This is a genomic window from Myroides sp. C6-3 (assembly GCF_050522425.1).
Lineage (GTDB): Bacteria > Bacteroidota > Bacteroidia > Flavobacteriales > Flavobacteriaceae > Flavobacterium.
The window spans coordinates 115,343-207,113 of record NZ_JBMVQP010000001.1 but is presented as its reverse complement, the minus strand read 5'-3'; the positions used below and the strand labels follow the sequence as shown (position 1 = coordinate 207,113).

The following is a 91,771-nucleotide window of genomic DNA, read 5'->3' as shown; positions in this document are numbered from 1 at the left end:
CGGGACTTGAACCCGCACGAACATTACTGTTCACTGGATTTTAAGTCCAGCGTGTCTACCACTTCCACCACTCGAGCTGAAAAATACTCTCGAGCGAAAAACGGGGTTCGAACCCGCGACCTCAACCTTGGCAAGGTTGCGCTCTACCAACTGAGCTATTTTCGCAAGCGTTGTATGATCGTGCATTATTTCTGTAATGCGAGTGCAAATGTAGTATAATTTTTTACTTGTACAAATGTACAATTGCATTATTTTTTGATGAACTTTTTAAGCGTTTGGTAGTCAGGAGGTAAAAAGGTGAATTTTTTTATAAAAAAATCGACCTACTTGTTGATGTAAGTCGATTGTACGCTATTTATCGATTTATTTTTTACTTATTGAATCAGTTTTTTTAGTTCATGTAGTTTCATTAAAGCCTCTACAGGAGTTAACGTATTGATGTCAATCACCGATAATTCATCTTTTAAACTAGCTAAAAGTGGGTCATCAATATTAAAAATACTCAATTGTAAATCTTGTTCTGCGGGTTTTAAACCTGTGTCCTCCTCATTTCGATGTGTTTTCTCCAATTGCTTTAGCATCTTTTGAGCTCTATTTATTACGATTTGTGGCATCCCAGCCATTTTGGCGACGTGAATACCAAAACTATGTGCACTTCCTCCAGGTACTAATTTGCGAATGAACAACACATTGTCTTTTAATTCTTTTACCGAAACATTGTAGTTTTTTACACCTTCAAAATGTTCTTGCATATCATTTAACTCGTGATAATGGGTAGCAAACAGTGTTTTGGGTTTAGCGGGATGTTGATGTAGAAATTCCGCAATCGCCCAAGCGATGGAGATTCCATCATATGTACTGGTTCCACGGCCAATTTCATCCAATAATACCAAACTTCGATCTGAAATATTGTTCAAAATAGAAGCGGTTTCATTCATCTCGACCATAAAGGTAGATTCACCCATAGAAATATTATCTGAAGCGCCAACGCGGGTAAATATTTTATCCACAACTCCCATGCGTACGGATGCTGCAGGGACAAAACATCCCATTTGAGCCAAAAGAACAATCAACGCTGTTTGACGTAATATGGCAGATTTCCCCGACATATTCGGTCCGGTTATCATGATAATCTGCTGGGCTGTATTGTTTAAAAATACATCATTGGTAATATAGGGCTTATCAAAAGGCAATTGTTTTTCAATGACAGGATGACGTCCTTCTTTGATTTCTAAATCATAGCTATCATCGAGAATAGGACGCACGTAATTGTTATCTAGTGCTAGTTGAGCAAAAGAAGACAAACAGTCCAATTGAGCGACTAGATGAGCATTCAATTGAACAGGTTGAATATACTGTGCGCACCAGTGTACAAATTCGTCATAGAGTTGCCCTTCAATTTGGCTTATCTTTTCTTCAGCACCTAAAATTTTGTTTTCGTATGCTTTTAATTCTTCTGTAATATAGCGCTCTGCATTAACTAAGGTTTGCTTGCGAATCCACGTTGTTGGAACCTTGTCTTTATGGGTATTGCGCACTTCAATATAGTAGCCAAACACGTTGTTGAACGCTATTTTTAAAGAGGGTATACCTGTATTTTGACTCTCTCTCTGCTCCATCTCATCCAAGTATCCTTTGCCAGTAGAGGAAATATTGCGCAATTCATCTAGCTCTTCATTCACTCCAAAAGCAATCGCATTTCCTTTGCTAATCGACACGGGAGCATCAGGGTGAATCGTTTGTGCAATTCGCTCTCTCAACAAGCCACAATCGTGTAATTGATCACCAATTCCCTTCAGCGAATTGTTTTGGCTCTTTAAGGCTTGCATTTTGATTGGTATAATTGCGTCTAAAGATTCTTTTAAATACAAAAGTTCTCGTGGAGATACTTTTCCCGTAGCAATCTTTGAGGTCAAGCGCTCTAAGTCGGATATTTTTTTTATTTGGCTTTGGAAATGAGCCAATGTATCTTGTTGTTGTGTAAGAAATGCTACTACTTCATGGCGTTCCACAATGTTTTTCTTCTTTTTCAAAGGCAATGCTAGCCAACGTTTGAGTAGTCGACCCCCCATGGGAGAAAGTGTCTTGTCAATCACATCCAAAAGCGTAATCGCATTAAAATTACTGCTTTGATATAATTCTAAATTGCGAATGGTAAAACGATCCATCCAAACATAAGCATCTTCTGCAATGCGTTGAATGTTTGAAATGTGTTTAATACGCGTGTGTTGTGTTTCTGAAAGATAGTATAACACAGCACCACAAGCAATGATACCATCCGTTAAATCTTCAATGCCAAATCCCTTTAGTGAATTGGTTTGAAAGTGTTTAGTAAGTGACTCAAAAGCAAAATCTTCTTTAAAAATCCAATCATCTAAAAAGAAGAGATTGTAAGTAGAACCAAATTGCTGTTGAAAGGAAATTTTATTGTTTTTTTGAACTAAAATCTCACTGGGATTGAAGTTTTGCAACAATTTATCGATGTATTCCTCATCCCCTTCAGCAGTGAAAAATTCTCCTGTTGACACATCCAAAAAAGCAATACCTAACGCTTTCTTAGTAAAGTGAACCGCACATAAAAAGTTGTTGGATTTAGATTGTAAAACTTCATCGTTCAATGCTACACCAGGAGTTACTAATTCTGTAACCCCTCTCTTAACAATCGTTTTTGTCATCTTGGGATCTTCCAACTGATCACAGATCGCTACGCGAAGCCCAGCTTTAACCAGTTTGGGTAGATAAACATTTACCGCATGATGAGGAAAACCCGCTAACTCTGTTTCACTTGAAGTTCCTGCCCCTCGCTTGGTTAAGGTGATTCCTAAAATTTGAGCTGTTCGAACGGCGTCTTCTCCAAAAGTTTCATAAAAATCCCCCACGCGAAACAACAGACAAGCATCGGGATACTTTGCCTTTATTTCATTGTATTGCTTCATTAATGGAGTTTCTTTTGTCACTTTTTCTTTCGCTGCCATAGATGTGTTTTTTAGGTAGTAGTACGAATGCACAAATATACAGTAAGATTACTGAGATAGCTAAAAGCAATAGATTTTTTACGATAAAGGGATGTCATAATAACGTTTTAATCGGCGGATTGGGATGGAGGTAAGAATCACAATCGTCAATCCAATGACACAGCCAATTGTAACGGCTAAAAAACGAAATAATGGCGTCATCTCTGTTATTCCTGTACTGGGTTGAACTAGTATAATAACCAAGGCGACTAAAGCCACACGTGCCATATTGAGGATTTTAAAGAAATAACAGATGAGTATGGTTAACACAATTCCAAAGAGAATTACATACAAGTTAGGCGTGTGAATTTCCAAGCAAATTAACCCTACCACAGATCCAACCAAATTCGATTTAAATCGCTCAATAGATAATTTTTTCGAATTTTGACCTTCTGGTGAAATAACCAAAATAATGGAAATTATCGTCCAAAGTGTCTCGTGATCTTTGAAATGAATAAAAAGATAATAGCCAATGCAGAAGCCAATTAGACAGCGGATGGTATAAATGAAGACGGCAGAGGTAATTATTTTTTTGATTATTTCGTGGATCATAGTTGAATTTTAACCCGCAAAATTATTGAACTCCTACAGGTTGAACAAGTATTCTATATCAAATATTAGTTAAAAGTGTAGAGGTGTTGGTAGAAATTTTAATAAAAAAGTGATTTTTGTGTTGTTTTTTATTTTACTAGGTTAAATAGTGGGGGAGTATCGGTATAATCAATACTTTTGCAGAAATATAGCTGAGTATTATGCGAAAATTAGCCAATAGCGAATTAGATAGAAAAAGTGTTGATGAATTTAAAACATCAGAAAAAACGCCAATTGTTGTGATTTTAGATGATGTAAGAAGTTTGCACAACATCGGATCTGTTTTCAGAACATGTGATGCATTTTTGGTAGAAAAAGTATACTTGTGTGGGATAACAGCGACTCCACCCAATAAAGAAATACACAAAACTGCTTTAGGAGCAACGGAAACCGTGGCTTGGGAATATGTCAAAGACGTTGTTGAGGTTGTAGCCCGTTTAAAAGAAGAAGGTGTATCCGTACAAGCCATTGAACAAGTAGAAAACAGTGTGATGTTGAATGATTTTCAAATAGAAGCAGATAAAAAATATGCCTTAGTATTCGGAAATGAAGTGAAAGGTGTTTCACAAGGTGTTGTCGATTTGAGTGATGGGGTAATTGAAATACCACAGATAGGAACGAAACACTCGCTGAATATAGCAGTAAGTGCAGGAATTGTTGTTTGGGATTTATTTCAGCAAATGCAATAAAAAGGAAAAGCTCCAATAAACACAAAGTTATTGGAGCTTTTTTTATTTAGCTAGTTTTGCTTCGATTTGATCTAAGATAAAAATGTAATCAGCTTGATTGGCAACAAAGTCTAAATCTGAGATATCAATGACTAAAACTTTTTCTGTTGGAATGGTTTTCATAAAGTTGAAATAGCCCTGAGTTACCTTATCCAAATATTGTCCTGAAATATCACTCTCATAGGAGCGTCCTCTTTTTTGAATATTTTCTAACAAGCGATCTGTATTTTGATAAAGAAAGACATATAAATCAGGTTTAGGTGTTTCTTTATACATAATGTCAAAGACTTGTTGGTATAAGCGAAATTCATCTTCTTCTAAAGTGATTTGAGCAAAAATCAACGATTTAAAAATATAGTAATCGGCAATAATAAATTCTTTGAATAAATCAAATTGCGCTAGATCATCCGAAAGCTGAGAATAACGATCGGCTAAAAAAGACATCTCCAATGGAAAAGCGTAGCGATTGGCATCCTGATAAAATTTGGGTAAAAATGGATTATCGGCAAAACCTTCAAAAATACTCTTGGCATTGAAATCTTCTGCAATGCGATGCGTAAGCGTTGTTTTTCCTGCTCCAATATTTCCTTCAATTGCTACAAAATTCAATTTTCTCAGTGGGTGGGATTGTAACTTGGTCAATAACACATCTACTTTTTGAAAGGTAGTTTGGTCTTTACAATCGCGTATTAATTGAGCAACATTTTTTTTGAGGATGGGGTGAATCCAATCTAGTTGCAAATCAGACATAGGTTGTAATACAAAAAGACGATCCTGCATTAAGGGATGTGGCACTACTAAATTGGATTCATTGATAATCTCATTATTGTAAGCAATAATGTCTATATCAATAACTCGGGCGGCATACCCAATTTGTTCGGTTCGGATTCGCCCTAGTTTTTTCTCTATCTCTAAGATTTTGACAAGCGCTGTTTGGGCATCAAAGAGGGTATGTGCGACTAAAGCACAATTGAAAAAAGGCTCACTTTCAAATCCCCAAGCTGGAAGTTCATAAATTGGAGAAAGTGTAATGATAGTTCCTATTTCATTGTGAATTAGATCTATAGCTTCTTGTAGGTTTGCTTTCTTGTCTCCTTGATTCGTTCCAAGAGATAAAATTAGCCTGTTCTGCGTATTCATAGCACAAAAGTAAGTAAAAGAAAGTTGAATTAATGCTAACTTTGTGGAGATATTGAACGGGAAAAACATTTTATTGTAACATTTGTTTGATCGAATCTACTAATAGACTAAAATATAATACTATGAAATTCTTAAGAAACTTGTTAGCAACCATAGTCGGGTTATTTATCTTTTTCGGCTTGTTGTTTTTTATTTTTGTTGCTATTGCAGCAGCGGCAGGAAGCTCAGAGAAAGTGATTGTCAAAAATAACGCTGTACTTAGCTTAGACTTGTCTACCGTACAGTATGATTATGGAGGGAAATTTAGCTATAAAGACTTTAGCTTTAACGATGAAAACAAAGATGGTGTTTCTGACGTTTTGATGGCTATTGAACAAGCGAAAAACGATGATCGCATCAAGGGAATCTCAATGTTAAATAACGTTTCTACTTTAGGATTCGTTCAGCGCAGAGAAATTAGAGAGAAACTACAAGATTTTAAATCAAGTGGCAAATTTGTTGTTTCTTATGCGAATGTACTAACACAAGGGGAGTATTACTTGAACTCAGTTGCAGATACGGTATATGTGAATCCAGTAGGTGGGGTTGACTTTAGAGGATTGTCAACTGAAATACTATACTTAAAAGGGTTACAAGATCAAACAGGAGTACACATGGAGGTTATTCGTCATGGTAAGTACAAAAGTGCAGTTGAGCCGTACCTAGAAAAACAAATGAGTGAAGCCAATAGAGAGCAAATCACTGTATTCTTAAATTCCATTTGGGGTACGTTAGTTCATGATATTTCTAAAAGCAGAAACATTAGCGTTGATCGCTTGAATGAGATTGCTACCAATTTAGCAGCTAGAACACCAGAACGCGCTTTAGAGGCGAAACTGGTAGATAAAGTGGCTTATGAGGATGAGTATCATGCAGGAATTAAAAAGGCGTTAGGCGTTGCACAAGACAAAGACTACAATAAAATTGATATTTTAGAATATATCAAAGCAGGTGGTCCAACGGTGAAAAAAGCAAGTAGTGATCAAATTGCTGTAATTTACGCACAAGGACAAATTTTAAGCGGTGAAGGTAATGTAAGCTTTATCGGTGAAGGATCGATCAATAGAGCGTTGCAAAAAGCGCGTAAAAACGATAAGGTAAAAGCAATTGTATTGCGCGTAAATAGTCCAGGAGGTAGCGCTTTAACTTCAGACCTTATTTGGAGAGAAATTGAATTGACGAAGAAAGTAAAACCTGTTATTGTTTCTATGGGAGATTTAGCTGCTTCTGGTGGATATTACATCGCTAGTGGAGCTGATCACATCTTTGCTGATCCTGCTACAATTACTGGATCTATCGGAGTGTTTGGGATGTTGCCTAACTTTAGTACACTAGCAACTAAATACGGTGTGAATGCGGAACAAGTGAAAACACATCAAAATGCAGCTTCGTATAGTCCGTTCAGAAAAGTAGATGAATCTTTTAAAACAGAAGTAACAGAAAGTATTGAGTTTATCTATGAGACCTTCGTTAACCGCGTGGCGGCCGGTCGTGGGATGACGTTCGAGCAAGTAGATGAAATCGCACAAGGACGTGTTTGGACTGGAGTAGATGCAAAAGAAAAAGGTCTGGTTGATGAACTAGGAGGACTAGGCGATGCGATTGCTTATGCCGCAAATAAAGTTGAAATCGAAGATTATAAAGTGGTAAGCTACCCTGAGTATGAGTTAAAAATCAATGATTTATTGCGCAATTTCTTAGGTGCTTCTATTATGCAAACGCAAGATGAATTGCTAAAAGAAAAAATTGGTCAAGAGAACTTCGAAATGATGGAGCGATTAAATTACTTCAATTCCCTCAAAGGAGCACAAGCGATTATGCCGTTCGAAATTAAAATTCAATAGGTTAAGATTTACTTAATAGAAGGAAAGAGTTAACTCATCATATGGAGTTGACTCTTTTTTTTGTTATTTTGTATAAAATTAATTGATTATGAAGAAGAAAATTTGGTTATGGATCGGAGGCGTTGTGCTAGGGATATTCTTATTACTCCTTGCGGCTCCCTTTTTGTTTAAAGGAAAAATTCAAGATTTAGTATTAAAGACAATCAATGACAACTTAACAGCAACTGTTTCGTTTGATAAGGTGAATTTGAGCTTGCTGAAAAACTTTCCTAAAGCAACGGTTAGTATTGAAGGATTAACTGTAGTGAATACAGCTCCTTTTGAAGGAGATACGTTAGTCTATGCGCAGACAATTGGATTGAAAATGTCGGTGATGGAGTTGTTCAATGGAGCAAATGAACCGATGAATATTGAGGAAATCCAATTGAAAGAAGCTAAAATCAATGTTATTGTCAATGAACAGGGAATTGCCAACTATGATATTGCCTTGAAAGAGGAGGAGGAAAAAGAGGAGGACGATACCAAAGAAGATACTCCTTTTTCGTTAGCTTTAAAACACTATCAAATTGAACATTCTCTCATTGCGTATACGGATTTGAGTTCAAAGATGAAGGTGGTGATTGAGGAGTTTAATCACGAAGGAAAAGGAAATTTAACAGCCAATGTTTTGGATCTATATACTAAATCGAAAGCGAAGGTTTCTTTTGTTATGGATGGAACTTCTTTCCTCAATCAGGTACAGCTTTCATTGGATGCCCTCATTGGTATGGATATGGATCAACAAATTTATAGCTTCAAAGAAAATAAAGCGTTGATTAATCAGTTGCCTTTACAATTTGACGGTCAAGTGCAACTGGTAGAACAAGGACAAGCTTTTGATTTGTCTTTTGCTACGCCTGATTCTGATTTTAAAAACTTCTTAGGGTTAATTCCCGAAGCTTATGCAGGTGGACTTAAAGGAGTCACTACAACTGGGGATTTTAGAGTAGCCGGACAAGTTAAGGGCATGCTTACAGAAACAACAATTCCAACCTTGGCAATTGAGATGGCAGCCAATAATGCATCCTTTAAGTATCCAGATTTACCTAAGGCGGTTGAGCAAATCAACTTAGATATGCAGATAGTGAATAAGACAGGATTGATGAAAGACACCTATGTAGATTTAAACAAATTGTCTTTTAAAATTGATCAAGATGTATTTAACGCGAGTGCAAATATTAAGAATTTAAGTGAAAATCCACTTGTTGATGCGAAGTTGAATGGAGTGATTAATTTAGCTAATGTTACTAAAGCCTATCCTGTAACAATGGATATTCCGCTAACGGGAATTTTAAAAGCGAATGTAACAACGAATTTTGACATGAACTCCGTAGAAAAAAGTCAATATCAAAACATCAAGAATGCAGGTGATATTAGTTTGACGAATTTCCATTTTGCATCGGATGCTATGGCAAAGCCATTGGATATCAAAGAAGCAGCGATTTCATTTAACCCCAATCACGTGAGTTTGAATAAATTTGCTTTAGTAACAGGACAAACTGACGTTACAGCAGATGGACGCTTGGATAATTTGTATGGTTTCTTATTTAATAAGCAAACATTGAAAGGAAACTTTAATGTGCGTTCAACTAACTTCATTTTAGCGGATTTATTGAAAGAAGATACCACAGCTCCTACAACAGATAAACCGAAAGAGGATAAAGCTAAATCCACTCCATCAACAGAAGCTTTAAAAATACCAGCTTTCTTAGATTGTACCATTAATGCAGATGCCAAAACAGTGGTCTATGATAATCTGACCTTGAAGAACGTAAAAGGACGTTTAATCGTCAAAGATGAAACGGCGCGTTTAGAAAATATGACCACGGATATCTTTGGAGGAAAATTGGCATTTGCAGGCGATGTGTCAACGAAAGAAAAACAACCGAAATTCGCAATGGATTTAGGTTTGAATACGCTCGATATTAAAGAAACATTTACGCAGTTTGAATTCTTGAAAAAAATTGCACCAATTGCGGGAATCATCGCCGGAAATATCAATGCTAATATTAAATTAGATGGACAGTTAGAAGGCAGTGATTTTTCACCTATTATGAATACACTCTCAGGTGATTTAACAGGTGATATCTTAAATTCACAAGTGAATGTTGCAAACTCAAAACTGCTTTCATCTTTGGATTCAGCTGTGAAGTTTATTGATTTGAGTAAATTGGATTTGAACAATAAACGCATTCACTTAAAATTTAAAGACGGTAAAGTACAAGTATCACCTTTTGATCTGAAAGTGAAAGATATGAATGTTCAAATTTCAGGAGAGCACGGTTTTGATCAACAAATGAATTACGCCTTAGACTTTAAAGTGCCAGCAAAAATGCTAGGATCAGATGTAGCGAGCCTATTAACTAAATTAAGCCCACAAGAAAGTACTAAATACGAGGCTATTCCGGTAAAAGTGGATTTAACGGGTAACTTCAGCGCGCCTAAAGTAGGAACAAATATGAATGAAGTCGTAACGAATCTGACCAAGCAAATTGCGGAAGATCAAGCGAATAAATACCTTGATAAAGGAAAAGATGCCTTGAAGGATTTACTCGGTGGAGGAACTAAGAATAAGGATAATACAGAAGGAACACAGAGTGAAGAAGGAGAAAAGAAAAAGAGTGAAACAGAAGAAACAGTTGATAAAATAGGAAAGGGATTGAAAGATCTCTTTGGAAAAAAGAAAAGTGAATAAAGACTAGTCCTGAAAAACCGATACAGGATAAAAATTCAATAAAAGGAGTAGAGTTTTAAAGCTTTACTCCTTTTTTAATGGGATGATTTTATCGCTTATGGTACAGCTCATAATATTCGTCAAATGCTTTTCCGATTAGAAAAGAAACAGAGTATAGAGCGAATTGAACACGGTATTTACATGAAGCCTAAAGAGGATCGTTTGTAGGGAAAGGTATATCTCAGAATAGAAGATATTGAAAATAAATTGACATTGAATAAAAAAGGAAACATTTAGCTTCCTTTTTTTATTCAATGTCAATTTGAACGACATAACCCTCATAGGTTCTAATATTGAAAACAGTTCCGTCTTCAAATAGTAAATACTGACCTTTAACTCCTTTTAAAATACCTTGATAAGAAGGGGTTTTCTCCAAGTTTAAACTTTTTATTTTAGAGGGAAACTCCAATACAGGATAGTTCAATTGATACACTTCTGCTGTAGTAGAAGTAAAGTAGGGTTGTACTTCCTTAGGAAGTTTATCGAGTAAGGTATTTCTAATACCTGCTAAATCTGTTTCAATGATGTCGTTTTGCAGCATTTTGCGCCAATTGGTCTTATCTGTAAAGAGATCTTTTAGGGCAACTTCTGTAATTCCCGCTAAATAGCGATTGGGTACTTCTACTAGTGCAATAGCACTTGAAGCTCCTTGGTCGATCCAGCGCGTAGGTACTTGTGTTTTTCTCGTTACGCCAACTTTAACATCACTAGATGCCGCGAGATAAACAATATGAGGTTGTAGTTGTACTTTACTCTCATAATCCAAATCCCGATCTGCAATACCTAAATGTGCCGTACTCAATTCTGGACGCATAATCCAATCACCAACCGCAGGACTTGCATAAAAACACTCATAGCAAAAACCTTGGCGAAATATTTTTTTGTGTACTCCACAGTTCAAACACTCATAATCAACAAAGGTAATCTTGAGCGGTCGATCAAGGACTTGGTTTAAATTAATGAAGTTATTTTGAAAGACTAAATAGTATTCAATCGGACTGCTCCATTCCGTCTGCATTTTGTTTAAAACTCCTTCGTATAGCATAAATAAAATTGTTATTTTTGGGTAAGGAGTAAAAGTACAAAAACAATTTTTATTGTTTAGATCCTCTTTTTACAAGGAAAAGAGAGTTACTTTATTAATAATGTAAATATGGCGCTGACAATTGTTAATTCTATTGCTTCGTGGATTCTAAAAAAGAGAATTCATCAAATAGATTTATTTCGAAAATACCCGAATGAGGTACAAAATGATGTTTTTTTAAGCTTGATTAAGGCAAATGAAAAAACATTACTAGGTAAGCAATATGATTATGCTAGTATTAAAAACTATGAAACATTTGCAGAACGCGTACCAATGTATACGTATGAAGAATTTGAGCCTTTTATTGAAAGAGCAAGGAGAGGAGAAAGTAATATCTTTTGGTCAGAACCTATTCGTTGGTTTGCTAAATCAAGTGGTACAACAAATGCGAAGAGCAAATTCATTCCTGTTAGCAATGAAGCTTTAGAAAACTGTCATTATAAAGCGGCAAAAGATTTGTTGTGTTTGTATCTCAATAACAATGAAAACTCACAGTTATTTACGGGAAAAGGACTTCGTCTAGGGGGAAGTAAACAACTGTACGAAGATAACAACACGATTTTCGGCGACTTATCTGCTATTTTAATTGATAATATGCCTTTTTGGGCGGAGTTTAGTAGTACACCTTCCAATAAGACTTCGTTGATGGCGGAATGGGAAACCAAAATGAATGCGATTATCAAGGAAGTACAAGACGAAAATGTCACTAGCTTTATGGGGGTTCCTTCTTGGATGTTGGTTCTATTTAACAAGATTATGCAAGAAACGGGAAGGGGGAGTTTGTTGGACTTATGGCCTAATGCAGAAGTATACTTTCATGGAGGAGTGAGTTTCGAACCCTATAAAGAACAATATCACAAGCTGTTGCCTAGTGATTCATTTAAATATTATGAGATTTACAATGCATCGGAAGGATTTTTTGCGATTCAAGATCAAAATGGATGCAATGAGCTTTTATTGATGTTGGATTATGGTATTTTTTATGAATTTATTCCTATGGATACTTTTGGTACAAGTGCTCAACGAATAATACCCTTGAGCGGTGTTGAAGTAGGGAAGAATTACGCCATGCTTATTACAACGAATGCGGGATTAGTTCGCTATTTAATTGGGGATACGGTGCGTTTTACTAGTCTATTGCCTTATCGAATTAAAATTACAGGACGAACAAAACACCATATTAATGTTTTTGGAGAGGAGTTAATGGTTGAAAATACAGACCGAGCCTTAGCTAAAGCGTGTTCCTTGTTTCAAGTAGAAATTGCGGAATATACAGTAGCGCCAATTTTTATGGTAGGCAAGGAAAAAGGGGCACACGAATGGATGATTGAGTTTACTAAGGCACCACAAGACTTAACTAAGTTTGCTGAGGTACTTGACCAATGTATCCAAGAGGTTAACTCCGATTATGAAGCGAAACGCTACAATAATATGACTTTAAATCCTTTGGTACTGCATCAAGCACGTCAAGGATTGTTTTACGATTGGTTGAAAGTAAGTGATAAATTAGGAGGACAACACAAAGTTCCACGTTTATCAAATGAAAGAAAGATTATAGAAGAATTACTCGATTTGAATAAATAAATGCCAACGGATATAAAAAAGAAAAGCCCCCACCTTGTGGGAGCTTTTTTTTTATTGCTAGCTAAAATTATTTAGCAACTTCTTCTGTAGCTGGAGCTTCTTCTGTAGCTGGAGCCTCTTCTGTAGCTGGAGCCTCTTCAGTTACAACTTCTTCAGTTGCAGGAGCTTCCTCAGCTGGAGCTACTACTTCTTCTGTAGTTGTTACTTCTTCTTGAGCTGGTTCTTTTGCAGTGTCTTTACAAGAAACAAAAGATACTCCCATCATAGCTACTAAAGCAATGCTTAATGCGATTTTTTTCATTTTACTAAAGTTATAAAAGTTAATTATTAATTCGATACAAATATAGAAAATATATTATTCAATAATTTGTTTTTGTAAAATATTTTTCTACAAAAAAATGTTTTATAATCAATTGAAAATCAATCAATTATTTTTTATTATTTTTTGGATTTACCAATTTCATTTCATTTATTAGGTGTTTTGCATCTGCAAACTTATCGATAATGAATAAAATATAGCGAGCATCTACCATAATATTTCTACAAATAGCAGGATCATAATAGATGTCACTCATGGTGCCTTCCCAAACGCGATCAAAATTTAATCCAATTAAGTTTCCATGAGCATCAATAGCGGGACTACCTGAGTTTCCACCTGTAGTGTGGTTTGTAGCAATAAAGTTCACGGGTAACTTTCCGTCTTCTCCATATACTCCATAATCTTTAGTATTGTAAAGCTCAATTAGCTTCGCAGGTACGTCAAATTCGTAATCCCCAGGAACGTATTTTTCGATGATTCCCTCTAAGTGTGTAACAGGCTCATAGTAAATCGCATCTTTAGGACCGTAACCATCCACTTTTCCATACGTTACGCGTAATGTGCTGTTTGCATCAGGGAAAATTCTCGCATCAGGATAAAGCTCTAATTGCGCTTTCATATAGGTGCGTTGTAGTGCTTTGATTTCGCGATCTAATGCTTCGTATTTAGGAAGAATGTTTGCTTCGTAGTTATCAAATAAACGCTTGGCAAAAACATAGCCTTTATCTGCTTGTAATGCCGCTTTTACTTGGTTTGCATCTCCATGTAATAATTCTTTTAACCCCTCATAAGAAGTCAATTTACTTTGCGTATAGATTTCTTGTGTCAAAGCAGCTACATCTGCTTGTTGTAAGGCAGGTGCTAAATGTGCTTTTGGTGCTTTTTCTTTATATAACGTAACAATAGCTTTGAAGACATCTTGGTCTACATTCTTATTGTAGTTTTTGTAGAAGCGCTCTTGCGATTGTAAGAGACTAGCTTTTCTGCTTTCAAATTGCGCTTGATTGTTTAAAGTGTTTTCAATTGCAGATAAACGCCAAGCGGTAGCTAGTAACTCTCCATTGCGCAAAGCAACTTCCATGAAATAGTCTCTACTTAATGAATAAGGAGCAATTTCGCGGTATAATTTTTCGAATTGCGGTAGAATAGCAGTGTATTCTTTCGCATTTTTGCTTTTCTTCGCTCTGTTAACAAAGTCTTCTTCAAACGTTTTTTTAGCTGCTACGGCGTTACTCTTCTTTAAACCTTGGCTTTCTCCAATCCATTTTTTCCAATAATTCGCTGTTCCAGCGTATTTAGAAGCATATTGAATTTTAATGGCTTGATCATTGCGCATATATTCATCCGTGATCTTTAACGCAACATCTCTTACTCCAATTTTTGCAGGATTTAAGTCATTGATGATTTGCTCAATTGCGTAAGAAGGCAAGTATTCTTGTGTTTGTCCAGGATATCCAAATACCATAGTGAAATCATCTTGTGCTACTCCATCTAATGAAATTGGGAAGAAGTGTTTCGGAGTATAAGGAACGTTGTCTTCAGCATAAGCTGCAGGGCGATTGTTTTGATCTGCATAAATGCGGAATAAGGCAAAATCTCCCGTGTGACGTGGCCATACCCAGTTGTCTGTATCTGAACCAAATTTACCAATAGAAGAAGGCGGTGCTCCTACTAAACGAACGTCTTTAAAGGTCTCTGTTACAAATAAAATATATTGATTCCCTTCATAAAAAGACTTGATCTTGTTTTCTTGCCAATCTTTTTTAGGAAAAGTGGCAACTGTACGAGAAATATTCGCTTTTATTTTTTCTTGTTTTTGGATTTCTGTATCCTTTGCTTTTACTCCATGCATAACTGCTGCAGTAACATCTTCGATACGCACAATAAAAGTAACTTCTAAGTTGTCATTTGGCAATTCTTCTGCTTGAGTTTTAGCCCAGAATCCCTCTGCTAAATAGTCGTGTTCCACCGAAGAATGCGATTGAATTTGACCGTATCCACAATGGTGATTCGTCAAGAGTAATCCTTGGGCAGAAATGACTTCTGAGGTACAACCCCCATTAAAGTGGGGAACGGCGTCTTTCATGCTGGAGTTATTTACATCGTAAATATCTTGAATAGACATTTTCATTCCCAAGGTTGTCATCTCTTTTTCATTCATCCCTTCTAATAATGAAGGAATCCACATTCCTCCTTGTTGACCGTAAACAGGAACAATAAGGAGTGCAACGAGCAGTTTAAATGCGTTTTTTAATCTTAATTTCATAAAAGTGTTCGTTAGGTTTTTATGCAAGGCAAGATACAACTATTCATCTAATAGGTTGGGTAGTTTGCCGTAGCTTCCTTGATTTTAAGTATATTTTGAGAAAAAAAATATTTTTTTTTGACGGGTAGATAAATAAAAAGGTGATTTTTAATAGTGTATGTGATCAAAATCAACGTTAATTGAACTAGATGTTCCATTATTGTTGGTTTTTATTTCTCCTCTTACCTTTAGGGATACCTGTGATTGATGAGGGGGATACGTGATGAATAGCAAAGGGTGTTAAAAAAAAGAGGATTCTATAGCTGTTTCTCTAGGGGAGGGTGAAAAAAGTGAGATCCTCCTTAAATAGAAAGGCTGTAGATAAAAAATCAAGTATTTAACGACTTAGTTTTTAGAAATCAAATAAAAACTGTTGTGTCAATCGATAATTTGGCTTATCTTGCTCATTCGGTATGGATCTAAATTTTATATACCTCTAACTTTCTATAAGTTACCTATAGTGTAATTATTAATTCATAGTATAAAAGGTAAGTAAACAAAAGTGTTTACTTACCTTTTTTTGTTTTTACAGCAGTCTTTGCTAGTAGTTAACCGAGTTATTAACAATTGTATTTGGATAAAAATAATCTGTTTGTTAATAACTTTTGTTTATTCTTTATTCGTTCTTTTTTTGTTGTAACTAGTTTGTTTTTACTTGAATATGTGATTAATTATCCTTTTTGTTGCTGCTTTATTAGCTAGAATAAAGGTAGAGCTGATCGTGTTTAATTCACCGCGATAGGTGTTGTTTGTTAATAACTTCTCTAGATTGTTGATAAAGTCCTCTTCATTGTTAATAACTATGCAGCTACCCAGTTGGATGAGATCTTTAGCTTCTTGAAATTTCTTGTAATTCGGCCCAATAAGAATGGGAACACCAAAGGTCGCAGCTTCTAAAATATTGTGAATGCCCGCGCCAAATCCGCCTCCAACATAAGCAACAGTGGCATAGCTATAGGCTTTAGTCAATAAACTATAAGCATCAATAATGTAAACTTGGGTTTGGGATAGATCAGTTGTTCCTGCTACATAAAGTGAATGGAGTTGTTTGGGTTTTTGTATGGATTCATACAGCTGCTTGATTTGCTCTGATTTAATATTGTGCGGGGCAAGAACGATTTTTAATTCTTCATCAGCGAGTTGGTTAATATAGTCCACGATAATCTTTTCATCTTGGGGCCATGAACTTCCTACAACAAGCGTTTGTTTTGTTTTTCCTTGTGTAAGTTCTTCTAAAAAAGGAAGCGTATTGTCGTTTTCTAAGATTTGACTTACGCGATCAAAACGCGTATCACCTACTACTTCGCTATTGTTTAACTGTAGGGTAGATAGCAATTGTTTTGATTGTTCATTTTGAACAAAAAAATACGTGAAAGCAGTGAGTGCTTTTCGATAGAAACCACCATACCACTTAAAGAATACTTGATTAGGCCTAAAAATACCTGAAACTAAATAGGTGTCAATAGCTTGTTTTTTTAATTGATCAAGGTAGTTGGGCCAATATTCGTATTTGACGAAAAACACTTTTTCTGGATGTGCGAGTTTAAGGAAAGTTTTGGCATTCTTTTTTGTATCCATAGGCAGATACAAGGTAGCGTCTGCTAGGGTATTATTTTTTTTAACCTCATATCCTGAAGGAGAGAAAAACGTCAGCACAATTTTATGAGCGGGAAATCGTTGTTTCAGTTCTTCCATAATGGGAAGACCTTGTTCATATTCACCTAAAGAGGCAACGTGTATCCAGAATACGCGATCGGTAGGCTGGATGTTTTGTTTTAAAATGGAGAAAGACGCTCGTCGTCCCTGAACAAATAACTTAATCTTTGCATGGAATAATGCAATGATAGACAAGATTGCCACAGCGATATGAAGAAGTAGATTGTAAAGAAATAGCATATAGAATGGTTTATCTAGCGAAATTACATTTCTTTTGGTAAAGAAAAGATTTTTGATGTAAAGAAATTAGTATTTTTGTAGTTATAAAACATATCGACGGTCGAGTTGTTTTGCTCTAGAAGTAAGGAAGAGCAAGAGACTTAGAGATACTAAATCCAATGTGATGAAACAAATTCAAATGGTTGACTTAAAAAGTCAATATGAAGGAATTAAAGAAGAAGTTAATCAATCTTTTCAAGAAGTTTTAGAATCTTCTGCATTTATCAACGGCCCTCAAGTGCATACTTTTCAAGCTAATTTAGAAGAGTATTTAGGGGTTAAGCATGTGATTCCATGTGCAAATGGAACAGACGCATTACAAATTGCGATGATGGGACTTGGCTTACAGCCTGGTGATGAGGTAATCACGGCTGATTTTACTTTTGCTGCTACTGTAGAAGTTATTGCTTTATTACAACTAACACCCGTTTTAGTTGACGTTTGTCCGAATAGTATGAATATTGATGTTGAAGCAATTAAAAGAGCAATTACTCCTAAGACAAAAGCTATTGTACCTGTGCACTTGTTTGGTCATGTGGCTAATATGGAGGAGATTATGAAGATTGCTGCAGCACACAATTTGTATGTAATTGAGGATAATGCACAAGGTATTGGAGCAAGCTATACTTTTGCTGATGGTAAGAAAGTAAAAACGGGGGGAATTGCCCATGTTGGCGCTACTTCTTTCTTCCCTTCTAAAAATCTGGGCTGTTACGGAGATGGGGGGGCTATTTTTACGAATGACGATGAATTAGCACATATCATTCGCGGAATCGTGAATCACGGAATGTATGAGCGTTACCATCACGATGTAGTTGGGGTAAACTCTCGTTTAGATAGTTTACAAGCAGCTGTTTTAAATGCAAAATTACCACGCTTAGATCAATATAATAAGGCGAGAAGAGAGGCTGCAAATCAATATTCAGCGGCTTTGGCGAATCATCCAAATGTGATGACTCCGGTTGTTGAAGGAGATGAAGATAGCCATGTATTTCATCAATACACTTTGCGCATTGTAAATGCGGATAGAAATGGATTAATGGCACATTTGCAAGCCAAGGGAATTCCGTGCGCTATTTATTATCCAATTCCATTGCACAACCAAAAGGCTTATTTAGATCCTCGTTATAAAGAAGAGGATTTTCCTGTTACCAACCAATTGGTAAAAGAGGTGTTGTCCTTACCGATGCATTCTGAATTAGAAGCGGATCAGATTAAATTTATTACGGACGAAATAAAAGCCTTTTTAGGATAGTCCAATTGAGATAAAAAAAGCCTTGAGAAATCAAGGCTTTTTTATTTGTTTTTGGTTTGTCAGTGTATTGATAAGTAAGGAACACAACGCACAAGTGGCTAAAGACAATGCTACAACGTGCATAGAACCGTCGTTTAACGTATTTAATAAAACAGAGGTCAAGAAGGTAAAAGTCAATTGAGAAGCGCCAAATAAGGCAGAGGCAATACCTGATTCTGCTTTAAAAGGAGACAAGGCCAAGGTTGTTGCAGTTGGAAAAAGCATACCTAAAGGCAAAACGAAAAAGAAAAGGGGGATGAGTTGATAGTAAATAGAAATTTCCATCAAGATAAAGAGCAGGAGGAATAAAGCGGCAACTAACTGTATGCTTGTTCCGAAGGTGATGATGTGCTTGGCTTCTAGGCGTTTTCTTAAAAAAGATGAAGTTAGGAATGACCCTAGCATCAAACCGCAAGAATTGACCATAAATACGACACTAAAAGCGGTGCTGCTTAGTCCACCTACATCCATAACTAGTACAGGTGAGTTAGAAATATAAAGCATCAAACAACTAAAGGCTATACTTCCAACAAAAGTATAGGTGATGAATGTTTTATTTTTGAACAGTTTTACATAGTTTTGGGCGATAGACCTTACCTCTAAAGTAGGTAATCGATTGGAGAAGTCTTCTTTTAGAAAAGTAAAAGTCATTGCAATACTCAGCAAGGCAAACAGTCCCATTGCTGTAAAGATATGCGGCCAATCAAAGTATTTTAAAACAGCATTACCAAGAATTGGAGCTACTATGGGGGCGATTCCGCCCACAAGAGCTAGTATGCTGAATATTTTGAGTGTTTTGTCTTTGTCAAAGCGCTTGTTGACTATAGAACGCGCAATGACTAATCCACCGCTACTTCCGAAAGCTTGTAGAAAGCGATACGCCCACATCATTTTGATGTCAGTTACATAGAGACAGGCAAAAGATGTGAGTATAAAAATAGTTAGGGATAGGATAATTGGCTTTTTGGCTCCGTATTTATCTGATATAGGTCCCCAAAATAATTGGCCAATAGCAAGACCTCCTAAGAAGGTAGATAGCGATACTTGAACGTAGCTAACATCCGTTTGTAAATCTGCGGCTATTTTTGGGAACGCAGGCAGGTACATATCGATAGCTAGGGGACCTAAGGCGGTTAAGCTAGCGAGTGTAAAGATTAATACCCACTCTTGAAGTGATAGTTTTTCCAAGGTAATGATTGAAATAGAAAATCCTTGATGTTTTTGAGATCAAGGATTTGTGATATAGTATCGGTTATTTGTATTAAACGTTGTGTGTTTCAGCGTCTTTATCAATTTTCTTGATTAAGCCTGTTAGTACTTTTCCAGGTCCTACTTCTGTAAAGCTACTAGCGCCATCTGCGATCATTTGTTGTACGGATTGTGTCCATTTTACAGGAGCCGTTAATTGTACAATTAAATTGTTTTTAATCACTTCAGGGTCATTTACTGCAGCGGCAGGTACATTTTGATATACAGGGCAAGTTGGCTGATTGAACGTTGTTGCTTCTATGGCTGCTGCCAATTCTGTACGAGCAGGTTCCATCATTGGAGAGTGGAATCCGCCGCCAACAGGAAGTAATAAGGCTCTTTTAGCACCTGCTTCTTTTAATTTATCACATGCTTTTTCAACTGCTGTAGTTTCTCCAGAAATCACCAATTGACCTGGGCAGTTATAGTTAGCAGCAACTACTACACCTTCTATTTCGCTACATACTTGTTCAACGATAGCGTCCTCTAAACCTAGTACGGCTGCCATAGTAGAAGGGGTAATTTCACATGCTTTTTGCATGGCCATTGCGCGTTGAGCTACTAATCGTAAAGCATCTTCAAAGGCTAAAGTTCCGTTGGCAACTAAAGCAGAAAATTCACCTAAAGAGTGTCCTGCAACCATTTCAGGTTTGAAGTTTTCAATTGTTTTAGCCAAAATAACAGAATGTAAAAATACCGCAGGTTGAGTAACTTTCGTCTCTTTCAGTTGTTCCGCAGTTCCTTCAAACATGATATCAGTGATATTGAAACCAAGAATATCATTTGCTTGATCGAATAACGCTTTAGCGATTGGAGAACTTTCGTATAAATCTTTACCCATTCCTGTGAATTGAGCACCTTGACCAGGGAAAACGTATGCTTTCATAAGTATCTTATTAATATAAAGGTTTGGGCAAAAATAAGGTATTTTTATTAGTTAAACGAAGGAGAATAAAAAAGCCATCTAAATGTAGATGGCTTTTGATATGATTTATTGGATAACTCCAAGTCTGTTGTCTTTAATTTTAGCTTGATCTTTTAAAGCTTGTAATACTTTAGAAGTAGCACTTGAACGAACTACAGCTTCTGTTTTAGTTTTGTAGCTGTTGTAGTGATCTAAGTTTGGAGCTAAGGTAACTAGTGTTGTTTTAACCATGTACACTCCTTTAACACCATCGATCAATTTTGAGCTTTCATTTTTATTTGTTGCGAACGCTGTTCCTACAACTAGTGGCTCATTACCAATGTTTGTGATTAATGGATTTTGTCTTGTTACATCCATGATAACCGCAACTGAAGCATTGGTTTGTTTCGATACTTCTTCTACTGTTGAACCTGTCATTTTTTGTCTAATGATTTGAGCTTTTTTCTCGTTCATTAGGATTGGCTCTACTATTTTTCTAGCTTCTTCTATTGGTAATAGACCTGTGTTGTTTGTAGATGCAATCTTTGCAATAATGTATCCATCAGGAATATCAAAACGCTTCACATCTCCATCTTTAGCATCTTTGTTAAATGCCCAAGAAACGATTTCGCTTCTTGCTCCAACTGCTTGTAAGTATTCATCAAAAGGACGAACTGTAACATCTTGTTGAACAATCGCATTTAATTTTTCTGCTTCAGCAACAAAACTTCCTGTTGATGCAGCTGCTTCAATCGCAGTTGCTTTTGAGAATGTGTCATCAGCTGTTGCTTCAGAAGCTTCAATTTTTCTAGCTAAAGTAGCAATTTGTACACCTTCAGATTTTCCTAATACTTGGATAACGTGGAAACCATAATCTGTTTCTACTACACCTATTTTACCTGAAGGGTTGTTGAAGATAAAGTCTTCAAATGGTTTTACCATCTGACCTTTAGCGATGTCTTCGTATTTACCTCCGTTTGCTTTTGATCCCGGATCTTCTGATTCTGCTTGAGCTAGTTCAGCAAAATTAGCAGCCGTTGCTTTTTTCAAAATTTCTTCTGCTTTTGCTTTTGCTTCTTCTTTTGTTCTTGTAGCTGCACTTTGAGGTGCTCCTGCATAACCAATTAAAATGTGAGCTGCGTTTGCTTTAGCGCCCGCTTTTTTGTTTACAACACGAGAAATACAGTAGTGGTCATTAAATAAATAAGGGCCAAATACTTCTCCTGGTTGAAGGTTGTATAATTGCTCTTGATATTCTAGTGGTAAATCTTTTTTCGCGTAGTAAACACTGTCAAATTTAACATCTGAATTTGCGTTAACAAAAGCAGCTAAATCTCTAGTTGCTTTGAAACCAGCAATTGTATCGTTCTTTTTCGTTTCAGCATTATACTGTACTGTTGGCAGTAAGAAAGCTTGAACAGTTTCTTTTACCTCTTCTTTATCTTGGTCTGAAGGTTTACTCTCTACATAAGCATAAGTTAACTCGCGCGTAGGTTCTGATTTGAATCTATTCTCGTGTTTTTTCATGTAGGTTGTGATTTCAGTATCACTTACTTTCGCCTCATCATCATTAACTGTGCTATAAGGAACAGTTACGTAATCGAAGGATACTTTACTGTTCTCTCCATGGTAAGAGTATTTAGCTTCTGTTTGCGTTGTATATAGACCACCTTTGATTAAAGCGTCATACATTTGTTGCAAACCAAATTTTTCTAATTCTACTTCATAGTTCAACCAAGCTTGCCATTGTTCTGGACCTGCTTGTTTCATTTGCATTACCCATCCATTGAATTTTGCAACGTCAAATTGACCTAGTTGGTTTTGGAATTCAGGACTATTAGCAAACATAGGGTTGGTTTTCACTACGTTGATTAATTGTTCTTTTCCGATTTGTAAACCTAATTTTTCGAACTCTGTTTTTAGCAGTATATTATTCACTTCGTTATTCCAAACCATTTGATAGGCTTGGTTTCTGCTCATCTGATTCCCTTGCTCTGCTTGGGAAACTTTCTGTTGAAAAATCTGCGTATTGATGTCCTCGCCATTTACGCTTCCAATATTTCTCGAAGCACCAGCACCTCCGCTTCTAACTACGTCTCCAATAACGAATGCTAATAAAGCAATACCAATTACTGCAATTAACAGCGCCGACTTTTGTCTAATTTTTGATAAAACTGCCATGTTTTTTTATTATGTGTAATTTTTTTCAGAGAGCGAAAATACAATTATCTCTTTAATAATAAAAGGGGTAAACCTATTATTTTAGTGAAAGAATGCGTTTCTCGACGATTTTTGCTGTTAAAAAATAAAATTTTTTACTTAATGCTTGATTCTAGCTAGTAAAAGACAGGTGATTGATCTAAATTTTTAAAAAAGATAAATAAGGGATAAACTAAAAAAAACGCCTTGTTAAGTTCAACAAGGCATTTTGATTTATTTCTTTTTGTAGTGATCTACCATTCTTTTGCTATATTTTCTTCTAAAGAAGAACATAAATACAGCAATACCTGCGACTAAAAAACTTGTCCAATAGTCCGAGAAAGGAACCCCTTCTGTTATTTTGTGAATGCCGTCAAAAATAAAGAGACAAGCAATGAATAAATATAAAAAGGGTATAATCTGTAATGCTTTCATGATTTAGTTTTCTTTTTTAATACTTTCTGCATAGCTATTTCTAGCCTTTATTACGTTTAGCTTTCCGTCGAAGTCAACGCCAACACCTTGAGTAAAGTTGTCGCGATCCGTCGAAGCTTTGTATTTGCCATTGGTATAAAACCAATCGCGCTTTTGGTCGTAATACAATTGATCCGATTCTAATTTTTTATTGTCGTGTGTAGTGATAACCACGTTTCCTCTTAAATCTACCAGTTCTGTTGCGGTGTATTGAATGGCGTAATCTGCTACTACGGTATTCTTGTTGTTTTCGTTGTCAAAGAAGGTTAAATGAATGCCTTCTGGAAATTCGATGAACTTGTATTTAACCGTTGAGTAATCAAGCATCTTATCGCTAAGTAAAATGGCTTTAACTCTTCCAGAATCTACATACTGACCTTGCATTTTTTCCGCTATTCCCGCAGGATAAAACGGCGCTTTGTTGTGTATCTTTTGAATGTCTTTGAAGTTGCTTTCACAAGAAAAGACCGTTAGGATACAAAGCGCTAAAAGAAGGAAAGGCGTTTTTTTAGCTACGAGCATGAGTAAAGCGTATTAGTCGAATCTGCGTTTTAAGAACCAGAAGTCATTCAACGATAGGCCAATAGATAAGTTAAAGTAATTTTCTTTAATTAACCCACTGTTTTTTGTTCCTCTATTTCCGTATTCAAGTCCGATATTAATGTTAGATAAAGTACGTCCAAACAAAGGTAATCCCGCGCCTACTGAAAAGGCATAATCATTGATTGATTCGTTTTTCAATACTAAACCTGTGTTTTCGTAACGGAATCCCGCACGGTACACCACGCGATCAAAATAGCTAGTGAAACTGTTGTATTTTGGAATATAGAATCCACCAATAGCGTAGCGTTTTGTGTCTTCAAATTTTGAATAGTGGGAAGTGTTCCAACTTGTTGCTAATTTGCTATTTTCAATGTAGGTGAATTGTCCAGAAACAAACCATTTGAGATGTTTTCCAATACCAGCTCCAAGCGCTAACTCTTGCGGCTTAGTCAAGTTTGTACTCGCTCTGAATACTTCTTTAGAATCGATAATAGCCCCATTGCCGTTTAACAGCCTTAAATTAGTTAAATTATCAGCGGTTAGTTTAGTTTCTGGGCTATAGGTAAGGTTCGCTTGCCAATCGTAATCTTTGTATTTTCCTTGGTATTGAACAGCTCCTCTAATTTCATATCCCTTGTAATCGATTCTTCTAGTTTCACTCGTTCTTGAAATTAGACCAAAACCATCTCCTGCATCAGTCATGGAGAGTAGTGTGGTGTGATCTGTATTTCCAAAGAAATAGCTTGCTTGAACCCCAACTTGTACTTTTTTGTTGATTTCATAACCAGTGGCTAAAAACACGCGGTTAATTCCACCTTTACCTTCAAGTTGGCTCATTGTTTTTTGTTCAAGGTCATTGGTTAGTTCCCTTTCAATTTTGTAACCCGTATTAGAATACGGCTGTAATCCGAAAACTACAGTTGTTTTTCTATTGATAGGCAAACCTAAGGCGAAATAATCAAGGGATTGACGCTTTATGTTATCGCTATTGTCGTTTGATTTAAAATTGTAGAATTTAGAGGTTGAGCCAATAGACAAAGTAGTAGCTTTTAATTGGCTAATAGCGGCTGGATTCATCAAGTTTAAGTGTAAACTATCAGAATACACACTATTACCTCCCATAGCTTTATATTCATTTGTACCATGGTAACCTAGATCTCCAATCCCGTAATAGGAATAGGGAGAAGCGGTTCCTTGCTGAGCGAAAGCTTGAGCGGATAAAATAAGGCTAAAGCTAAGAATGATTTTTTTTATCATTTTCAATTATGTATTGATATATATGGTTCAAACTTTCAGATAGAAAGTTTGGATTAGCAAATATTATATTTTTTAATCTTTTAGCCAAAAAAAGTGTATCCCCACCCGTTAAAATTATTGTTAAATCGGCATAATCTTTTTTATAACGATTGATAATATTGTCTATTTCTGCAATAATTCCGTTGATGACACCCGATTGAATTGATTCTTCTGTATTTTGACCAATATAGTAAGAAATTTCTTCAGATTGAAGATAGGGGAGTTTGGCTGTGTAATCGTTTAGTGCTTTATATCTCAATTGGAGCCCTGGGGAAATAGCTCCTCCTAGGTATTGATTTTCGGCATTGACAAAGTCATACGTGATACAAGTACCTGCATCGATAATCAAACGGGCTGTATTGGGATATAGAATTGTTGCCCCCGCAGCTACTGCTAAACGATCGATGCCTAAGGTATGGGGTGTTTTATAGCAGTTGATCAACGGAAGAGGAGTAGTGGCGGTAATCTGAACTAAATCGGTATTGGTTTGAAGCCAATTTTGAAGATTAGGATCCAGATAAACCACACTTGCTAGTACGATTTTAGGCTTTGTATCATTTTTTTTAAAAAAAAATAATAATTCTTCTTGTAGATTTTTTGTTGAAAGATATTCGGTTTTTAAAAGGCTATTGTTTTCAAACATAGCGAGTTTGGTTCTGGTGTTTCCGATATCAAGGGTGTAGATCATGGTTTGATTGCTTTGTAGAACAAAGATAAATAAAGAAAAATTGACTTGGATGTTTTGTAAGAATAAAAAAGTATTATATATTTGCAACCGCTTAAGAGAACAAAAGTTCACTACTAAAAGTCAATTGGTGCCTTAGCTCAGTTGGTAGAGCAAAGGACTGAAAATCCTTGTGTCCCTGGTTCGATTCCTGGAGGCACCACAAATTTTAAACTAAAACAAGCAACTGGTGCCTTAGCTCAGTTGGTAGAGCAAAGGACTGAAAATCCTTGTGTCCCTGGTTCGATTCCTGGAGGCACCACAAATTTTAAACTAAAACAAGCAACTGGTGCCTTAGCTCAGTTGGTAGAGCAAAGGACTGAAAATCCTTGTGTCCCTGGTTCGATTCCTGGAGGCACCACACAAGAAGAAACCGATAGCTTTTGTTATCGGTTTTTTAGTTTTATAAAGCGTTGAACCTTTACTAGTTAATAAAAAAAGCGAAACTTAAGTTTCGCTTTTTTCTTATTTTGTAAGATTTTCGTATTTGTATTCTTCGGCTTTAAATTCGAACTCTAAATTGGCAATTTCTGTTTGAAACTTATGCAATTTAGTTTTGATTTTTAGCTCTTGAACAGGGGCAATTTTACCCAAGGCCATATCACGGTTAAACGCGTCATTTTCCTTGTTGTATTTCGCTTTTGTTTTGTTTAGTTTGTCCGTTAGCTTTTGCATCTTCTTTTGGCTCTTAGCGATTTCTTTTTGCTTTTTTAGCTCCGCTTTTCTCTCGCGTTCAATTTGTTTTTGTTGCTGGTTGAAGGCCTTTAGCTCCTCAGCAGTCATCATTGGAACTTCTGAGACAACGCTTTCTACCACTTCTGCAACTGCTACTTCTGGAAGTATAGCAGTAGATTCTTCTTTTTGTACCTCTTGTGCTTGGATAGCAGCCGAACTAAGTAGGAATAAACCTGCGATTAAAACTGTTTTTTTCATTTCTTCTTCTCTATTTTTGTTTTTATTGTTGTTCTAAAGTTTACCATTCATTGATTCTATTGGCATCTAATTTTAGAAAGATGAATAGTAGTAATGTAAAGGCAATTAAACTCGAACCTCCATAAGAGAAAAACGGAAGAGGCACACCAATAGTAGGGAATAGTCCCACAAGCATACTGATGTTGAACGCGAAGTGAATGAATAGAAAACTCACCACACAATAACCGTACACCCTGTTAAATCTCTTTTTTTGTTTTTCTGCGAGGTAAATCAAGCGGAAAAATAGGCAAAGGAATAAAACGATGATTGTACTAGATCCTACGAATCCCCATTCTTCTCCAACTGTTGTAAAGATATAATCGGTATGTTGTTCAGGAACGAATCCACCCTTGGTTTGCGTTCCTTGTAAGAATCCAGTTCCATACCAACCTCCCGAACCAATCGCGATTTTCGATTGATTGAGGTTATATCCTTCAGCTTGAAGGTCTACATTTTCACCGAGTAAAACGTTTATTCTATCCTTTTGATGAGGTTCAAGAACGTTGTCGTAAACATAATCAACGGATAAAACAAAGCCGCACATTACGGTGGCTAAAATAAGATAAATAAAGGGGTTTCTATTGATGTTTTTGTTAAAGTAGTAGTGTAAGAGTGTTAATACTGCAATGGTTGTTATGATTAGAGATGGCTTTACTACTAAAGAACCGATAAATAAGAGAATAGTGATAAAACCCGTCCATAAATACCAAGAAGGTAATCCCTCGCGGAATAACACAAAAAGTAAAGAGGCAAATAACATGGCACTTCCTGTATCGTGTTTTAAGATAAGTAAGGTTGGTATTCCAATGATAATAAAGACCGTGGCTTGTTCTTTTAAAGTTTTTAAGGTCCCTTGATTGTCAGAGAAATATTTTGCTAGCAGTAGTGCTGTTGTTGTTTTGACGAACTCTGAAGGTTGTATTCCCAATCCTCCGATTTGATACCAGTTGGTCTGTCCTTTGACGGATTTACCAAAGAGAAATAAACCTAGTATGGATAGAATTCCCAAGATGTAAAAAATGAGGGCGTATTTTTCGTAAAACTTGGTGTCTAAGGCTAGAATGAGAATAATAAGCGGAATACACGTCAAGATAAACACGAGTTGTCTACCATATATTTGACTAAAATCAAATATACTTGCGTCTTCATTAGGGAGAGAGGTAGAGTAAATATTGACCCATCCCGCAACAACAAGTAAAAGGTATAACAAAATCGTTATCCAGTCTATGTGCTTCTGTACGCTTCCGCTTCTCATTGTTTTTTCGGCTTATCGGCTAAATTATATAATTGTAAAACTTTGTTGTATTCGCTTTCGAGACTTCCTTCTAACATTCGCTTTTCTAAATCTGTACGAACAATCTCCGGAAGGAGATATTTTTGAAGCATTAAACTCGTGATAGGTGCGGCCCATCGTGCTCCCCAAACTCCATTTTCAATAAAAACTGCTATGACGATTTTGGGATCATCAACTGGGGCAAAAGCGACGAAAACGGAGTGATCTGCCAATTGATAACGCTTGCCATTAATACGAGTAAAGTTTTCTACTGTTCCTGTTTTTCCTGCCATTTCGAGTTGAGGAACGGCCACACTTCGACCTGTACCAATATGGAAAACTTGATTCATCCCTTGGATAATGGGATCAAAGTGTTTCGGATCAATTGTAGTAACCTGTTTGGTTACGAACTTTTTGTCTATATTGTGATCTTCAATATTTTTAATGATATGAGGGGTGTAGTAGTAACCTTTGTTTGCTACAGCTGCCGCCATATTCGCTAATTGCATAGGAGTCATAATCACCTCACCTTGACCAATAGAGTTGGAAATGGTCGTTGTGCTTTTCCAACCTTTGTTTGGATACCAACGATCGTAGTAAGCCGAATTGGGAATGTGCCCTTTTCGTCCTTCGGGTAAATCATAACCTAAGAACTGCCCCAAACCAAAACTCTCTAAATGCTTACTCCAGCGATCAATACCTTCTGAAGGAGTTTTGTATTTTTCAATGATCTTTTTATAGGTTTGAGCAAAGTATGTATTGCACGACAAGGCAATTGCATGGCGTAAACTCCATGTTCCTGAATCGTGACATCCCATCCATGCTCCTCGGCCATAGTAAAAGCCTCTGTTACAACTAAAAGCAGAATGCTCTGTAATTACTCCCTCTTGTAGGCCGATTAGTCCTGTTAGGATTTTAAAGGGCGAACCAGGCGAATACTCTCCAGATAATACGCGATTGTATAGTGGTTTCGCAAGGGAATCGTTGTATAGTTTCGTGTAGTTTTTTGAACGTTCTCGTCCAACTAATAAACTCGGATCATAGGAAGGAGCGTTAATTAGGGCTAAGATTTCTCCCGTTTTAGGCTCAATCGCTACAATTCCTCCGCGTTTGTTCTTCATTAGAAGCTCTCCGTAGGCTTGTAGCTCATTGTCAATGGTTAGGGTAATGTCACTTCCTTTAATGGAAATAGTGTCGTAAATCCCATCTTTAAAAGAACCTATTTCGCGGTTAAAACGATCGCGCTGGATGTATTTAACGCCCTTAGTACCTCTTAAAATTTCTTCATATTGTTGTTCAACCCCTTGAATACCGATTAAGTCTCCAGAACGATAGTAGGGATTGTTCTTGATATTGTCTTCGTTTACTTGACGGATGTAACCAAAAATATTCGCTCCAGAATGTACTTGGTAATCTCTTAGCGAACGTTTTTGTACGTAAAAACCGTTGAAATGACGAATCTTTTCTTGAAAAGCAGCGTATTCTGATTTGCTCAGTTGAGCTAAAAATACAGAGGGTAAACGCGGACTGTAAACCGTTGCCTTTTGAAGTTTCGTTCTAAACTCTTCCAGCGATACATCGAGTAATTTACACAAGGCTAAGGTATCGATATCCTTCACCTCTCTAGGAATTACCATGATGTCGTATGAAGGTTGATTGGCAACTAATAATTTCTTGTTTCTATCGAATATGTAGCCTCTTTCGGGGTATTCATAAACAATTTTGAGCGCGTTGTTTTCTGATTTTTTGATATAGGTGTCGTCTACGACTTGTAGGTAAAAAAGTCGAATAAGAATGGTTATAGTTACTGCAACTACGATAATAGGAAGTAATAACTTTCTCATCTTTTGGACGGTTTAATCAAGTAAATAATTAAAATGCAACTGAGTAAAGTAGCTATTGTCGTTAATAAAGTACGCAATAAAATTTCCCAAATAAAATTAAAGCGAAGGAATTCTAATGCAAACAGAACAACGTGGTGAATAACTACGGTAAAAATTAAGTAACCAAATACCTCCATGGAAGAAAACAGATCCTTGGTTACCTTTCTCAATACATTAAGGTTGTGGTATTGGTAACTAATACCAAAGGAGAATTTAAGAACGAGTGGTCTACTAAAGGCTAGTATTAAAGAAGCCGCGGCGTGTACCCCACCAGAGTTCTCAAACATGTCTATGGTTAGCCCTAATAAAAAACTGGAAATATAGAACAGCGCTTTATTGCCATCCGTTGGATAGAGGATGATAAATAAAATATAAGGAAATGGATTTATAAAAGACAATAAATCCAGGTTGTTAAATATTAATACTTGTGCGATTAATAAGAAAACAAAGCGAGTTATATTTGAAATAGCACTATTCATTTCGAGTGGCTTCTTCTAGTTCGTTAATTTCATCAAGATCATTATTTTTAATCACATAAACATACCCTAAGTTTGTCATGTCATTAAAAAGTTTGACTTCAATCGTAAAGTAATTAGAGCTTTCTGTGGTATATGCTTTTTCGATGGTTCCAATGGGAATATTCTCGGGAAAGATATCTGAAATACCTCCAGTAACAATGGTATCTCCTTGAAAGAGTTCTGCTAGACGAGGGATGTCGTTTAGCTGAACGTATCCAGTGCTTTTTCCATCCCATTGTAAAGTTCCAAAGTGATTGGAGCCTTTAATCTTGGCATTGATTTTAGATTTAGCGTTTAAGATACTTTGGACGGTTGAATATTTTTTGGATGACTTTTGGATAATACCGACAATTCCGTTGCTATTGATTACTCCTAAATCTTTTGTAACACCTTCCCGTTGTCCTCCTTTTATGGTTAAATAGTTTTCTTTCGTGTTGAATTCGTTTTTAATTACTTTGGCAACGATAACATTGTAAACTTCTTCTTGGCCAGGAAGAAGAGGTAATTCGGCCGCTGCAGAATCCACCGCAATAGAACTATTAAAGGCTTGTTTTTTTAGTAGGGCATTTTCTAGAACCAAGGCGTCATTTTCTGTTTTAAGACGCATGTATTCCTTCAAACTATTTACATTTTCATAGACGTAACCCGTCACACCATTGGCCGAGCTAATAAATGAACTTTTGTGAAAGGTATGAGTTCGAAGTACTAAGGCAAATGATATAACTAAAAGCAGCAAAAACAGTAACTTAGTACTGTTTTTTATAAAGAAATTGATTATTTGCTGCATAGGTTAGTTTATTTGATCAATACACTTTTGTATTTGTCAATATTTTTGATGGCAAGACCTGTTCCGCGCACAACAGCACGTAATGGATCTTCTGCAATATAAACAGGTAAATCTGTTTTTTGAGAGATTCTCTTGTCTAAACCTCTCAACATAGATCCTCCACCTGCGAGGTAGATTCCTGTATTGTAAATGTCGGCTGCTAACTCAGGTGGTGTTTGAGATAGCGTTTCCATTACCGCATCTTCTATACGCTGTATTGATTTGTCTAACGCTTTTGCTATTTCTCGGTAAGAAACAGTTACTTGTTTTGGTTTTCCAGTTAACAAGTCACGTCCTTGAACGAGCATATCTTCTGGAGCTGTTTCTAAGTCTTCTGTAGCAGCTCCTGTTTGAATTTTGATCTTTTCTGCTGTACTCTCTCCAACAAATAAGTTGTGTTGTGTACGCATATAGTAAATGATGTCATTCGTGAATACATCACCTGCAATTTTTACTGACTTATCACAAACAATACCTCCAAGCGCAATAACAGCAATTTCTGTTGTTCCACCTCCGATATCTACAATCATGTTTCCTTTCGGTTGCATGATATCTACACCAATACCAATGGCTGCAGACATCGGTTCGTGTATTAAATAAACCTCTTTACCATTTACACGCTCACAAGATTCTTTTACTGCACGCATTTCCACTTCTGTAATACCAGATGGAATACATACAACCATGCGTAGAGCAGGGGTAAACATTTTCTTTCTTAGTGCAGGAATGCTCTTGATAAAGAGGCTTATCATTTTTTCTGATGCGTCAAAGTCAGCAATAACTCCGTCTTTTAAAGGGCGTATTGTTTTGATGTTACCATGAGTTTTCCCTTGCATCAAACTCGCTTCTTTTCCAACGGCTATGATTTTTCCCGTTGTCCTATCTCTAGCAACGATTGATGGATTGTCAACGACAACTTTCCCATCGTGAATGATTAGGGTGTTCGCAGTTCCTAAGTCGATTGCGATATCTTCCGTCATGAAATCAAAAAATCCCATAAATATAAAAGGCTTTTAGAGTTAATATTTTTGTTGTTTTACAAAATTAGTAAATTAATGTTTAAAATGACGAATTCCAGTGAAAACCATTGCGATTTTATTTTCATCGCAATAAGTGATGCTTAACTCATCCTTAATTGAACCTCCTGGTTGAATTACAGCTGTAATTCCCGCTTTATCTGCAATCTCTACACAATCAGGGAAAGGGAAAAATGCATCACTCGCCATAACAGCTCCTTTTAGGCTGAATTCAAATGAATTAGCTTTTTCAATCGCTTGGCGTAAAGCATCTACTCTCGAGGTTTGTCCTGTTCCAGATGCACATAGTTGTCCGTCTTTCACTAAAACAATCGTATTTGACTTTGTGTGTTTACAAATTTTAGAAGCAAATAATAAATCGTCTACTTCTTTCGCTGTAGGGGCTACTTTAGTAACTGTTGTTAAGTGGTCTTTATTGTCTGTCACGTTATCTTTATCTTGTACTAAGATACCATTTAAACAAGTACGTACGTGTTTCGTTGGTAAATCAATCTCGTTTAAGATTAGGATAATTCTGTTTTTCTTTTCTTTTAAAATTTCAATAGCTCCTGCTTCATAAGCTGGCGCGATAACAACCTCACAGAATAATTGGTTGATTTCTGTTGCTGTTGCTGTATCAATTGTACCATTTGCAATTAAAACACCTCCAAAAGCAGAAGTAGGATCTCCAGCTAAGGCATCTACATAGGCTTCTTTCATTGTACTTCTTTGTGCAACTCCACAAGCATTGTTGTGTTTTAAGATCGCAAATGTAGGCTGCTCTCCCTTAAACTCATTCATTAAGTTTACAGCTGCATCAACATCCAAAAGGTTGTTGTATGATAGCTCTTTTCCATTTAGTTTTTCGAATAACTGATCGAAATTACCAAAGAAATGACCTTTTTGATGTGGGTTCTCTCCATAACGCAACTCAATACCTTCTGAATGACTGATTTTTAAGGTGTCCTCTGCTTCGTTGAAGTAATTGAAAATAGCTCCATCATAGTGTGAAGAAACGTGAAATGCCTTTGTCGCTAATAAACGTCGCTGTGCTAATGTTGTTGAACCTTCGTTTTCAACAATCATTTGCAAGAATAATTCATACTCGTTTACGGAAGGTACAATAATTGTATCTTGAAAGTTTTTCGCTGCAGCACGGATTAATGAAATTCCTCCAATATCAATTTTTTCAATGATATCTGCTTCATTAGCACCTGATGCAACTGTTTTTTCGAAAGGATATAAATCAACAATAACTAAATCAATTTGAGGAATATCAAATTCTTTCATTTGTTGAACATCTCCTTCGTGATTTTGTCTATTTAAGATTCCACCAAAAATTTTTGGATGTAAGGTTTTTACTCTACCCCCTAGTATGGAAGGATAAGAAGTAATGTCTTCTACAGGTACTACAGGTATACCCAAATCTTTAATGAAAGTTTCTGTACCCCCTGTTGAGTAGATCGTTACCTCGTTTTTGTGTAATTCTCTTACAATAGGTTCTAATCCGTCTTTGCTAAAAACAGAAATTAATGCCGATTGAATCTTTTTAGTTGTGTTCATTGCGTGTTATTAATTAAACGGCAAAAATAACTAATGTCTAGGTATTTATAAAGTTAATAGAGAAGTTTTTATTTTAATTTTAAGAAACGTAAATTGTCTTGTTTTTTTAGAAGAAAAAGGAAGAGAGTTGTAACTTTTATCTTCTTCTTCTACTAATAAGGTTGTTGTCGAACTTGTTGCTATGATACTATATTTTAGACTTTTACTCAGTAGCTTTCAATTTGCTGTTAATGCATTGAGAACGAATAAACTAAGGACTTTACTCTCTTTATTAGGGGTAACCGTTGGTATTTTTTCAATCATTGCTGTTTTAGCTGCAGTAGATTCAATGGATCGCATGCTAAAGTCTGAGCTTAGTGGTTTTGATCGAAATATGATTTACGTGTTCAATCATTCCTTTGGCCCGTCTGAAATTCCCCGTTGGAAGATTGATCAATTTCCCAATGTTACCTATGAAGAATACGATTATTTAAAGCGAAATTTGAAAGAGGTCGAGTATGCGTCTTTTAATTTTTTTGTGCGCAATGAAAATATGAAGGCGGATCGCTATTATGCTAATGATGTTATTGTTCGTCCCTCTAGTTCGGATATGCAGTACTTAGATAACGTAAAAATAGAGCGTGGACGATTTTTTAACGAAGCGGAGGCGGTAAACGGAAGTGCTGTAATCGTAATTGGAAATGAAATTGCCAATACGCTTTTTCCCAGTCAAGATCCTCTTGGTAAAAATGTGCGATTATATGGAAGGCGATTTGTTGTTATTGGCGTTTTGGATAAACAAGGAGCAATCTCCATTGGAGGAGGGCATGATGAAACGGCTTATATCCCTGTAAATTTATTCCGACAGATGTTTGGTGATAATATCAAAGCATACACTCCCGTGATTATTTTGAAACCCAATAACCAAACGGATATCAAACTTTTTGAGGATGATATCACGTCAAAATTACGCGCTTTTAGAGGATTAAAAGTAGGAGAGGATACTAATTTCTTTGTCAACGTATTCGGAGGAATGATGGAGTTTCTTGACAATATCATCAGTCAAATGAATTTGGTTGGTTGGATTATCAGTATGTTTTCCTTGCTGGTCGGGGGATTTGGAATCGCTAATATAATGTTTGTATCAGTAAAAGAGCGCACTCACTTAATTGGTATACAAAAAGCAATAGGAGCAAAACGCCGTATTATTTTGTTACAGTTTTTATTTGAATCGATTATACTAGCCCTTATCGGAGGATTAGTTGGAATACTCTTCGTATGGTTAATTGCAGAAGGAGTAAGTGTATTGGTAGATTTTCAATTCGTATTGAGCTTTTACAATGTTGTTTTAGGACTGGGGCTGTCGATTATCATTGGTTTGATTTCAGGCTATCTCCCCGCACGTTCCGCCGCAAAATTAGACCCAGTAGAAGCTATTCGATCTGGAATGTAGGGTTTGGTTAACGGTTTACGGATCACAGATAGATAATAAAAAAGTCTTCCGAAAGGAAGACTTTTTTATTATCTAATAGGACGATTTAAAATCAAATCTAAGTATAGATTTACATTTTTCTTCAACTCTTTACGGTGAGTAATAAAGTCTAGGAATCCATGTTCTAACAAGAATTCAGACGTTTGGAATCCTTCTGGCAAATCTTTACCTGTTGTATCTTTTACAATACGCGGTCCAGCGAAGCCGATTAATGCTCCTGGTTCAGCGATGTTGATATCACCTAACATAGCGAAAGAGGCTGAAATTCCTCCTGTAGTTGGATCTGTACATAGTGAAATGTAAGGGATTTTCGCGTCGCTTAGTTGCGTTAACTTAGCAGACGTTTTTGCCATTTGCATCAGTGAAAATCCAGCTTCCATCATACGAGCTCCTCCTGATTTAGAAATCATTAGAAAAGGAATTTTGTGTTTTAAAGCGTAGTCAATACCTCTCGCAATTTTTTCACCCACTACGGATCCCATAGATCCACCAATGAAAGCAAAGTCCATTGCAGCAACAACTAATTTTTCTCCTTTTGAATTTCCAACAGCTACACGCACAGCATCGTTAAGCTGTGTTTTTGAAGTAGCTTCTTTTATGCGGTCTACATATTTTTTTGTATCCTCAAATTTCAACATATCTTTTGAAGATAAGCTTTTTGCTATTTCTTTGTAATCGCCATTATCAAAAAGAATTTCAAAATATTCTTTACTGCCAATTCGAACGTGGTAACCATCTTCTGGACTTACCCAAAGATTTTTTTCTAATTCTTCAGAGTCAATAATTTTACCTGTTGGTGATTTGTACCATAAACCTTTTGGTATATCTTTTTTGTCCTCAGTTGGTGTTTGAATTCCTTTTTCTTTTCTTTTAAACCAAGCCATAAATGTCTGTTTTGTTTATACTATGTTAATAGGTTTACGCAAGAAATTACAACGTATTCACATTGTTTAAGTCTTTGAATGCCTCTTCTAAACGAGTATTGAAAGTGATTTCTCCTTGTCTTACCCATGCACGTGGATCGTAGTACTTTTTGTTTGGTACATCCGCTCCTTCAGGGTTGCCTATTTGTGTTTTTAAATATTCGATTTTGGAAGTCATGTAGTCTCTAATTCCTTCAGTATAAGCAAATTGCATATCTGTATCGATATTCATTTTGATCACGCCATAAGAAATAGCTTCTCTAATTTCTTCTAATGATGAACCAGAACCACCATGAAATACAAAATCAACAGGATTGTGTCCTAGGTTGAATTTTTTCGCTACATAATCTTGAGAGTTTTTCAAGATTATAGGGGTAAGTTTTACGTTTCCTGGTTTGTAAACTCCATGTACGTTTCCGAAAGCAGCTGCAATGGTAAAGCGTGAACTTACTTTGCTTAATTCTTCATAAGCGTAAGCTACTTCGTCTGGTTGTGTATATAGTTTAGAAGAATCTACTCCAGAGTTATCTACTCCGTCTTCTTCTCCTCCTGTAATTCCCAATTCAATTTCTAAAGTCATACCCATCTTGTCCATTCTTTCAAGGTACTTTTTGGAAATTTCAATATTTTCTTCGATTGGTTCTTCAGATAAATCGATCATATGTGAACTAAATAGAGGTTTGCCATACTTAGTCATATGTTCTTCACTAGCCTCTAGTAAACCATCAATCCAAGGTAATAGCTTTTTTGCACAGTGATCTGTATGTAAAATAACAGGCACACCATAAGCTTCAGCTAAAGCGTGTACGTGTTTTGCTCCTGCGATAGCTCCTGCAATAGCAGATTTTTGATTTTCGTTTGATAAACCTTTTCCAGCTATAAAAGAAGCACCGCCATTCGAAAACTGAATAATAACAGGCGCATTTAGTTTTGCTGCTGTTTCCAATACACCGTTAATAGTACTAGAACTAGTCACGTTAACAGCTGGTAAAGCAAAACCTTTCTCTTTTGCATAGTTGAATATTTCTTGCACTTGATCTCCAAATGCTACTCCAGGTTTAATATTGTGTGCCATAGTCGTGTGTTTAATTTATTGGACAAAAATACTAATTATTATTTGATTAGAATGGATAATTAATACCAACATTCAAGACAGACTCCTTGAAGCTAAATTCTCCAAACCATTTGCGTTTAGAGTAAACAGAAGGATCATACGTTTTGAACCCCATATCTAATCGGAATACAAAGAAACTAAAGTCGTAGCGAATTCCAAAACCTGAACTCACTGCTAAATCCTTTAAAGAACTTATTCCATTGAAGGTGTAGTTCTTATCCTCAATGTTGTCGAAAACATTCCAAATGTTACCTGCATCCACAAAGAAAGCACCATTCCACTTACCTGTTATATTGAAACGGTATTCTGTACTAAAGAAAAGTTTCATGTTGGCTTCATTAAAATCGTTGATTCCTCCACTTTTACCAGGACCTAAACGATACGATTGCCACCCGCGGTTGTCATTCGAACCTCCTGAAAAATAACTTCGAGAGAAGGGAATGGAGTTGGCATTGCCATAAGGCACAGCTAAACCACCAAATAAACGAATAGCAACTACTTGTTGACGCCCTAAATCCCAATACTTCACATAGTCTAATTCTGTTTTAATATACTGAGAATATTCAACGTCAAATAGCGTTCTCTTTCCTGTATGCCCTTCTTTATCACTTACTTTATTCATGATTAAGTCTAACAAACCGCCTGCTGCTTCTACTTTGGCACGTACCGTATAAAAACTATTGTCATTAATTCCTGTTCTCGTAGAGGAATTAAATGAAATGTTAGAGGCTAAGATTAGGTTATTTTCAGAAAGGCGAACTTTTCGCTCTTGAATACTTCTTATTTCGCTGTAATCTTCTGGAGAAATACCCATAGGATTGTTCGTTGCTAATGCATCTGATATGAATCGATTAGCTCCCTCTCCTTGGATCGTTAAATTTCCGTTTTCATCGACGTAATCCGTTGGTATTTCATATTCTTTTGAAATTCGATTTAGGGTGTTGTAAGAAGATTTATACACACTAAAGTAGTTGTTCGGATTGGTGTTTCTTACATATTGAATATTGGCAACATCGACGCTAAATGAATTTTTACGCGATGGATACCAGCTGTAATTAATAATACCTGTAAAGTTGTCTTTATCTAGTCCAATATTTCGTTGTCTGGCGAATCCAAAACTCATTGCTGTGGTTGGTAACATGGTTTTAGGAATGATTTTGTTGGAGGCGAAAGGAAACAAAAAGCGGGGAAAGGTTAACTTGATATCTGCTCCATATTCCGTGACGTTGAAAAATACATCATTGGGGTTGCTCATTTGTCTAGAAGAACCGATGGTTCCTCTTAAGCCAAATTCTAAGATTTCAGCTCCTCTAAAAACATTTCGAAACAATAATCCCATGCTACCACCAATACCAAAATCTTGTATATTGGAGTGGGTGACATCCAACGAAGGGTTAAAGGTCATCTTTTTTCTCGAGGTTAGGTAGATATTGCTAATTAAGGTTTTTCCTTCAGGATCACTGGGATCTTCCAGATACTCAATCACCGGATAATTGAAAATGCGCAAGTTACTGATGGAACGCGAGGTTAAAATACGTCTCGAATCACTAAAAGTACTTTGAGGTGTAATAAAGATCGCATCTGTCAAGGCTTTGGGCTTGTATTGCAATTTTGTAGAGCTGTAAATAGAAAAACCATTATACTGCAGGCTATCTAAAACATAGGCCTTGTTTTTGGAAACATTGTCTGTGAAAATGTTAACCTTGCTTATTTGGTAGATCTTAAATGGAGCTTGCGCCAGTGTATCTCCTGATTTAACCGTTTGTTCATCGACGATTAATAGAACGTTTGCTTTGTTTTTATGCTCTAAAATTGTGTCTACTTCATAGCGAATATTAATCTCTTGAAAGTGATAGGCACCATTATTTCTGAAGATACTAGTTAATCGTTTGCGTTCTTCTTCAAAGTTGTTTACGTCAAAAACAGTATTTTCTTTTAAAGTACTTTTAGTTTTGTTTTTTTCGTAAAGCTTGTTTAAAGCAGGTGTAGAGATTAAATAGGAAATACTGTCTATAAAATAAGGGTTCCCTGTTGTTACATAGTAAGAATTAGCTACTTTTTGATCTCCAATGCGTTTTTTTTCATTGGCCACTTTTGTGTCGAAAAAACCTTTGTTGAAGTAGTAGTTTTTTAAGCGACTTACCGATTTTTCTGTTTTAAGACTATCGTATAACACGGGGGGTTCTCCTGTTTTCATCAGGAAGTTGTTGAAACCTGAAATGGCGAAAGATTGACCAAGGCGATTGACCTGTTTTTTAGAAAGCAATCCTTCTAAAGCGCTATTTGTTTTTGGATGCTTATTTAGCCACGCATGGTAGTTGGAATCCGCATCTTGCTTGGCTAGATTATATAGATTAAGTCGCAGACGTGTGCCAATAACTGGAAACTTACTATTGGGTTGTTGATAGAGCTGGTTGTGAATTTCCTCTTTGGAAGTTTTTTTGTCGTTAATGACAATGGTGTTCTCCATCAATAAATCATAATCCTCTGGCACATTCTTCGTTAGAGAACACGAAAAAAAACATGCAGTGGTTATGATAATAAGTGCTATTTTTGATAAATATTTGCCCAACTTGATTACATCGATATATATAGATCAAAAATACATTTTTTTATGGTTACCAAAAACCAAATTAAGCTAATAAAGAGCCTACATCAAAAAAAATACAGAAAAGAGCATCAAATGTTTATAGCAGAAGGAGTTAAAGTTATAGAAGAACTTTTGCGATCTTCTTTTGTGCTTGAGCATTTGTACGTGACGGATCAAGTGCAATTTAATGTACCTAAGAATCAAATTACGGTTGTCTCACAAGAAGAACTACAGAAAATGAGTGCGTTAACGACAACGCCTAATTGTTTGGCAGTCTTTCATTGTTTAACGAGTAAAACAATTGATTTTTCAGATTGGGTAGTTGCATTAGATGATATTCGAGATCCTGGTAATTTGGGTACAATTATTCGTTTATGCGATTGGTTCGGTATTCGTCACTTGGTGTGTTCACTGGAAACCGTTGATGTCTACAATCCCAAGGTTATTCAAGCTACAATGGGATCTGTTTCTCGCGTAAATATTCAGTATACCGATTTAACTGCTTTAATGCAGACCCTAGATGTTCCGGTTTATGGTACTTTTTTAGGGGGAGAAAATATCTATGAAATGCGAAAGGTGCAACCTGGTGTGATTGTAATGGGAAATGAAGCGAACGGTATTTCTTCCGCTATAGCACAACTTGTTTCTCGAAAAATAACAATACCGCGTTTTGGTGATTTACAACAAACCGAAAGTTTGAACGTAGCGATGGCTGCATCCATTGTTTTAAGCGAGTTTAGGAGAACCGTTTTTAGTGAACAGTAAAGTTTAGGAAAATCCCTTTTGTTTTCATTGACGTGATGTGACCTGTCCATGGACTATCTGGGTTTCTGTCGCGAATTAATTCATCATTTAATCCAAACACACCGCGGATAGATGGGCTAAATTTGAAGTATTCAAAGTAGATGTCAATTCCTACCCCCAATTCATAGTTGGTCGTCCATTGCTTCATTCTCCAAACCCCTTCGTAGTTGTCATCATCTGATTTGTGGTTGCTACTTAAATTTAAGTCAGCAGAAAATCCTCCCAAGACATAAGGGCGAATATTACCGGTTCTCAAAGCAGAAAACTTGACTAATAAAGGCAGGTGAATTAAGGTAGTGCTAATGGATTTATTTCCTGAATTAAGTAGTTCTTGAATCGAAGGGAGCGATTCTAACGGAACATTCTTGGCATAGTAATCCATAATCAATGCACTCGGAAATTTCAAGTCTCTTTTGGAGTAGACTAATCCTGGTTCAAAACGCAAATCGATGTATTCGGTTATGCGAAGATTTCCTACGAGTCCCACATTAAACCCCATATTTCCAGTTACTTGGATTTCTGAGTGGTCAGTTCCATATTCATTAGCTAAGCTTTTGACCTTGTCATGGTACTGTTTATCATATGAATAGCTGAAATTCAAAAAGTTAGATCCTAGGTAGTATCCGTAGTGAACGCGTTGTTTATCCCAATCCGGTTTATTTCGGATAGGATTTTTTCCAAAAATCCACTGTGCAGATACATTTGCAGAGGTGAATAGAATAACAAGTAAAATAAACAGTTTTCTCATAACTACTTTGAAGCAGAATATATGGTTGCTATACCCATCGTTTGTGGACGGTGTTTTACAGTCTTAAACCCAACTTTCACTAAAATATTGTTCAATTCTTGACCAAAAGGGAAATTTTTAGCCGAATCAGATAAATATTTATAAGCATCTTGATCTTTTGAAAACAGTTTACCCATGAATGGCATGATGTTTTTCGTGTAAAAGAAGTAGCCTTGCTTAAATGGAAATTTAGTCGGAACTGAGGTTTCTAAGATAATAAAAATTCCATTAGGTTTTAATACTCTTAAAATTTCTGTTAAACCTTTTTCTAAATTTTCAAAATTTCGTATTCCAAAGCCTACTGTTATGGCGTCAAATGAGTTGTCTTCGAAAGGTAAATTCTCAGAATCTCCTTGGATCATCTCAATGCGATTATCTAGATTTAGTGCCTTTATTTTTTTTCTACCAACCTCTAACATTCCTGCTGATAGATCTAAACCTGTGATTTTTTGAGCGTTTGTTTTGGATAAAAGAATCGCCATATCGCCAGTTCCTGTTGCGATATCCAAAATAGTATCCGGATTCGTTTCGGAAACTAGTTGTAAGACTTTTCTTCTCCAACCTTGATCCGTCCCTAATGAGATCATACGATTCAAATTGTCATAATTTCCAGAAATCGTATCGAACATTTGCTCTACTTGTTGTTTTTTGCCAAGTTGAGAATCTTTATAGGGCGTGATATTTTTACTCATTGTCATTATTTTTAGGCAAATATAAATAATCTCTATTAAAAAGCAGAGTTCTCAAGTGGAATAAAGCTAGGGGATAAAAAAAGGGAATACCACTTCGGTATTCCCTTGTATGAATTAAAACTGAATGTACATGTGATAGTATGCTCCACCAACAAAATCAATTTGTTTGCCTTGTACAAATCCCAAGCGCGAGTACAATTTCATTGCGTTTGGATTCTCTAAGTCAACAATGAGACCAATCTGTTTGTATTGTTGACTCTTTGCAAAGTCCGTAGCGGCTTGAAGTAAATGACTACCAACGCCTTTTCCTTGAACAAGAGGAGAAACTGCAACGGTATCTAAGTAGTATTCGCCGCCTTCGGTTTCTGGTTCAGGAATCATGTCATTGTTGTATTTATTCTTCATTAATTCCAATACAGGCTCTCTGAGCTTGTAAAAATCATCTCCGTTATATCCTGTAATAGAACCAACTACATTTTCTTCTTCGTCAACTGCAACGAAAGTATTTTGATAGCTGTATAAGTTGTCCGGTTGTTTGAATAGGGTAGTAAGAAAGTTTATCGCTTCTTCAATATCCTCTTGTTGAATGAAACTAAATACAATGTCTTCCATCGCTTGTAACATTAATTCAGGTACAACATCAAAATCTTCCCTTTGTGCAGGTCTAATAGTGTAATGCATGATTTTTATTTTTTAGTTGTAGCAAAGGTAGAAAAGAGTTTGTTGTCTTGAGCTAACTTTGTTTTTCTTTTAGGAATCTTTGCCAAATAGCACTGGCATTTTTAATTTTTAAGCGTTCAGGATCAAAGATTGGATTGATTCCTTGCTTGTATTGTGTAATATAGTCGTTTAAAGCAACAATTGTAGGTTTGTGTAGCAGTAGAATGACGATAAAATTGATCCATGCCATAAGGCCAACACCTATATCTCCAATGCCCCATGCAAGAGAAGATTCATTAATAGAGGCGTAGAAAACTGTGCCTAAAAGGGTGAAACGCATGATCCAGCGCAGTATTTTGTGGGGTTGATCTGTCAGGTAGTTAAAATTAGATTCGGCTATAAAGACATAAGACATAATGGTTGTGAAAGCGAAAAAAGTCAAGGCAATAGCGATAAATTGACTCGCTACTAGCGGAAAATGTACTGCAATGGCTTTTACGGTGTAGGCAGAACCTACTTCTACTCCTGGGATATTGTTTACAATGTAGTTACCCGCTTCATCAAAAACATTGTATTGATGGGTAAATAAAATCATTAAAGCCGTAGCAGTACAGACAAATAAAGTGTCAATATATACAGAGAAAGCCTGTACGAGTCCTTGTTTTACAGGGTGAGACGTTTCCGATGCAGCAGCAGCATGTGGCGCTGTACCTTGCCCAGCCTCATTGGAATAAATGCCGCGTTTCACTCCCCACGCGATAGCAGCGCCAAAGATTCCACTGAAGGTTGCCTCTAAGTTAAAGGCAGAACGAAAGATTAAAGCAAAGATAGCGGGGATTTCTTTCGCGTTAATAGCAATGATGATGACAGCCATGATGATGTAAATCACGGCCATAAAAGGAACAACGACTTGTGCAATTCTCCCAATTTTTTTTGCCCCACCAAATACAGTCAAACTAAGTAATACACAAGTAGCTAACCCTGTGATCCATTGAGGAATGTGAAAAGCGTCTTTGATGCTAATTGAAATGCTGTTTCCTTGAATACTCGGTAAAAATAACACGCAACTAATAATGGTTACAAGAGCGAAAAGCAACGCCAGTTTTTTGTTGTTTAATCCTTTTTCAATATAAAAAGCAGGACCTCCGCAGTAATGTCCGTTTTTCTCTTCTTTGTAGATTTGGGCTAAGGTTGATTCAACAAAGGCAGATGCACTACCTAAAAAAGCAATCATCCACATCCAAAAGATAGCACCAGGCCCTCCGTAAGCAATTGCAGTGGCTACACCAACGATATTTCCTACACCCACACGTCCTGCTATTGCAATACTAAAGGCTTGAAATGGACTTACTCCCTTTTCCGAAGAACCTTCTGTAAATAAGAGTTTTACCATTTGCTTGATGTAACGGACTTGTACAAAACGCGTTTTAATCGTGAAAAATAACCCAGCCCCTAGACATAATAGGATAAAGGTAGTGGACCAGATAATGCTGTTGATGAATTTGATAGCTTCTTCCATTTGACTTAATTTGAAAATGAAAATAGTGAATTTTCTATCAAATACCTTGTTGATTTGTTTTTATTGTGTAAAATAACGTTGTTTTGTTTATATAGTGAAGTGAATTTGTGGTTTTGGTGTGATTTTTTAATGTATGGATGAGGAGGTAGAGGAAATCGCAGCATAGGTTCTTTAAAGACCAAAATAACTATAAACCTAATGAGATAACTGATAACCAAAAAAGCCACCTAACAATGAGGTGGCTTTTATGCGTATGATGTGTGTGTTTATTAGTAGCGGATGCTAAATAAACCTTCTGCTTTGTTTTCTAAGTTGTTGAAACGAGCTGTACATTCTTGAATCATTTTGATTGCAGCAGCTTTATCTCCAAAACCATTGGTAGTAACTTTTTTGTTCTCTAAGTCTTTGTATACTTTAAAGAAATGTTCTACTTCTTGTTTGAAGTGCTCGTTTACGTCATGGATATCGTTTAACTTGTTCATCAATGGATCAGATACTGGAACACAAAGAATTTTCTCATCTTGTCCTTTATCATCAGCCATATAGAAAATACCTACAGGTTTTACTTCTACAACCAATCCTGGGAGAGATGGTTCAGTAAACATTACTAATACATCAAGAGGATCTCCATCTAAAGCTAACGTTTCTGGAATAAAACCGTAGTCTGCGGGATATCTCATGTTTGAGTAAAGTAAACGGTCGAATCTCAAACGTTTTAAATCGAAATCGTATTCATATTTATTTCTGCTACCTGCTGGAATCTCAACAAAGGCATCAAAAGTTTCGAATGTACTCATATTCATTTATTTTATAATCAAATAACTTAATAATGGGGGCAAAAATACTTCAATTCGTGTTGTTTAGCAAGTTTTATCTTTATTATTAGAAATAAATTGCAAAAGAACCTCTGATAGCAAACTTTCTCGCGTCTGGCATATCTAGGTAATTCCCCCTCCAGCTTAAGTCAAGTCTAAAGACTTTAAAGATATTTCCTACACCGACATAGTATTCGTAATAAAAATCTTCTGGGGCTTTGTAAACGAGTTGAGAGGCATTCAGGTCGATATTCTCCTGTGAGATTTTTCCGTAAATCCCTCTAATTCCTACAATTTCTCTTAGGTTTAAATCCCTAAACCATGGAATCCTAGAGAGTAAGCGACCTCCAAAATTGTGTTCCAAGTGAATAGATGCATATTCATTGGTAACGAATTCGTAGTAATTGAGGTTGGCAAAGGTATTCTCGATGTTGAACCACGATTGGTTACCCGGCACCACGCTCAGTAGACCTAGAGGTACTTCACCGAATGTTTTTCCCGCTTCGAATGTAGTTGTGAACGTTCCAAATCCACCTAATAAAATTGGTTTTCTAGCATAGAGCTGTAATTTGTCATATTGGAAATTACTGTCAAAAGCACCTTTAAATCCGTGGCTATAGCGCAAGTATAGCTTTAAGTATTTTTTGTCGATGTCATTTCGGTCTACACCATAGCCGATCGTTCTTTTACCTGGTGTATAATCAATCGCCATTTCAACTTCTGACTGTTTCGTTTCATTGGAAATGATGTTTTGCTCTTTGTCAATGTAGTAATCCAAGTTAAAGCGATCAGAGGCTGGTTTTAACGTGCGATAGCTAAAGGTAGTTAATAAACGAAGGTTTTTAACGGGTTCAATTTCTAAACCGATGGTCGATAGGTTAATATCTGTAAGTTTAGAATTATCCCCACTAGCGAATAGGGAACTTGAAGCGAAACTTCGTCCAAGTACATCATTTGTTTCCGTTAAGCTAACGCCAATTTGTTCCACATCTCGGCGATTTCCTCCAAAGAGAATAAAACGAGAAGGGCTGTGGAGTAATACTTTTCCGCTAATACCGTATTTGAATTTGTTGTCTTTAAAGCCATAGGCCCCATAACCTTCTAATCTCCATCGGTCATTAGCACCGAAGTAGGTTCTTCCCCCTGCACGCATACGTAGTCCTTCAATATCATTGTAACCAAAGGTGGAGAAAATAGGACCATAGTCGAATTTATACTTCGGTATATTGTAGTAATTACTTGCAATAGTAGAGGTAAGGTCAAATAAAAACCTAAATTTAGGAACTGTTTTTAAGGTGTCTAGCATCTTGTAAATTCCAAATTCATCCTTACTCAGCGGTTCGAAACGGTAGGATTGCCAAAACTCATCCGATTTTCTGTAGATCGATTCGTCGTACTTGTTTACATCTTCTCTGTAGAATTCGTCTGGGTGTTTGATGTTGAATTCGTGATTGCGGTATACCGTTGTTCGTTTACCGTAGATTCCTTTTGATTCATCCTTTTTAGAAAGGGCAAAGTCAGACATAAAATGATCCCTAGTAAGCAAGAATACAGAATCGTTTAAAACGTCAAACTCTTGTTCGATATAAATGTCTTTGATCCAGTTGATATTTGCATCTCGACTGGCTTCCATGTTGATTTTCTTAATGGCGAATGTAGAGTCATTGACCCAAAAATCCCCTTTAAAGGTAAGTTCTCCTTTTCTTCTTGGATAATAAACGATATTATAACACCATTTGTCATCAATAAAAGCACTGTCAGCTAATACATAGTTGTAAACATTAATTCCAGTTCGAGACAGAGGGCTGACAAAATCTTTGTCGAAGATTTTGATGTAGTTATTATAAATGTTATACTCGGCATATAAATCTTTTACAAATTCAATAATATGTTGGTTTGTATCAAAACCCGAGTTTTTGTTACCTAGTGTTTTTTCTCTTTTTCTATTATTGACATTATCTCCATATACTTGTGCGATATTTTCATTAATAAAAATAGGGAGGTATGTTTTTCCTGTAATGCGATTGGTATCTACTTGATCAAAGATAAACTCCATGCCTTTGAAGAGCTTTTTCTTTCGGTAGGCGCTGTCGATTGAATTTAAGTCAAATTCAATTTTCTCGTATTTATCAAACTCGTATTGGCTAAACATATATAGTCCATTTTTTTTCTTGCGTTCCCATATCTTGCGTAAGATATCGAGGGCAGGGTTGTTCTTTTTCGATGTTTTTCCAGTGAAAATACGAACTTCCTCAAGCATATTATCTTCTTCTAAGGTGATGCTTAAGTCAAAGTTGTTGCGACTTTTCAACGGAACATAAGCGGTCTTATATCCGACGAAAGAAACAACTAAAGTGTCATAGTTATTTTCAGTTTCCAAATAGAACTTACCAAGCTCATTGGCAACTACTCCTTGCGTAGAATTTTTGAAATATACGCTAGCATACGATACTTCTACATTGCTCGTGTCTTTAATTTTACCACTTACCTTTGTTTGTGTAAATCCCTGTAAATGAAACAGTAAGATAAAGGTTAGGTAAAATAATATCTTTTTCTTCATAGTCAATAGTGGAGTAAATAAAAAACTCCATCTTACTAAGATAAGATGGAGTAATTCAAATATACAATATTTTTTTACTTAAAAAAGTTTATCTGTATAGTACTTTCTTCACTGCTTTGATTACGTCATTAGCATTAGGTAACCATTGTTCTAAAAGAACAGGTGAATAAGGAGCAGGTGTATCAGCAGTTGTAATTCTTTGGATAGGAGCATCTAAGTGGTCAAATGCTTGTTCTTGAACTAAGTAAGTAATTTCTGATGAAATACTTCCGAAAGGCCAAGCTTCTTCCAAAATAACTAAACGATTTGTTTTCTTTACTGAAGTTAAAATTGCTTCTTGATCTAATGGACGTACAGTACGCAAGTCAATTATTTCACAGGAGATACCTTCTTGTGCTAATTCTTCAGCTGCTTTATACGCTTCTTTGATGATTTTACCAAAAGAAACAATTGTAACGTCTTTTCCTTCTCTTTTAATATCAGCAACACCTAATGGAATTGTGTATTCTCCCTCAGGCACCTCACCTTTATCTCCATACATTTGCTCAGATTCCATGAAAATTACAGGATCATTATCGCGAATCGCTGATTTCAATAACCCTTTTGCATCGTAAGGATTAGAAGGTACGACAACTTTTAATCCTGGTACATTCGCATACCAGTTTTCAAAAGCTTGTGAGTGTGTTGCTCCTAATTGTCCTGCAGAAGCTGTTGGTCCACGAAATACAATTGGAATGTTGAATTGACCACCTGACATTTGACGCATTTTAGCTGCGTTGTTTATGATTTGGTCGATTCCTACTAAAGAGAAGTTGAATGTCATAAATTCAACAATTGGGCGGTTACCATTCATCGCTGAACCAACACCAATTCCTGCAAAACCAAGTTCTGCAATAGGAGCGTCAATTACGCGTTTTGGACCGAATTCGTCCAACATACCTTTTGAAGCTTTATAAGCACCATTATATTCAGCTACCTCTTCTCCAATTAAATATATTGTTTCATCGCGGCGCATTTCTTCGCTCATGGCTTCGCATACGGCCTCTCTAAATTGAATCGTTCTCATAAGTTCTTATTTTCCGTAAATTATTCAATAGGAGCAAAAATAGCAAAAATATCATTATGTCGCTTATGTTGTTTTGGGTTTTGTTTTTTTTAACGCGTAGATGTCGTGCCGTTTATTTCATTTACACCAGGGGAGACAAGAAGGTTCAAGAATTGTGTTTTTTCTTTTTGTTTGATCCATAGTGTAAAAGAAAGGATTGTGTAAGAGTCTTCTTAAGAGGGATTCTAAGACAATAGGGGATTGATTAAGAAAGTAAAGGGTTGAAAATAAGAGATTTGTGTTTTTTTGCTTTTTGTGGTGTATTTGTGAAATAATAGCGTTATGTGTGGATTGTTTGGGGAAAAAATACACAAAATGATGTACTTTTTCTGATTTGATTAAAAAATTTGCAATCTTACCGTAGAGTTATTTTATTTGCTTTCTGAAAACATTAATAAAAACCACAAAGTATGTTAAGAAAAGCAAAAGTTGTACTTGTATGTGCAATGGTATCCATGGGGATTTTTTCATGTAGTAGTGATGATAGTTCATCAAGCAGTGAAGCATATGAAGTTGTAGCTAAAACATCTGATAATGCGGTAATAAACAATATCGTAGTGGTGGAAGATGGCGCTACAGAGTCAATTGCTGACTTAGGGAAAAAAGAATGGTCTAAATCTTTTTCTGGAAAGAAAATTGTTGCTATTTCTGTAACAGGAGGAACAATAGATTCAGAAGATCAAACTGGAGTGTTGACGTTAGAAGTTGTTAAAGATGGCAAAGTTGTAAAGACTTCAAAAGCTAACGGAAATATTTTAGTAGCTTCTATTTCAATGTAATTGATTTTTGAAAATGTAACGTGTGATCGAAACACGATAGAAAAGAGTTCAGCTGTGCTGGACTCTTTTTTTGTTTGTAGTTGAGGCAAAAAAGGGATGATTTGCATCCTCTTTTTAAGGAATAGCAGAAAATTACATACACAATTCAAGTATATGGATACGATTGCTGATAAGTTTAGTATATAAAGGAGAGAATGGCGGTTTTTTTGATATAGGGATTAAAGGAAAAATCTTGCGTATTGCAAGAGTTGTAAATAAATTTAAAATCCGTGAATTATGTTGAAAAAAATGAAAATGACAGCGTTAAGTGTATTGGCTATCGCTATGGGTATGGTTGCTTACGGGGCATAAACAAGAGGTAGATTTAGAGTTGAAAGTCGAGCAATCGCTTCGATATCAAGTGACGGTAGCAACCTCAGAAGAAGCTCTGATAACGAGTATTCAAATCAAATAAGGAAATAGAGAAACAGAGACTATGGATCATGATGGAAGAAGGTGGAGCCGTTCTTTTGCAGGAGATGTACCTATAACAGTAGCTGTTACGGGTCATGCTGTTTCAGGGGAAAGTAGTTTTTCTAAGATAACTGTTCAAGTATTTAGAGATGGTGAACTCTTTAGAAATACAGAGGCGATAGGAGAAAATTTAGTGGTGAATGTCAGTTTTTAAAAAACAAATAACTTCTATTAAAAACTCAAATTGCCTTTTGAAGGTATATAGATGTTTTGAAAAGAAATAGTAAAAGACAAAAAAAGTATTATTTATGAATGTACAGGATAAAGATTTAATTGTGATTTTAGGAAATCAAGAAAATAAGGAGTTTTATCAAAGTATAGTTGAAACATTTAGTAAAGTTGGATGGGAGATTCAAATTCTGAAGTTAGATGTTCATAGTTTGTTTTTTTCAAAGTTAATTGAACTTAATCCATCGATCGTTTTATTTACACCTTCTGATTTTTCTATTAAACAAAAAGTATATAGTGAATTTGGTTTTGTTCAAGGATTCCTTGAATGTCATAATATAAGATATTCTGGCTCTGGTTCTACTGCATCTTTCTTGGGGGCAAATAAATATTTGTCGAAAATTATTTTTCAATCTCTTGGAATAAAAACACCTAGATTTATTTATGTTTCCGAAAATCAAACTCCTCCTGATTATGATAAAGTAAAAGAAGAATTGGGATTTAATATTATTATTAAGCCTAATAAACTTGGTGATTCTGTAGGAATAAATATCATTAGAAATGAAGATGAGTATTTTGAATGGATTAAAATACTTCAAGAAGAATACCAAAGTGATTTTCTTTTGGAAGAATTAATAGATAATGATAAAACAGAGTATACAACTGGGATTCTTGAATACGGTAATGATAGTATAAGATTGCCAATCTGTAAGACTAGAACATTTACAGACTTTTTTCTCATGAATCAAAAATAAATGGTTTTAATGAAAAGGAATATATAATAGATATAGAGTGTGATACTTATAAAGAAATGCAACGTATAGCATATTTATTGCATAAAGAATTTAAATGTAAAAATTTTTCTCGCACAGACTTTCTTATCGACAAAGAGCATAATATTTATGTTCTTGAAATTAACTTACTACCAGGTCTAATGCCAAATTCTATTTTTCCTCAATTATGTTTGAGAAAGAATATCTCACATGATGAAATTCTACTGTCTTTAATTAATCATTAATACAAGAATATTATCCAAATTTAAAAATAATTATATGAAAGAAATTTATTTGATTAAAAAAACTAAAAAACTACTGGATCGTCATGAAAAATGGATGTCTCAAACCATAAATCTTATAGCAAGCGAGAATTTGCTCAGTCCATTGGCTAAAAATTGTTTGATATCTGATTTAGGTAATAGAGTAGCAGAAGGATGGATTTGGGAAAGGATTTTTCCTGGAATTAAATATTATGATGAAATTGAACAAATAGGAATAGATATAGTCAAGCAGATGTTTTGTTGTGATTTTGTGGACTTACGTCCTATTTCAGGGACTCATGCTAATATGATTGTTTATACAGCCTTTACTAATCCTAATGATAAAGTGTTGTCTTTTTCAATTAAAAATGGAGGACATATTAGTATGAGTGGAGGAACACCCAAAAATATGTTTAAACTACAAGTATTAGGTATTCCTGTCAGTAATGATGGTTTTACTATTGATGTACCACGCACTTTAGAGGTCATTATGCAAGAAAAACCAAAACTAGTTATTATGGGGGGATCTGTTTTATTGTTTAGACAAGAAATAAAAGAAATAGTAAAGTTATGTAAATCACTAGATATTTTAACCATTTTTGACGCTTCACATGTAGCAGGATTAATAGCTACTGGAGATTATGAAAACCCAATGAAAGATGGTATAGATATAATGACCTTTTCTACATGTAAGACAATTCCAGGCCCCCAACACGCTATAATCGTAGCTAATGGAAAATATGGTGAAATTATAAAAAAGACAACTTTTCCTTCAACAGTATCTGGACATCATTTACACGAAACAGTAAGTGCTGTAGTAACTTTACTTGAATTGAAACTTTTTGGGAAGAATTATATACATAATGTTGTATTAAATTCAAAGGCCTTGGCAAGAGAGCTTAGTAATCTAGACATGAATATTTTGTTTAAGGATAAAGATTTTACAGAGACACATATGTTGTTGATGAAGAATAAGTCTAAATATGAAACAAAAGAATTAGAAAAGAGGTTTGAGAAAGCAAATATAATTTTTAACAGAAACATCTTGCCAGGTGATGTAGGATTTAAAAATCCTTCGGGTTTTCGGATAGGTACTCCTGAAATAACTAGAATAGGTATGACAGAGGTGGATATGCCTGTGATAGCACAATTTATCTCAGATGTATATTATGGGAAGAAAAGTATCGAGAAGGTTAAGAACGAAGTTATTTCTTTTAGAAAAGATTTTCAAACTGTGAAATACTGTTATGAATGATGGAGTTGAGTAAATATGAGAATGAAGATTTTGTTCAAGCTTATATGGCATTATGGTCATATGGGTATTTAAATAATTATGCCTATTCAGAAGGATTATATCGAACTATAATATCATTAGTTGTAAGCAATTTAGAAAAAACTAATAAAAAAAAGATTTTAGATGTTGGCTGTGGTGTTGGAAGGACAACTTTTGATTTGGCAAAGATTTATAAGAAAAGTTTTATTATAGCTCTTGATGAATCAAAAAAAATGATTGAAACTGCAAAGGAGATTAATTCATCAAGCTATAAAGGGAAAATGATTTCTTTAGCGAATAGGGGCTTTAAAGACTTAAAATTACCGAGTTTTTCGTTTCCGAATATTAAGTTTTTGTGCGAAAATTTTGAGCGATACAATTTTGTAGATAATAATTTTGATTTAATAGTCAATGTAAATTATTTGGATAGATGTGGCTCCATAGAATATAATATCAAAAAATTTTTTAAAATTCTAGCAGATGATGGACTTGTTGTAGGTTGCTCTCCCTTGAATTTTCAAAATGAGGATTCTTGGGAAACGTATAAAAGCGTGGATAATCTGAGAGAAGTAATAGAAAAAACGGGTTTTGAGATTATCGATATGTTTGATAATCTCGTCTATAAAGAAATTTTAGATGCTCGCGAATCTTTTGAAGAGTATAAGGTTGTTTGTTATGTACTGAAAAAAAAGACAAAATAAAAAGATGAAACAAAAAGTTGCTATAGTATTTGGAGGTAGATCTCCAGAATATGAAGTGTCCTTAATCTCGGCTACTACTATTTATAATGCAATTAATAAATTTCAATTTGAAGTTCTTCTTTTGGGAAATAATAAAAAAGGACAATGGTATTATGATTGTGATTATGCAAAAGAACAGGTAGATTTGACAGTAGATGACTACTTTAGTCAGGCACGAAAAGTACATATACAAGAGGATCAGGGGAATGGATTAATTGTCGATAGCCAAACTCATGAAGTATTAGCTATTTTTACTGTTGTTTTTCCTATTATACATGGTGGTTTTGGTGAAGATGGAACTTTACAAGGTTTTTTTAGATTTCTCGGTATTGCTTGCGTAGGTTCTAGTGTTTTAGGATCTTCAATTTGTATGGATAAAGAAATAACGAAACGCATTTTAAAAGATAATGGGATTCCTATTACTCGGTTTATCACTTTATATCAAGTAAATAAAGAAATAATAACCTTTAATCAAATTGTAAAGGAACTTGGTTGTCCCTTTTTTGTGAAACCTTGTAATGCTGGATCTTCTTTTGGAGTATCTAAAGTTTATAATAGTAGAGATTTTACAGTAGCATTAGATCTCGCTTTTCGATTCGATACTAAGATTTTGATTGAGGAGGCAATTGAAGGAAAAGAAATAGAATGTAGTATTTTAGGAAACGAGAAACCTATTTCTTCTTCTCTTGGCGAAATAGTTACAAGTACTGATTTTTACTCTTACGATGTAAAATACTGTAATACATCTAAGGCTACAATGAAAATCCCTGCTGATGTTCTTGTTGAAATTTCTGAAAAAATTAGATTGTGTGCTCTAAAAGCTTATCAGGTTGTTTGTTGTGAGGGGTTTGCTCGCATTGATTTTTTTTTAAAAGCAGATGGAGATTTTGTTGTTAATGAGATTAATACACTACCAGGGTTTACTCCTTATAGCATGTATCCTAAACTCTTTGAATATTCTGGTTTATCAGTATCTGATTTGCTTTCAGAATTAATAAGGTTAGCGTTAGAAAAAAAAAGATAGTTTAATTTTTATTCATGTTTAGATGATGTGTCTTACTTTTATCTAGTTTCAATTAAATTACAAACTTTTTAATTTTTTGTCTTTACTTTCATAGAATGGTTATTTGAAAAACGAAATCGGGTAAAAGATATTGAATTATTAGGTGATTTAGTAAATTATATTTGGTTAATTCAAAACAATTTTATATGCTTGCATAGTAAAATATTGAAAATTAATTCTTATTTTCGTTCACAAGTAATATTGTAAAACACAAAAACTATAATAATAATGAAGATATTAGTTTGCATCAGCCACGTGCCTGATACTACATCAAAAATCAATTTCACAAATGGTGATGCTGAATTTGATACAAATGGGGTACAATTTGTGATCAATGCTAACGATGAGTATGCATTAACACGCGCCATTTGGTTTAAAGAAAAACAAGGAGCTACGGTAACCGTAGTTAATGTTGGAGGAGCTGACACAGAGCCTACATTGAGAAAAGCATTAGCGATTGGAGCTGATGAAGCAATCCGTGTAAACGCAGTACCTACTGATGGTTTATTTGTTGCAAAGCAATTGGCAGAAGTAGTGAAAAACGGTGGATATGATTTAGTATTAGCAGGAAAAGAATCATTAGACTACAATGGTGGAATGGTTCCAGGAATGTTAGCTGCTATCTTGGGTTATGACTTCATTAATTCTTGCGAAGGAATGGAAGTTGACGGAACAACAGTTAAAGCAATTCGTCAAATTGATGGTGGTAAAGAAACAATATCAGGAAAATTGCCAATCGTTATTGGTGGGCAAAAAGGTTTGGTAGACGAGAAAGATTTACGTATTCCAAATATGCGCGGAATCATGGCTGCTAGAACAAAAGCATTAACAGTTCTTGAGCCAGTAGGAGCAGATGCTGCAACGAAAGCAGTAAAGTTCGAAAAACCAGCTGCAAAATCAGCTTGTAAAATGATCGCTCCAGATAACTTAGATGAGTTAATCAACTTATTACACAACGAAGCAAAAGTTATCTAATCTAGTAGTTTTTAACCTTAAAAAGAAAAAGTATGTCAGTTTTAATATATGCTGAATCAGCAGAAGGAAAATTTAAAAAAGTAGCATTAGAACTAGCTTCTTATGCAAAGAAAGTAGCAGAATCATTAGGAACAACAGTTACAGCTGTAACGGTTAACGCTTCTGATGTTAGCGAATTAGGAAAATACGGAGTTGATAAAGTACTAAAAGTATCAAGTGATAAATTAGCTACATTCAACGCTAAAGCGTATGCGGATGTGATCAAACAAGCTGCTCAAAAAGAAGGAGCAAAAGTAGTAGTATTATCCTCTTCAACAGATAGTTTATATGCAGCGCCTGCTGTAGCTATCGGATTGAACGCTGGTTTTGCTTCAAACGTAATCGCTCTACCTGAAAGTACAAGTCCATTTGTTGTAAAAAGAACAGGTTTCTCAAACAAAGCCTTTAATTTTACAGAAATCACTTCTGATGTGAAAGTGCTTGCTTTGGGGAAAAACTCTTTTGGATTAGTAGAAGCTTCAGGAGCAGCAGCTGTGGAAGATTTTGCACCAAGCTTAAACGATGCTGACTTCAGCTTAAAAGTTGAAGGAGTAGAAAAAGTATCTGGTAAAGTAACAATCGCTGATGCGGATATCGTAGTTTCTGGTGGACGTGGTATGAAAGGACCAGAAAACTGGGGAATGTTAGAGGATTTAGCAGAGGTTTTAGGCGCTGCTTTAGCTTGTTCTAAACCTGTTTCTGATGTGGGATGGAGATCACACGAAGAGCACGTGGGACAAACTGGAAAACCAGTAGCAGCTAATCTTTATATCGCTGTAGGTATCTCAGGAGCAATTCAACATATTGCTGGAGTGAACTCTTCTAAAGTAAAAGTGGTTATCAATACGGATCCTGAAGCACCTTTTTTCAAAGTTGCAGATTACGGAATCGTAGGAGATGCTTTCCAAGTATTACCTCAGTTAGTTGAAAAATTAAAAGACTTCAAAGCGAAAAACGCCTAAGCCGCATTTTTTGATTTAGATAATTTTACCAAGACAGTAACTAAAATCTAAAGATTGTTTATCTTTGATTTAGTTACTGTTTTTTTGTTTTTATAAAGAAAATTATGAGTTTGATTAAGCTAACAGTTAAAGGAATTTCATATAGCCATTCTCAAAATGGAGCTTATGCTTTGATCTTAGATGAGGAGCACGGAGATAGAAAATTGCCCATTGTTATTGGAGCTTTTGAAGCACAAGCTATTGCTATTGCAATTGAAGAGGAAATTAGACCTCCAAGACCTTTGACACACGATTTATTTAAGAGTTTTGCTGATACATTTGATATTCAATTGAAACACGTAATTGTACACAAATTAGTGGATGGCGTGTTCTTTTCTAGCTTAGTTTGGGAGAAAAACGGAATTGAAGAAACGATGGACGCCCGTACTTCTGACGCAATTGCCTTGGCAATACGCTTTTTCGCACCGATATATACCTATCCTGATATTATGAATAAAGCGGGTATTATTTTAAGCGGAACACCTGAAGTAGAAGAAGAACCTGCTGATGATGATATCGCGAGTCAAGTAGAACAATTCCTTGAACTCGATATTGAAGGAAAAGGATACAGCAAGTACGGATTACAAGATTTGCAACGTTTGCTCAATGAAGCGATTGGCAATGAAGATTACGAGACAGCAGCGCGAATTAGAGACGAAATTAGTAAGCGATCATAGTTAATTAAGGAGGAAAGAATGAAACAATATTTAAATTTAGTACAAGAAGTTTTAGATAAAGGGGTACAAAAAGGAGACCGTACGGGAACGGGTACAAAAAGTATTTTTGGTCATCAAATGCGCTTTGACTTAGCAGAGGGTTTTCCTATGGTAACAACAAAAAAAGTACATCTAAAGTCAATTATCCACGAACTCTTATGGTTCTTGAAAGGAGAAACTAATATTGCGTACTTAAAAGAACACGGGGTTAGAATTTGGGATGAATGGGCAGATGAAAATGGCGATCTTGGACCTGTTTATGGTTATCAATGGCGCAATTGGAACGGAGAGGGAATTGATCAAATAAAAGAGGTAATCGATACCTTGAAAACCAATCCCAATAGCAGACGTATTATGGTTTCTGCATGGAATCCAAGCGTTTTACCTGATACGAGTGTGTCTTTTGCAGAAAACGTAGCCAATAATAAAGCAGCATTACCTCCGTGTCATTCATTCTTTCAGTTTTATGTGGCTGAAGGAAAACTGTCTTGTCAATTATATCAACGCAGTGCAGATGTCTTTTTAGGTGTGCCTTTTAATATTGCTTCTTACGCTTTATTGACGATGATGGTCGCTCAAGTTTGCGAGCTAGAAGTAGGAGATTTTATTCATACGTTTGGCGATGTACACATTTACAACAACCACATCGAACAAGTCAACTTACAATTGAGTAGAACACCTTATGCTTTACCCAAAATGAAAATCAATCCAAAAGTGAAAGATATTTTTAGCTTTACCTATGAGGATTTTACGTTAGAAGATTACGTATCTCATCCTGCCATTAAAGGTCAAGTATCTGTATAATTTCTAATTCAAAAATATGCTATGGAAAAAACGGAAGCAATTAGACAGTATGAGTATGCGAAAAATAGAATTAAACAACGTAAAATGTTATTATTTCACTTCGTTGTTTTTCTGTTGGCATCACTGGTTTTATACGCAGTTAATATGTGGGTTAAAGATCCTCTAGTTGTTGGAGTTTGGTGGACTTATGTGGTTGGAGCTTGGGCGCTACTCGTGTTTATTCACGCTGTAAATGTATTAGTCGTTAATCGATTTATGGGAGCAGCTTGGCAAGAACGCGAAATAGAGCGACTCGTTGCACTCCAACAAGAGAAGATAAAACAATTGCGCGCCAAAGTAGAAAAAGACTTTCCTTTGGTAGATGTAAAAAGAGACTTAAATCAAGAAGATTCAAAACAATAGTACAATGGTTATTCTAATTGCTGCAATTGCAGAAAATAATGTATTAGGAAAAGACAATGCTATCATTTGGCATTTACCAGATGATTTTAAGCACTTCAAAACCTTGACCTCTCATCATTATATCATTATGGGACGCAAGACGTTTGAGTCTTTTCCAAAGCCTTTGCCTAATAGAACTCACGTTATTATAACGAGACAAAAGGACTATGTGGTACCTGAAAATTGTATCGTTGTACATAGCCTAGAAGAAGCTTTAGCGCTAACAAAGAACGAGAAAGCGGTCTACGTTATTGGAGGAGGAGAAATTTATAACCTTGCAATGCCGATTGCAGATCAATTAGAATTAACTCAAGTGCATGCCTCTTTCGCTGGGGATGCTTTTTTTCCTGAATTCTCAACCTCCGATTGGCAATTGGTGAAAGAGAGTTATCATCCAACAGATGAGAAACACGCCTATGCTTTTACTTTTCAAACCTATACTCGAAAGTAAGTATGAAAAAGATGTTCGCTTTTCTCTTGCTGTGGGCAAGTGGTGCGGCTTTTGCACAAGAATCGATTCAAGCGCAATTTTTAAATAGCGAATCGCTCAAAGAAAAAGAGATCTTCTTAAGTAAAGATATTTTTGATAATACTTTTACTAAAGAAGAAAATACATTGCGCAAGCGAAGTAAATACACAGTAGAAAATTTTAGCCTGCCGAAATTAGGATCGCTTCAAATGATTGATCTTACCAATTCACTGTTTCCCGTTCTGTTTTATAAAGATTTTAATACCATTGTATTACTTAGTAAGGAATTGGCCTTGCTAAATACCATTGAACTAACGGGGCGATTTTCTGCCATGGATCCCGCTTATATCGGTACAAGCACACAGAAAAATCTGTGGATTGTCAACCAAGCGAATCAAAGTGTATTGCGCTATAATCTAAGTACTTTAGAAGTGCGCAATATCTATACAATCAAAGAGGAACAAATCAAAACGTATCAATCGACGTTGAATTACCTCTATCGCGTTACTTCAACTAATCAAATTAAAGGTATTGATATATACGGTAATGAAGTTCTAAACTATACCTTGCCTTCCGATTATGAGCAGATTCAAATCCTAAATAATAAACAGGTATTTTATTTGTATCTAAATAAGCTATATTATGTTGATATGGAGAAGAATAAGATTTTTGAAATTACAGTGGATGTAAAAAGCATTTTGAGCTTCTTTTATAACACTCAAAAATTGAGTATTTTTGCGGAACAGAAAGTAAATAATTATCAAATAAAATTACCGTGATGCACATAGCAATTGCCGGAAATATTGGAGCGGGAAAAACAACACTGACAAACTTATTAGCAAAACATTATGGATGGGAGGCGCATTATGAAGATGTGGTTGACAATCCATATTTGGATGACTTCTACCATCAAATGGATCGCTGGTCATTTAACTTACAAGTTTATTTTTTGAATAGTCGTTTTCGCCAGGTACTTCAAATCAGACAGAGTGGAAAAACAATTATACAGGATCGCACAATCTATGAGGATGCTCATATTTTTGCGCCGAACTTGCATGCGATGGGCTTGATGTCTAACCGCGATTTTAAAAATTATGCAACTCTTTTTGATTTAATGCAAGATTTGGTTGCAGCACCAGATTTGTTGATTTATTTGAGAAGTACGGTTCCTAATTTAGTGGGGCAAATTCACAAAAGAGGACGCGAATATGAAAATTCAATTTCGATTGAATACTTGAGTGGACTAAACGAACGCTATGAAAACTGGATTAAAGGCTATGATAAAGGAAAATTATTAGTCATTGATGTAGACAGTTTAGATTTTGTTGATAAACCAGAAGATTTAGGATTGATTATCGATAAAATTGATGCGGAAATCAACGGATTATTTAAAAAACAATAAAAACAAAAAAGAGCCCAAGGCTCTTTTTTGTTTTTATTCTTCGTTAGCTGTTGCCGTAAATTCCTGAAACAGCTTTTCTAAATTCTTGTTCTTTGGTTGAAGAGAAAGGGTTTTCAACCCTTGTTGTTGTGCAAAGTCATAGACCGTAGCGCGATAATCCTGATCAGTTGGAAAAACAAGTTCCCATTGTGTATCGTGAATGTGATTGGCTTTGATTAAATGAGGGATGCGATTGACAAACTCAATCTCAATTTTAAAATCAAATTCAACAGCGATAATTTGTTCCTCTTGGTTGTCCAACAATTCATGTAAAAATTGATCCGCAACAATATGTCCTTTTTTGATGATGATCACACGTTCACAAATCGCTTCTACTTCTTGCATAATATGGGTAGAGAGAAAAACTGTTTTGTCTTTCCCTACCGTTTTAATTAGTTCTCGAATTTCAACTAATTGATTGGGATCCAATCCTGTTGTAGGTTCATCTAAGATAAGAACTTCCGGATCGTGTAGTAAGGCTGTTGCAATCCCCACGCGTTGGCGATATCCTTTAGAAAGTTGTCCAATTTTTTTATGGGATTCAGGTGTTAATCCTGTTTGAGTAATTACTTCTTCAATGCGTTCTTTTTTTACCTTGTAAATCGAAGCGTTGAATTGTAAATATTCTCTCACATACATATCCAAATACAAGGGATTGTGTTCAGGCAGGTAACCAATTGATTGTTGTACTTTTTTTGCCTGTGTAGCTACGTTGTATTCATTGACATAAGCGGTTCCTTCATCACTGTGAATAAAGGTCGTTAAGATTTTCATTAAGGTAGATTTCCCCGCTCCATTCGGACCAAGAAAACCGACAATTTGCCCTTTGGGAACCGTGAAATTAATGGCGTTCAATGCTTGTTGTTCACCGTAATATTTACTTATGTTTTCTACTTTAATAGACATAGATAATGAGTGGTTAGTAAAAACAAATGTAGGTAAATTAATGCGAAAAACCGAAAGACACACTCAGAATGATCACGGCAATAACAATTAGCGTGATTACCACGTACATCTTGTCTTTCTCAAGCATAAAGGAAAATAGCGATAGCACTAACCGCAGTGCTGGTGTTAGAAATAAAAGTAATATTCCCAAGAAGATAATCGACTCTCCATTCCATTCTTTTACGCCTTGTAGTATCGTGTTAAACACAACAAATAGGTTTTGGTCTTTTTCCGTAAAAGTAGAAAATGAAACAAGTTGCTGGGAATCTTTAGACAGCAGAATAATACCTCCAAGTAGGGTTACAGTTAAGGCACTTAATACCCCATAACGCAACACATTTCCGATGATGTTTTGCAACTGATTATCTGTAAATTTAGATGTGCTCATGTTTTCTCTTTTTTAAATTTTTCCTGTAATTCCGTTGTAAATCATGTTCAAGGCAATGATGAAGATCAGAACAGCAAAGAACATTTTTAGTTTTTTAGTATTGGCTTTCATTAATACTTTTGCTCCTACCATTGAGCCTAGAAGTACTCCGATAATAACAGGCATACAGATAGAGGGTTCAATATAGCCCTTTTGAATGTAAATGACGGAACTGGCAATGGCTGTTACTCCCATCATAAAATTACTGGTTGTAGTTGATACTTTAAAAGGAACTTTCATAATGGTATCCATGGCAATTACTTTAAAAGCGCCGGATCCAATACCTAATAACCCCGACATCATACCTGCGACACCCATCATACTAAAACCACCGAGAATATTAGTCATGCTATAGTGAACCTTTTCGCCGTTAGCTGCGGGATAGCTTCCGGCCAATTTAAGCTTTTTAGCCAAAGAGCTCCCTTGTTCTGGGAGGATGAGGTGATCTTCTTTTTTACGAATGGAATTCAAGGAAGAGAAGATAAGGGTTGCACCAAATATGATGGCAAGTAAAGAAGTAGGCGCATTGGTTGAGAGCAAAGCTCCGATTACAGCTCCAATGGTTGTGGCAATTTCGAGAAACATACCCAACCGCATATTGGTGATTCCTTCTCGTACATAGGCAGATGCGGAACCAGAGGAAGTTGCAATAACAGCAACTAATGCAGTTCCAATAGCATAATGCATGTCAACGCCTAGAAATACGGAAAGTAAGGGGATTATAATAATTCCGCCTCCGAGTCCTGATAAAGAGCCGATAAAACCAGCCGCAAAAGCACCCAGAAACATAATTAAGATAAAAGTTAGTACTGACATGTAGGTTGAATTTTTGATGAAAAGTAAAAGTATTAATTATTATAAAAAACAACGTACAAAAAGTGGTTTATCTAGATTTTCAAGTTTTATGCCCTTGTAATTTTCCTGTTTTATAGAATATAACTCGTAAATTTGTATCAAATGAAATTGTAAACGATGAGTAAAGATTGGTTAGCTACTTTTCAGGGGCAAGCACCTGCTCTAATAGCAGGTCCTTGTAGTGCTGAAACACCCGAACAATTGTTGCAAATTGCACGTGCTTTGCCTCAAGAAGTAAAAGTCTTTCGCGCTGGTATTTGGAAGCCGAGAACAAAACCCGGTGGATTTGAAGGGGTTGGTGCAATAGGCTTGGATTGGATGAAACAAGTTAAACAAGAAACGGGTTTACTTTTAGCAACAGAAGTGGCTACTGCCGAACATGTAGAGTTGTGTCTAACGAATGACGTTGATATTTTGTGGATTGGTGCGCGTACTGCAGTGAATCCTTTTTCCGTACAAGAAATTGCAGATGCGCTAAAGGGAACGGATAAAATTGTGATGCTTAAGAATCCTATCAATCCTGATTTATCCCTTTGGATGGGCGGACTCGAGCGATTGGAAAAAGCTAATATCAGCAAATTAGGATTGATTCACCGCGGATTTAGTACCTATGAAAAAACGAAATATCGAAATATTCCCGAATGGCAGATTCCATTAGATATCAAATCACAATTGCCTACGATTCCTATTTTTTGTGACCCTTCTCATATTACGGGACGTCGCGATCGAATTCAAGCGGTCTCACAGTTAGCTTTGGACTTGAATTTTGATGGATTAATGATAGAAACCCATTGCAATCCAGATAAAGCGTGGAGTGATGCCGCTCAACAAGTGACACCGGAACAGTTAAAGGCGATTATTCATTCTCTGAAGTTGCGTAATACTACGGACGATACAGAAGAATATATGCAGAAGCTACAAACCTATCGCATTCAGATTGATGATATGGATAGTAAGATTTTAGATCTTTTGAAGATGAGAATGATGATTTCAGATGAGATTGGTTCGTTAAAACGCGAGCGAAATGTAGCGGTTTTCCAACAAGAACGATGGAATAGTATTGTGGAGAAAATGATGAAAGAAGGGGAACATCTCGGATTTACGGATGAATTTATTCGCACGATTTACACGGCTATTCATCAAGAAAGTATTTATCGCCAAGATCAAGTTATTAATAGAAAAGAAGAGTAAGAGAGGAGCCTAAGGCAAAAGCAGACAAGGTGTTTTTCTCCTTCGTCCCTTTTTTTTGCAAGGATTTTTAAAATATATTTGCCCCATGAAAGGAACAGTTTATAAATCAACAGGAAGCTGGTATGCCGTCAAAGGAGAAGATGGGCAATTTTACAATTGCCGTATCAAAGGAAAGTTTCGCTTAAAGGGGATTAAAAGTACAAATCCTATTGCAGTAGGAGATCACGTGTCTTTTGACTTAGAAACCACCAATGACGTCGTAACAGGAGTGATTAACGATATTGCGCCACGCATGAATTATATTGTGCGTAAATCGGTAAACTTATCCAAACAAGTACATATCATTGCATCGAATATCGATACTATGTTTTTAATTGTTACCATTGATAATCCGGTAACAACAACAAGCTTTATCGATCGCTTTTTGGTAACAGCAGAAGCTTACGGCATTAAAACAGTACTGGTTTTTAATAAAATTGATACCTATTCAGAAGAAGCTTTAGACGAACAGCTGTATTTACAGTATATCTATTCGCAAATTGGCTATGAGTGTTTACGCGTTTCTGCTTTAGAGTCTAAAGGATTAGAAGCCATTAAAGAGCGAATGATCGGAAAAGTTTCGATGTTCTCAGGACACAGTGGTGTTGGAAAATCAACGTTGATCAATGCTATAGAACCTGGATTGAATTTAAAAACGGCTCAGATCTCTGAACAACATCAACAAGGACAACATACTACTACGTTTGCTGAAATGTTTGATCTGTCCTTTGATGCCGCTATTATTGATACTCCGGGTATTAGAGGATTCGGCGTTGTCGATATGGAACCACAAGAAGTAGGGGATTATTTTCCAGAATTCTTTGCGCTAAAGGAACAGTGTAAATTCAACAACTGTTTGCATAGAGAAGAACCGCATTGTGCTGTAAAAGAAGCTTTGGATCATGACGAATTAGCTTGGTCGCGTTATAAGACTTATATTCAAATTCTCGATGGAGAAGAAGAACACTATCGTACAGATATCTATAAAGATGGTAAAAACCAAGAAGAATAAGATTGAATCTTTTGATTATAAAGGAAAGCTGGTTCTTTACGGAACCAGCTTTTTTGTATTTGGGCTACTGCTATTTACTTGCACTATAATAGGTATAACCAAATCGATAGGTGGCCATTTCTAATAATAACACCTCTTTTGTTTGTTGAGATAAATGGGAATCTTGAAGAACAGCTGATTCCATTTCTTTGGAATAAGCTGTAAAAACAACATGACTTTTAATTTTGTTAAACGTACGAGTGTACAATTGATCAATTGCTTTAAAGGCTTGATATTCTTCGGGTGTATCGAAGGTAAATAATTGTTCATCGTAAACATTACTCGTGTTATCTGCTGTTTTTTGAATTTGATTTAGCAAGGCTATTGCTTCCTGTTTGTCGTATATGGTTTCAATTCCCAATCGTTGTGCTTGCTCATAGACTTTGTCGTATATGGCTCCTTGACGGTCACTGGATGAGAGGTGTGCTAATGATGAGTCTTGGAGTACTTCATTAACCAAGATATAGTGAGTGAATCCCAAGTCATCCATATAGTTAGGTTCAAACGCAGCTGATTTAATTTGCTGTACGTCAGGTAAAACCATAGTTTGATAAGGGAGTAAACCAGCTTCTGTACTCGTTATATTGGCTGATTTTCCCGATAAGGCAGCCTCTACAGAAGCAGCAGCTCCTACGAGTAAAGCCTCTTTCCAATCGCTTTTCATTCCGTGTTTAACTGCATAAGCAGCTGCAGCTTTGGCGTCAGCGGTAGCGATTTTTTTCACCCATCCCCAAAAACCAGCAGTAGTCTGTTTCGATGGAGCCTCTCGTTTTTGTTGATACGCTTGTGTAATGCTTTCATAAACAGAAGGTAGTTCATTTTGTTGTTCATCCTTCGTCGGCGATTGGTCCGAATTACACCCTGTCAATGAAAGTAACAGGCATAAGAAAAAGCTATATTTTTTTTTCATAGTTGTAAAGATTTGTACAAGGTGAAGAAACCTTGTAGCAGATTAAAAAATAAATGAGTAATGACCATGACAAGAGGAATACAAAGTAAAATAACCAGGTAAAATAACCAGTGAAATAATTTTTTCCTTTGTTATGGACCCTAAGACAGCATAGTAAAACTATGTTACACGCGAAGTAGAATAGATTGATCAGTGCCGGCAACGCTATCTTAACCACTAGTCCAGTGTAAGTTCTAAATAAACAATTCGATGCTCAAATCTATAGTCAGCCATCAATTGCCTATTGTTCATGCAGTTTTTTGGATATGTTTTTGTTGGCGAAGCGCCCGTTAGTTTGAGTTGGTTAACCTAAGCTTTGTACTAACTTGTATTGAAATTAGAATAAAAAGCAATTGAATAATGTTAATGAAATAATAAAAACGAGTAGAGATCGCTTGATTACGTGTTTATTTCATTGCGTTATTTTTGGTCTAAAAGGCTTTTTGTTGTTTATTATTTTTCTTTTTTTTGATTGTTTCTTATAAAGGGAAGAGTTGTTTGATCAATGGAAATAACGACGACCTCTTTTTGTTTACCTGTTTCATTTTTAAATCCTCACTAAAATAGCAAGCTATACAGCAGGAGTTTTGTATTTTTGGATAGGATAATAAAAATGCCATATAAGAAATGAACAAGATTGTATTCGTTGTGTTGGGAATTTTTAGCTTAAGTACTTATGCTCAAGATGCACCAAGCCAATGGTTAAGTAATGTACAAAAGGAAGAATCTCAAGAGGTTTTGCAATTGAACAAAGCAGATGCCGTTGTGCTAAATGAAGAAGGAATGATTGAATATCAATTTTCTGAGGAAGATGGATTTTCAATTGTACTTCAAGTCAAACGACTTATTCAAATTAATTCAAAAGAAGGGATTAGTCACGCGAGTTTACTGGTTCCTTTTTACTCTAATCGCTATACGAGAGAAATTGTTGAGGTTGAATCCTACGAAATTCATCGAATAGAAAACGGAAAAGAAGAAGTTATTGCGGTTAATACGGCGAGTAATCGATTAATTGACGACGGTTTTTACCTCAAAGAAATCAAGGTAAATGACATTCGCATTGGAGATCGAATCGCATATAATTATGTAAAAAAAATAAAGAATATCGATGTTATTCCAACGTGGTATTTTCAGGAAGATATCCCAAAACTAAAAAGCACTTATACGGTTAGAATTCCCGATAATTTGACTTATTTGATCACTCAAACAGGAGGGATTAAAGTAAAAGAAACCAAAGGGGTTACCGAAACTGCTCGCGATTTAACGGAAAACAAATGGGAAACGTCGTATCGATTTAAAGAAGCTGTTCTTCAGTTTGAGGCTAAAGATATCCCTGCTTTTGTTTATGAACCTTTTATGGATCATGTCAACAACATCAAGAGCGGGATTCGCTTTGATTTAATTCAATTTCAATATCCTATGAGTCCTTCTGTCGTTGTTCCACATGAGCCTGAAACAGTGGCGAAAGAATTAAACAAAGACAGGAATTTTGGCGGAGAGTTACGACAGGAGAAGTATTGGAACAAAGTGATTGCAGAGCAGAACTTAGAGGGGTTAACTCAGCAAGAAAAAGCAGCGCAACTAGTTTCGTTTATTCAATCTAAGATCAAGTGGAACCAACAATATGGGTATTGGACTGAACTTGGGGTAAAAAAGGCAATGGCCCAAGGAATTGGAAACAGTGGTGATATAAACTTAGCGCTTATTGGTGCTTTGCGTGCGGCTGGACTTGTCGCTGAACCGATTGTGTTGAGTACGCAATCCAATGGTAAAGCTCCAATTTTATTTACTCGATTCTTGAATCAAGTGATCGTAGGTGTTCAAATTGACAATCAGTTTTTTGTGGTAGACGGAACAATGGATCACCCCGTTTTAAACGTTTTGCCTTTTGAAGATTTAAATGCGGAGGGGTGGATGATAACTGAACAAAATGAGGTGAGTAAAGTAGATCTAACGCCTAAACAATTCTCATTTAAGCAAGAAGAATTTGTTGTCGATCTAAAGGAAGATGGCAATGCTGAAGGAAGCATGAAAAGTACCCGAACTCGGTACGAAGCAGCCGCCTTTAGAGCCAGATACGGTGAGCATATGCTCAGTCGAAGTCGCAGTGACTTTGAATCGCGTTCGAATCAATTCTTTTTAAGTCAAGGTGAACTTAAACCCTTAAAGAATGGAGATATCGAAATAGCGTATCAAGTGCGAAAATTTAACTTTGCAACGCGAAATCCCCAAAGTGATGAACTGACTTTTAATCCGATGGAGTTGTATGGAGAAAAGCAAAATCCTTTTAGCAATAGTACAAGACAATCGGATATTAACTTGCTATATCCTTCAATGGATATGTATAAAATAGTGGTTCAACTGCCAGAAGGGTATAAAGTGAAAAGCTATCCCAATGATGAGGTGTTTACGAGTGATAAAATAGGAGCGAAGCTGATTTACGAAGTAAAGCTATTGGAGGGAAATAGAATACAAGTGGGGATGAATTTGCGCTTGCAAAAAACGGTAATTGCCAAGGAAGATTACCCTGAACTTCGTCAATTGTATCTCACCATGCAGCAAAGAATAGAGGAGATGCATATTGTAGTAGAGAAAGTGAAATAAGTAAAAAAAGAGAACATTGAGAATAGTTATACAGCGCGTAACAGAAGCTTCTGTTACAGTAGAAGGGAAAATCACAGGAAGCATTGAAAAAGGGTTACTTGTGTTAGTAGGTATTGAAGAAGTAGATACGAAACAAGATATTGATTGGCTTTCGGGTAAATTGGTGAATTTGCGTATTTTTGAAGACGAACAAGGGGTGATGAATAAATCTGTATTAGACATCGATGGAGAGGTATTAATCGTTAGTCAATTTACGCTGCATGCTTCAACAAAAAAAGGCAATAGACCTTCGTATATTAGGGCAGCAAAACCGGATTTCGCTATTCCGATGTACGAGCAATTTGTTGCACAAGTATCTAGTGATTTAAATAAAAAAGTACAAACAGGACAATTTGGAGCGGATATGAAAGTAGCACTACTCAATGACGGTCCTGTAACGATTTGTATTGATTCTCAAAATAAAGAATAATGAAAAAAACACTGATTAAATTTAGCCTTTTTACGGTTATTTACGTTTTATTTTCTTGGTTCATTTCGACAGACTTTGTCTGTGCATTGAAAGGAGATCCACTTTGCATGCAAAATGTAGCGATTCGCTATGTGATTTTTATGGTGCTCATGTTTGTTTATGAGAAATGGGTGAAAAACAAGTTGTTTAAAAAAAATAAATAAGAATAAGATGAATATTAAAGACGCTCAAGCAGCAGTAGATACTTGGATTAAAGAACACGGTGTTCGCTATTTTAACGAATTGACCAATATGGCCCAATTGACGGAAGAAGTGGGGGAAGTAGCGCGTATTATTGCCCGTCGTTATGGCGAGCAATCGGAAAAAGAAAGCGATAAAAATAAAGACTTAGGAGAAGAGTTAGCAGATGTTGTTTTTGTAGTCTTGTGTTTAGCGAATCAGACCGGGGTTAACTTACAAGAGGCTTTTGACAAAAAACTGGATCTTAAAACAAAAAGAGATCACGATCGTCACCACAAGAATGAAAAATTAAAATAAAAGAAATCGTATGCAGGTTTACCTACAAAAATCAGCGTTAAAATCATCGCAAACGCTTGTTATTTCAGGGAGTAAATCTGAAAGCAATCGCTTGTTGTTGTTGCAAAAGATTTTTCCTCAACTCAAGGTGGAAAATTTAGCGGATTCGGATGATGTAGTAGCGATGCAAGAGGGATTGGCTACGTCAAAAACCATAGTGAATGTACATCATGCAGGAACAACGATGCGGTTCTTAACGGCTTATTTTGCGCTATGTCAAGAACGGTCTATCGTGTTAGAAGGCAGTGAACGCATGCACAACCGCCCAATAGGGATTTTGGTTGATGCCTTGCGCGAGTTGGGAGGGCAAATTACTTACCTTGACCAAGAGGGGTTTCCGCCTTTGGCAATTGAAGGAAAACAGGTGATGGGTGGTTGTATTCGCATTCCCGCTTCGATTAGTAGTCAATATATCTCCGCTTTGCTTTTAGTCGGGACACAGCTAAAACACGGACTCGAACTCGAACTCCTTGGCGCTATTACTTCTCGACCTTATATTGAGATGACACTGTCCTTGCTTAAAGAGTTAGGCGCAGAAACTAGTTTTGAAGGACAAATCATTGTGGTTCGACCTCCAAAGCAAATCCAAAAAACACAGTTTACGGTTGAGGCGGATTGGTCATCGGCCTCGTATTACTATTCATTTATAGCTCTATCTCCCCTAGGTACCTCTATTCGCTTAGGAAAATACAAGGCAGTGAGTTTACAGGGAGATGCAGTCTTACCGCAAATTTACGCGAAACTAGGTGTTGAAACTACTTTTGAAAAGGAGGATTACATTCGGTTGACGAAAATCGGAAAAGCAGAAGGATACGTTGAAGAGGACTTTTTTAATACACCAGATTTGGCTCAAACAGTTGTCGTTACGTGTTTTGGATTGGGAATTTCCTGTACGATCAAAGGTCTACATACCCTAAAAATAAAAGAAACGGATCGCTTAGTTGCCTTGCAACAAGAGCTGAAAAAACTTGGAGGAACACTGCACATTACCTCGAATGCACTAGCATTAGATGTGACAAGAGAAGAAAGGGAAGAACCGGTAAGGATAGATACGTATCAAGATCATCGCATGGCTATGGCTTTTGCTCCTTTGGTTGTACAAAGAGATTTGATTATTACAGAAGCAGAAGTAGTGAGTAAATCATACCCTAAGTTTTGGGAAGACCTTCAAAAACTGGGAATTAGACTGTATGAATCCAATTGAAAAATAAAAAAATAGTGCTAAATACTTGACAACGCCTATCTCAAGGTTGTATATTTGTAAAACTTGAAAAGAGCTAACCTCTTTTTATTGACCTAATTAAAATTGTTTTTCAATGAAGTTATCAAACTTTAATTTTGATTTGCCAGAAGAATTATTGGCAGAATTTCCAGCTGAGAATAGAGATGAGGCTCGTTTAATGGTGATTGACCGTAAAGCGGGAACAATCGAACATAAATTATTCAAAGATGTTGTGGATTATTTTGGAGAAGGTGATGTAATGGTTTTAAACAATACGAAAGTATTTCCTGCACGTCTTTATGGAAATAAAGAAAAAACTGGTGCGAGAATTGAAGTTTTCTTATTGCGCGAATTGAACGAAGAACAACGTTTATGGGATGTTTTAGTAGATCCAGCGCGTAAGATCCGAATTGGAAATAAGTTGTACTTTGGAGAAGACGATTCATTAGTTGCAGAAGTTATTGATAACACAACGTCTAGAGGTAGAACGTTGCGCTTTTTATATGATGGTTCTTACGAAGAGTTCAGAGATAAATTGCAAGAACTTGGAGAAACGCCAATTCCAAAATACATCAATAGAGAAGTTGTTCCAGAAGATGCAGAACGCTATCAAACGATCTATGCAAAAGAAGAAGGAGCTGTTGCTGCACCAACTGCAGGATTACACTTCTCAAAGCACTTGATGAAACGCCTAGAAATTAACGGAATTAAATTTGCCGAAATTACACTTCACATTGGATTGGGAACATTCAACCCAGTAGAAGTAGAAGATTTGTCGAAACACAAAATGGACTCAGAAGAATTTGTAGTGTCTCAAGAAGCTTGTGATATTGTCAACCATGCAAAAGAAGAAAAACACAGAGTATGTGCTGTGGGAACAACTTGTATGAGAGCGTTAGAAAGTTCGGTTTCTTCAAGTCAAACCTTAAATCCGTATAGAGGATGGACGAATAAATTTATCTTCCCTCCTTATGATTTTAGTATTGCGGATTGTATGATTACAAACTTCCATATGCCGAAATCTACGTTATTAATGATGATCTCTGCTTTTTGTGGACATGATTTAATGATGAAAGCTTACAAAGAAGCGGTGGAAGAAGGATACAAATTCTATTCTTACGGAGATGCGATGTTGATTTTATAAAATCAATAAAAATAAGATATTGCTAAAAAATCCCTTGCTATCCCAGCAAGGGATTTTTTATAAGTAGAAAAGAGTGGAAATAGTGATAAAAATTCTACTTTTACAAAAACCAAAATTATAAACCATGAAATTTGAGAATACGTTAGCTTTTGCTCAAAGTCTTGATGCTAAAGATACCTTAGCAAACTATAGAAATGAATTTAACTTTCCCAAAGTAAACGGAAAGCAAGTAATCTATTTTACAGGAAATTCACTAGGGCTTCAACCAAAGAAAGCCGTAGAATACGTGAATGAAGTGATGACAGACTGGGCGGAGTTAGCTGTAGAAGGACATTTTTATGCCAATAAGCCTTGGTGGGATTACCACGAGAGATTTAGTGCGCCTTTAAGTAAAATAGTTGGTGCAAAACCATCGGAAGTAACCGTGATGAACACGCTAACAGTGAACCTACACCTGTTAATGGCAACTTTTTACAAACCTGCTGGAAAACGCGTGAAGATTTTATGTGAAGAAAAAGCATTTCCAAGTGATCAATATTTAATCCAAACCCAAGTGAAATGGCATGGATTAGATCCAAAAGAGGTTATTGTAGAAGTAAAACGCAGACCAGGGGAGCACAACTTTAGATTAGAAGACATCTTAGCGAAGATCGAAGAAGTAGGAGATGAGTTGGCTTTGGTATTAATGGGAGGACTAAACTACTATACAGGACAAGTGCTCGACATGAAAACCATTACTGCAAAAGCACATCAATATGGCGCTTATGTAGGGTGGGATTTAGCGCATGCTGCGGGAAATATCAACTTAGAATTACACGATTGGGATGCGGATTTTGCAGCTTGGTGTAGTTATAAATACATGAATTCAGGACCAGGAAATGCTTCTGGATGTTTTATTCACGAAAAACACCACACAAATAAAGACTTAGTTCGCCTTGGTGGATGGTGGGGACACAACAAAGAAAGACGCTTTTTGATGGAGCCCAATTACGATCCAATTGAAGGTGCGCATGGATGGCAAATTAGCAACTTACCAATTCTATCTCTTGCTCCTTATTTAGCGTCAGTCGAAATGTTTGCTGAAATAGGAATGGATAAATTAATTGAAAAAAGAAATGTTATCACGGCTTATTTAGAATTTATTATTAATACAATCGGTGCTGAAGTAGGAGGTAATTTTGAAATTATCACACCAGCAGAGCAAAGTGAACGTGCAAGTCAATTGTCTATCTTATTACATGGTGAAGGACGTGCTATGTTTACTTACTTAATGGAGGCGGGAGTGATTGTCGATTGGAGAGAACCTAATGTGATTCGCTTGGCGCCGGTGCCTTTGTATACGAGTTTTGAAGATATGTACCACTTTGGACAAATCTTGAAAGAAGGGATCCAAAGTCAGAAATAATTTAGATAGTACGACTGTAATTTAATTTATAAATTTGCAGCGAAAAATAACAGCTTAATACATATGTCAACAAAGCAGCAAAAAATAGAGACTTTTGATCCGTCTCAACCAGGATTAGCTGATGCAACAATCTATGGATTGCCTTTTACAGCAGAAGAAAGTGAAATCATTGTAGTTCCTGTGCCTTGGGAAGTAACGGTAAGTTATGGCGCTGGTGCATCAGAAGGACCAGAAGCAATTTTAGAAGCTTCGTATCAAGTGGATTTGTTACATCAAAACTATCCTGAACTTTGGAAGTTGGGTATTTATTTTGATGAAGCACCTGCACATTGGCAAGAACAAAGTGCCCAATATAAAACGTTAGCTCAACCCATTATTGAGGCTTTAGAAAATGGAGAGAACTTAGCGGATCACCCAATGTTACAAGCAAGTTTAGATACTATTAATCAAGTATGCGCAACCTTACACAAAGAAGTGGAAGAAAAAGTTGCCGATTGGATGAGTCAAGGAAAACGCGTGGTTTTATTGGGAGGAGATCACAGTACGCCTTTGGGGTATTATAACGCTGTTGCAAAAAATCACGATTCTTTTGGAATTTTACATTTTGATGCACATATGGACTTGAGAGAGGCTTATGAAGGGTTTACTTATTCGCATGCTTCTATTATGTTTAATACATTGAAATTACCCCAAGTTGAAAAAATAGTTCAAGTAGGGATTCGCGACTTCTGTGAGCAAGAAGTTGACGTTGTAAACACGTCTGGTCGCGTTTTGGTACATACAGATGCTGATTTGAAAAAAGATGAATTCGAAGGAATGAGTTGGAAAGATAAATGTGATCAAATTATCGCTTCTCTACCTCAAAAAGTAGTGATTAGTTTCGATATTGATGCTTTATTGCCTTGGTATTGTCCAAATACAGGAACACCAGTTCCTGGAGGATTAACCTTTGAGCAAGCAACGTATATGATTACGCGACTTTCTGAAACAAATAAAGAAATCATCGGGATGGATTTAGTTGAGGTTGCACCAGGTGAAGATGACTGGGATGGAAATGTTGGCGCGCGCCTATTGTTCCACATGTGTGGAGCATTTGCTAAGTCACAAGGATTGACCGTTGGAAAGGAATTAACGTTTGAAAAATAAGTAAATAATCCCTTTTTTAAGGGATTATTTTTTTGAGCCTTCTTTTAAACTAAAGTTGAGTAAGGTCAAAAGGATGGCAAGTATCAGTAAACTGTATACGAGTATACCATCAAAATATAAAATAAACTGACAAATGTACCAACAGCCTGTCAGTATGATAACGATAATCCAAATTAAGTTTTTCATTGTTATTAAGCGTGTGCTTAAAAGTAGTCGATAATACATCAAGGAAAAAACACTATTCAAACATTGAATAGCTAATTATATTAAATATTCAAATATTTAAAAGTAGTATGGGGAAAAGTATTGCAATTGTAGGAAGTGGTTTGGTGGGAACTGTACTAGCCATTGCATTAAAACAGCAAGGGCATCAAGTTTTTGTTTACGAAAAAGGAGAGGATATTCGCACCCTTGACTTTTCTGGGCGGTCCATTAATTTAGCGCTTTCAGAACGCGGGTGGAAGATGTTGAAACGCATAGGACTAGAAGCTAAAGTTCGTCAGTTTGGAATTCCCATGCATCAACGTGCGATTCACCATATCGAAAAAGAAGAAAAACAGCCATATGGAATTCACGGTGAAGCTATTTGGGCTGTTTCTCGTGGAGGATTAAACAAAAAGTTGGTCGATTGGGCAGAAGAAATAGGAGTGGAATTTGTCTTTCAAACACCTATTTGGAGTGTGGATGTCAAAAAGGGAATCTTATATATGAGTGAGTATGAGCATCAAGAGTGGAAAGCGATTCAACATGATGTGATTTTTGGAGCAGATGGAGCTTATTCTAAAGTGAGAAGTCGTCTACAGAGAAGAAGTCGATTTGAATACCAACAATCGTACTTGCCTATTGCCTATAAAGAGCTTGTTATTCCCGCAATAGCACAAGGTGCTTTTGCTATGGATGAAAATTCTTTCCACATTTGGCCAAGAAAAGACTTTATGTTAATTGCTTTACCTAATATAGATGGATCTTTTACCTGTACGCTTTTTATGCCTTATGAAGGAGAGGTGTCTTTTGAAGCGATTCAATCAGAAAGTGAAATTCAACATTTTTTTCAAACCAATTTTCCAGATGCCTTACAATTAATGCCTAATTTATTGGAATTGTATCAGGCGAATCCTGTCAATTCTCTTGTTACAACTACTTGTTTTCCGTGGGTGTACAAAGATAAGGTAGCGTTAATTGGCGATGCTGCTCATGCTGTTGTTCCTTTTTATGGGCAAGGCTTAAATGCAGGACTAGAAGATGTAGATGTATTGTTAGATTGTCTGGCAAGTGAACCAAGCGATTGGGAAAAAGCATTGGATGCGTATCAATATGCTCGTAAGATTAATGCAGATGCAATAGCCGAGCTATCGTATCGAAATTTTAAAGAGATGAGTGAACAAACAGCCAACCCTTTATTCTTGTTGCGCAAGAAAATAGAAAGCAAATTTGCCAAGAAATACCCTGAACTATGGTTACCTCTTTACGATCGAGTGACTTTTAGCCAAGGAAGCTACCAAGAAGCGCTAGCTATTGGCGACCAGCAAGCAGAGATGATGGATGTGATCATGGCTACTGAAAATATTGAAGATCGCTGGGATAGCCTAGAAATAGAAGAACATTTAAAACAATTGATAAATGAAAATAGAGGATTTTAATCCTCTATTTTCGTTTTTTAGCTGTTGTCGTTCTCGATGTCTTAGTTGTGCGGGTGGTATGGTTTGATCCACCCATAACTTTGGAGAGTAAACTAAAGGCTCCTTTTATAAAGGTAGCACTCGTTACAACTTTTAAAATACTTTTTGTAAGGGTATTGTCTTCTTTTTTAGTTTTAGTATGGCTTGAAGTTGGAGTAGTAGATTCCTTTGAGTCATTGATGGGAACTGTGCGTTGCTCTAGTTTCTCAAACGCACTTTCGCGATTAATTGCCTGGTTGTATTTCTGTACTAATTTCGATTGTTGTAAGATCTCGTCAATTTCTTCCTCAGTTAAAACATCCATTCGACTCATTGGGGCACGTAGTGTACATGCCACTAAAGGGGTCGGAATTCCCTTTTCATTTAGTGCTGTAACTAAAGCTTCTCCAGTTCCCAATTGGGTGATAATTTCATTGGTTGTATAGTAAGGAGTAGAAGGAAAGTTTTCAGATGCTGCTTTAATCGCTTTTCTGTCCTTTTCTGTAAATGCTCGCAAGGCATGTTGAATCTTTAATCCCAATTGCGCCAAAACTCCGTTGGGAATATCCGTCGGATTCTGCGTAATGAAATAGATGCCAACCCCTTTGGAACGAATTAACTTAACAATCGTTTCAATTTGATTTAATAGTGCTTTGCTCGCTTCATTGAAAATTAAATGTGCTTCATCAATAAAAATAATCAAATCAGGCTGACCACTATCTCCTTGTTCAGGTAGTTGGTTGTATACTTGAGTTAACAAGTTCAACATAAAAGTAGAGAATAGTTTGGGTTTATCTTGAATATCCGTTAGGCGTACAATATTGATAAAACCTTTACCCTTCTCGTCATAGCGCATTAAATCTCGGATGTCAAAGGAAGGTTCACCAAAGAATAAATCTGCACCTTGCTGTTCTAATTCGATTACTTTTCTCAAAATAGCATTGGTGGAAGCAGGTGAAATTCGACCATATTCGTTTTCAATCTCCACTTTTCCTTCATTTGTTAGGTATTGTAATAACTTTTTAAAATCTTTTAAGTCTACAAGTTCCAAGTTGTGATCTTCTGAGAATTTAAATAGTAAAGCAACAATTCCGGCCTGTGTGTCATTTAATTCGAGGATTCGGCTAAATAAAACAGGACCAAATTCAGCAATTGTCGCACGCAAACGAACGCCGTTTTGTTTCGAAAGTGTTAATAGTTCGACTGGAAACGCAGTGGGGTGAAAGGGCAAATTCATCTGTTCATGACGATTTTTGATGAAATCATTTGCTACTCCAGCTTTAGCGATCCCGCTAAAGTCCCCTTTAATGTCCATCATGAGCACTGGAATTCCTTTATCTGCCAACTGTTCAGAGAGAACTTGAATGGTCTTGGTCTTGCCTGTTCCTGTGGCCCCAGCGATTAATCCATGGCGATTTAACGTTTTTAGCGGAATGTTTACAAAAGTGTCGGCTATAATGTTTTGATCCAAATTTGCACAGCCAATGGTAATGAAATCACTTTTATGACTATAACCATTAATGATGTCCGTTTTGAAAATTTCAATGCTCATTTTGTATATTTTATATAATTAAAGATGATTATTAGACAAATACACAAGTAAATATGTAGAATTACTATAATTATCAAATGTTAAATGTGTTCTTTGCGATGAAATAAAGATAGTAAAATTCATTTAGACTTATTATCTTTACCACTGCTTACTTTTTTTCTAATGTTAAGGTAAGTATAAAATATTCTTATGTTAAGTCTAAGTTAGCTTATTTTAAAAAAATAGATTTTAATTTTTTTATTTCGTCTAAAAACATAAATTTGCGACACTGATGACTTTAAAAAAGTAAAAAAGTAATAAGTAATAATTGAAAAAAAAGAATTAAATTTTAAAAAGATGACAAACGTATCAAACGAATCAGTTGAAAAAGTAGGGTCAAGCTCAGGAGCAAGTAGATTATTTGCATCATTAGCTGTAGTGTTATGTATTGTATTTGGTTACTTTATTTGGGAGTTCGTAATGGGTAATCCAGCGAACTTTGAAAATGGTGATCCAGCAGGACACCCACTACCAGGTAACTTCATGGGAATGGTTTATAAAGGAGGACCAGTAGTTGCTGTATTAATTGGTTTATTAACTATGACAATTGTTTTCTCAATTGAGAGATTCTTAGTTATCTCTAAAGCTTCTGGAAAAGGAGATGTTGGAAAATTCGTAAAAGAAATCCAAGTTTCAATCAACGAAGGAAGAATCGAAGAAGCTATGGAAGCATGTGATACTCAAAAAGGATCAGTAGCTAACGTTGTTAGAGCTGGTTTAGTGAAGTATCAACAAATGAAAAAAGAAGGATACAATAGCGAAGAGGCTACTGAAGCTATCCAAAAAGAAATCGAAGAGGCTACAACTCTTGAGATGCCAATGTTAGAGAAAAACATGATCGTATTAGCTACATTAGTATCAATTGGTACATTATGTGGATTATTAGGTACAGTAACAGGGATGATTAAAGCGTTCTCGGCTTTAGCAACTTCTGGTACTCCTGACTCAGCTGCATTAGCAACAGGTATTTCTGAGGCGTTAGTATGTACAGCTACAGGTATTGGTACTTCAACATTAGCGATTGTAATGTATAACTCATTTACTACAAAAATTGATAGATTAACTTATTCAATTGATGAAGCTGGATTTGCTATTACTCAAGCATACAGAAGATTCAAAGGATTAGTAAAATAATTTTAGAATAAGTATTAATAATCTTATATTGAAAAATATAGGAGTTAAAAAATTTATCAATGGCTAAAGGTAAAATGAAAAAGAAGAGTATGAGCGTAGATATGACCGCGATGTGTGACGTGTCATTCTTACTCTTAACTTTCTTCGTATTAACATCGACAGCAAAGCTTCCGGAGCCATTACCAGTAGATACACCAAATTCAACCGTTCAAACGAAGTTGCCAGAAAGTAACTTAGCAACAGTTACAATTGGAGGAGAACCAGGTAAAGAAAAGGTTTTCTTCGGAGTTTTGGGAAAAGAAGATCGTATTGCTACACTTGAAAAAATGGGTAGTCGTTATCAGATTGAGTTTAATGATGAAGAGAAGCAAGTATTTGCTTATACTGAAGGTATCGGAACTCCTATTAACGAATTGAAGAAATTTTTAAATCTACCTGCAGATGTTAGAAATAAAATTGGAGCAGACCAACCAGGTGTTCCAACTGACTCTGTAAACAATCAATTAAAAGATTGGGTAGAAATGGCGCGTATTGTTGCGAAAGAAAACAATAATAAAGTTTTAGACGTTGCAATTAAGGGAGATGCTGAAGCAAATTACCCTGCAGTGAAAAACGTTATTGATATCTTGCAAGAGCAACGTGTAAATAGATTCTTCTTAGTTACAGGACTTAGAAACGAAGATTTTTAATCATTAAAAAATTAAACTGTAAATGGCTGAATTAAATACAGGCGGCGGAGGCAATAAGGACAAAAAAGTAAGAAGTAAGAAACAAAATGCCGGAGTAGATTTAACTGCGATGGTGGATTTAGCTTTCTTATTGATTACGTTCTTTATGTTGACAACATCTATGAATAAGCCTCAGTCTATGAATCTTGCAATGCCTGATAAAGATGCAAACAAGGAGATAGAAGAAGAGAAGACTAAAGTAGATGAGAACCGTACAATGACTATACTAATTGGCGGCGACAATAAAGTAAAATGGTATATGGGTATGGTTAACAACCCAATTGAAGGACCAGTTGATCAGACTTATGGTAAAGCGGGTATTCGTCAAGTATTGTTAGAGAAAGACAAACAAGCTATTGCTTACTCAAGAGAAGCAGACAAAGGTTTGATCGTGATCATTAGAGCAAGTGAAAAAGCTACATATCGCAATTTAGTTGATATTTTAGATGAGATGGCTATCTCAGGTATTAAATCATATGCGTTAGTAGATATCACTCCTGAGGATCTAGAAATATTAGGTGAGAAGTAGTTAACGTTCTGAGAAATTAAGAAATTATGTCAAAATTAAATATCTTTAAAAAGGATTGGGTTGATATTATCTTCGAAGGACGTAACAAGTCTTACGGAGCATATCAATTGAGATCTGAAAACCCAAAAGTGACCACTGTAGCTTTGTTCTCAGGGATTGCTTTGTTCGGTTTAGCATTGGTATCACCTATGTTAATCGAAATGGCAAAGGGAACTTTTGGAAATAATAAGGTGGAAAAATTGGATAAGGTTATCGAAATGGAGAATTTAAATTTACCAGAAGATATCCCACCACCACCACCACCACCAGAGGATGTACCACCACCTCCACCACCTCCACCAGCAGATGAGGTTAAATCAGTAAACGATACGAAAAAGTTTACGGAACCTGAAATTGCTAAGAAAGAGGAAGTGAAGGAGGAAATTGTTTCTCAAAAAGAGTTGGAAACAGCTGATGTAGGAACAAAAGACATGAAAGGTGATAAGGACAAAGGTGAAATCAAGATCACAGAAAAAACTGGAGAAGCTGACAAGGGAACTGGTTCAGGTGGTGACGGAGATGGAAACGAAGTTTTCATTGCTGTACAAGTACCAGCTGAATACCCAGGAGGTATGCAAGCGTTTAATAGACAATTTATTCAACGATTCAGAACTCCAGAAATTGATTCAGGTGTGAAATCTATCCGTGTTATCGTTATGTTTATCGTTGAAAAAGACGGTTCATTAACAGATATCAAAGTTGTACGTGACCCAGGTTACGGCGCTGGAAAAGAAGCAGTACGCGTATTAAATAATATGCCGAAGTGGAAACCAGCCGTACAAAACGGAAAAACAGTTCGATCACAGTTTACATTACCAATTACAATCCAAGTTCAATAGTAATGTTTAACAATAAATTCAAACAAAAATCGCTAGTACAGCGATTTTTGTTCTTTTTTGGACTATTGTTTTTTCTTCTTTATTTGTTTTGTGGGATTGCCTTAATTGTTAGTAAGTCACTGCCCTTTCAAATGGAAGACAATCATCGAATCCTTTTCGGTATTGTTTTAATAGTCTATGGTTTTTTTAGATTCTACCGTTTGTGGAATACTAATATGGGAAAAGAGTAAAAAAAGCTTCGATTTAATCGAAGCTTTTTTTATTGTTTGATATTTATGTTAAAAACTGATTTTATTTTTTGCTTCTTCCAAAGAATATCTATCTTAGACGAAAGAAAATGAGCGAACTAGGTTTTGCTCTTAATTTGTTTTATATGATTCGAAGAAAAAGCGCTGCTAGAATTGGAATTTTAGTTGGTGTTTTAGCAACAAGTAGTTTGTTCTTTCAATGTAAGGATAAGCACAAAACAACGAATGAAGCCTCTAGCGAAACAGAAGCTCAGGAAGAAACATTACTCAGCGGAACACTTACGCTTGGAGTGGATGAGTCTGTTTTTCCCATTGTTGAAGATGTAGCCATCCTTTTTGAAAATGAGTACAAAAGAGCCAAAATAAACTTACTCCCTAAATCAGAAAAAGAAATTCTTCAATTGCTTTTCTCTGATTCTATTCGTGTAGCTGTACTCCCGCGTACCTTAACAACGGAGGAACTGAAACATTATGAAGGGGTTGTAGCACCAAAACAAACGCACTTTGCTAGTGATGCAATTGTTTTTGTGACGAGTAAAAATGCGATGGACTCAATTGTTGATTATCAAGTTATCCTCAAACAATTAGAAGAAGGAAAGGCGACAGAAGCAGATTCTTTTTTAGTTTTCGATAACTATAATTCTAGTGTTTCTTCTGCCTTTAGGGAAGCAACTGGATTTGTGTCTTTCCCTAAAGATTATGCTTATTTTTTAAATACAACTGAAGAAGTTATCGATTATGTTGTAAAGAATCCTAAGGCAATTGGAGTGATTGGTTTGAACTGGTTAACGCAACCTACAAAGGAAATGCAGCCTACGATTGATCAAGTAAAAGTATTGGCTGTAAAAAATGACAAGGATCAACAGTACTATAAGCCAAGTCAAAATAACATTGCTGAAGGGACCTACCCCTTAATTCGCAAGCTTTATGTTTTGGATATGCAAGGAAAAAATGGTTTAGGAACCGGATTTGCTTCGTATATTGCGGGATATAAAGGACAACGTGTGGTATTAAAATCAGGATTATTCCCATTCAATACACCGCCACGTGAAATTGTAGTAACAAAAGAAATTAAATAAAACCACATACTTGTAAAACAATAACGATATATTATGAATAAAAAGTATTCTATTTCATTGTTGACTTTAGCGCTAAGTAGTTCTTTTGCTTTTGCTCAAAGTATTAATGAAGCAAAAACAGCAATCAATGCAGAGCAATTTGATAAAGCTAAAGAGATTTTAAAAGATTTAATTGGTAAGAAACCAGCAGAGGGAATTAACTACTACTATTTGGGAGATGTTTTCTTAAAAGAAGATCAATCAGATTCGGCACGTTACTATTTTGATCAAGGAGTTTTAGCTAAAACAAAAGGATCTTTAAACTATATTGGTTTAGGTCAAATTGAATTAGATAATAATCGTTCAGCGGAGGCTGTTGCTAATTTTACAAAAGCGAAAAAAGACATTAAGAAAAAAGATTACAATGAACAATTGTTAATCGCCGCTGCGTATTTGAATTCAAAAAACCCAGATGCTAAGGCAGCACAAACAATTGCTGCGGATGTTGTAGCAAAAGAGTACAATAATCCAATGGGGCATTTGTTGTTAGGACGTGCTTTCTTAGAGCAAAAAAACTTGAATGATGCATACTCTTCTTTTAGAAGTGCATATGATTTAGATAATTCATTGGTAGAGGCAAAGTTGCAAATGGCGATGATTACGAAACGCGCTCGTGCTTATGCAGATGCGATCAAGGCTTGTGAAGAAATCTTAGCTACTACACCAAACTACGCACCTGCATACAGAGAAATCGCTGAGATTTCTTATATGTGGTCGAAGGTAAATGCTCCTAAAGAGAAAGAATTGATCACTCAAGCAGGGGAAAATTATAAAAAGTTCATTAAGGCAACGGATAACTCGATTGATTCTCAAATGCGTTATGCGGATTTCTTAGTATTGACAGAAAATTATCCAGAATTGGAGCGTTTGGCAATGCAAATGAAAGATATCAAAGGAGTGAATCCTCGTATCCACAGATATTTAGGGTATGCTGCCTATGAAAATAAAAACTATAGTGTAAGTGCTGATGCTTTAGACAAGTTCTTAAAAGTATATCTGAAAGAGTCTAAAAGTTTAAACGCAATTGGAAGAGATTACCTATATTTAGGTTTATCTGAAATTGGGTTATCCAACTATGGTGAAAACAAAGAAATGTATCACAAAGGATTAAACCATTTAACAGACGCAGTGAATGTTGAACTTGCTATTGCTGGTGAGTTTAATCGTTTTGGATTAGATTTATTTCGCGCTAAAAAATATCAAAATGTAATTGATATTTTGGGTATTTCAGCAGACGTAAAGGAATCAAGTGGATACATTTACGACAACTACTATGTGGGATACTCCTACTATTTATTGGGATCAGAAGATCGCTCAGATAGTGAAGAATTATTGAAAAAAGCAGATGAGTATTTAGCTCGTACGATTGAAGCTTCACCATTAACTCAAGAAGCATACTTCTATAGAGCACGTGCAAATCGCTACATCGATCACGTAGATGCGTATGATAAAATGTTTGAATCATATAAAGGATTCTTAAAAGTATTAGGTGAGAAAAACGAGTTGAAAGATCCTTCAAATAAAGATCAAATTGTCGAAGCTCATACTTCAATTGCTACGTACTATGCAAACAAAGACAGAAATGCTGAAGCAATCGAAGAGTTTAAAAAAGTATTAAGCTTAGATCCTTCTAATAGTTTTGCCAAAAAAACAATAGAAGCAATCAGCAAATAATAGCTGTTAAAATAAGTGAAAAGGTCAATTACAAAAGTAATTGACCTTTTTTTATTTGATTGCTATTGTAGTTTTACTAATCCTACTATATTTGCCGGATGCAATTATCTGTAATTATTTTAAACTACAATGTTCGCTACTTTCTAGAACAAGCCATTAAATCTGTGCAAGCTGCTACCAAGGCAATTGATGCAGAAATTATAGTTGTAGATAATAATTCACAAGATGATAGTACTGCGATGATGCAGGAGGTTTTTCCTGACATTTTATATCTTGAGAACAAAGAAAATCTCGGATTTCCCAAAGGCAATAATATTGGCGTTAGTCATGCAAAGGGGAAGTACATTTGTATTCTCAATCCAGATACTGTTGTTGCAGAAGATACGTTTCAAACTATACTTGGGTTATACGAAAATAAACCGAACTTGGGTATCGTTGGTTGTCGATTAATTGATGGTAGAGGCGGATTCTTACCCGAGTCTAAAAGGGGAATTCCGACCTATTGGCGTTCGTTGATGAAAGTAACAGGGGTGTATAAGTTATTTCCTGCCAGTTCGATTTTCAATGGATATTACGCCACCCATTTGTCCCAGCATCAAAGTGGACCCGTAGAAATTTTGGTAGGAGCCTTTATGGTGATGCCTAAATCGCTCTACGAAGAATTAGGAGGATTTGACGAACGTTTTTTTATGTATGTTGAAGATACTGATTTGTCCTATGCTTGCTTAAAAGCGGGATATGAAAATTACTACTATGCCGATACAACGGTGATTCACTACAAAGGAGAAAGCACGAATAAAGACTTAGAATACGTAAAGCGTTTCCATCATGGAACTCAAGTGTTTTATGAAAAACACTTTAGGAAATCTTTTTTATTTGAGGTATTCATGCGCTTGGTTACTTTTGTTTTTTTGCTTTTCAAACAGAAGAAAAAAAGCCCCAAGCTTGCTGTAGTAAATCAAGTATTTGTTGTAAGCACCCAGGAAGGATTTAAAAAACAAGTAGAAGCAGCTATTGGAAAAATTGCCCTTCAGGCAAGTGATTTAACAATGCTTCAGCAGCGAATAGAGCAAAAGAGTGAAATTAATGGAGAATTGATTGAAATTATCTTCGATGGGGATTATTTAACTAATAAAGAGATTATTACCTTTATGCATAAAAATTATAGATCAGAAATAATTTATAAAATTAAACCCGTGAATTCTTCGTTTTTGATTGGTAGTAATGATAGTAATAGTAAAGGATCCGTGATAATTTTAGAAGAATGATAATTTTATCTTTACGTGGAAAAAGTCCGAAATATTATTAAATTTGTAATCTGAATTAAGAAACACAACCTTAGGTTATAAATATGGCAAAGTTCGAATTGAAATTACCCAAAATGGGAGAAAGTGTTGCGGAAGCAACCATTACAAACTGGTTGAAGAATGTAGGGGATCGCATTGAGGCTGATGAGACAGTATTAGAAATCGCAACGGATAAAGTTGACAGTGAAGTTCCATCAGAAGTAGAGGGAACTTTAGTTGAAATATTATTTCAAGTAGACGATGTTGTTCAAGTTGGACAAACTATCGCTATCATTGAAACAGAAGGAGGAGAAGTTGCTTCAACTCCAGCAGCTACAGCTACACCAACTGTAGCGGCAGTAGAACAAACAGTACAAGTAGCACAAGAGGCTACTACACCAGTAGATTTTTCAGGATCTGAAAAATTCTTTTCACCTTTAGTTAAAAATATCGCGAAAGAAGAAGGAATTTCTATTAGTGAATTAGAAGCGATCCAAGGTACAGGAAAAGAAGGAAGAGTTACGAAAAACGATATCTTAGCTTATGTGGAGACAAGAGGATCTCAACCACAAGCAGTAACGGCTCCAGTGGCTAAGGTAGAAGTGGCAAAACCAGCAGCAGCTCCAGCAACAGCAACTAAAGCAGTTCCTGTGTCTGTTAACGGTGGAGATGAGATTGTGGAAATGGATCGTATGCGTAAACTGATTTCAGGATACATGGTACAATCACTTCAAACTTCAGCACACGTACAATCGTTTATTGAAGTAGACGTTACAAATATCGTAAACTGGAGAAATAAAGTTAAAAATACGTTTGAAAAGAGAGAAGGTGAAAAATTAACGTTCACGCCAATCTTCATGGAAGCAGTAGCTAAAGCGTTAAAAGATTTCCCAGGAATGAATATTTCTGTTGATGGAGATTTCATCATCAAGAAAAAGAATATCAATTTAGGAATGGCTGCAGCCTTGCCAAACGGAAACTTAATTGTACCTGTAATCAAAAATGCAGATCAATTGAATTTAGTGGGAATGGCTAAAGCAGTTAATGATTTAGGAAACCGTGCAAAAGCGGGTAAATTAAAACCAGACGATACACAAGGAGGAACTTATACGGTAACGAATGTGGGAACTTTTGGTAGCGTTTTCGGTACACCAATCATCAACCAACCACAAGTAGGTATTTTAGCTTTAGGAGCGATCAGAAAAGTACCAGCGGTTATTGAAACACCAGAAGGAGACTTCATCGGTATCCGTCAAAAAATGTTCTTATCACACAGTTATGACCACCGTGTAGTAGATGGAGCATTAGGAGGTTCTTTTGTGAAGCGTGTCGCTGACATTTTAGAAGCTTGGGATATTAATAGAGAAATCTAGTTTGGTTTACGGTGAACGGTTTACAGTTCACGGTAGCGATATAAATATAAAAGGGATTGTCTAAATGACAATCCCTTTTTTTGTATTAGATGTTTTGGCTTTTACCTTTTGACTATTTATTATTTGACTATACGTTGTTTCTTTTTAGAAGGGAGTAAGAAAAGTAAGGGTAGAAATCCTGCTATTAGTACGGCGAAAATAAAATAAGTACCTAAACCTTCTGTGTTGCCTAAAGCCGTTTGAATGGTTTGGAATTGAAGGTAGAACAGAATGACTAAGGTAGTAAGATTTAAAAAACGCATCATGCGCATGGCTTTAGTATAATAGGTAGCCGCATTTTCCTCTGTTATGGTTGCTGAATAATTATACAGATGAGGCTTGCTCTGATAGTAACGCAATAAAGCAAAAACGAAAATGCCTATTCCCACCAATAAAAAGAGAGAAACTTTATCTCCGTAAGCATCAGGCTCTCCCGCTACATTAAAGTGAGTCGGAATGGTTTTGGGTAACTGATTGTAATAAAAGGCAGTAACCCCTATAAACGCTGCTAGTGTTAGAATATTGAGTCCATCGACGAAACGATCGAAAGCTGTAGGTGTAATTTTGAGGATAGGTCTTTGAGTCATTTTTCGGTTATTTTTTAAAAAAATTAAATCTAAATTTAATAAAATTTAAAAAAAATGAAATAAAAAACAAAAAAGAAGCTGATATAAGGCTCCTTTTTTGTTTGAGCTGATACTCTTTTTATATCTCTTCCTTCAAATAATGTTGGTGCATTTTCTCCACGCGTTTGGCAATCTGTCGTTGCAGATGGCGAGGAGAAAGAACGACAATCGCTTCTCCAAAGCCTAAAATCTCGCGTTCTAATTCAAAATTGAGTACCACGTCTAAGCGAATTTTCATTCCTTTTTCATTTTCCTCCAGCAGCTGTTGTGAGCTGTGTAGTGGTTTGGTCTTGACATAAGGCGCATGGTATTGATTGACCCAGAGGATCACTTTTTGTGCACGGTCTTGTTCTGTTTTGGTCACCCCTAAGGTATCTTCAAAGTAACGATCGAAATCAACGCCTTGGTATTCCTTATAGGGTTCATTTAGGAGTGCGTGTACCTTGACAATGCGATCCAAAGCTAAGGTAAGGAGATGACGTCCTTTGCTCGCTCTAGTAACCAAAAACCAACGGTTGCGGTACTCTTTCAGCAAGTAAGGATAATAGAACTGTTTAGAGGCCTCTTTAGACTTAAACGACTTGTATTCGATTAATAAGGTTTGCTTGTTCTTGATCGCTTCATACAAGGGACTAATAAACTTAATTCCCTTCAATAACGGATTGCCCTCCATCTGAATGTAGTTCGGGGCTTGTGTACTATGCGTTAATAAACTATTGTCCAACTTAGCAATGATTTCACTCATTTCATCGACTTGACTAAACCCATTGAGGTGTTTTAAAATTGACACGACCTCTTTTAGTTTTTCCATATCCGCCTCATTGATCGGTGAGTTTTTTATGCTGTATTGTGGATCTTCATAGGTATAGTACTTTCGATCTACCACCACAATAGGCGCATTATAACCCAAACTATCGCTGCGCATGGTTTGTATGTCTAGCTGGATGGTGCGCTTGCTGATTCCCGTATCTATCCCTTCGTATTCGTATAATCCATCAGCTACCTTTTCAATGAGATCGTTCAATGTCCATTTTCTGAATCGGTTCTGTAAACAATCGTCGATAATGCGGTAGCGCAAAAGTGCTAGTTTGTTGGTTGCCATTGGTCTTTTGCTCTATTTTCATTTCAAAGATAGCAAATTTTAATTTTAAGTACGCAATGTAGTTGCTCACTTAAAATTATTTCGAAAAATTTTTAGTTGTAATTTAGTGTTATATAGTATTTTGAAAAATTTTTGTCATTTATTTTTTAGTACGTAGATATTTTGCGTAGTTATAGGTACATCTTTGTACTGTTCGAAAGATACAAACCTTGGAAGCGTTTCTGTATAGCGCGGAAGTAAGGCACAATTGTTCCCCTTATCCTGTTTGTATGTAGAGAAAAATGAGGTTCGACTCCTCACATTTGCTTCGGTGAATGACTAGTGGTTTAGTTTCGTTATTTGGGTCGTAGGTTCGAATCCTACTATTGCAGTAGCAATATAACTCAGCTGGTTAGAGTAAAATAGCAATTGCCTCAAAAGCAATCTTTGGTGAAGAAGGAGAACTTCAATAAAAAATCTCCTCCATGAAAAAGTTCAGTCCATTAGTGTTTCTGTTTTAGCTGTTCTTCTCTTGAGAAAGATAGCATAAAACACCTTGCCTAAGCCTGTAAAAACAAGCAAGGCTACAAAAAGAGGATTAGGGATGATATAGGGCGAATCACTTGCTTGCTGAGGGATTCCAGACTATAAACAAATAATCTAATTTTTTAGTCTGTTTCTTTTTCCGCCAACCGCAAGGGAAACCTAATTGAGGCTGTTCTTTTATACGCATGACATAAAAAATAAAAAAGATAAAAATGAAAAAGTTACAAGTAAAAACCAACCACGTAGCCTTAGTGTTTAACCAAGGAGAATTGCAAAAAGTACATTCCGCAGGACAGTATTGGATGTGGGGAAATAAAGAAGTTGTGGAGTATAACAAAGCCGAATTATTCCCTATGCGTAGAGATATGGAGGCGTTGTTGAAAAATGAGCAATTAGTAGCGATGTTGGATATCGTAGATGTAATGGATGATGAAATCCTTTTAGTATACAAAAATAAGGTGTTCTATACGGTATTAGCCGCAGGACGTTACATCTTTTGGAAGGATACAAACATCTATTCATTTGAACGTTATCAAACAACGGCTTTAGAAGTACCAGCCTCAATTGCTAGAAACATCAGAACTAAAGGTGCTATGCTCAACTTCTTGCGTATGTATACGGTTGGAGCCAATGAAAGGGGCTTATTGTTTGTCGATGAGCAGTTTCAAGGTATCTTGGATGCTGGAGATTATTGTTATTGGAAAAATGAGATTAAAGTGCAAATCATCTTTGTCGATGTGCGTCAACAAACGATGGATATGAATGGACAAGAAATCTTGACCAAAGACAAAGTGCAATTGCGTATCAACTTCAATCTTGTTTATCAAATCCGTGATTTGTTAACCGCTTATGTGGCAAACAAAGAGGTGGAGAAGCAAATGTACAATGCTGTTCAATTGATGTTGAGACAAAAAGTAGGTCGACTATCTTTTGATGAATTGATGGAGAACAAAGAAAATGTATCTCAAGCGATTTTGGAAGACGTGCAAGTGGAGCTTGTCGCTTTGGGAATAGACTTAAAAGCGTGTGGTATCAAAGATATCATCTTGCCAGGTGATATTCGGGAAATTATGAATCAGGTATTGATCGCTGAGAAAAAAGCACAAGCCAATATGATTACAAGAAGAGAAGAAACAGCTGCTACTCGTAGCTTGTTGAATACCGCGAAATTGATGGAGGAAAATGAGATGTTGATGCGATTGAAAGAAATGGAGTATATTGAGAAAATTGCTGATAAAGTTGGTGAAATTAGCCTATCAGGAGGCGGTAATGTCTTGAAACAATTGAAAGAGGTATTTGGGAGGTAGTTATCAGTTAACGGTTATCAGTTAACGGTTAACTGATTCCCCATAACTGATTCCCCATAACTGATACCTCATAACTGATACCTCATAACTGATACCTCATAACTGATACCTCATAACTGATACCTCATAACTGATTCCCCATAACAGAAAAAAAATGAAAGAAAATACAACAATAAACGGAAACGATTTAATAGCCTTAGGATACCCACAAACAGCTTTATTGGGTATAGCCTTAAAGGCAAATAAAAAGAGAACAGGGTTAACGAAAATAGAAATGTTAGCTCATTACAAAATGGTGTTGGATAATGCGGAAGATTACATCAATCATAAGATATTTGGAAAACTAGCAACTGCTATTATCGAAGGCGTTGGTCAGCGAGAAGAGGAAGACACGATTCCCTTGAGAGAAGAAGGTGTGGCTTATAGTGTATATGGATCCCAACATATTGAAGAAGGAGCCATCCGCCAAATGCAAACCGCGGTAAAATTACCTGTGGCGGTTGCAGGGGCTTTAATGCCCGATGCGCATCAAGGGTATGGATTGCCTATTGGTGGGGTGTTAGCCACAGAACATGCGGTGATTCCCTATGGAGTAGGGGTGGATATTGGATGTCGAATGGCCTTGTCTATTTTTGATATTAAGGGGGTGGAGTTCTATGGAATGGAAGCCTTGTTAAAAGAACAGTTGGTGAAACATACCAAGTTTGGAGCAGGGCATGGGTTTCTCGGTCAGTATAAAGCTCAGCATGAGATTTTAGACCGTGGAGAATTTAACCTAAACCCTTTTATCAAGAATTTACAAGACAAAGCATGGGAACAATTGGGATCTTCGGGAGGTGGAAATCACTTTGTGGAATGGGGGTTGATGGAATTTATGGAACGCGATGAAATATTGAACATTGAAAAAGGAACCTATTTAGCCTTGTTGACTCATTCAGGATCGAGGGGGATGGGGGCGATGATTGCGGGGCGTTATACCCAAATTGCCAAAGGACAATGTAAGTTACCGCATGAAGCACAAAATTTAGCCTATTTGGATTTAAATTCAGAAGCGGGACAAGAATATTGGGCTTTGATGAATTTAGCTGGTGATTATGCTTCCGCTTGTCACGAGGTGATTCACGCTAAATTGACGAAAGCCATTGGAGCTGAAGTGTTGGCTAAAATTGAGAACCACCATAACTTTGCATGGAGGGAAATGTACCAAGGTAAAGCGGTGATTGTTCACCGTAAAGGAGCTACACCGGCGAGTAAAGGAGTGATGGGAATTATTCCTGGTTCCATGACTGCACCTGGTTTTTTGGTGAGAGGAAAAGGAGAAGAAGAAGCGCTAAACTCAGCCTCT

The 91,771-nt window shown here is 36.1% G+C and carries 83 protein-coding genes and 4 tRNA genes (1 of these 87 only partly in view); 48 read left to right on the top strand and 39 right to left on the bottom strand.

Translation table 11 applies throughout. The features are described from left to right. Positions 1-92: 92 nt before the first annotated feature. The 3 genes from ACPDG9_RS01000 to ACPDG9_RS00990 form a co-directional block, all read right to left on the bottom strand. A tRNA-Gly gene (locus ACPDG9_RS01000) sits at positions 93-165 on the bottom strand. Positions 166-374: 209 nt separating this feature from the next. Next, positions 375-2,975, bottom strand: coding sequence for a DNA mismatch repair protein MutS (mutS, locus tag ACPDG9_RS00995; protein WP_430525997.1), 2,601 nt, complete (start codon positions 2,973-2,975; stop codon positions 375-377). A gap of 78 nt (positions 2,976-3,053) precedes the next feature. Then, positions 3,054-3,566 carry an FUSC family protein gene (locus tag ACPDG9_RS00990; RefSeq protein WP_430525996.1) on the bottom strand — a complete coding sequence of 171 codons (513 nt, stop codon included), beginning with the start codon at positions 3,564-3,566 and terminating at the stop codon, positions 3,054-3,056. Positions 3,567-3,766: 200 nt separating this feature from the next. Between ACPDG9_RS00990 and ACPDG9_RS00985 the strand changes: the two genes are divergently transcribed. Beyond that, the gene (locus ACPDG9_RS00985; RefSeq protein WP_430525995.1) at positions 3,767-4,294 is read left to right on the top strand and encodes an RNA methyltransferase; all 528 of its coding nucleotides are present in this window, start codon (positions 3,767-3,769) and stop codon (positions 4,292-4,294) included. Between the two features lie 42 nt (positions 4,295-4,336). On the opposite strand, the gene folK is transcribed toward ACPDG9_RS00985, so the two are convergent. Further along, positions 4,337-5,473: a 2-amino-4-hydroxy-6-hydroxymethyldihydropteridine diphosphokinase gene (gene folK, locus ACPDG9_RS00980; protein ID WP_430525994.1), complete on the bottom strand. Its 1,137-nt coding sequence runs from the start codon at positions 5,471-5,473 to the stop codon at positions 4,337-4,339. Between the two features lie 122 nt (positions 5,474-5,595). Here folK and sppA point away from each other — a divergent pair, with 122 nt between their 5' ends. The 3 genes from sppA (at position 5,596) to ACPDG9_RS00965 (ending at position 10,297) form a co-directional block, all read left to right on the top strand. Beyond that, positions 5,596-7,356, top strand: coding sequence for a signal peptide peptidase SppA (sppA, locus tag ACPDG9_RS00975; RefSeq protein WP_430525993.1), 1,761 nt, complete (start codon positions 5,596-5,598; stop codon positions 7,354-7,356). An 88-nt stretch (positions 7,357-7,444) separates the two neighbouring features. Beyond that, a complete protein-coding gene (locus ACPDG9_RS00970; RefSeq protein ID WP_430525992.1) occupies positions 7,445-10,090 on the top strand; it encodes an AsmA-like C-terminal region-containing protein in 2,646 nt (881 codons plus the stop codon). A 90-nt stretch (positions 10,091-10,180) separates the two neighbouring features. After that, complete coding sequence (locus tag ACPDG9_RS00965; RefSeq protein WP_430526002.1) at positions 10,181-10,297, top strand: DUF6088 family protein; 117 nt, start codon at positions 10,181-10,183, stop codon at positions 10,295-10,297. Positions 10,298-10,376: 79 nt separating this feature from the next. Here ACPDG9_RS00965 and ACPDG9_RS00960 read toward each other — a convergent pair whose 3' ends face one another. Further along, a complete protein-coding gene (locus ACPDG9_RS00960; RefSeq protein ID WP_430525991.1) occupies positions 10,377-11,174 on the bottom strand; it encodes a DUF2797 domain-containing protein in 798 nt (265 codons plus the stop codon). A 108-nt stretch (positions 11,175-11,282) separates the two neighbouring features. Between ACPDG9_RS00960 and ACPDG9_RS00955 the strand changes: the two genes are divergently transcribed. Next, complete coding sequence (locus ACPDG9_RS00955) at positions 11,283-12,797, top strand: GH3 auxin-responsive promoter family protein (protein WP_430525990.1); 1,515 nt, start codon at positions 11,283-11,285, stop codon at positions 12,795-12,797. A 67-nt stretch (positions 12,798-12,864) separates the two neighbouring features. Here the strand turns inward: ACPDG9_RS00955 and ACPDG9_RS00950 are convergent, their stop codons facing one another. The 3 genes from ACPDG9_RS00950 to ACPDG9_RS00940 form a co-directional block, all read right to left on the bottom strand. Beyond that, the gene (locus tag ACPDG9_RS00950; protein ID WP_430525989.1) at positions 12,865-13,098 is read right to left on the bottom strand and encodes a hypothetical protein; all 234 of its coding nucleotides are present in this window, start codon (positions 13,096-13,098) and stop codon (positions 12,865-12,867) included. A 127-nt stretch (positions 13,099-13,225) separates the two neighbouring features. Continuing rightward, entirely contained in the window at positions 13,226-15,382 is a 2,157-nt protein-coding gene (locus ACPDG9_RS00945) for a S46 family peptidase (RefSeq protein WP_430525988.1), read from the bottom strand. A 690-nt stretch (positions 15,383-16,072) separates the two neighbouring features. After that, the gene (locus ACPDG9_RS00940; RefSeq protein ID WP_430525987.1) at positions 16,073-17,317 is read right to left on the bottom strand and encodes a 3-deoxy-D-manno-octulosonic acid transferase; all 1,245 of its coding nucleotides are present in this window, start codon (positions 17,315-17,317) and stop codon (positions 16,073-16,075) included. Positions 17,318-17,480: 163 nt separating this feature from the next. On the opposite strand from ACPDG9_RS00940, the gene ACPDG9_RS00935 reads away from it, so the two are divergent. Then, positions 17,481-18,611: a DegT/DnrJ/EryC1/StrS family aminotransferase gene (locus ACPDG9_RS00935; protein ID WP_430525986.1), complete on the top strand. Its 1,131-nt coding sequence runs from the start codon at positions 17,481-17,483 to the stop codon at positions 18,609-18,611. Positions 18,612-18,641: 30 nt separating this feature from the next. Here the strand turns inward: ACPDG9_RS00935 and ACPDG9_RS00930 are convergent, their stop codons facing one another. The 7 genes from ACPDG9_RS00930 to ACPDG9_RS00900 form a co-directional block, all read right to left on the bottom strand. Further along, a complete protein-coding gene (locus tag ACPDG9_RS00930) occupies positions 18,642-19,838 on the bottom strand; it encodes a multidrug effflux MFS transporter (protein ID WP_430525985.1) in 1,197 nt (398 codons plus the stop codon). A 73-nt stretch (positions 19,839-19,911) separates the two neighbouring features. After that, the gene (fabD, locus tag ACPDG9_RS00925) at positions 19,912-20,784 is read right to left on the bottom strand and encodes an ACP S-malonyltransferase (RefSeq protein WP_430525984.1); all 873 of its coding nucleotides are present in this window, start codon (positions 20,782-20,784) and stop codon (positions 19,912-19,914) included. Positions 20,785-20,889: 105 nt separating this feature from the next. Then, entirely contained in the window at positions 20,890-22,983 is a 2,094-nt protein-coding gene (locus ACPDG9_RS00920; protein ID WP_430525983.1) for a peptidylprolyl isomerase, read from the bottom strand. A gap of 252 nt (positions 22,984-23,235) precedes the next feature. Further along, positions 23,236-23,436, bottom strand: coding sequence for a hypothetical protein (locus ACPDG9_RS00915; protein ID WP_430525982.1), 201 nt, complete (start codon positions 23,434-23,436; stop codon positions 23,236-23,238). 3 nt (positions 23,437-23,439) lie between these two features. Continuing rightward, positions 23,440-23,997 (bottom strand): LPS export ABC transporter periplasmic protein LptC, encoded by a 558-nt coding sequence (gene lptC, locus ACPDG9_RS00910; protein ID WP_430525981.1) that lies wholly within the window; start codon positions 23,995-23,997, stop codon positions 23,440-23,442. Positions 23,998-24,009: 12 nt separating this feature from the next. Then, complete coding sequence (locus tag ACPDG9_RS00905; RefSeq protein ID WP_430525980.1) at positions 24,010-25,275, bottom strand: hypothetical protein; 1,266 nt, start codon at positions 25,273-25,275, stop codon at positions 24,010-24,012. Beyond that, positions 25,253-26,002, bottom strand: a complete 750-nt coding sequence (locus ACPDG9_RS00900; RefSeq protein ID WP_430525979.1) for a type III pantothenate kinase — start codon at positions 26,000-26,002, stop codon at positions 25,253-25,255. The genes ACPDG9_RS00905 and ACPDG9_RS00900 overlap by 23 nt, the downstream gene beginning before the upstream one ends. A 126-nt stretch (positions 26,003-26,128) precedes the next feature. Here ACPDG9_RS00900 and ACPDG9_RS00895 point away from each other — a divergent pair. From ACPDG9_RS00895 to ACPDG9_RS00885, 3 genes are all read left to right on the top strand, one after another. Then, positions 26,129-26,201 (top strand) — tRNA-Phe (locus ACPDG9_RS00895). Between the two features lie 26 nt (positions 26,202-26,227). Continuing rightward, positions 26,228-26,300: transfer RNA gene (locus ACPDG9_RS00890), tRNA-Phe, on the top strand. Positions 26,301-26,326: 26 nt separating this feature from the next. Next, positions 26,327-26,399: transfer RNA gene (locus ACPDG9_RS00885), tRNA-Phe, on the top strand. 104 nt (positions 26,400-26,503) lie between these two features. Here the strand turns inward: ACPDG9_RS00885 and ACPDG9_RS00880 are convergent. The 7 genes from ACPDG9_RS00880 to purH are packed head-to-tail and all read right to left on the bottom strand — an operon-like array spanning position 26,504 to position 34,089. Then, a complete protein-coding gene (locus ACPDG9_RS00880; protein WP_430525978.1) occupies positions 26,504-26,971 on the bottom strand; it encodes a hypothetical protein in 468 nt (155 codons plus the stop codon). 40 nt (positions 26,972-27,011) lie between these two features. Further along, positions 27,012-28,265 carry a rod shape-determining protein RodA gene (gene rodA / locus ACPDG9_RS00875; RefSeq protein WP_430525977.1) on the bottom strand — a complete coding sequence of 418 codons (1,254 nt, stop codon included), beginning with the start codon at positions 28,263-28,265 and terminating at the stop codon, positions 27,012-27,014. Further along, complete coding sequence (gene mrdA / locus ACPDG9_RS00870) at positions 28,262-30,127, bottom strand: penicillin-binding protein 2 (protein ID WP_430525976.1); 1,866 nt, start codon at positions 30,125-30,127, stop codon at positions 28,262-28,264. Before mrdA ends, rodA begins: the two co-directional genes overlap by 4 nt. Next, complete coding sequence (locus ACPDG9_RS00865; RefSeq protein WP_430525975.1) at positions 30,124-30,645, bottom strand: rod shape-determining protein MreD; 522 nt, start codon at positions 30,643-30,645, stop codon at positions 30,124-30,126. Before ACPDG9_RS00865 ends, mrdA begins: the two co-directional genes overlap by 4 nt. Next, the gene (mreC, locus tag ACPDG9_RS00860; RefSeq protein WP_430525974.1) at positions 30,638-31,471 is read right to left on the bottom strand and encodes a rod shape-determining protein MreC; all 834 of its coding nucleotides are present in this window, start codon (positions 31,469-31,471) and stop codon (positions 30,638-30,640) included. Before mreC ends, ACPDG9_RS00865 begins: the two co-directional genes overlap by 8 nt. 8 nt (positions 31,472-31,479) lie before the next feature. Further along, positions 31,480-32,508, bottom strand: a complete 1,029-nt coding sequence (locus tag ACPDG9_RS00855) for a rod shape-determining protein (protein WP_060872609.1) — start codon at positions 32,506-32,508, stop codon at positions 31,480-31,482. A 54-nt stretch (positions 32,509-32,562) separates the two neighbouring features. Next, a complete protein-coding gene (purH, locus tag ACPDG9_RS00850; protein WP_430525973.1) occupies positions 32,563-34,089 on the bottom strand; it encodes a bifunctional phosphoribosylaminoimidazolecarboxamide formyltransferase/IMP cyclohydrolase in 1,527 nt (508 codons plus the stop codon). A 181-nt stretch (positions 34,090-34,270) separates the two neighbouring features. On the opposite strand from purH, the gene ACPDG9_RS00845 reads away from it, so the two are divergent. Continuing rightward, positions 34,271-35,521 (top strand): ABC transporter permease, encoded by a 1,251-nt coding sequence (locus tag ACPDG9_RS00845; RefSeq protein WP_430525972.1) that lies wholly within the window; start codon positions 34,271-34,273, stop codon positions 35,519-35,521. Positions 35,522-35,589: 68 nt separating this feature from the next. Here ACPDG9_RS00845 and accD read toward each other — a convergent pair whose 3' ends face one another. From accD to ACPDG9_RS00830, 3 genes are read right to left on the bottom strand one after another with little or no spacing between them, the layout of a single operon-like run. Continuing rightward, on the bottom strand, positions 35,590-36,444 hold the full coding sequence (gene accD / locus ACPDG9_RS00840; protein WP_430525971.1) for an acetyl-CoA carboxylase, carboxyltransferase subunit beta: 855 nt from the start codon (positions 36,442-36,444) through the stop codon (positions 35,590-35,592). 46 nt (positions 36,445-36,490) lie between these two features. Further along, on the bottom strand, positions 36,491-37,558 hold the full coding sequence (gene fbaA, locus ACPDG9_RS00835; RefSeq protein ID WP_430525970.1) for a class II fructose-bisphosphate aldolase: 1,068 nt from the start codon (positions 37,556-37,558) through the stop codon (positions 36,491-36,493). Positions 37,559-37,604: 46 nt separating this feature from the next. After that, positions 37,605-40,067, bottom strand: a complete 2,463-nt coding sequence (locus tag ACPDG9_RS00830) for a BamA/TamA family outer membrane protein (RefSeq protein WP_430526001.1) — start codon at positions 40,065-40,067, stop codon at positions 37,605-37,607. Between the two features lie 144 nt (positions 40,068-40,211). On the opposite strand from ACPDG9_RS00830, the gene ACPDG9_RS00825 reads away from it, so the two are divergent. Beyond that, positions 40,212-40,952 carry a TrmH family RNA methyltransferase gene (locus ACPDG9_RS00825; RefSeq protein WP_430525969.1) on the top strand — a complete coding sequence of 247 codons (741 nt, stop codon included), beginning with the start codon at positions 40,212-40,214 and terminating at the stop codon, positions 40,950-40,952. Here the strand turns inward: ACPDG9_RS00825 and ACPDG9_RS00820 are convergent. The 7 genes from ACPDG9_RS00820 to ACPDG9_RS00790 all read right to left on the bottom strand — a co-directional run bounded on the left by ACPDG9_RS00820 (position 40,939) and on the right by ACPDG9_RS00790 (position 49,090). Next, on the bottom strand, positions 40,939-41,739 hold the full coding sequence (locus ACPDG9_RS00820) for a porin family protein (protein WP_430525968.1): 801 nt from the start codon (positions 41,737-41,739) through the stop codon (positions 40,939-40,941). The two genes, ACPDG9_RS00825 and ACPDG9_RS00820, sit on opposite strands and share 14 nt — an antisense overlap. A gap of 2 nt (positions 41,740-41,741) precedes the next feature. Continuing rightward, positions 41,742-42,470, bottom strand: coding sequence for a bifunctional demethylmenaquinone methyltransferase/2-methoxy-6-polyprenyl-1,4-benzoquinol methylase UbiE (gene ubiE, locus ACPDG9_RS00815; protein ID WP_430525967.1), 729 nt, complete (start codon positions 42,468-42,470; stop codon positions 41,742-41,744). 114 nt (positions 42,471-42,584) lie between these two features. Next, positions 42,585-43,151 carry a GNAT family N-acetyltransferase gene (locus ACPDG9_RS00810; protein WP_430525966.1) on the bottom strand — a complete coding sequence of 189 codons (567 nt, stop codon included), beginning with the start codon at positions 43,149-43,151 and terminating at the stop codon, positions 42,585-42,587. Between the two features lie 52 nt (positions 43,152-43,203). Next, the gene (locus ACPDG9_RS00805) at positions 43,204-44,649 is read right to left on the bottom strand and encodes an alanine/glycine:cation symporter family protein (protein ID WP_430525965.1); all 1,446 of its coding nucleotides are present in this window, start codon (positions 44,647-44,649) and stop codon (positions 43,204-43,206) included. Positions 44,650-44,918: 269 nt separating this feature from the next. Further along, positions 44,919-45,446 (bottom strand): inorganic diphosphatase, encoded by a 528-nt coding sequence (locus ACPDG9_RS00800; RefSeq protein ID WP_430525964.1) that lies wholly within the window; start codon positions 45,444-45,446, stop codon positions 44,919-44,921. Between the two features lie 85 nt (positions 45,447-45,531). Continuing rightward, on the bottom strand, positions 45,532-48,024 hold the full coding sequence (locus ACPDG9_RS00795; protein WP_430525963.1) for a DUF5686 family protein: 2,493 nt from the start codon (positions 48,022-48,024) through the stop codon (positions 45,532-45,534). Positions 48,025-48,112: 88 nt separating this feature from the next. Next, a complete protein-coding gene (locus tag ACPDG9_RS00790) occupies positions 48,113-49,090 on the bottom strand; it encodes a pyruvate dehydrogenase complex E1 component subunit beta (protein WP_430525962.1) in 978 nt (325 codons plus the stop codon). Between the two features lie 449 nt (positions 49,091-49,539). Here ACPDG9_RS00790 and ACPDG9_RS00785 point away from each other — a divergent pair, with 449 nt between their 5' ends. The 16 genes from ACPDG9_RS00785 (at position 49,540) to ACPDG9_RS00710 (ending at position 60,548) form a co-directional block, all read left to right on the top strand. Then, positions 49,540-49,908, top strand: a complete 369-nt coding sequence (locus ACPDG9_RS00785) for a hypothetical protein (protein WP_430525961.1) — start codon at positions 49,540-49,542, stop codon at positions 49,906-49,908. 307 nt (positions 49,909-50,215) lie between these two features. Next, on the top strand, positions 50,216-50,362 hold the full coding sequence (locus tag ACPDG9_RS00780; RefSeq protein ID WP_430525960.1) for a hypothetical protein: 147 nt from the start codon (positions 50,216-50,218) through the stop codon (positions 50,360-50,362). A gap of 21 nt (positions 50,363-50,383) precedes the next feature. After that, a complete protein-coding gene (locus tag ACPDG9_RS00775) occupies positions 50,384-50,575 on the top strand; it encodes a hypothetical protein (RefSeq protein WP_430525959.1) in 192 nt (63 codons plus the stop codon). Positions 50,576-50,669: 94 nt separating this feature from the next. Next, positions 50,670-51,344: a D-alanine--D-alanine ligase family protein gene (locus ACPDG9_RS00770; protein WP_430525958.1), complete on the top strand. Its 675-nt coding sequence runs from the start codon at positions 50,670-50,672 to the stop codon at positions 51,342-51,344. Next, entirely contained in the window at positions 51,311-51,607 is a 297-nt protein-coding gene (locus tag ACPDG9_RS00765) for a hypothetical protein (protein ID WP_430526000.1), read from the top strand. Before ACPDG9_RS00770 ends, ACPDG9_RS00765 begins: the two co-directional genes overlap by 34 nt. A gap of 34 nt (positions 51,608-51,641) precedes the next feature. Continuing rightward, positions 51,642-52,880, top strand: a complete 1,239-nt coding sequence (gene glyA / locus ACPDG9_RS00760) for a serine hydroxymethyltransferase (protein WP_430525957.1) — start codon at positions 51,642-51,644, stop codon at positions 52,878-52,880. Next, positions 52,877-53,599 (top strand): class I SAM-dependent methyltransferase, encoded by a 723-nt coding sequence (locus ACPDG9_RS00755; protein WP_430525956.1) that lies wholly within the window; start codon positions 52,877-52,879, stop codon positions 53,597-53,599. The genes glyA and ACPDG9_RS00755 overlap by 4 nt, the downstream gene beginning before the upstream one ends. A 4-nt stretch (positions 53,600-53,603) precedes the next feature. Then, positions 53,604-54,662, top strand: coding sequence for a D-alanine--D-alanine ligase family protein (locus ACPDG9_RS00750; protein WP_430525955.1), 1,059 nt, complete (start codon positions 53,604-53,606; stop codon positions 54,660-54,662). 267 nt (positions 54,663-54,929) lie between these two features. After that, positions 54,930-55,676, top strand: a complete 747-nt coding sequence (locus ACPDG9_RS00745; RefSeq protein WP_430525954.1) for an electron transfer flavoprotein subunit beta/FixA family protein — start codon at positions 54,930-54,932, stop codon at positions 55,674-55,676. Between the two features lie 32 nt (positions 55,677-55,708). Continuing rightward, positions 55,709-56,677: an electron transfer flavoprotein subunit alpha/FixB family protein gene (locus ACPDG9_RS00740; RefSeq protein WP_430525953.1), complete on the top strand. Its 969-nt coding sequence runs from the start codon at positions 55,709-55,711 to the stop codon at positions 56,675-56,677. 104 nt (positions 56,678-56,781) lie between these two features. Continuing rightward, positions 56,782-57,393 (top strand): bifunctional nuclease domain-containing protein, encoded by a 612-nt coding sequence (locus tag ACPDG9_RS00735; protein WP_430525952.1) that lies wholly within the window; start codon positions 56,782-56,784, stop codon positions 57,391-57,393. Positions 57,394-57,411: 18 nt separating this feature from the next. After that, positions 57,412-58,236, top strand: coding sequence for a thymidylate synthase (locus ACPDG9_RS00730; RefSeq protein ID WP_430525951.1), 825 nt, complete (start codon positions 57,412-57,414; stop codon positions 58,234-58,236). 21 nt (positions 58,237-58,257) lie between these two features. Continuing rightward, positions 58,258-58,638: a 2TM domain-containing protein gene (locus ACPDG9_RS00725; RefSeq protein WP_430525950.1), complete on the top strand. Its 381-nt coding sequence runs from the start codon at positions 58,258-58,260 to the stop codon at positions 58,636-58,638. A gap of 4 nt (positions 58,639-58,642) precedes the next feature. Beyond that, positions 58,643-59,128 (top strand): dihydrofolate reductase, encoded by a 486-nt coding sequence (locus ACPDG9_RS00720; RefSeq protein ID WP_430525949.1) that lies wholly within the window; start codon positions 58,643-58,645, stop codon positions 59,126-59,128. Positions 59,129-59,130: 2 nt separating this feature from the next. Further along, a complete protein-coding gene (locus tag ACPDG9_RS00715) occupies positions 59,131-59,925 on the top strand; it encodes a hypothetical protein (protein WP_430525948.1) in 795 nt (264 codons plus the stop codon). Next, positions 59,925-60,548 (top strand): deoxynucleoside kinase, encoded by a 624-nt coding sequence (locus ACPDG9_RS00710; protein WP_430525999.1) that lies wholly within the window; start codon positions 59,925-59,927, stop codon positions 60,546-60,548. The genes ACPDG9_RS00715 and ACPDG9_RS00710 overlap by 1 nt, the downstream gene beginning before the upstream one ends. A 33-nt stretch (positions 60,549-60,581) precedes the next feature. Here the strand turns inward: ACPDG9_RS00710 and gldA are convergent, their stop codons facing one another. The 3 genes from gldA to ACPDG9_RS00695 are packed head-to-tail and all read right to left on the bottom strand — an operon-like array spanning position 60,582 to position 62,775. Beyond that, positions 60,582-61,493: a gliding motility-associated ABC transporter ATP-binding subunit GldA gene (gldA, locus tag ACPDG9_RS00705; RefSeq protein WP_430525947.1), complete on the bottom strand. Its 912-nt coding sequence runs from the start codon at positions 61,491-61,493 to the stop codon at positions 60,582-60,584. 37 nt (positions 61,494-61,530) lie between these two features. After that, positions 61,531-61,920 carry a DUF1634 domain-containing protein gene (locus ACPDG9_RS00700; protein ID WP_430525946.1) on the bottom strand — a complete coding sequence of 130 codons (390 nt, stop codon included), beginning with the start codon at positions 61,918-61,920 and terminating at the stop codon, positions 61,531-61,533. A 12-nt stretch (positions 61,921-61,932) separates the two neighbouring features. Next, positions 61,933-62,775: a sulfite exporter TauE/SafE family protein gene (locus tag ACPDG9_RS00695; protein ID WP_430525945.1), complete on the bottom strand. Its 843-nt coding sequence runs from the start codon at positions 62,773-62,775 to the stop codon at positions 61,933-61,935. Between the two features lie 156 nt (positions 62,776-62,931). Between ACPDG9_RS00695 and ACPDG9_RS00690 the strand changes: the two genes are divergently transcribed. Continuing rightward, on the top strand, positions 62,932-64,005 hold the full coding sequence (locus ACPDG9_RS00690) for a chorismate mutase (protein WP_430525944.1): 1,074 nt from the start codon (positions 62,932-62,934) through the stop codon (positions 64,003-64,005). Positions 64,006-64,090: 85 nt separating this feature from the next. After that, complete coding sequence (gene rsgA / locus ACPDG9_RS00685; RefSeq protein WP_430525943.1) at positions 64,091-65,056, top strand: ribosome small subunit-dependent GTPase A; 966 nt, start codon at positions 64,091-64,093, stop codon at positions 65,054-65,056. A 70-nt stretch (positions 65,057-65,126) separates the two neighbouring features. On the opposite strand, the gene ACPDG9_RS00680 is transcribed toward rsgA, so the two are convergent. Beyond that, entirely contained in the window at positions 65,127-66,005 is an 879-nt protein-coding gene (locus tag ACPDG9_RS00680) for a hypothetical protein (RefSeq protein WP_430525942.1), read from the bottom strand. 666 nt (positions 66,006-66,671) lie between these two features. Between ACPDG9_RS00680 and ACPDG9_RS00675 the strand changes: the two genes are divergently transcribed. The 9 genes from ACPDG9_RS00675 to ACPDG9_RS00635 all read left to right on the top strand — a co-directional run bounded on the left by ACPDG9_RS00675 (position 66,672) and on the right by ACPDG9_RS00635 (position 76,250). Beyond that, positions 66,672-68,648 (top strand): DUF3857 domain-containing protein, encoded by a 1,977-nt coding sequence (locus ACPDG9_RS00675; protein ID WP_430525941.1) that lies wholly within the window; start codon positions 66,672-66,674, stop codon positions 68,646-68,648. 16 nt (positions 68,649-68,664) lie between these two features. Next, complete coding sequence (dtd, locus tag ACPDG9_RS00670; protein WP_430525940.1) at positions 68,665-69,117, top strand: D-aminoacyl-tRNA deacylase; 453 nt, start codon at positions 68,665-68,667, stop codon at positions 69,115-69,117. Beyond that, positions 69,117-69,320 carry a hypothetical protein gene (locus ACPDG9_RS00665; protein WP_430525939.1) on the top strand — a complete coding sequence of 68 codons (204 nt, stop codon included), beginning with the start codon at positions 69,117-69,119 and terminating at the stop codon, positions 69,318-69,320. The genes dtd and ACPDG9_RS00665 overlap by 1 nt, the downstream gene beginning before the upstream one ends. Before the next feature lie 7 nt (positions 69,321-69,327). Beyond that, positions 69,328-69,654, top strand: coding sequence for a nucleotide pyrophosphohydrolase (locus ACPDG9_RS00660; RefSeq protein ID WP_430525938.1), 327 nt, complete (start codon positions 69,328-69,330; stop codon positions 69,652-69,654). 10 nt (positions 69,655-69,664) lie between these two features. Then, entirely contained in the window at positions 69,665-70,897 is a 1,233-nt protein-coding gene (locus tag ACPDG9_RS00655) for a 3-phosphoshikimate 1-carboxyvinyltransferase (RefSeq protein WP_430525937.1), read from the top strand. 112 nt (positions 70,898-71,009) lie between these two features. Beyond that, positions 71,010-72,059: a tRNA preQ1(34) S-adenosylmethionine ribosyltransferase-isomerase QueA gene (queA, locus tag ACPDG9_RS00650; RefSeq protein WP_430525936.1), complete on the top strand. Its 1,050-nt coding sequence runs from the start codon at positions 71,010-71,012 to the stop codon at positions 72,057-72,059. Positions 72,060-72,183: 124 nt separating this feature from the next. Next, complete coding sequence (gene kynU, locus ACPDG9_RS00645) at positions 72,184-73,464, top strand: kynureninase (RefSeq protein WP_430525935.1); 1,281 nt, start codon at positions 72,184-72,186, stop codon at positions 73,462-73,464. A 63-nt stretch (positions 73,465-73,527) separates the two neighbouring features. Next, positions 73,528-74,610 carry an agmatinase family protein gene (locus tag ACPDG9_RS00640; RefSeq protein ID WP_430525934.1) on the top strand — a complete coding sequence of 361 codons (1,083 nt, stop codon included), beginning with the start codon at positions 73,528-73,530 and terminating at the stop codon, positions 74,608-74,610. Between the two features lie 293 nt (positions 74,611-74,903). Further along, positions 74,904-76,250, top strand: a complete 1,347-nt coding sequence (locus ACPDG9_RS00635) for an FAD-dependent oxidoreductase (protein WP_430525933.1) — start codon at positions 74,904-74,906, stop codon at positions 76,248-76,250. A 4-nt stretch (positions 76,251-76,254) separates the two neighbouring features. Here ACPDG9_RS00635 and ACPDG9_RS00630 read toward each other — a convergent pair whose 3' ends face one another. Then, positions 76,255-77,820: a helicase HerA-like domain-containing protein gene (locus ACPDG9_RS00630; RefSeq protein WP_430525932.1), complete on the bottom strand. Its 1,566-nt coding sequence runs from the start codon at positions 77,818-77,820 to the stop codon at positions 76,255-76,257. Between the two features lie 336 nt (positions 77,821-78,156). Between ACPDG9_RS00630 and ACPDG9_RS00625 the strand changes: the two genes are divergently transcribed. From ACPDG9_RS00625 to ACPDG9_RS00590, 8 genes are all read left to right on the top strand, one after another. Beyond that, entirely contained in the window at positions 78,157-78,993 is an 837-nt protein-coding gene (locus tag ACPDG9_RS00625; RefSeq protein WP_430525931.1) for a MotA/TolQ/ExbB proton channel family protein, read from the top strand. A 59-nt stretch (positions 78,994-79,052) separates the two neighbouring features. Beyond that, positions 79,053-79,682 carry an ExbD/TolR family protein gene (locus tag ACPDG9_RS00620; protein WP_430525930.1) on the top strand — a complete coding sequence of 210 codons (630 nt, stop codon included), beginning with the start codon at positions 79,053-79,055 and terminating at the stop codon, positions 79,680-79,682. Between the two features lie 22 nt (positions 79,683-79,704). Beyond that, complete coding sequence (locus ACPDG9_RS00615) at positions 79,705-80,250, top strand: ExbD/TolR family protein (protein ID WP_430525929.1); 546 nt, start codon at positions 79,705-79,707, stop codon at positions 80,248-80,250. A 26-nt stretch (positions 80,251-80,276) separates the two neighbouring features. After that, entirely contained in the window at positions 80,277-81,128 is an 852-nt protein-coding gene (locus ACPDG9_RS00610) for an energy transducer TonB (RefSeq protein ID WP_430525928.1), read from the top strand. 373 nt (positions 81,129-81,501) lie between these two features. After that, a complete protein-coding gene (locus ACPDG9_RS00605; RefSeq protein ID WP_430525927.1) occupies positions 81,502-82,455 on the top strand; it encodes a PstS family phosphate ABC transporter substrate-binding protein in 954 nt (317 codons plus the stop codon). Between the two features lie 33 nt (positions 82,456-82,488). Then, positions 82,489-84,168 (top strand): tetratricopeptide repeat protein, encoded by a 1,680-nt coding sequence (locus tag ACPDG9_RS00600; protein ID WP_430525926.1) that lies wholly within the window; start codon positions 82,489-82,491, stop codon positions 84,166-84,168. 98 nt (positions 84,169-84,266) lie between these two features. Beyond that, positions 84,267-85,436 (top strand): glycosyltransferase family 2 protein, encoded by a 1,170-nt coding sequence (locus ACPDG9_RS00595; RefSeq protein ID WP_430525925.1) that lies wholly within the window; start codon positions 84,267-84,269, stop codon positions 85,434-85,436. 83 nt (positions 85,437-85,519) lie between these two features. Next, positions 85,520-86,827: a dihydrolipoamide acetyltransferase family protein gene (locus ACPDG9_RS00590; protein WP_430525924.1), complete on the top strand. Its 1,308-nt coding sequence runs from the start codon at positions 85,520-85,522 to the stop codon at positions 86,825-86,827. A 119-nt stretch (positions 86,828-86,946) separates the two neighbouring features. On the opposite strand, the gene ACPDG9_RS00585 is transcribed toward ACPDG9_RS00590, so the two are convergent. Both ACPDG9_RS00585 and ACPDG9_RS00580 read right to left on the bottom strand, forming a co-directional pair. Next, complete coding sequence (locus ACPDG9_RS00585) at positions 86,947-87,453, bottom strand: DUF1648 domain-containing protein (protein WP_430525923.1); 507 nt, start codon at positions 87,451-87,453, stop codon at positions 86,947-86,949. Between the two features lie 118 nt (positions 87,454-87,571). Further along, positions 87,572-88,594, bottom strand: coding sequence for a helix-turn-helix transcriptional regulator (locus ACPDG9_RS00580; RefSeq protein WP_430525922.1), 1,023 nt, complete (start codon positions 88,592-88,594; stop codon positions 87,572-87,574). A gap of 737 nt (positions 88,595-89,331) precedes the next feature. On the opposite strand from ACPDG9_RS00580, the gene ACPDG9_RS00575 reads away from it, so the two are divergent. After that, positions 89,332-90,426, top strand: coding sequence for a slipin family protein (locus tag ACPDG9_RS00575; RefSeq protein ID WP_430525921.1), 1,095 nt, complete (start codon positions 89,332-89,334; stop codon positions 90,424-90,426). Positions 90,427-90,580: 154 nt separating this feature from the next. Then, positions 90,581-91,771, top strand: the 5' portion of a protein-coding gene (locus ACPDG9_RS00570) for an RtcB family protein (protein WP_430525920.1). The gene runs 240 nt beyond the window's last position; 1,191 of the gene's 1,431 nt are visible here — the first part of the coding sequence; the start codon lies at positions 90,581-90,583; its stop codon lies beyond the right edge, outside the window.

Coding starts and splice junctions, on each gene's coding strand:
- purH (WP_430525973.1), bottom strand. CDS start 34,089: ATGAACACAACTAAAAAGATTCAATCGGCATTAATTTCTGTTTTTAGC.
- ACPDG9_RS00605 (WP_430525927.1), top strand. CDS start 81,502: ATGATTCGAAGAAAAAGCGCTGCTAGAATTGGAATTTTAGTTGGTGTT.
- ACPDG9_RS00945 (WP_430525988.1), bottom strand. CDS start 15,382: ATGAAATTAAGATTAAAAAACGCATTTAAACTGCTCGTTGCACTCCTT.
- ubiE (WP_430525967.1), bottom strand. CDS start 42,470: ATGAGTAAAAATATCACGCCCTATAAAGATTCTCAACTTGGCAAAAAA.
- ACPDG9_RS00615 (WP_430525929.1), top strand. CDS start 79,705: ATGGCTGAATTAAATACAGGCGGCGGAGGCAATAAGGACAAAAAAGTA.
- ACPDG9_RS00735 (WP_430525952.1), top strand. CDS start 56,782: ATGAGTTTGATTAAGCTAACAGTTAAAGGAATTTCATATAGCCATTCT.
- ACPDG9_RS00575 (WP_430525921.1), top strand. CDS start 89,332: ATGAAAAAGTTACAAGTAAAAACCAACCACGTAGCCTTAGTGTTTAAC.
- ACPDG9_RS00630 (WP_430525932.1), bottom strand. CDS start 77,820: ATGAGCATTGAAATTTTCAAAACGGACATCATTAATGGTTATAGTCAT.
- ACPDG9_RS00755 (WP_430525956.1), top strand. CDS start 52,877: ATGATGGAGTTGAGTAAATATGAGAATGAAGATTTTGTTCAAGCTTAT.
- ACPDG9_RS00810 (WP_430525966.1), bottom strand. CDS start 43,151: ATGCATTACACTATTAGACCTGCACAAAGGGAAGATTTTGATGTTGTA.
- ACPDG9_RS00660 (WP_430525938.1), top strand. CDS start 69,328: ATGAATATTAAAGACGCTCAAGCAGCAGTAGATACTTGGATTAAAGAA.
- ACPDG9_RS00725 (WP_430525950.1), top strand. CDS start 58,258: ATGGAAAAAACGGAAGCAATTAGACAGTATGAGTATGCGAAAAATAGA.
- ACPDG9_RS00690 (WP_430525944.1), top strand. CDS start 62,932: ATGAGTAAAGATTGGTTAGCTACTTTTCAGGGGCAAGCACCTGCTCTA.
- ACPDG9_RS00935 (WP_430525986.1), top strand. CDS start 17,481: ATGAAACAAATTCAAATGGTTGACTTAAAAAGTCAATATGAAGGAATT.
- ACPDG9_RS00990 (WP_430525996.1), bottom strand. CDS start 3,566: ATGATCCACGAAATAATCAAAAAAATAATTACCTCTGCCGTCTTCATT.
- mreC (WP_430525974.1), bottom strand. CDS start 31,471: ATGCAGCAAATAATCAATTTCTTTATAAAAAACAGTACTAAGTTACTG.
- ACPDG9_RS00710 (WP_430525999.1), top strand. CDS start 59,925: ATGCACATAGCAATTGCCGGAAATATTGGAGCGGGAAAAACAACACTG.
- ACPDG9_RS00700 (WP_430525946.1), bottom strand. CDS start 61,920: ATGAGCACATCTAAATTTACAGATAATCAGTTGCAAAACATCATCGGA.
- ACPDG9_RS00775 (WP_430525959.1), top strand. CDS start 50,384: ATGGATCATGATGGAAGAAGGTGGAGCCGTTCTTTTGCAGGAGATGTA.
- sppA (WP_430525993.1), top strand. CDS start 5,596: ATGAAATTCTTAAGAAACTTGTTAGCAACCATAGTCGGGTTATTTATC.
- queA (WP_430525936.1), top strand. CDS start 71,010: ATGAAGTTATCAAACTTTAATTTTGATTTGCCAGAAGAATTATTGGCA.
- ACPDG9_RS00940 (WP_430525987.1), bottom strand. CDS start 17,317: ATGCTATTTCTTTACAATCTACTTCTTCATATCGCTGTGGCAATCTTG.
- ACPDG9_RS00640 (WP_430525934.1), top strand. CDS start 73,528: ATGTCAACAAAGCAGCAAAAAATAGAGACTTTTGATCCGTCTCAACCA.
- ACPDG9_RS00745 (WP_430525954.1), top strand. CDS start 54,930: ATGAAGATATTAGTTTGCATCAGCCACGTGCCTGATACTACATCAAAA.
- ACPDG9_RS00955 (WP_430525990.1), top strand. CDS start 11,283: ATGGCGCTGACAATTGTTAATTCTATTGCTTCGTGGATTCTAAAAAAG.
- ACPDG9_RS00625 (WP_430525931.1), top strand. CDS start 78,157: ATGACAAACGTATCAAACGAATCAGTTGAAAAAGTAGGGTCAAGCTCA.
- ACPDG9_RS00805 (WP_430525965.1), bottom strand. CDS start 44,649: ATGGAAGAAGCTATCAAATTCATCAACAGCATTATCTGGTCCACTACC.
- ACPDG9_RS00730 (WP_430525951.1), top strand. CDS start 57,412: ATGAAACAATATTTAAATTTAGTACAAGAAGTTTTAGATAAAGGGGTA.
- ACPDG9_RS00960 (WP_430525991.1), bottom strand. CDS start 11,174: ATGCTATACGAAGGAGTTTTAAACAAAATGCAGACGGAATGGAGCAGT.
- ACPDG9_RS00715 (WP_430525948.1), top strand. CDS start 59,131: ATGAAAAAGATGTTCGCTTTTCTCTTGCTGTGGGCAAGTGGTGCGGCT.
- accD (WP_430525971.1), bottom strand. CDS start 36,444: ATGGCTTGGTTTAAAAGAAAAGAAAAAGGAATTCAAACACCAACTGAG.
- ACPDG9_RS00825 (WP_430525969.1), top strand. CDS start 40,212: ATGGTTACCAAAAACCAAATTAAGCTAATAAAGAGCCTACATCAAAAA.
- ACPDG9_RS00855 (WP_060872609.1), bottom strand. CDS start 32,508: ATGGGATTTTTTGATTTCATGACGGAAGATATCGCAATCGACTTAGGA.
- ACPDG9_RS00785 (WP_430525961.1), top strand. CDS start 49,540: ATGTTAAGAAAAGCAAAAGTTGTACTTGTATGTGCAATGGTATCCATG.
- ACPDG9_RS00985 (WP_430525995.1), top strand. CDS start 3,767: ATGCGAAAATTAGCCAATAGCGAATTAGATAGAAAAAGTGTTGATGAA.
- ACPDG9_RS00675 (WP_430525941.1), top strand. CDS start 66,672: ATGAACAAGATTGTATTCGTTGTGTTGGGAATTTTTAGCTTAAGTACT.
- ACPDG9_RS00580 (WP_430525922.1), bottom strand. CDS start 88,594: ATGGCAACCAACAAACTAGCACTTTTGCGCTACCGCATTATCGACGAT.
- glyA (WP_430525957.1), top strand. CDS start 51,642: ATGAAAGAAATTTATTTGATTAAAAAAACTAAAAAACTACTGGATCGT.
- ACPDG9_RS00595 (WP_430525925.1), top strand. CDS start 84,267: ATGCAATTATCTGTAATTATTTTAAACTACAATGTTCGCTACTTTCTA.
- ACPDG9_RS00750 (WP_430525955.1), top strand. CDS start 53,604: ATGAAACAAAAAGTTGCTATAGTATTTGGAGGTAGATCTCCAGAATAT.
- mutS (WP_430525997.1), bottom strand. CDS start 2,975: ATGGCAGCGAAAGAAAAAGTGACAAAAGAAACTCCATTAATGAAGCAA.
- ACPDG9_RS00790 (WP_430525962.1), bottom strand. CDS start 49,090: ATGAGAACGATTCAATTTAGAGAGGCCGTATGCGAAGCCATGAGCGAA.
- ACPDG9_RS00915 (WP_430525982.1), bottom strand. CDS start 23,436: ATGAAAGCATTACAGATTATACCCTTTTTATATTTATTCATTGCTTGT.
- ACPDG9_RS00880 (WP_430525978.1), bottom strand. CDS start 26,971: ATGAAAAAAACAGTTTTAATCGCAGGTTTATTCCTACTTAGTTCGGCT.
- ACPDG9_RS00600 (WP_430525926.1), top strand. CDS start 82,489: ATGAATAAAAAGTATTCTATTTCATTGTTGACTTTAGCGCTAAGTAGT.
- ACPDG9_RS00905 (WP_430525980.1), bottom strand. CDS start 25,275: ATGATAAAAAAAATCATTCTTAGCTTTAGCCTTATTTTATCCGCTCAA.
- gldA (WP_430525947.1), bottom strand. CDS start 61,493: ATGTCTATTAAAGTAGAAAACATAAGTAAATATTACGGTGAACAACAA.
- ACPDG9_RS00900 (WP_430525979.1), bottom strand. CDS start 26,002: ATGATCTACACCCTTGATATCGGAAACACCAGAACCAAACTCGCTATG.
- fbaA (WP_430525970.1), bottom strand. CDS start 37,558: ATGGCACACAATATTAAACCTGGAGTAGCATTTGGAGATCAAGTGCAA.
- ACPDG9_RS00635 (WP_430525933.1), top strand. CDS start 74,904: ATGGGGAAAAGTATTGCAATTGTAGGAAGTGGTTTGGTGGGAACTGTA.
- ACPDG9_RS00620 (WP_430525930.1), top strand. CDS start 79,053: ATGGCTAAAGGTAAAATGAAAAAGAAGAGTATGAGCGTAGATATGACC.
- kynU (WP_430525935.1), top strand. CDS start 72,184: ATGAAATTTGAGAATACGTTAGCTTTTGCTCAAAGTCTTGATGCTAAA.
- ACPDG9_RS00720 (WP_430525949.1), top strand. CDS start 58,643: ATGGTTATTCTAATTGCTGCAATTGCAGAAAATAATGTATTAGGAAAA.
- ACPDG9_RS00920 (WP_430525983.1), bottom strand. CDS start 22,983: ATGGCAGTTTTATCAAAAATTAGACAAAAGTCGGCGCTGTTAATTGCA.
- ACPDG9_RS00585 (WP_430525923.1), bottom strand. CDS start 87,453: ATGACTCAAAGACCTATCCTCAAAATTACACCTACAGCTTTCGATCGT.
- ACPDG9_RS00680 (WP_430525942.1), bottom strand. CDS start 66,005: ATGAAAAAAAAATATAGCTTTTTCTTATGCCTGTTACTTTCATTGACA.
- ACPDG9_RS00845 (WP_430525972.1), top strand. CDS start 34,271: ATGATACTATATTTTAGACTTTTACTCAGTAGCTTTCAATTTGCTGTT.
- ACPDG9_RS00655 (WP_430525937.1), top strand. CDS start 69,665: ATGCAGGTTTACCTACAAAAATCAGCGTTAAAATCATCGCAAACGCTT.
- ACPDG9_RS00695 (WP_430525945.1), bottom strand. CDS start 62,775: ATGTCAGTACTAACTTTTATCTTAATTATGTTTCTGGGTGCTTTTGCG.
- folK (WP_430525994.1), bottom strand. CDS start 5,473: ATGAATACGCAGAACAGGCTAATTTTATCTCTTGGAACGAATCAAGGA.
- ACPDG9_RS00610 (WP_430525928.1), top strand. CDS start 80,277: ATGTCAAAATTAAATATCTTTAAAAAGGATTGGGTTGATATTATCTTC.
- ACPDG9_RS00740 (WP_430525953.1), top strand. CDS start 55,709: ATGTCAGTTTTAATATATGCTGAATCAGCAGAAGGAAAATTTAAAAAA.
- mrdA (WP_430525976.1), bottom strand. CDS start 30,127: ATGAGAAAGTTATTACTTCCTATTATCGTAGTTGCAGTAACTATAACC.
- ACPDG9_RS00820 (WP_430525968.1), bottom strand. CDS start 41,739: ATGAGAAAACTGTTTATTTTACTTGTTATTCTATTCACCTCTGCAAAT.
- fabD (WP_430525984.1), bottom strand. CDS start 20,784: ATGAAAGCATACGTTTTCCCTGGTCAAGGTGCTCAATTCACAGGAATG.
- lptC (WP_430525981.1), bottom strand. CDS start 23,997: ATGCTCGTAGCTAAAAAAACGCCTTTCCTTCTTTTAGCGCTTTGTATC.
- ACPDG9_RS00865 (WP_430525975.1), bottom strand. CDS start 30,645: ATGAATAGTGCTATTTCAAATATAACTCGCTTTGTTTTCTTATTAATC.
- rsgA (WP_430525943.1), top strand. CDS start 64,091: ATGAAAGGAACAGTTTATAAATCAACAGGAAGCTGGTATGCCGTCAAA.
- ACPDG9_RS00665 (WP_430525939.1), top strand. CDS start 69,117: ATGAAAAAAACACTGATTAAATTTAGCCTTTTTACGGTTATTTACGTT.
- ACPDG9_RS00795 (WP_430525963.1), bottom strand. CDS start 48,024: ATGAAGAAAAAGATATTATTTTACCTAACCTTTATCTTACTGTTTCAT.
- ACPDG9_RS00800 (WP_430525964.1), bottom strand. CDS start 45,446: ATGAGTACATTCGAAACTTTTGATGCCTTTGTTGAGATTCCAGCAGGT.
- ACPDG9_RS00950 (WP_430525989.1), bottom strand. CDS start 13,098: ATGAAAAAAATCGCATTAAGCATTGCTTTAGTAGCTATGATGGGAGTA.
- ACPDG9_RS00590 (WP_430525924.1), top strand. CDS start 85,520: ATGGCAAAGTTCGAATTGAAATTACCCAAAATGGGAGAAAGTGTTGCG.
- rodA (WP_430525977.1), bottom strand. CDS start 28,265: ATGAGAAGCGGAAGCGTACAGAAGCACATAGACTGGATAACGATTTTG.
- ACPDG9_RS00770 (WP_430525958.1), top strand. CDS start 50,670: ATGAATGTACAGGATAAAGATTTAATTGTGATTTTAGGAAATCAAGAA.
- ACPDG9_RS00970 (WP_430525992.1), top strand. CDS start 7,445: ATGAAGAAGAAAATTTGGTTATGGATCGGAGGCGTTGTGCTAGGGATA.
- ACPDG9_RS00830 (WP_430526001.1), bottom strand. CDS start 40,067: ATGGAGAACACCATTGTCATTAACGACAAAAAAACTTCCAAAGAGGAA.